Source organism: Dietzia sp. IBK-p2-15D, from assembly GCF_057773105.1.
Genome location: NZ_JBYMTK010000003.1, coordinates 151608 through 266950, shown reverse-complemented (window position 1 = coordinate 266950; position 115343 = coordinate 151608). Strand labels below are relative to the sequence as shown.

The following is a 115343-nucleotide window of genomic DNA, read 5'->3' as shown; positions in this document are numbered from 1 at the left end:
GGCGTAGGGTTCACCTTCGCCGGCGAGGATCCTCATCGTCGTCGTCTTACCCGCGCCGTTCCGTCCCACCAGGCCGATCCGGTCGCCGGGCTGGACCCGCAACGAGGACCCGTCCATGTGGAGCAGGGTGCGCACGCCGGCGCGCACCTCAAGGTCGTCGATGGTGATCACGTGCGCGGGTACCTCGCTGTAGCGTTCGGGGAAGAGTCGGCGGCCCGCCCGCTGACGAGCCCGGGCCGACCTGCCACTCTACCTGCGGCGCGAGTGTGCCGGCGAGTCCGGTGACGTGGGTCTCCGCGACCAGAGAGCGTGCGCCGAGTTCGCCTGCCGGCGGATTCTCTTGCCGCGCGTCGGTCGCTGCGACCTGTGGGCGGCCTGATTGGCGTACGTCGGATGAGGTCGGCGCCTTGGCGGCGTCGCGTCCTGCTGGCCGCGGGCCGACCGCCGTGTGCAGCCGCTCCTGGCCCTGGCGCCTCGCTCCTGCAGATGTCCACGACAGCCCTCCTCGCCCCTCACGATGGCGTCTCGCCTGCGCATCGGGGCAGGCCAGACGCCATCGTGAGGGGCGGCTGCAAGAGCCTGGCCACCCCGCCCGGCCCGCCTTCAACCCCCGCTGCGCCCGTACAGGTTCTGCACGCTGCGGCCGATCGGACCGTGGTCGTCCGAGAGCAGCGTGTCGGTGAGCACCCCGTGGCCGGGCCCGCCGATCGTCTCCGAATCCAGGCGCACCCAGCCGGGCGCGGGCTCGCGGTGCAGGGAGACCACCAGGTCGCAGTTGATCGTCGGGTGGTCGACCGGGTCGGTGGCCAGGGAGACACCGCTCGCGGAGTCGGCCACCACCACGGTGTGCTGCCACCCGGTCATCCGCTCCCCGGCGACCAGGTCGACCCGCGTCCGCCCCCACGCCCGGGCCGGACCCAGTTCGTCCCCGCCGCCGGATTCGTAGGAGAAGTCGACCACGGAGAGGTACCCGCCGGCGTGGGCGAAACTCATCATGGGATCGCGCTCGCGCCTCTCGGGCACCGGCGGCGCCGCGTGATCGCCCACCACGGGATAGTCCTCGGGAGTGCGCCGCATCAGCCAGCCGCGCGCGACCAACGTCGACCGGCCGCCCACGGACGCGGTCGCCTCGAGCAGCTCCACGCTGCGCCCGGGTCGGATCGTGCGCACCTCGATGTCCAGGGGCGCCACCGGCACGGGGCCCAGGACGTCGACGGACACCCTCGCCAGTCTCATGTCCGGGGCGGAGTCGGAGCCGGAGCCGGCCCGTTCCATGGCCCGCACCAGCAGCGCGCTCGGCGGGCCGGCGTGCTGGGCCTCGGCGGACCACGGCCCGGCGGTGAGTGCCGTGGACTCGAAGCGGGCCTCGTCGACCTGCTGGTAGAACGCGTCGGACATGGGTCCCCTCTCGTGCGGGCGGTAGTGTCGATCCTGATGAATGCTACGGGTGGCGGTCTGTACGACGTCGCTGTCGTCGGGCTCGGTCCCGCCGGCCGCGCGCTCGCCTCCCGCTGTGCCGCAGCCGGTCTCACCGTGTTGGCGCTGGACCCGCGCCCGGATGCGCCGTGGCGCCAGACCCTCTCGGTGTGGGCCGATCAGGTCCCTCCGTGGCTCCGGCCCGGGGCGTGCGGGGTGGACGTGCTCGCCCACACCGTGCCGGATGCCGCCTTGTACGCGCCCGACAGGGCCGTGGTGCACCGTGAGTACGCCGTGTTGGACAACGAGGCCCTGCGCCGCGCGCTGCCACTCGGCCCCGGCGTCACCGTCGAACGCGCGGAGGTCGACGACACCGGGGTCCGGGCCCTCACCGCCCGCGCGCACCGCGTGGTGGACTGCCGCGGCGCCGGCGGCCGGCTCAACCGGGGCCCCCTCCAGACCGCCTACGGGATCGTCGTGGCCGCGGCCGACGCGGCGCCGGCGCTGGGCGGGGAGAACGCCCTGTTCATGGACTGGCGGACCGACTATCTCCGCGGCCGGAACGACGACGACGAGGTCGGGCCCAGCTTCCTGTACGCGATCCCCGTGGGACCGGACCGGGTACTGCTGGAGGAGACGTGTCTGGCGGGCCTGCCCGCTCCGGATCCCGCCGTCCTGGCGAGCCGGCTCCGCTCGAGACTGGCGGGCCGGGGGGTGTCCCCCGCGGCGATCGCGTCACCGCTGTCCGTCGAGCGCGTACGGATCCCGCTCCTGCCCCGCCCCGGGCTGCCGAAGGACCCGCGGGTCGAGGCGTTCGGGACCGCCGGTGGCCACGGGCACGCGGCGACGGGGTACTCGGTGGCGGCGATGTTGGCGGCGGTGCCGGCGGCGGTGCACGCGATCGAGGCGGGATACCCGTTGCCGGCACCGCGGTCGCCGCTGAGCACGGCCCTCCACGGTGTCGGACTGCGTGTCCTCCTGGGGGCCGATGACGGGACCCTGCGGGCGCTGTTCAACGCCTTCGGTCGACTCGACGGTCGCCGTCAGCGCTGGTTCCTCGACGCCGCCAGCCCCTCCTACCAGGTGGCCGCCGCCATGTGGGGCATGTGGTTCTCCATGCCCGCCCGGAACAAGTCCGGGATGGTCGCGGCGGTGCTGCGCCCGTCGGCTCGTACGTCGGGCGGGGGTGTACCGATCACCTCAGCCGGAACGCGGACGGTACCCGTCGAAGGTGAGTGACAGGCCGCCCGGACGCCGCGAGAGGTGGAACATGGTCGACAGCGCCACGGCCGCGACGGCCACGGCCACGAGTTCGAAGGTCTCCTCGATGTACATCAGGACGAGATAGGGCGTCGACATGCCGGCGTCCGCGCGGTGGACGAGACCGGTCAGGCTCTCGATGACGATCGCGCCGGTCAGGAAGACCACGGCCGAGAGGATCAGTGCGAGAACCACCCGACGCTTCAGCGCCAACACGAGGCGGATCAGCAGCGCTCCGACGACCAGCGCGATGATCGCGCCGGGGATCACCCAGTTGTAGAAGGTGTCGAACGGCAGGTACGGGGCCATCCTGTCCCCCACCACGAACAAGCGCTCGTGCAGGGCGGAGGCCTCGTCCACCGAGGCGGTGACGCCGACCGCGGCGAAGAGCCACCACGACTTCCGGAACCTGTCGGCGGTGAGAGCGGCGAGGGCGGCGAAGATACCGACGAGGAGCCAGATCGTCGAGGCGAACCACACCGCGATGTTGCCCTCGGCGCCGATGTCGAAGGCCGTCCACAGGAGGTTCCAGGTGTGCCAGGGCTGATCGCTCCCGGTGCGGTGGACCATGAGGAGCAGGAAGCCGGACAGCGGCGCGAGCAGGATCGACGGGGGCAGTACCACCCACGCGGTCGCCTTGGTGAGACTCATCGTCCGGGCCCGGGCCCGGGCCCGGTCCTGAGAACCGGCCGCGGCGTCCGCCGCGCCGCGGTCCGCATCCGACGGGGTGTCGATCGGGCCACCGGAGGGTCCGCCGTCCGGACGGTCTGACGGTCGGTCAGCGGGGCGAGACATGTATTCAGCGTAAACGGCCGGTGAACGGTACTGCCAATCAGCTCGTCTCGCCCCGCGGCAGGAATGTCGACCCGAACACGAAGAGCGCCTGCCCTCATCGAGAGGGGGCAGGCGCTCTGTCGCGTGATCGAGGCGCGGCTAGACCGTGAAGCCGATGGCGCGGAGCTGCTCGCGGCCGTCGTCGGTGATCATCTGCGGGCCCCACGGCGGCATCCAGACCCAGTTGAGCTCGAGGTCGTTGACGAGATCGGCGCCGATCGTCGCACTGCGGGCCTGATCCTCGATGACGTCCGTCAGCGGGCAGGCCGCGGAGGTCAGCGTCATGTCGACGCGGGCGATCGTCGAGCCCTCGGTCTCACCCGGGCGAACCCAGATGTCGTAGACCAGCCCGAGGTCGACCACGTTGATCCCGAGCTCGGGGTCGACCACGTCGCGCATGGCCTCCTCGAGGTCGGCGACGAGGGCCAGGTCCTCCTCGGACTGCTCCGGCCGGTTGGGGTCGGGGCGGAACTCGCCGTTGTAGACGGTTCCGGCCGGGGTGGCGTTCTCCTCGGTCGACGCGGACTCGTCGACCGACGGATCGTTGGCAGGGGTCATCTGCTCGGTCATGTCACTCACTCCTGATGGTGTTCGGTCTGTCGGCCGAGGGCGTCCTTGAACGCCATCCAGCCCAGCAGTGCGCACTTGACGCGCGCGGGGTACCTCGACACCCCGGCCAGCGCCACGGCGTCGTCGAGGATCTCCTCGTCACCCTCGTCCTGTCCGCGGGAGGAGATCATCGCCTGGAAGGCGTCGACCACCTCCAGCGACTCCGTCACGGGACGGCCGACCAGCAACTCGGCCATCATCGAGGTCGAGGCCTGGCTGATGGAACATCCCTGCGCGTCGTAGGACACGTCCTCCACGGTGGCGAGATCGTCGGACAACTGCAACCGCAGTGTCAGCTCGTCGCCACAGGTGGGATTGACGTGGTGCACCTCGGCGCCGAAGGGCTCCCGCAGTCCGCTGTGCTGCGGACGGCGGTAGTGGTCGAGGATGACCTCCTGGTACATCTGCTCGAGTTTCACGTGAGTGCCCCTTCCACTCCGAAGAACTGCTGGGCCCGGCGCAGGGACCTCGCGAGAGCCTCGACCTCGTCGAGGGTGTTGTACAGCGCGAACGAGGCCCGCACGGTGGACTGCACGCCGAGCCGCCGGTGCAGCGGCCACGCGCAGTGGTGCCCCACTCTCACGGCCACTCCGTCGTCGTCGAGCACCTGGCTCACGTCGTGGGCGTGGATGCCGTCCACGACGAAGGAGACGGCGCCGCCGCGCGAGACCATGTCCGTCGGACCGACGATCCGGATCCCCGGGATCTGGCCGAGGGCGTCGAGCGCGGCCACGGTGAGGGACTCCTCGTGGCGGGCGATGGTCTCCATCCCGACCTGCTCGAGGTAGCGCACCGCCGCCGCGAGCCCGACCGCCTGGGACACCATGGGCACCCCGGCCTCGAATCGCTGGGGCGGGTCGGCGTAGGTCGTCTCCTCCATGGTGACGGTGGCGATCATCGACCCGCCGGTGAGGACCGGGGGCATGGCCCGCAGCAACTCGCGCCGGCCGTAGAGGACACCGATGCCGGTGGGCCCGAGCATCTTGTGGCCGGAGAACGCCGCGAAGTCAACGCCGAGGGCGTGGAAGTCCACCGCCATGTGCGGCACCGACTGGCAGGCGTCCAGCACGACGAGCGCGCCGACGGCCCGGGCGGACTCCACCACGCGGGCGACGTCCGTCACCGCGCCGGTGACGTTGGACTGGTGGGTCAGTGCGACGACCTTGACGGCGTCGGTGAGCTCGAGCGAGTCGAGGTCGATCCGACCGTCGTCGGTCACGCCGTACCAACGCAGTGTGGCGCCCGTGCGTCGGCACAGCTCCTGCCACGGCACGAGGTTCGCGTGGTGCTCGAGCTCGCTGATGACGACCTCGTCCCCGGGGCCCACCGCGTACTCGCCGAAGCGCTGGTCACCCAGGGCGAAGGCCACGAGGTTGAGCGCCTCGGTGGCGTTCTTGGTGAAGACCAGCTCGTCGACGTCGGCACCCACGAACCGCGCGATGTCGGCACGGGCGCCCTCGTAGGCGTCCGTCGCCTCCTCGGCGAGTTGGTGCGCACCGCGGTGGACGGCCGCGTTGGAGTGCAGCAGGAAGTCCCGCTCGGCGTCCAACACCTGCGTCGGGCGCTGCGAGGTCGCCCCGGAGTCGAGGTAGACCAGGGGCTTTCCGTCACGGACCGTGCGCTGCAGGATCGGGAAATCCGAGCGCACGGCGGTGAGATCGAGGGTCGAGGTCATGTTCTCCCAGCTGTCCGGTCAGGCGTTCGCCGGCGTCAGGTACTTCTCGTACCCGTTCGCCTCGAGCTCGTCGGCCAGTTCGGCACCACCGGAGGCGGCGACGCGGCCGTCGACGAACACGTGGACCTTGTCGGGGGTGATGTACTTCAGGATGCGGGTGTAGTGCGTGATGAGGAGGATGCCGCCGTTCTCCTCCGCCTTGTAGCGGTTGACACCCTCGGAGACCACGCGCAGCGCGTCCACGTCGAGGCCGGAGTCGGTCTCGTCGAGCACGGCGATCTTCGGCTTGAGCAGGTCAAGCTGCAGGATCTCGTGGCGCTTCTTCTCGCCGCCGGAGAATCCCTCGTTGACGCTGCGCTCGGAGAAGGCCGGGTCGAAGTCGAGGTCGGACATGGCCTCCTTGACCTCCTTCACCCAGTGACGGAGCTTGGGGGCCTCACCGCGGACGGCGGTGGCCGCGGAACGCAGGAAGTTCGCGGTCGAGACACCGGGGATCTCGGTGGGGTACTGCATGGCCAGGAACAGGCCCGCGCGGGCCCGCTCGTCGACCTCCATCGACAGGACGTCCTCGCCGTCGAGCGTCACGGTGCCGCCGGTGACCTCGTACTTGGGGTGGCCGGCGATGACGTAGGCGAGGGTGGACTTGCCGGAGCCGTTCGGCCCCATGATGGCGTGGGTCTGGCCCGACTCGATGGTCAGGTCGACCCCCTTGAGGATCTCGACGGTCTCGGGTGAGTCCTCGGTCGCGGCGACGCGGGCCGTGAGGCCCTTGATCTCGAGAGTGGTCATGGGTAGTGCTCGCAATCTGTGTGAGAAGTCGTGGGGGATGTACTGGCGGGGCTCGTCAGATGCCGGAGGACTCCAGCTCCAACTCGACGGCCTCGGTGATCCGCTCGCGCACCTCCGGAACGCCGATGCGGTTGATCACCTCGCCGAAGAACCCGCGGATCACGAGTCGTCGTGCGACGTCCTCGGGAATGCCCCGGGACATGAGGTAGAACAACTGCTCCTCGTCGAACCGTCCCACGGCGCTGGCGTGGCCCGCACCGGCGATCTCGCCGGTCTCGATCTCCAGGTTCGGGACCGAGTCGGCGCGGGCACCGTCGGTGAGTACAAGGTTGCGGTTCATCTCATACGTGTCGGTGCCCACGGCCCGGGCGCGGATCAGCACGTCACCGATCCACACGGTGTGTGCGTCCGGCAGGCTCGACTTGGCGTCGCCCTGCAGCGCACCCTTGTAGAGGATCCGCGAGGTGCAGTTGGGCTCCGAGTGGTCCACGAGAAGACGGTGCTCGAGGTGCTGCCCGTCGTCGGCGTAGTACAGGCCGTTGAGGGTGACCGTGCCGCCGGGGGCGGTGAACCGTGCGAACGGGGAGACGCGCACGAGCTCGCCACCGAACGTCACCGTCGTGTAGGTCAGTGTCGCGTCGCGGCCGACCTGTAGGTGGTGACCCGCGAGGTGCAGGGCGTCGTCGTCCCAGTCCTGGATGAGCACGATCTCGAGGTGGGCGGAGTCGCCGACGATGAACTCGACGTTCTCGGCGATCGTTCCGCCGCCGCGCTGGTCCACGACGAACGTGGCGTTGGCGAACGCCTCGAGGCGGACCTGGGTGTGGCCGTAGGCCAGTTCGCCCTCGCCCGGGCCGTCGACGGTCACGTAGACGGGCTCGTCGATCACGGTCTCCTTGGCGACCGTGATGACGGTGGCCTCGGAGGCGGAGCTGAACGCCTGTGCGGCGACGCGGTCGCGGGGTGCCCCGGCCTCGCCGACGCGCTTGTCGTCCATGGCGACCGTCTCGACGGTCAGACCGTCGTGCTCGGCGACGGACGCCAGCAGGCGACCGGTCGCGGTGATGTTGGAGCCGTCGTGGATACCGCGCAGACGACGCAGCGGGGTGAACCGCCAGATCTCGTCCTTGTGGCTGGGTACCTCGAAGGCGCCCACGTCGAACGACGAGAACTGGTCGCCCTTGGTGGCGTCGACGGGGACGCCGTAGCGGTCCGTCAGGGGTGCCGGGGTGGACCCGGTCTCGGGTGCGGTGGTGTCGGTCATGGTGGTCAGCCCACCGATCCTTCCATCTGCAGTTCGATCAGGCGGTTGAGCTCGAGCGCGTACTCCATCGGGAGTTCCTTGGCGATCGGCTCGACGAAACCACGCACGATCATGGCCATCGCCTCGTCCTCGGCCAGGCCGCGGCTCATGAGGTAGAACAGCTGGTCCTGGCTCACCTTGGAGACCGTGGCCTCGTGCCCCAGCGTGACGTCATCCTCTCGGATGTCGATGTAGGGGTAGGTGTCGGACCGGCTGATGTTGTCGACGAGCAACGCGTCGCACTCGACGTTGGACTTCGAGCCCTTCGCGCCGGCGTTGATCTGGACCAGGCCGCGGTACGCGGACCGCCCGCCGCCACGAGCCACCGACTTGGAGACGATGTTCGAGGACGTGTTGGGCGCCAGGTGCAGCATCTTGGAACCGGTGTCCTGGTGCTGGCCCTCACCGGCGAACGCCACGGAGAGGACCTCTCCCTTGGCGTGCTCACCGGTCAGCCAGACCGCCGGGTACTTCATCGTCACCTTGGAGCCGATGTTGCCGTCGATCCACTCCATGGTGGCGCCCTCTTCGGCACGGGCCCGCTTGGTGACGAGGTTGTAGACGTTGTTCGACCAGTTCTGGATGGTCGTGTAGCGGCACCGGCCGCCCTTCTTGACGACGATCTCGACGACCGCGGAGTGCAGGGAGTCCGACTTGTAGATCGGCGCGGTGCAGCCCTCGACGTAGTGGACGTAGGCGCCCTCGTCGACGATGATCAGCGTCCGCTCGAACTGGCCCATGTTCTCGGTATTGATCCGGAAGTACGCCTGCAGCGGGATGTCCACCTGCACGCCCGGTGGGACGTAGATGAACGAGCCACCGGACCAGACGGCCGTGTTGAGGGCGGAGAACTTGTTGTCACCGGAGGGGATGACCGAGCCGAAGTACTCCTCGAAGTACTCGGGATGCTCCTTGAGCGCCGTGTCGGTGTCCATGAAGATGACACCCTGGCTCTCCAGGTCCTCACGGATCTGGTGGTAGACCACCTCGGACTCGTACTGCGCGGCGACGCCGGCCACGAGCCGCTGCTTCTCCGCCTCGGGGATGCCGAGCTTGTCGTAGGTGTTCTTGATGTCCTCGGGCAGGTCCTCCCAGCTGGTGGCCTGCTTCTCCGTGGAACGGACGAAGTACTTGATGTTGTCGAAGTCGATACCGGACAGATCCGAACCCCAGGTGGGCATCGGCTTCTTGTCGAAGATCTTCAGGGCCTTGAGCCGCTTGGAGAGCATCCAGTCGGATTCGCTCTTCTTGGCGGAGATGTCACGCACGACCGCCTCGGACAGGCCGCGCTGCGCGGTGGCACCGGCGTCGTCCGAGTCGTGCCAGCCGTAGTTGTACTGGCCGATGGAGGCGATTCGTTCCTCATCGGTGGTCGGCTCCGTGACGTCGGCCGTCACCTGATCGGGGGTGATGGTCATCGCACTGTCCTTTCGGCGGTCGGTGCCGACGCGGACGCGTCGGCCGGTGCAGGGATCGTGGCCGCGAGGTCACTCACGGTCACGGTCCCGGTCGGGATGTTCGTGGTGCAGGCGCAGTTACCGCCCGCGATGGTGGCGAGCCGCTGGACGTGGGTGCCCACTATCTCGGACACCACCTCCTGCTCGGCGGCGCACAGTTCGGGGAACCGGGAGGCGACGTTCCACACCGGGCAGTGGTGTTGGCAGATCTGCAGGCCGCTGCCGGCCTCCTCCACGGAGGACGCGTACCCGGCGCCGGACAGCGCGGTGGCGATGTCCGTGGCGGCGCGCTCGACGTCGTGCGGGCCCTCGGCCGGACGGACGTGACCGATCACCGAGCGCACCCGCTCGCGGGCGAACTCCGTGACCGCGGCCGTGCCTCCGATACGACGCAGGGCGGTCAGCGCCTCGACCGCCAGGTGGTCGTACCCGTGGCGGGCGGTGCTGCGGCCGGAGACCGTCATCTGGAACGCCTTGGCCGGGCGACCGCGGGTTCCCGCAGGCCGCGAACGCACGGCCTCCACCTCGCCGGCCTCGACCAGATGGTCCAGGTGTCGCCGGACACCGGCGGCGGTGAGCCCCAGCTCGTGTCCGATCTCGACGGCGGTGAGTGCTCCGCGCTCCAACAGGAGTTCCCGGATCGACGAGCGGGTGTCGGGCCGCGTGCTGCTCTCGAACACGTGCTGCACGCTCATACGCCACTCCCTTCCGGTTATGCTCGGTGCGCCCGGTCGGGACGCACCTCCTGATATTACGCAACACTTCTGTTTCGGAAATATTCCCCCCACCCCCGGGCGCGCTGCCGGGGTGAGGTGTGCGACGACAGCGCCGGTGGAGGAAGGGTCGGGACTGTGGCACGCGATTACCCCAGGCGTGGTGCCGGGTCGGTCACCTCCCGCCTCCACGCGCAGGAGCTGTCCACCGGGTCCCCGTTGTCCGCGGAGATGGCCCGCCTGCGCCGCATCCGTCTGATCGGCACCACCGCCGCCGTGGCGATGGCGATCGGGGCGCTCGGGGCCGGCGCGTTGCCCGTCCTGCAGAACCCGATCGCCGGCGAGCGACTGTTCGGCCTGTGGCTGCGCCTGCAACAGTCCTCGATGACGGTCGTCATGGCGGGGATGGTCACGGTGACCCTGTGTTGGCTGCTGCTCGCCCCGTACGTGCTCGGTCGGGATCGGCGGGGCCGGATCAGTGGTCGGATCGACCGCGCGACGCTCGACCGGGTGATCGCGTCGTGGGCGCTCCCCCTCGCGCTGGCTCCGCCGATGTTCAGCCGGGACGTCTACAGCTACCTGGCCCAGGGGGCGATCGGCAACGAGCTCGACGATCCCTACGAACTCGGACCGGTCCCGGCACTGGGGACCTCCCACGCGCTCACCATCAACGTCCCGGACATCTGGCGCGATACGCCCAACCAGTACGGACCGCTGTTCCTGGGGGTGCAGAAGGTCATCCACGGGCTCACCGGCGACGACGTGGTGGCCGGGACCATCCTGCACCGGGTCGTGGCCGTGATCGGGATCCTCATGCTGGGCTGGGCCGTCCCACGGCTCGCCGAGTACTGCGGCGTGTCCGACGTCGCCGCCCTCTGGCTGGCCGTGGCCAACCCCCTGGTCCTGTTCCACCTCGTCTCCGGCATCCACTCCGAGGCGCTGATGATGGGCCTGCTGGCGGTCGGACTGGTGCTGGCGCTGCGCGCAGTGGACGCCCCCGGATCCGGGTGGCGCACCACCTCGCTGTTCATCCTGGGCACCGTCCTGGTCACCGGATCGGCCCTGGTCAAACTCCCCACCGTGGTGGCGCTGGGGTTCATCGGGATGGCCCTGGCGCGCCGGTGGGGTGCGAGCTGGTCCGCCACCCTGCGCGCGGCGTCGGTCATGGTGGCGGTGAGCGGTGTGACCACCGGGGTGGCGATGGTCGTCACGTCGTCCGGCCTCGGCTGGATCACCAAACTCGGGGCGGCCACCTCGCTGCGCAGCTGGCTCTCCCCGCCCACCGCGCTCGGTGTGATCGTCGGCGGGATCGGACAGTATCTCGGGCTCGGGGACCACACCGAACAGATCCTCGTCATGGTGCAGACCACCGCGCTGGTCGCGGCCGGCGCGTTCACCGTCCGCATGCTGTTCGCGGTCCAGGCGGGTCGGATCGACCCGGTCGGCGGGCTGGGGGTGTCCATGGCCGCGATCGTCCTGTGTTTCCCCGTCGTGCAGCCCTGGTACGTCCTGTGGGCGCTGGTCCCGTTGGCCGCGTGGGCCTCGCGGGTGGAATTCCGCCTCCCGGTGGTGGCTGTGAGCGCGGTGCTGGCCTGCTTCACCCTCCCGCCGGGTGCGGGACTGCCCCCGTTCGTGACCGTCCAGGCCTGGGCGGCGACCGTGGCGGTGGTCGCCGTCCTGCTCGTCGCACTGTTCCGGTGGCCGGGGCTGTTGCGCTTCCGCTAGCCGGACCGGCCTACACTCGGATCCCGTGACCTCTCCGACGGATACGCCCGCGCTGCACGTCGAGGGGCTCGTCAAGAGGTTCGGGGCGACCACCGCCGTCGCCGGCCTGGACCTGCGACTCGAGCGCGGGCAGGTCATGGCACTTCTGGGGCCCAACGGGGCGGGCAAGACCACCACGGTCGAGATCTGCGAGGGATTCGCCCGTCCCGACGCGGGCACCGTGCGGGTGCTGGGCCTGGACCCGGTCATCGATCGTCAGCGGGTCCGCAGCCGCATCGGGATGATGCTCCAGGGTGGCGGCTCCTACCCCGCCGCCAGGGTGGGCGAGATGCTCCGGCTGGTGGCGTCCTACTACGCCGATCCCCTCGATCCGGACTGGTTGCTGGGCGAACTCGGACTCACCGAGCACGTCCGGACCCCGTACCGGCGCCTGTCCGGCGGCCAACAGCAGCGGCTGTCCCTGGCGATCGCGGTCATCGGCCGGCCGGAGCTGGTCTTCCTCGACGAGCCGACCGCCGGTCTCGACGCCCAGTCGCGCCGGGCCGTGTGGGACCTCGTACACGCGCTGCGTCGCGACGGCGCCGCGGTGCTGCTCACCACCCACCTCATGGACGAGGCGGCCTCGCTCGCCGACGAGGTCGTGATCGTCGACCACGGCCGACGCGTCGCCTCCGGAACGCCCGCCGAACTCGAACGCGCCGGGACCGCGGAGGGCGTCACCCTCGTCGTCGACGGCGAGGTGTCCCCGTCGCTGCTCGCCGGCGTCCTCGGTGGGGAGCACACGGTCGCGGCGGGGACCGCCGCCGGCGTCCTTGAGGTCCACGGCCCGGTCTCCCCCGAACTCATGACCGCCATGTGTGCCGCCCTCGAGCGGGCCGGCGTCCAACTCACCTCCCTGGCCACCCGCACCAGGAGCCTCGAGGAGGTCTTCCTCGACCTGACCGGACGGGAACTGCGATGACCCACACCCAGACCGGCGGCAACCGCTTCGCCCCCGGCACCTTCGCCCGCCCGTCGGCGCCGGCGTCCCCGGCCCGGATGACCGCCGCCCAGACCCGTATGGAGCTGGCCCTGTTCCTGCGCAACGGTGAACAGCTCCTCGTGGCCCTGGTCATCCCCGTCGCCATCCTCTTCGGCCTCACCGCGATCGACTTCGGTGCGGTACCGGATCCGCGGGTCGATCACGCGATCACCGCGGTACTGACCATCTCCGTCATGGGGACGGCCTTCACCGGCCAGGCGATCGCCGTGGGCTTCGACCGCCGGTACGGCGCCCTCAAACGTCTCGGGGGCACCCCCCTGCCGCCGGCGGTCATCATCCTCGGCAAGATCCTCGCGACGCTCGTGCTGGTGGCCGGCCAGGCGGTCGTCCTCGGCGTCATCGCGGCGCTGCTGGGATGGCGGCCCGAACTCCCGGGGCTGGCGCTGGGGGCGCTCGTGATCGCCCTGGGATCGGTGGCGTTCTCCGCCATGGGGCTCCTACTCGGGGGCACCCTGCGTGCGGAGATCGTCCTGGCCCTGGCCAACCTCATCTGGTTCGTCCTCATCGGTGGCGCCGGACTCGCGATCGGGGTGGTCGACCTCCCCTCCGCGGCGGCCGACCTCCTCGTCGTCGTCCCCTCCTACGCGCTGACCTCCGCGCTGGGCACGGCGCTCGCCGGCGGCGTCCCCGCCCTGGCCGCGCTGTCCCTGGTCCTCTGGACGGCCGTGTGTGGCGGATTTGCCGTGCGTCACTTCTCGTTCACCTGATAGCAGACCCCGGCGCGCCGCGGCCTAGAATCGGGGCCGTGACCTCGACATCGCACGCCCCGACCTCCGGAACCCCGGCCGCGAGCGACCCCGGGCGATCGACCGGACCGTTGTCCCGCCTGCCCGTTCCGTCGATCCGGGTCCAGAAGGGTGTCGCGCTCGCCAACGTCATCGCCCAGATCGGCATCATGACCACCGGCGTCACCGTGCGCGTGACCGCCTCCGGTCTGGGTTGCGAGACCTGGCCGCAGTGCAACGAGGCCAGTTTCGTGCCCGTCCCCGGCGCCGCACCGGCGCTGCACCAGGCGGTCGAGTTCGGCAACCGCCTGCTCACCTTCGTCCTGGCGGCGGTCGCCGTGGCGCTGCTCCTCGCGGTGTACCGCGCCGGGCGCCGCCGCGGCCTCAAGGTCCTCGCCTGGGCCATGCCGGCGGGCATCCTCGCCCAGGCCGTGATCGGCGGGATCACCGTCCTGGCAGGCCTCGCGTGGTGGACCGTCGCGCTGCACCTGCTGCCCTCGATGATCCTCGCCTGGCTCGCCGCCGTCCTCTTCGTCCGCATCGGCGAGGCCGACACCGCGCCGCCCCGGCGGGTCATGCCCAAGCCGATGACGTGGCTGACCGTGCTGTCGGCCGTCCTGCTCACCGGGGTCCTCACCACCGGGACGATGGTGACAGGCGCCGGACCCCATGCCGGCGACGCGCGCATCACCGCGGCGGATCGCCTCCAGATGCCCATCCAGTGGCTCGTCCACTTCCACGCCGAACTCATGGTGGGCTACGTCTGCCTGCTCATCGGGTTGTTGGCCGGGCTCGTCGCGCTGCGGACGGAGGGCCCCGCGATCCGGCGGAGCGCGATCCTCATCGGGCTCATCGCGGCGCAGGCGGTAATCGGGATCACCCAGTACCAGCTCGGGGTGCCCGAGCTGCTGGTCGTGGCGCACGTGACCCTGGCGGGTGCGATCACCGCCGTCACCGGCGCCCTGTGGGCGGCGGGGGTCATCCGGGACCGCGTGCCGGCCTGACAGGGTCGCCGACCCCGGTAGGGTCGCGGGGTACACGTCGCCTCTGTACGGGTGACGGCCCGGTGCGCGTCCTCTCCGGTCCCTTCGGGGCGCGCTCCCGGCCGACCGAAGAAATAACAGCGGCCCCGCCGATCGGCGGGGCCGCTGTCGTCGCGCGGGAGGTCAGACCAGGGAGCCCGATCCGGCCATGCGCTTCCAGTGCCCGGCGGGGACATCGGTACGCGAGACCAGCTCGCGCGTCCAGTCCGATCCGGTGAGGCCGGAGATCCCGTCGCGGACCGCCTCGGCCTGCGACAGGCTGTCGACCATCGTGTCCCCCAGTACGCCGTCGGCGCCGACCAGGGTGACGCGGACCCCACAGCGGCCCACAGGCTGGAGGACGACGTCCGCCGCGCCGCCGTGCCGGGACAGGAACTTCTCGACGAACTTCACAGTCTTGGCCGGCGGGGTGGGACCCGCCGGCACCGGCGCTGCTTCGATCTTCTCGGCGGGTGCCTTCTCGGCGGGTGCCTTCTCGGTCGACTGTGCCTCGGCGGCGGCCGGCTTCTCCGGCTCCTGCGCCGCGGGCTCGTCGGCCGGGGGCACCGCCGCCGGCTGGGACGCGGCCGGCGCATCCGCCGGGCGGTCGGTCGCGGACGGCGCCGGGTCGGCCTTACCCGTCGTCGGCTCGTCGCCCTTCGCCTCGGCCGCGGTGCCCGTGGAGGCGGGGTCCGTGGTGGCGGAGTCCGCGGTGGCGGCGGCGCCGCCCAGCGTCAGCCCACCGCTCTTGCCCCCGCCCGGCGCCTTGGCTTTGCTCCCGCCGCCGAGGGTCAGGCCGCCCGACTTGCCGCCACCGGGCGCCTTGGCCTTGCTCCCGCCGCCGAGCGTCAGGCCGCCGGACTTCTTCTCCGCCGACACGGTGGACGCATCGGAGGCGGAGTCGGCGTCGGCGTCGGAGTCGGAGTCGGACGTGGAGTCGGCCCCCGCCTCGGCCCTCGCCTCGGTCGGGGTGGCGGGGTCCGCCTGAGCTGCGGGTGCTGCGTCGGGCGTGGCGGTGGACGGGGCGTCGTCCTTCTCGTCCTTCTGGTCACCAGCGGAGGCGGCAGCCGCACCTGCGGCTGCCGCGGCACCGGCCGCGCCACCCAGGACGAGCTTGCCCGCCGACCCCCCGCCGGGAGCCTTGGCCTTGGACCCACCCCCGAGCTTCAGTCCCCCGCCGGACGCGGTCGCCGGGGCGGACGCTGTCGGGGCGGACCCTGCCGGAGCGGCCACCGGCTCGTCCGACGACTTCGCGGCCGTGCTCGGCTCGGTGGCATCGGCCTGGGCGGAGGGCGCCGGCTCCGCAGCGGGCTCGGACGGGGCCTCGGGCGAAGCGGGAACCTCCGCGGCCGGCGCCGTCGATGCGTGCGCCGCGGGAGCGCCACCGTCGACCTCGGTGATCCGGGAACCGTGCAGCGTGGAGGCTCCTCCGCCCGGGGCGCGCGGGGCGCGCCGACCCAGGGTGATTCCCCCGCCCGCGCCGCCGGCGGCCGCCGGGGCCGGGGTCTGCCGCGCCTCGGCAGGCGCCTCCTGCGTCGCGGCGGGCGCCTCCTGCGTCGCGGCAGGCGCATCCTGCGCCGACCCGGTCGTCTCAGGAGCCCCCGCGGGCTCCTGTGCCTGCGTGTCAGGCGCGGACGGCGCCGGCGCCTCCTCGGTGACCGCATCGGCTCGGACGGGTGCGGCCGCCGCCCCGGACCCACTGGTGGTGATCTCGGGCCAGCCGGTCGCCCGGACTCGCGGCCCCCCGGCGTACTGGGAAAGGATCTGCAGGCTCATGGGGGTACCCTATCGCCTCCCCCGCCCCGCTTCCGCCGGGACTCCCGCGAACCGGCGAACCGGAGTCCGGGCACCGGCTGCGGCGGGCCACAGACTTCCGGATACTGGGCGCCATGAGAGCCATAGAGATCTCCAGGCACGGCGGACCCGAGGTGCTCACACCGGTCGAGGCGGGCGTGCCCTCACCCGGGCCGGGCGATGTGCTCGTCCGCACCACCGCGATCGGGGTCAACTACATCGACACCTATTTCCGCGAAGGTACCTACGCCCGGGATCTGCCGTTCGTCCCCGGCAGCGAGGGGACGGGAGTGGTCGAGGAGCTCGGCGAGGGAACGCCCGACCTGATGGTCGGCGACCGGGTGGCGTGGTGCCAGGTTCCCGGGTCGTACGCCCAGTACGTCGTCGCGCCCGCCGAGTCGCTGGTGACGGTGCCGGAGGGCATCGACGACGAGGTGGCGGCCTCGATGCTGCTGCAGGGGCTCACAGCGCATTACCTCATCACCGACACCCACCGGGCCCTACCCGGCGACACCGTGCTGATCACCGCGGGTGCGGGCGGGGTCGGGCAGCTGCTCATCCAACTGGCCGTCGCCCACGGCCACCGGGTGATCACCACGACCTCGACCGAGGAGAAGGCGGACCTGTGTCGCGAACTGGGGGCGCACCACGTGCTGCTCTATCCCGACGCGACCCCGGAGAGGATCCGCGAGCTATCCCACGGCGGTGTCTCCGTGGTGTTCGACGGCGTGGGCCGCGACACCTTCGACGACAGCCTGGCCTCGCTGGCCCGCCGTGGGACCCTGGTGCTGTTCGGTGCGGCGAGCGGTCCGGTCCCGCCGGTGGACCCGCAACGACTCAACGCGGCCGGCTCGGTCTTCCTCACCCGGCCGAGCCTGGGTGACTTCATCGCCGGCACCGGGGAATTTCGTGAGCGGGCCGGCGAGGTCCTCGAGGGGATCGTCGACGGCTCGCTCCGGTTGACGGTTGGCGCGACGTTCGGATTGTCGGAGGCGGCGGATGCGCACCGGGCGTTGCAGTCCCGGCAGACCACGGGTTCGGTCGTCCTCGACCCCGCCCGCTGAGCGCCCTCGACCCCGCCCGCAAAGGAGGGCGGGGGTGGGTGATCAGGCGATCGGGAGGATCTCCGCGATCGTCTGGAGTCCGAGGACCGCGTCGACGGACAGTGCGACGAACACCCCCGCCAGGTAGTTGTTCGACAGGATGAACAACTTGAGGGGCTTGACCTCCACCCCGCGCCGCACACCGGCCTCGAGGCGGTGTGCCATGACGATGAACCACACGCCGAAGCCGAGGGCGCCGGCCGCGTACACCCAGCCGGCGGCGGGGATCAGGGCGAAGGTGCAGAGGACGGTCACCCAGGTGTAGATGGTGATGCGCCGGGTGACCCCCTCGGCGGACATGATGACCGGGAGCATCGGCACTCCGGCGGCCTCGTAGTCCTCCTTGTAGCGCATCGCGAGCGCCCAGGTGTGCGGTGGCGTCCAGAAGAAGATGATGAGGAACAGGACGATCGCCTGCCACCAGTTGTGCGCCTGCCCCTCGGGGAGGTGATCGGTGATCACGGCCCACGACACCAGGACCGGCATGCATCCCGCGGCCCCGCCCCATACGACATTCTGGGCCGTGCGGCGCTTGAGGATCATCGTGTAGACGAACACGTAGAAACAGATGGTCAGCAGGATGAAGAACGCGGCCAGCCAGCTCCCGGCCAGCAGGCCCAGCCACAGCATGCTCGAGACGCCGAGCAACAGACCGAAGACCAGTGCGGCCCGGGTACTGATCGCGTGACGCGCCAACGGCCGACGCTCGGTCCGCTTCATGACCTTGTCGATGTCGGCGTCGACGACCATGTTGAGCGAGTTGGCGCTGGCCGCTCCCAGCCAACCGCCCACCAGGGTGAGCAGAACCAGTGAGAGGTGAACGTTGCCGCGGTCGGCCTGGAGGAGGGCGGGGATGGCGGCGACGAGCAGCAACTCGATGACGCGCGGCTTGGTGAGGGCGATGTAGGCCATCACCACGTCGACCGCGCGGGCTCGCCCGCTCGCCGGAGCCGGCCGCCCCGTGGACTCTGGAGGGGAGACTGATGGCCCCCCACTCCGGGTCGGGGTGGAATCGTGCACCGGAACTCCTCGCAGCAGACGTCAACGCACTACTGAGCCGATACTACGTCCCCCCTGCACGGTCCGCGAAAGAGCGGGGGCGGGGACCGCACGCCCCGCCGTGCCCGCGACCACTAAGGTGGTTCACGACATACGCGCGGATCCGCGCCGCACCCTCAGACCCGGGAGAACCACAAGTGACCAGCGCGTCGGAGATCACCGAGCTCACCACTGCACGCCACCCGTCCGACTGGACCGAACTCGACACCCGCGCCGTCGACACCGCGAGGGTCCTCGCCGCCGAGGCCGTGCAGCGTTGCGGTAGCGGCCACCCGGGCACCGCGATGAGCCTCGCGCCGCTCGCCTACACGCTTTACCAGCGCATCATGCGGCACGATCCCTCCGATCCCACGTGGGTCGGCCGGGACCGCTTCGTGCTGTCCTGTGGACACACCTCTCTCACCCAGTACATCCAGCTGTACCTCGCCGGCTTCGGGCTGGAGCTGGACGACCTCAAGGCGCTCCGGACCTGGGGATCCAAGACCCCCGGACATCCGGAGTGGCGGCACACTGACGGCGTGGAGATCACCACCGGCCCGCTGGGTCAGGGGCTGGCCTCCGCGGTGGGCATGGCGATGGCGGCACGCTACGAGCGCGGACTGTTCGATCCGGAGACGCCGTCGGGCAAGAGTCCGTTCGACCACTTCATCTACGTGATCGCCTCCGACGGTGACGTGCAGGAGGGGGTCACCGCCGAGGCCTCCTCGCTCGCGGGCACCCAGCAGCTCGGCAATCTCATCGCGATCTACGACGACAACGAGATCTCGATCGAGGACAACACCCGGATCGCCCTCAACGAGGACGTCGCGGCGCGCTACGAGGCGTACGGCTGGCACGTCCAGACGGTGAACGGCGGTGAGGACGTGGCCGCCATCGAGGAGGCCATCGCCGACGCGCGTGCGGTCACCGACAAGCCGTCGCTGATCGTCCTGCGCACGATCATCGCCTTCCCGGCGCCGACCATGATGAACACCGGGGCCTCGCACGGTGCGGCACTCGGCCAGGACGAGGTCGACGCCGTGAAGGAGGCGCTCGGCATGGGCGGCACCGAGCCGTTCACGGTGGAGGACGAGGTGATCTCCCACACCCGGGCCGCCCGTGACAGGGGTGCCCGCGTCCACGCGCAGTGGAGCGACATGTTCCACGCCTGGGCGGAGGCGAACCCGGAGCGCAAGGCCCTGTTCGATCGCCTGTACTCGGGCGAGCTCCCCGACGGATGGGATGCCGGGCTCCCCACGTGGGACGCCGATTCCAAGGGAGTCGCCACGCGTAAGGCGTCCGCCGAGGCCATCCAGGCCCTGGGCGCCACCCTCCCCGAGTTGTGGGGCGGCTCCGCGGACCTGGCCGGCTCCAACAACACGCCCATCAAGGGCGCGGACTCCTTCGGCCCGTCCTCCATCTCGACCGACACGTGGACCGCGTCCCCGTACGGACGCAACCTGCACTTCGGCGTCCGTGAGCACGCCATGGGCGCGATCCTCAACGGCATCGCCCTCCACGGTCCCACCCGGCCCTACGGCGGGACGTTCCTGATCTTCAGCGAGTACATGCGTCCGGCCGTCCGGCTCGCCGCGCTCCAGGGGAGCAACGCGTACTACGTGTGGACCCACGACTCGATCGGGCTCGGCGAGGACGGCCCCACCCATCAGCCGGTCGAACAGTTGGCGGCGCTGCGCGCCATCCCGGGTCTGGCGATCCTGCGTCCGGCCGACGCCAACGAGACCGCGGCGTCGTGGCGCGCCATGCTCGAGGCTCTCGGCGGGCCCAAGGGTCTGTGCCTGACCCGTCAGGACGTCCCGGTGCTCGAGGGCACCAAGGAGCTCGCCCGCGAGGGGGTCGAGCGCGGAGGTTACGTCCTCGCCGAGGCCTCGACCGGGACCCCCGAGGTGATCCTCATGGGCACCGGGTCCGAGGTGCAGCTGGCCGTGCAGGCCCGCGAGGTCCTCGAGGCCGAGGGCGTGGCGACCCGTGTGGTCTCGATGCCGTGTGTCGAGTTCTTCGATCAGCAGGACGCCGGGTACCGCGAGTCGGTGCTCCCCCGCTCCGTCCGCGCGCGGGTCAGCGTCGAGGCCGGCATCGCGATGCCGTGGCACCGGTTCCTCGGCGACGCCGGCCGCGCCGTCTCACTCGAGCATTTCGGCGCCTCGGCGCCCTACCAGACCCTGTTCACCGAGTTCGGGATCACCGCCGACGCGGTGGTCTCCGCGGCCCGCGAATCCCTCGCGGCCGCTGCCGGGGAGGCATCATGACCAACGCCAATCTCGCTGCCCTGAGCGCCGCCGGCGTCTCCGTGTGGCTCGACGACCTGTCCCGACAGCTCCTGTCCTCCGGCGAGCTCGAGAAGCGGATGTCCGCCTATTCGATCGTCGGTGTGACGACCAACCCGGCCATCTTCCAGTCGGCGCTGGCCGACTCGTCGGCCTACGAGAGCGCGCTCACCGAGGCGGTCCGCGCCGACCGTGACGTGGATTCCGTCGTGCGGGCCCTGACCACGTCCGACGTCCGCGACGCGTGTGACGTCCTGGCCGACGTCCACCGCGCGACGGACGGGGTGGACGGCCGCGTCTCCCTCGAGGTGGATCCCGGCCTGGCCCACGACACCGCGGCGACCGTGACGCAGGCGGTGGAGCTCTCCGAGGTGGTGGACCGCCCGAACGTCATGATCAAGATCCCCGCGACGTCGGCGGGGCTGCCGGCCATCACCGATGTCATCGGCAAGGGCATCGACGTCAACGTCACGCTGATCTTCTCGGCGGAGCAGTACCGCGCGGTGGCGGAGGCGTACCTGACCGGACTCGAGCAGGCCGCTGCCGCCGGTCACGACCTGTCCGCCATCCACTCCGTGGCGTCCGTGTTCGTCTCCCGGCTCGACACCGAGATCGACTCGCGACTCCCGGAGTCGTCAGAGCTGCGGGGCAAGGCCGGTCTGGCCAACGCGCGCCTCTGCCAGGAGGTCTACGAGGAACTGTTCGACCCCGAGGGACGCTTCGGGGCACTCGCCGATCGCGGAGCCCGTCCCCAGCGTCTCCTGTGGGCCTCGACGGGGGTCAAGGAACCGGCGTACCCCGACACGCTGTACGTGACCGGTCTGGTGACCCACGGGACGGTCAACACCATGCCGTTCGGCACCATCGAGGCGTTCGCGGACCACGGCGTCGTCGAGGGCGACACGGTCCGGGGCACCGCCGAGGAGTCCCGGGCCACCCTCGACGCACTGCGCGCCGAGGGGATCGACCTGGACGAGGTCTTCACCCTCCTCGAGCAGCAGGGCGTGCAGAAGTTCGTGACCGCCTGGGACGACCTGGTGGACACGGTGAGGACGCGGATCGACGAGATCCCGACGGGGTCGTGATCGGCCCGGACGACGGGGCGACACCGGTCGTCGAGGTCCCCGGCGGCGCCCCGGAGGGGTGGGCCAACCCGCTCCGTGATCCCCGGGATCGTCGGCTCCCCCGCATCGCGGGACCGTCCGGTCTCGTGATCTTCGGTGTGACGGGCGACCTGTCCAAGAAGAAGCTCATCCCCGCGATCTACGACCTGGCCAACCGTGGCCTGCTCCCGCCGGGGTTCTCCCTGATCGGCTTCGGCCGCCGACGGTGGACCCACGATGAGTTCGCCGCGTTCGCCCGCGAGCAGGCCCGCGAACGGTGCCGGACCCCGTTCCGCGAGGACGTGTGGGAGCAGCTCGCCGCCGGACTGCGGTTCGTCACCGGGACATTCGACGACGACGAGGGCTTCGACGATCTGGCGGACCAGCTGGGGGCACTCGAGGCCGAACGTGGGACCGCCGGCAACTACGCGTTCTACCTGTCCATCCCCCCGGATGACTTCCCGACCGTCTGCCGGCACCTCGATCGCACGGGGTGCACCCGCGGCCCGGAGGGGTCCTGGCGCCGGGTGGTCATCGAGAAGCCCTTCGGGCACGACCTGGCGAGCGCCCGCGAACTCAACGCGGTGGTGGGTGCGGTCTTCCCCGAGGACTCGGTATTCCGGATCGATCACTACCTGGGCAAGGAGACCGTCCAGAACATCCTCGCGCTGCGTTTCGCCAACCAGCTCTTCGAGCCGGTGTGGAACGCCAACCACGTGGACCACGTCCAGATCACCATGGCCGAGGACATCGGACTGGGTGGTCGGGCCGGCTACTACGACGGCATCGGCGCGGCCCGCGACGTCATCCAGAACCACCTCATCCAGTTGATGGCGTTGGTCGCGATGGAGGAACCGACCGATTTCTCCGCTGCCGCGTTGCGGGCGGAGAAGACCAAGGTCCTCGAGTCGACCTCGTTGGCACTGCCGATTGCCGAGACGGCCGCGCGTGGTCAGTACGCGGGTGGCTGGCAGGGGTCCGAGCAGGTCGTGGGACTGAAGGACGAGGAGGGGTACGACCCCTCCTCGGCCACCGAGACCTACGCTGCGATCACCCTCGAGGTCCACAACCGCCGATGGGCGGGGGTCCCCTTCTATCTCCGCACCGGCAAGCGGTTGGGACGACGGGTCACCGAGATCGCGGTGGTCTTCCGGCGCGCTCCGCACCTGCCTTTCGACGCGACCATGACCCAGGAGCTGGGGCAGAACGCGCTGGTCATCCGGGTCCAGCCCGACGAGGGTGTCACGTTGCGCTTCGGCTCCAAGGTCCCCGGCACCGCCATGGAGGTCCGGGACGTCAACATGGACTTCGCCTACGGTGAGGCGTTCACGGAATCCTCCCCCGAGGCCTACGAACGTCTCATCCTCGACGTCCTGCTGGGCGAGCCCTCGCTCTTCCCGGTCTCCCGCGAGGTCGAGCTGAGCTGGCAGCTCCTCGACCCGGTCCTGCAGGAATGGGAGTCGGACGGGACACCGGAGCAATACCAGGCCGGGACGTGGGGGCCGAGGGGCGCCGACGAGATTCTGGCCCGGAGTGGCCGCGCATGGAGGCGACCGTGATCATCGACCTACCCGACACCTCCACCCGCGGGATCGCCAAGAAGCTCGTGCAGATCCGCGAGGAGGCCGGGCTGAGCACGATCGGACGGGTGCTCACGCTGATCGTGATCACCGATCACGTCCGGGGCAGCGAGTCCGCGATCGAGGCGGCCAACGAGGCCAGCCGGGAGCATCCGTGCCGGGTCATCGTGGTGATCCGCGGACCTCGCGCGGACGCCGACAGGCTCGACGGTCAGATCCGCGTCGGAGGTGACGCCGGGGCGGCGGAGGTCGTCGTGCTGCGCACCTCCGGTGCGATGGCCTCCCAGTCGGCCTCCCTCGTCACGCCGTTGCTGCTGCCGGACACCCCGCTCGCCGTGTGGTGGCCCCGCCACTCCCCCACGTTGTTGTCCGAGGACAGGGTGGGCAGGCTCGCGAAGCGCCGGATCGTCGACTCCGACGCGGAGGGCCATCCCACCGATGCGCTGGCGAAACGGGCGGCCGGTTACTCCCCGGGCGACACCGATCTGGCGTGGGCGCGCATCACCCACTGGCGTTCCCTGCTCGCGGCGACCCTGGACCGTCCGCCCTTCGAGCGCATCACCGGGGCGACGGTGTGCGGCCCGGAGCGGGCGGCGTCGGTGGACCTGGCCGGTGGATGGCTGGCGTCCCGGCTCGGGATCGACGTCCTGCGGGCCGTCGGCCCGAGGATGGTCGTCCTGGAGCGGGCCTCGGGCTCCATCGTCCTCGAGCAGATCAGCGCGACCTCCGCCGAGCTCCGCATCACGGGTCAGGCGCCCACACGGGTGGCGCTCGTCGGCCGCAGCGTCGCCGACTGTCTCTCGGAGGAGCTACGGCGGATGGACACCGACGGCGTGTACGCCGATGCGTTGGCCAATCATGACCGTGTCATCTACACCTCTGCCTCGGTTCGCTGAGCAGAGGACCCGGACCTCGACGTCACTTCCCCACCGGACCACCACCACAGGAGCGCCGATGTCAGTCACACGCCATCTCGTACACCCGGATGCGGACACCCTCGCCGAAGCGGCAGCCCTCGCCGTCGTCGGGCACCTCAATGAACGGATCGCCACCGCCGGGACCGCGACGCTGTCCCTGACGGGCGGCTCGGTGGGGGTGAAGACCGCCGCCGCACTCGCCGGGGCCGATGTCGACTGGTCACGCGTGACCATCTACCTGGGCGACGAGCGCTTCGTCCCGGCAGACGACCCCGAACGCAACGACGGACAGCTCGACGACGTCCTGCTCGGCACCGTGGGCGACCGCGCCACCGTCCACCGCTGGCCGGCCCGCGGACCGGAGTTCGAGGACGTCGACGCCGCGGCCGAGGCGTTCCTCGCCGCGGTGGACCTCCCCCGGGGCGACGAGCCGCTGTTCGACGTCACCCTCCTGGGGATGGGACCCGAGGGGCACATGAACTCGATCTTCCCGCACACCCCGGCGGTCGCCGAGACCGAGCGGCTCGCGGTGGGCGTGCATGACTGCCCCAAGCCGCCACCGGAGCGACTGACCTTCACCCTCCCGGCGGTGCGCAGGTCGAGGCACGTGCTCGTCGTGGCCGCCGGGGACGGGAAGGCGGAGGCGGTGGCCAGGGGCCTGGGCGGGGCGGACCCCTCCGACTGGCCCGTCGCCGGTGCCGTGGGCACCGAGTCGACCACGTATCACCTGGACGGACCGGCCGCCTCGATGGTGCTCTGAGAACAGGAACGGGGCGCGTCTCATCCACCCGGTGGAAGAGACGCGCCCCGTCGTCGGCCCGGCCGGTGGGGCCGCGCCGGGGACCGGTCGGTCAGCCGAACCTGACCATGAGGCCGACCGCCACGATGGCGATGACCCAGAGGATCGCGACGACCACGGTGACCCGGTCGAGGTTCCGCTCGACCACGCTGGACCCGGAGAGGCTGGACTGGACACCGCCACCGAACAGCGACGACAGGCCGCCTCCCTTGCCGCGGTGCAGCAGGATGAACAGCATCAGCAGGAGGCTGGTGGTGATGAGGAAGATGTCCAGGGCGAGCTTCATGTAGGGATCGTGCCTCACGTCGGGTCGGGCGGTCGGGTGCGACCGCTACAGACTACCCGGTCGGGTGTCCGCGGCGAATCCCGGCACGCCCGACCCCGCAGGGCCGGGCGCGCCGGAGTGGGCGGTGTCAGGGCAACGGGCCACCGGCGGCGATCGCCGACAGCTGGGCGAACTCGTCCGGCTTGAGCGACGCGCCTCCGACCAGACCACCGTCGACATCGGGCTGGTCGAGCAGCTCGCCGATCGTGGAGGCGTTGACGCTGCCGCCGTACAGGACCCGCATCTGCTCGGCCGTCGCGTCATCGGCCAGATCGGCCAACGTGGAACGGATGGCGGCGCAGACCTCCTGGGCATCGGCGGCGGACGCGGTCTTGCCGGTCCCGATCGCCCACACGGGCTCGTAGGCGATCACGGTGGAGGCCAGCTGGTCCGTGGACAGTCCCGCGAGCGATTCGGAGAGCTGGTTCACGACGAAGTCGACGTGGTCCCCTGCCTCCCGCACCTCGAGCTTCTCGCCGACACACACGATCGGCGTCAACCCGTGCCGGTGGCAGGCGGCGGCCTTGGCCGCGACGAGTTCGTCGGACTCCGCGTGGTAGTCACGGCGCTCGGAATGGCCCACGACGACATAGGTGCAGCCGAGCTTGGCGAGCATCCCCGCCGAGATCTCGCCGGTGTAGGCACCGGACTCGTGGACCGAGACGTCCTGCGCGCCGTAGGCGAAGCCCAGCTTGTCGCCCTCGATGACGATCTGGACGCCACGGATGTCCGTGAACGGGGGGATGAACGCCACGTCCACCTTCTCCAGGTACTTGTCCGGGAGTGCGAAGGCGACCTTCTGGACGAGCGCGATGGCCTCGAGGTGGTTGAGGTTCATCTTCCAGTTGCCGGCGATGAGCGGGGTGCGTGCCATGTCTTCTCCTGTGGTCTCGTCGGTCTTCAGTTGCTGCGCTCGAGGGCGGTGACGCCGGGCAGCTCCTTGCCCTCCAGGTACTCCAGCGAGGCGCCACCGCCGGTGGAGATGTGGGAGAAGTTCTCCTCCCCGAGACCCAGGGTGCGGACGGCCGCGGCGGAGTCGCCGCCGCCGACCACCGAGAACGCGCCGTTCTTCGTCGCGGTGATGATGGCCTCGGCGACACCGCGCGTCCCGGCGGAGAACGCCGCGAACTCGAACACGCCCATGGGGCCGTTCCAGAAGACGGTCTTGGCGGCGGAGAGCTGCTCGCTGAACGCCTTCACCGACTCGGGGCCGATGTCCAGGCCCATCTTCCCCTCCGGGATGGCCTCGGCGGAGACCGTGGAGTGCGCGGCGTCGGCGGCGAACCCGTCGGCGGCGACCACGTCCACGGGCAGGCTGATCACGTCGCCGAACTTGGCGAGCAGGTCCTTGCAGGTGTCGATCATCTCCTCCTGCAGCAGTGAGGAGCCGACCTCATGGCCCTGTGCGGCGAGGAAGGTGAAGCACATGCCGCCGCCGATGACCAGGGTGTCGACCTTGGGCGCCAGGGCCTCGATCACGGCGAGCTTGTCGGACACCTTGGAGCCGCCCAACACGACCGCGTAGGGGTGCTCCGGGTCGCCGCTGAGGTTCGCGAGGACCTCGACCTCGCTCTGGACGAGGTCGCCGGCGTAGGCCGGGAGGACCTTGGCGACGTCGTACACCGACGCCTGCGCGCGGTGGACAACCCCGAAACCGTTGGAGACGAACGCCCCGTCCTCGCCCACCAGGCTCGCGAGCTCGGCCGCGAACTCGGCCCGCTGCGCCTCGTCCTTGCTCGTCTCGCGCGGGTCGAACCGCACGTTCTCCACCAGGAGCACGTCCCCGTCGGTCAGGCCGTTGGCTCGCTCGCGGGCGTCCGATCCCACCACGTCACCGGCGAGCTGGACGTAGCGCCCGAGCTCGTCACCCAGCTTCTCCGCCACGGGGGCGAGGGAGAACTCGGGGTCGGGCTCACCCTTCGGGCGGCCGAGATGCGCGGTGATCACCAGCGCCGCACCGGCGTCGAGCAGAGCGTTGAGCGTGGGCAGCGAGGCGGTGATCCGGCCCGCATCGGTGATGGTCGAGCCGTCGAGCGGGACGTTGAGGTCGCAGCGGACGAGGATCTTGCGACCCTCTACGCCGGCATCGAGCAGGTCGTTGAGCGTGCTCACGGCCATGTGGTGGGACTCCTGTCGGAAGAACGGTGGTGATGGTGGGTGGTGCTGCCGGTCCATGTGCTCCGGGCCCGGCCGGGACGCTGTGGGCGTTCCCGGACCGGGCCCGGATCGTCGTACGGGGGATGTCAGTCCCGAGGGGTCTTAGAGCGACTTGCCGACCAGGCCGATGATGTCGGCGAGGCGGTTGGAGTAGCCCCACTCGTTGTCGTACCAGGAGGCGATCTTGATCTGGCCGTCGATCGCCTTGGTCAGCGGCGCGTCGAAGATGGACGAGTGCGGGTCACCGACGATGTCGGAGGAGACGATGGGGTCCTCGGTGTACTTGAGGATGCCCTTCATCGCGCCCTCGGCGGCGGCCTTGACCGCGGCGTTGACCTCGTCGACCGAGGCCTTCTTCTCCAGCTCGACCGTGAGGTCGGTGAGCGAGCCGGTGGGCAGCGGGACGCGCACGGCGTAGCCGTCGAACTTGCCCTTGAGCTCGGGCAGGACCAGCGCGACGGCCTTGGCCGCACCGGTGGAGGTGGGCACCATGTTGATGCCGGCGGCGCGGGCGCGGCGCATGTCGCTGTGGGGCGCGTCCTGGAGGTTCTGGTCCTGCGTGTAGGCGTGGATCGTGGTCATGAGGCCCTTGACGATCCCGAACTCGTCGGAGAGGACCTTGGCGACCGGCGCGAGGCAGTTGGTGGTGCAGGAGGCGTTGGAGATGATCGTCTGCGAGCCGTCGTACTCGTGGTCGTTGACCCCCATGACGATGGTGATGTCCTCGTTCTTGGCCGGCGCCGAGATGATGACCTTCTTGGCACCACCCTCGAGGTGGCCCTTGGCCTTCTCGGCGTCGGTGAAGATGCCGGTGGACTCGACGACGACGTCGACGCCGTAGTCACCCCACGGCACGGACGCGGGGCCCTCCTTGACCGCGAGGGCGCCGATCTTGGTGCCACCGACCGTGATCGACGAGTCGTCGAACGTGACCTCCTTGCCCAGGCGACCCAGGATGGAGTCGTACTTGAGCAGGTGAGCGAGCATGTCGTTCGTGGTCAGGTCGTTGACGGCCACGATCTCGATGTCCGTCTTGCCCTCGGCCTTGAGAGCCTCCACCGCGCGGTAGAAGTTGCGGCCGATACGTCCGAATCCGTTGATGCCTACGCGCACGGTCACGTGTTGTCTCCTTATTGGTGGTGCGAGAACGCTTGATGTCACCGGGGCCGGGTGGAGCCCGGGACGTGACCCAGACTACCCGGCGTGGACCGCTCCCGCGCAGGGTGCTGCCGGGGTGGATCAGCCTTCGTCGAGCATGTCCTCGGTCACCACGGACTCGGTGTCGGGGATCCCGAGCTCGGCGGCTTTGCGGTCCGCCATGGACAGCAGTCTCCGGATGCGCCCCGCGACCGCGTCCTTGGTCATGGGCGGGTCGGCGAGCTGCCCGAGCTCCTCCAGCGACGACTGACGGTGCTGGACGCGCAGTTCACCCGCGGCGAGCAGATGGTCCGGCACGTCCTCGGCGAGGATCTCGAGGGCGCGCTGGACACGGGCGGCCGCGGCCACGGCGGCCCGGGCCGAGCGCCGCAGGTTGGCGTCGTCGAAGTTGGCCAGCCGGTTGGCGGTGGCGCGGACCTCGCCGCGGGAGCGGCGCTCCTCCCAGATGTCCCTGGTGGAGGACGCGCCCAGTCGAGCGAGGAGGACCCCGATCGCCTCGGCGTCGCGGATCACCACGCGGTCCCCTCCCCGGACCTCGCGGGCCTTGGCCGTCACTCCCAACCTGCGGGCCGCACCCACGAGGGCCATCGCCGCCTCCGCCCCCGGGGCGGTGACCTCCAACGCCGAGGAGCGGCCGGGCTTGGTGAGCGAACCGTGGGCGAGGAACGCGCCCCGCCACGCCGCCTCGGAGGCGGCGACCGAGCCGCCGACGACCGCGGCCGGCAGTCCTCGGACCGTCCGGCCGGCGTTGTCGACCAGCCCGAGCTGACGGGCCAGGTCCGCACCCCGGTCGATGACCCGCAGGACGAACTTGCGGGCGGGACGTCCGCCCGAACCCCCGATCGGGTGGATCTCACAGGGGACGGAGAACAGGGCGTCGAGTTCGCCGGCGAGACGGTCCGCGATCTCGCCGGAGTCCACCTCCGCCTCGATCACGAGTCGGTTGGACAGGACCTGGAGGGTGCCGGCGAACCTCAGCAGGGCGGACACCTCGGCCCTCCTGGTCTCGGAGTTCCCCACGGGGACCCTCACCAGTTCGGACTTGACCTGTGCGGTCAGCGACACGCCCTGCTCCTTCGTTCTCGGCTCATCGACCCGGCCCTCATCGCACCGAGTCGGCGAGCGCCGAGGCCAGCAGTGCGGGGTCGTGGACAGGCCTCATCGTCCCATCCTCGGCGGTCTTCGCTATCTCCGCGGTCATCACGCGGGCCCCCAGTCCCGCCGCGGCCCGTTCGAGATGCTCGCGTTCGGTGGCGCTCAGCGGCATCCTCGGGTCCACGAGCAGGACGTCGATGTCGACCTCGGGAGCGTGTTGACGCAACACGTGGAGGTGTTGCTCGGCGGAGAACCCGGCGGTCTCCCCCGGCTGGGGTGCGAGGTTGAGCACGAGGGCCTTGGTCGCGGCCGTCCTCTTGAGCGCGGACGCGATCTCAGGCACGAGCACGTTGGGGATCACGCTGGTGAACCACGATCCGGGTCCGAGGACCACGAGGTCGGCTCCGGTGATCGCCTCCACCACGCCCTCCGCGGCGGGCGGAGCGGCCGGGATGAGGGTGACCCGGCGAACGCTGCCCGGTGTGGTCGCGACGGCGACCTGTCCGATGATGGTCCGCACGACGCGGGGGTCCGCTTCCAGACCGACGACCTCTGCAGCGATGTCGAGGGCGACCGGGGACATCGGCAGGACACGGCCGGTGACACCGAGGATCGACCCGATCGCGTCGAGTGCGTCGACCGGGTCTCCGAGCAGCTCCCACAGTCCGGCGAAGACGAGGTTGCCCACCGCGTGTCCGGCCAGCGCCCCGGTGCCGCCGTAGCGGTGTTGGAAGAGTCGGGTGAGCAGCGCCTTCTCGTCGTCTTCGGCGGCGAGGGCGCACAGGGCCATCCGTAGGTCGCCCGGTGGGAGGATGCCCAGCTCGCGCCGCAGTCGCCCCGAGGAACCGCCGTCGTCGGCGACCGTCACCACCGCGGTGACGTGATCGGCGACGAGGCGTGCGGCCCGGAGGGTCGCCGACAGGCCGTGGCCGCCGCCGAGGGCGACGAGGGACGGGATACCGCTGTCGTGTGTCATGGCCGGCCTCATTCCCGCCCGAGGTCACGGTGGCGTACGTGGACCTCGACCGAGTCGAGGCCGGACAGTCTGCCGGCGAGCGACTCGGAGATGGCCACGCTCCGGTGCTTGCCCCCGGTGCAGCCGACCGCGATCGTCATGTAGCGCTTGCCCTCGCGCCGGTAGCCGGTCATGGCCAGGCGGATCATGGACACCGCCGCGCGCAGGTACTCCTCGATGGAGTCGTCGGCGAGGACGTAGTCCTGGACGGGCTTGTCGCGCCCCGTGTGCGGCTGGAGCTCGGGGATCCAGTGCGGGTTGGGCAGGAACCGCATGTCCATCAGCATGTCGACGTCCACGGGGACGCCGTACTTGAACCCGAACGACTCGACGGTGAGGTGGAAGTCGAACCCGAGGTCACCGAAGGGGGTCTCCAGCCGGTGGCGGAGGTCGTGGACACTGAGCGCCGAGGTGTCCACGACGACGTCGGCACGCCCCCGCAGCCCCTCGAGGATCCTGCGCTCCCGGGTGATGCCGTCGATCAGGCCGCCACCCGACTGCAGCGGATGGGAGCGACGGACGTTGTTGAACCTGCTTACCAGCGCCTCGTCCGAGGCCTCGAGGAACAGGATCCGTGCCTGCGGGCGCCGGTCGAACAGGTCGAGGAGGTCGCCGAGGTGTTCGTCGAACCCGAGGCTGCGGGTGTCGGCGACGATCGCCAGGCGGAGGGGCTCGTCGTCGGACTCCTCGAACCGGGCGAGCAGTTCGCCCACGAACGTCAGCGGAAGGTTGTCGACGACATACCAGCCGAACTCCTCGAGGACCTTGGACGCCGTCCCCTTACCCGCCCCGGACATGCCGCTGATCAGGAGGAGCTCGCGCCCCCGCGCGGCGTGGCCGTCGTCGTCACCTGCGTCCATCGTCTCACCTCGTGTCATCGGTCAGTCCCCGGTCGGTCTGTCCCTGGTCGGTCTGTCCCTGGTCGGTCTGTCCCCGGTCGGGCTGCCCGCCCGAGTCTCCCACGTCGGCGGCGGCCGCGTCCGCGGGCTCGGCACCACCGAGGGTCGCCCGGATCGCGGCGGCGACCCCCGGGCCGATCCCCGGCACGGCGCACAGCTCGTCCGTGCTCGCGGCGCGCAGTGCGGACACGGTCGGGAACGTCTCCACCAACGCGGCTCGTCGGGTGGGTCCGAGGCCGGGGACGTCGTCGAGCACGGAGGCCGTCATCCGCCTGGACCGCGCGCCCCGGTGGGCGCGGATGGCGAACCGATGGGCTTCGTCGCGGAGCCGCTGGAGCAGGAACAGCCCCTCCCCGTGGCGCGGGAAGATCACGGGGTACTCCTCTCCCGGGAGCCAGATCTCCTCGAGTCGCTTGGCGATCCCGATCACCGGTACGTCGGTGACCCCCAGCTCGGAGAGGACCTCGGCGGCCGCCTCGACCTGGGGCCGACCACCGTCGACGACGAAGAGCTGTGGCGGGTAGGCGAACCGGCGGGCCGCGGGGGCGGCGCCCCTCGTGCCCGCGTCGTCGTCGACCGGCCCGTCGACCTCGTCCGGGGTGACGGAGGGGTCCTCGTGGTGACGCCGGAAGCGACGACGCGTGACCTCGGCGATGCTGCCGACGTCGTCGGAGTGGCCGTCACCCGCGGCGTCGCGGATGCGGTAGAGCCGGTAGTCGCTCTTGCGCGGGATACCGTCCTCGAAGACCACGAGGGAGGCCATGACGTCGGTGCCCTGGGTGTGGGAGATGTCCACGCACTCGATGCGCAGGGGCGCCGAGTCCAGCTCGAGGGTCTCCTGGATCTCCTGGAGCGCCGCGGAGCGGGCGGTGAGGTCGCCGCTGCGCCGGAGTTTGTGCTGCGTCAGGGCCTCGACGGCGTTGCGGTGGACCGTCTCCGCCAGGGCCCGCTTGTCACCCCGCTGGGGCACCCGGAGCGACACACGGGAGCCGCGCAGCGCCGAGAGCCAGTCCGCGAGCTCGTCCGCGTCCTCGGGAAGGGCGGGCACCAGCACCTCGCGGGGTACGGCAGCCGAGATGTCGCCGGATTCGGCCGCCTCGGCGAGGTCGGCCTCTCCCCCGTAGAACTGCGCGAGATAGTCGGAGACGACCCCGGGCACGGCACGGGCCGCGTCGAACTCGCCGTCGGCGTCGACGCCGTGGGCGTGTTCGACCACCCAGCCGCGCTGACCGCGGATGCGGCCCCCGCGCACGTGGAACACCTGGACGGAGACCTGCAGTTCGTCGACCTCGACGCCCACCACGTCGGCGTCGGTGCCGTCACCCAGCACGACGGCCTGCTTCTCCATCGCACGCCGCATGGCGCCGAGGTCGTCACGCAGCCGCGCGGCCCGTTCGAAGTCGAGGTCCGCGGAGGCCTCGAGCATCCGCTTCTCGATGCGGCGCATGATCGCATCGGTACGTCCGGCCAGGAAGTCGATGAGCTCGCCCACGATCACACGGTGCTCGTCCGGGGTCACCCGTCCGATGCAGGGGGCGGCGCACTTGTCGATGTATCCGAGCAGACAGGGCCTGCCGAGCTGCGCCTGCCGCTTGAACACCCCGGCGGAGCACGAGCGGACGGGGAACACCCGCTGCAGAGTGTCGAGGGTGTCGCGGATGGCCCACGCGTGTGAGTAGGGCCCGAAGTAGCGGGTCCCCGGGCGCCGGGGTCCCCGGTAGACGAAGGCACGGGGGAACTCCTCCCCCACGGTGACCGCCAGCATCGGATACGTCTTGTCGTCGCGGTACCGGACGTTGAACCGGGGGTCGTACTTCTTGATCCACGTGTACTCGAGCTGGAGCGCCTCGACCTCGGTGGACACGACCGTCCACTGCACGCCGGCCGCGGCGAGGACCATCCGCCGGGTACGGGGGTGGAGGAGGGACAGGTCCGCGAAGTACGAGCTCAGCCGGCTCCGGAGGTTCTTCGCCTTGCCGACGTAGATGACGCGCCCGTGCTCGTCACGGAAGCGGTAGACCCCCGGCTCCGTCGGGATCGAGCCGGGGGCCGGGCGGTAGGTTCGCGGATCGGCCACGGCGGGTCAGCGGTCGGCGACGGTCTCGGGATCGGCGGCCGAGGGCTTGTGGGTGCGGACGGCCTCGCGCAGGCGCGCCATGCCGTCGATCCCGTGCTGGCCGTCGATGGACTGGATAGCCCAGATCCCCGCGTGCTCGTAGGCCGGGAGTTCGAGCCGGGGCCAGTAGCTGGAGCGCGGGAACGTCAGCCCGACGACGTCGTCCCAGCCCCAGGTCCGGACGCGCAGCGGCCCGCGGAGCTCGACGCCCTGCTGCCCGACCCGGACGCGGATCCGCAGGAGGGTCAGCAGCACCCCGGCGAAGATGAACCCGATCACCACGAAGGCGAACTGATCGGCGATCCCGATCGTCACCCCGGTGTCACCGCGGACGAGGATCACCGCCCACACCACGTGGACGATGACGATGAGCACCGCCACGGCGATCGCGGTGGTGCGCATCCGACGGGGCCGGTGCTCGAACTCCCAGTTCTCGATCATCGACCGGTCCTCAGGTCGCGCAGGGCGATGGCGGCGCCGAGCACGGCGGCGACGGCCTCTCCCCCCTTGTCCTCGGAGGCACCCTCGTGGCCGTCGCGGTCTCGGGCCTGGCCCTCGTTCTCGGTGGTGAGCACCCCGTGGGCGACAGGGGTGGCCTCGTCGAGGGCGATCCGGGTGAGCCCGTCGGTCACCGAGCGACAGACGTAGTCGAAGTGCGGGGTCGCACCCCGGATCACCACGCCGAGCGCCACGACGGCGTCATGGGTCCGTGCGAGTTCCTGGGCCACCACCGGCAGCTCCACGGCCCCGGTCACGCGGGCCAGGGTCACCACCGCGCCGGAGGCCTCGGCGACGGCTAGGGCCCGGTCCACCAGTCGGGTGCAGATCTCCTGGTGCCAGGTGGAGGCCACCACCCCGAGCCGCAGCCCGCGGGCGTCGGGGATCACCAGCTCCGGTCTACCGCTACCGCTCATCGCTGATCCTCTCCGTCCACGTCCACGTCCGCGCCGGCCGGGCCGGCGGGTCCCTCGTCGAGCCCCTCGAGCAGGTGGCCCATCCGGTCGCGCTTGGTGCGCAGGTACCGCAGGTTCTCGGGCGTGACCGCCGTCGGCATGGGCACCCGGGCCACCACCTCCACGCCACCGGCGCGCAGGGCGTCGGCCTTGGCGGGGTTGTTGGTCATCAGTCGTACCCGGGTCACTCCGAGGTCGCGCAGCATCTGTGCGGCCAGGCTGAAGTCGCGGGCGTCGGCGGGCAGGCCCAGGTCGAGATTGGCGTCGACGGTGTCGCGTCCGGAGTCCTGCAGTTGGTAGGCGCGCAGTTTCTGCACCAGGCCGATCCCCCGGCCCTCGTGCCCACGCATGTACAGCACGACCCCGCGCCCCTCCTCGCACACCGCGGCGACGGCAGCGTCGAGTTGCGGGCCGCAGTCACAGCGCAGCGAGTGGAACACGTCGCCGGTCAGGCACTCGGAGTGGATGCGGACGGAGACCGGGTCGTCCCCCGAGATGTCGCCGGCCACCATGGCCACGTGTTCGACTCCCTGGAGGGTGTCGCGGTACCCGTGGGCGGTCATGGTCCCGGCCGGCGTGGGGATCCGGGCGGCGACCTCGTGCACCACCTGGACCTCGTTCGCGCGGCGCCACGCCTGGAGCGCCTCGATGGTGATCATCGCCAGCCCGTGCTCGTCGGCGAACCGCCGGAGTTCGGGGGTGCGCGCCATGGTCGTGGGGTCGTCCTCGGAGACGATCTCGCAGATGACGCCCGCCGGGCGCAGACCGGCCAACCGGGCGAGGTCGACGGCGGACTCGGTGTGGCCGGGCCGGGTGAGCACGCCGCCGGGCCGGGCGCGCAGGGGCACCACGTGGCCGGGCCGGGTGAAGTCGCCGGGCACGGTGTCGTCGGCGGCGAGCAGCCTCGCGGTGCGGGCGCGGTCGGCGGCCGAGATGCCGGTGGAGACCCCCGTGCGCGCGTCGACCGTCACGGTGTACGCGGTGTCGTGGCGGTCCTCGTTGATGGCGCGCATGGGCGGCAGGTCCAGCCGAAGGCAGTCCTCCGCCTCGAGCGCGACGCACACGTAACCGGAGGAGTACCGCACGAGGAAGCCCATCAGCTCGGGCGTCGCGAGTTCGGCGGCGAAGATCAGGTCGCCCTCGTTCTCGCGGTCCTCACTGTCCACCACCACGACGGCCCGTCCCGCCGCGATGTCGGCGATGGCTCGCTCGATGCCGTCAAAGGTGGTCACTGCTGCGGGTTCTCCTAGGTCTGGCGGGCCCGGGCGGAGGCCGCGGGCGCGGGCTCAAGTATGGCGCATCGGGTCAGTGGGACCCCCCACCGCGTCCGCCCAGCAGCCGCTCGACGTACTTGGCCAGCACGTCGACCTCCAGGTTGACGGGGTCGCCCGCGCTCAGTCCCCCGAGGATCGTGTCGGCGAGCGTCGTGGGGATGAGGGACACCTCGAACCACGGCTCCGGCTCGTCCGCGGCACTGACCGCCGAGACCGTCAGCGAGGTCCCGGAGACGGTGATCGACCCCTTTTCGACCACGTACCGGGCGAGGTCACCCGGCAGCGAGATGCGTACTACGTGCCAGTGCTCGTGCTCGTCGCGGCTGATCACGTGGCCTGTGCCGTCGACGTGGCCCTGGACGATGTGACCGCCGAACCGGGCGTCCGCGCGCATGGCGCGTTCCAGGTTGACGGGGTCGCCCGGTGACAGTGCACCGAGTGCGGTCCGCTCGAGCGACTCGGCCATCACGTCCACGTCGAAGTACTCCCCCGGCTCCCACCCGGTGACGGTCAGGCACACCCCGTTGACGGCGATCGAGTCACCGTGGTGGGCGTCCGAGGTGACCAGGGGCCCCCGTATGCGCAGGCGCGCGGAGTCGCCGGTCGTCTCGACCGAGTCGAGGGTTCCGATCTCCTCCACGATTCCGGTGAACATCAGCGGGGTCCTCTCGTCGGTGCGGTCGGTGTGGTCAGTGAGTCCGATGCGGCCGGTGTGGGCGCGGTGGCGGGTCGTGTCAAGCGCAGGTGGACGTCGTCGCCGAGGACGGTGGTCCCTCGGATCCGGAAACCGTGGGCGGCCGCGAGCGTGTCCACCCCGGCTCCGGAGACCGCCGACCGCCCGGCGCCGAGCACCAGGGGCGCGAGGTACGCGTCGATCTCGTCGACGAGTCCGGCGGCGAGGAACGCCCCCGCCAGCCTGGGGCCGCCCTCGACGAGGACGTGGGAGACCTCGCCGAGAAGTCCCAGCGCCTCGGCGGGATCGCGGGTGGCCAGGTGTCGGAACCGGCCGTCGGTGCCGCGCACCGTCGCGTCCGCGGGCACGGGGCTCAGCCCCATCACCGCCCGGAGGGGCTGGCGGGGGGCGGGCCGGCCGTCGTCGGTGCGGGCGGTCAGCGCGGGGTCGTCGGCGCGCAACGTTCCGGTGCCGACGACGAGGGCGTCGATCTCCTGCCGTCTGGCGTGGGCGTGGCGGCGCGAAACCGGCCCGGTGATCCACTTGCTCGACCCGTCCGCGGCCGCGACCCTGCCGTCCAGGCTCGCCGCGTACTTCCAGGTGACGAGAGGTCGGCCGTGGTCCTGACGGTGGAGCCACGCCCTCAGCGGGCCGCTGCGGGCGGCGCCCACCTCGTCGTCGTCGGCTCGTGCCACCTCGACCCCCTCCCGCCGCAGGGTCCCGGCTCCGCCGGAGGCCACCGGATTGGGGTCGGACACCGCGTAGACCACGCGGGCGAGCCCGGCGTCGACGATGCGGGCGGAGCACGGTCCGGTGCGCCCGTGGTGGTCACACGGCTCGAGGGTGACCGCGATCGTCCCCCCGCGCGCGCGGTCCCCGGCGGAGTCCAGCGCCACCACCTCGGCGTGCCGTCCGCCCGGGGCCTCGGTCGCGCCGATGCCCACGACCTCACCGGCCGCGTCGAGGACCACCGCACCGACCGGCGGGTTGGGGGTGCACACCCCCAGCGCGGAGGCGGACACGGCGATCGCCCGGGCCAGGGCGTCCCGCTCGCGACGACGGACGGCGGTGTCGGCCCCGCCCGTCGCTGACACCCCGGGCCCGTTCGGCACCCCGGGCCCGTTCGGACCCTGTGGCACGTCCGGCATGTCCGGCACCGTCACGCCCGCGCGGCGAGGGCCCCGGAGCGCAGGGTCCCGATCATCGCGTCGGGATCCGGGGCACCGTAGACGGCCGAACCGGCCACGAACACGTCGCACCCCGCCGCCGCGCACTCGGCGATCGTCCCCGCGTCGATGCCACCGTCGATCTGGATGTGCACGTCGAGGCCACGGCGGTCTATCTCGGCGCGCAGCGTGCGGACCTTGTCCAACACCCCGGGCATGAACTTCTGGCCGCCGAAGCCTGGCTCGACACTCATCACCAGGACCAGGTCCACGTGGTCGAGCAGGTCGAGGTACGGCTCGACGGCGGTCCCGGGCTTGATGGAGATACCCGCCTTGCACCCCTTGGCGTGCAGCAGGTCGGCGACGGCCTTCGGGTCGTCGGTGGCCTCCACGTGGAAGGTGACGTTGAACGCGCCGGCGTCCACGTAGTCACCGACCCAGCGCGCCGGGTCGGTGATCATGAGATGGCAGTCCATCGGCTTGTCCGTGACCTTCCCGACCGCCTTCGCGACCGGCGCACCGAAGGACAGGTTGGGCACGAAGTGACCGTCCATGACGTCCACGTGGATCCAGTCGGCGGACGGGATGCGCTCGATCTCGCGGTCCAGACGGGCGAAGTCGGCGGACAGGATCGACGGCGCGATGAGCGGCTGGTACGACATGACGACCAGTCTAGGCGGGCCCGTCCGGGCTGCTCCGCCGACATGGGACGGCGGCCCACGGACCGGTCAGTCGACGGAGCCGGTGACCGAGGTCAGGAACTCGAGCTGGTCGGCGACGATGCGCTCGAAGTGCGGCTCGACGTAGGGGTCGAAGTGCTCGCACGGGTACTCCAGGTACAGGCCGCCCGGAATCCGCTCCGCGGCCCGACGCGCGGTCGCCGCGGGGGTGATGGCGTCCTCCGTCGCGATCTGCACCAGCGTCGGGCAGGTGATCCGCCGCGTGTGCCGCATCGGCGAGTAGAAGCCGATCCGTGCCAGGATCCGTGCCGCGACGTCGTCGCGGAATTCACTGCGGAATAGCCCCGAGTCGGCCGCGAGCCGATCCACCGCGGGATCGGCGTCCGGACTCGTCATGACCGCCGTGTCCCCCGGTCGTCCGACGAGACGCACGTACCGGGGTTCGCGACGCCGGAGCGAGCGCCACAGGTCGTCGAGGATGGCCGGGCCGAGTCGGAGCGCCGCGGCGAGCCCCGTCGCCCGGACCGCGGCCGGACCGCTCACGTGGGGGACCTGGGCGATGACTCCCGCCAGCCGCTCCCCCGTGCCGGCGAGGGTGAGGACGTGACCTCCAGAGAACGACGTGCCCCACGCGATGACGCGATCCGGATCGACGCCGGGCAGCGACCGGGTGAAGGCCAGCGCGGACCGCCAGTCGTCGAGTTGGCGGCCGATGTCGAGGAGTTGCCGGGGTTGTCCGTCGCTGGCTCCGAAATGCCGGTAGTCGAAGACCACCACGACGAAGCCCGCGTCCCGGAATCGCTCGGCGTACGCGGGTAGGCGCAGGTCCCGGATGCACCCGAAGCCGTGTGCCATGACGATGGCAGGTGCCGGGCTCGCAGGGCCGTCCGACGGCGCGTCCGGGCGATAGACCCAGGCCGAGCACCGAACCCCGTGCGAGCTGAACTGCGCATCCTCACGCATCGTGACCCCGTCGTAGTGCCGCCATGAACATCGCGTCTGTGCCGTGCCGGTGCGGCCACAGCTGCACCCACGGGCCGTCGCCCAGTCCGTCGACCGGACGGCCGACCACCTCCGCGAGGATGTCACGCACGTCGAGGAGTTCGACGTCGTCACGCCGGGCGGCTTCGCGGATGACCGACACTGTCTCCGAGAGGTGGGGCGAGCAGGTCGCGTACAGCACCACCCCGCCCGGTCGGACCAGACGCAGGGCCGACTCGAGGAGTTCGCGCTGGAGCGTGACCAGGCCCGGGATGTCGGCGGCGGTCTTGCGCCACCGCGCCTCGGGTCGACGGCGGAGTGCGCCGAGGCCGGAACACGGGGCGTCGAGTAATACCCTGTCGAACCCCGGCTCCAGACCCGGGTCGCGTCCGTCTGCCGTGTGCACGGTCACCGGCAGGTCCTTGGTCGCGCCGCGGACCAGGTCGGCGCGGTGCTCGGAGATCTCCACCCCGGTGAGCGTCGCCTGCTCGATCTCCGCCAGCGCGCCCAGCAGGACCGCCTTACCGCCGGGCCCCGCGGCGAGATCGAGCCACCTCCCGGAGTCCGGACCGGTCAGGGGGGCGCGGGCGGCGGCCAGCGCCACGAGCTGGCTGCCCTCGTCCTGGACCGCCGCGAGCCCTTCTCGTACGGCGTCGAGCGTTCCGGGGTCCCCGGAGTCCAGGTGGACCGCGTACGGGGACAGCTCACCCTCCGTACCGCCGGTGATCAGTGCCAGTTCCTCGCCCGTGATTGCACCGGGGCGGGCGGCCAGGTGGACCTTCGGCCGGGCGTCGTCGGCGGCGAGCAACTCGGGAAGCTCTCCGGCGGCGGCGCCGAGCGAGTCCGCGAACGCTCGGGCGATCCACTCCGGGTGCGCGGTGCCGATGGCCATCCGGGCCACGGGGTCGGTCACACCGTCGCGCAGCGCGTCGACCCAGGAGTCGAGGTCGCGGGCGGCGACCTTGCGGAGGACCGCGTTGACGAACCCGCCCGCCCGGCCCAGGCCGGCGGTGCGCGCGGCCTCGACGGCGGTGTCGACGGCGGCGTGCGCACCGATCCGGGTGAACAGCAGCTGGTAGGCGCCCAGCCGCACGAGATCGAGGACCGGCGGATCGATCTCCTCGACGGGCCGGGACGCCGCGAGCACGATCACCCGGTCGAGCAGTCCCTGTGCGCGGAGCGTGCCGTAGGTCAACTCCGTGGCCAGCGCCGCGTCGCGTGTGTCCAGCTTGGCGCGGCGCAGTTCCGCCGGCAGGGCCAGGTTGGCGTAGGCGGCGCGTTCCCGCACGGCCGCCATGACCGCCAGCGCGACGGTCCTGGCGTCGGGACGGGGCTGCTTCTGCTGCTTCTGCTGTTTCTGCGGACGGGAGTCCGGACGTCGCCGGCGGTCCGACTGCGGGCGGTTTCCTCCACCGCTCTTCGGGCGTCCCTGTCCGCCCCCGCGGCGGGAATCGGGCCCCTGTCCGCGGCCCTGTCGGTCGTCGGCGCTCACTCGAACACCGCGCCCTCGTCGAGGCGGGCGCCGCGCACCCAGTCCAGTGCGTTCATCATCTTCTTGCCGGGGGGCTGGATGGTCTCGATCGCCATCGGTACCGTCGCGGTGCCCACGAGGAACGACCGCTTGTCCCACGAGATGAGGCCGGGCCCGAGGTCCGTGGGTGGATCCTCGGCAGGGCGGGCCGAGCCGATCTTCACCCGTTCGCCGCCGAGGGTCGTCCAGGCCCCCGGCGCCGGGGTGACCGACCGGATGTGCCGGTCGACGGCCAGGGCGGGATCACTCCATCGCACCCGCGCGTCGTCGACCGTGAGCTTCGGTGCATGGGAGGCGCCGTCGGCCGGTTGGGGAACAGCGCGGAGCTCTCCCGTCTCGATCCCGTCCAGTGTCGCCGCCAGCAGCCCGGCGCCGGACACGGCGAGTCGGCCGAGCAGGTCACCGGCCGTGTCGCGGGGCCGGACGGTCTCGGTCATCGTCCCCAGCACCGGGCCGGTGTCCATGCCCTCGTCCAGCAGGAACGTCGTCGCGCCGGTGACCTCGTCACCGGCGGCGACGGCGGCGTTGACCGGGGCGGCCCCCCGCCATGCGGGGAGCAGGGAGAAGTGCAGGTTGATCCACCCGTGGGTGGGGATGTCGAGGACGGGGCGCGGAACGAGGTGGCCGTAGGCGACCACCGGCACCGCGTCGGGTGCCAGCGCGCGCAGTCGCTCCGCGAACTCGGGGTCGCGGGCGTTCGGCGGGGTGAGGACCTCGATGCCCGCGGCGCAGGCCGCGGCCGCCACGGGGCTGCGGGACAGTCCCCGACCGCGGCCGGTGCGGGCGTCGGGACGCGAGACGACGGCGACGACCTCGTGACGGTCACTGTCGAGCAGCGCCTGCAGGGACGGGACGGCGACCTCCGGGGTGCCGGCGAAGACGAGACGCACTTCTCACCTCACCGCCATCGCGTCGGAGAGCGTGTCGTAGATGACGCCGCCGCTGACCGCGGCGCTGCCGAACCAGCTGGCCGAGCGGACCTCGGCCATCGCCTCGCGTCGGCGCTCCGGGGTGAGGCGTTGCAGGAACAGCACCCCGTCCAGGTGGTCGGTCTCATGCTGGACGGCGCGGGCGAGGATGTCCTCGGCCTCGAAGCTGACGGGCTCGCCGTGCACGTCGACTCCGCGGGCCCGGACGCGGGCGAACCGCTCCGTGGGCAGTGAGATCCCGGGGATGGACAGGCAGCCCTCGTTGACGTGGGTCTTCTCCTCGCCGATCGGCTCCCACTCGGGATTGACCAGGTGACCCTCCCGCCCGCCGCAGCTGTAGACGAACACGCGGGTGGACAACCCGATCTGGGGCGCCGCGAGCCCGGCGCCCTCCTCGTGCGCGACGGTGTCCATGAGGTCCGCCACGGTGCGTGCCAGCCTGTCGTCGAAGGAGGTGACGGGGTCGGCGGGGGTCCGGAGGACCGGGTCGCCGAAGAGCCGGACGGGATGGACGGACATGCGTATCGGGTCTCCTGGCAGGCGTCGGTGCTGAACGGCCATTCTAGGCGCTCCGTCGGCGTGCGCCGTCGTCGGCGGTCGGCCGGACGCACGGCGGGGCGGTCAACCGATGTGGACGGGGTCCAGACGAACCCGGACCGAGTGGCTGTGGCGGCGTCCGGAGCGCCGGAGGACCAGTGCCCGGAGCTCTGCCGCGACCTCGGCGAGGACGGGCGGGGGCACCCGGAACAGCACACGCTCCGGGTCCTCCACCTCGTCATGACCAGGGAGCTCCTCCCCGGCGGGCAGATCCACCGGACCCAGTACCTCGACACGGTCCGTGAGGCGGAAGTCCTCGAGGACCTCGGCGAGCGCGGCGGCCGGCCCGTCGACCGCGATCATGTGCACCGCCGGCGGGAACCCGACCTCGGCGCGGTCCGCGAGTTCGCGCTCCGCCCAGCCCTGCGGATCCCACCGGACCAGCGCCTGGGCGACCGCGGACTCGGATTCGGCGGACAGGAACACCCTGCCCCCCTCGTCGGCGGGACGGACGAGACCGGCCGCCCCGATCCACAGGCGCAGGGCGTGCTGGACGGCCCGCAGGTCGGGTCGGCCGAGAAGCGCCCACGAGTCCAGGAGCAGTGCGGCCCCGTACCCGCCCTCGGCGACGGGTTCCGCTCCCGGGGTGGTCACGATGATCGCCGGGCTCGCCGGCACGGTGTCCAGGATCTCCCCTCCCCCGCTCGTGCGGATCCGGACACCGGGGAACATCCGGCCCAGCTCTTCCGCGGTGCGGCCTGCCCCCACCACCCCGGCCCGCAGCGCCCGCGATCCGCAGGCCACGCAGCGGAAGCTCGGCTCAGGGGCCCCGCACCACCCGCACGCCAGCTCCACCGGTCCGTGGACCTCGTCCATCCGCCCGGCGCGGAGCGGGCCGTTGCACCGGCGACACCGCGCCGGGGTCCGGCACGACCCACACAGCAGCGTGGGGATGTACCCCTTGCGGGGCACCTGTACGAGGACCGGGGCGTCCACGTCGATCGCTTCCCGGGCCATCGTCAAGGCCACGGCGGGCAACCGCGTGCGACCCCCCGCCACATCGCGGGCCTGCACAGGGTCGGCGTCGGTCACGGCGACCACGCGGGGCGCGAGCTCGCGGGTCAGTCCGGGGCGCGGGCGGATCTCGTGTGCCCACCCGGAGCGGACGTACTCGGCGACCTCGGGGGTCCGGTCCACCGACGACAGCAACAGGGGTACCCCCTCGAGGGCCGATCGCTGCGCGGCGACGTCACGCGTGTGGGGGTACGGGGCGCGCGGCTCGACGAACGAGTCGTCCCCGTCGTCGTGCAGCACGATGAGCCCGAGCTCGGGCAGGGGGGCGAAGACCGCGCTCCGGGTGCCCACGACGATCCGGGCGTGGCCGCGGATCGCCCGCAACCAGCGTCGGTACCGGGCGGACGGCCCGACCCCGGCGGACAGATCCGTGACGAGGTCCCGACCGGCCGCGCCGCCGCCGACGACCTCGCGACAGGCCGCGGTGAGGCGGTCGACGTCCCGCTGGTCTGGGACGATCAGGAGGACCTGGAGTCCACGACGACGCAGTGAGTCGGCGAGGGTCGCCAGGGCACCGGCCCAGTCCCGTCCCGGCGGGACCGTCCACACCCCGCGGGCGGGGACGGCGCCGGTCGCGGCCTCGAGGAACCTCGCGACCATCGGGTGGTCGCCCCACCCCTCCGGCATCTCTACCGGCCCCACCGACACCCCCAGAGGCGGCCCCGGCTCGGGAACGGACTTCTCGGCGGCGGCGTGGCGCGGCGGGATCGCCAACCGGATCACGTCCGAGCGCATACCCACCCACCGCCGTGCGACCAGGTCGACCAACCGGAGCACGTCCGGGGTGAGGACGGGCTCGGGTGACACGACCCGCTCAAGCCAGGCGAGTTCCCCCTGGTGATCGGTCTGCGCGCGCCGCTCGACGAGGAAACCGTCGACCAGCCGCCCGGCGAACCTCACCCGCACCCGCACCCCCGGGACCGCCTCGGCGGAGAGGGACTCGGGGACCAGGTAGTCGAACTCCCGGTCGAGATGGAAGACCCCGAGCAACGGCAGGACCCGGGCCACGGGGGCATCGGCCGCCGCGACCCGGGTCGCTGGGCGCGTGGTGGTCACGTCCGGAATACTCGCACCCCGCTACGACACACGGGGTGACGGCGTCAGAGTCCGGCGGCCTGCTTGAGTTCGTCGACGCGGTCGGTGCGCTCCCAGGGCAGGTCGATGTCGGTGCGGCCGAAGTGTCCGTAGGCGGCCGTGGGGGCGTAGATCGGACGCTTGAGGTCCAGGTCGCGGATGATCGCACCGGGCCGCAGGTCGAACACCTCGGTCACCGCCTGCTGGAGCCGGTCGATGTCGACCTTCTCGGTGCCGAACGCCTCGACGAACAGTCCGACCGGGGCGGCCTTGCCGATGGCGTAGGCGACCTGGACCTCGACGCGCTCGGCCAGGCCGGCGGCGACGATGTTCTTGGCGACCCAGCGCATGGCGTAGGCGGCGGAGCGGTCCACCTTCGACGGGTCCTTGCCGGAGAACGCGCCGCCACCGTGGCGGGCCATGCCGCCGTAGGTGTCGACGATGATCTTGCGTCCGGTCAGGCCGGCGTCGCCCATCGGGCCGCCGAGCACGAACCGGCCGGTCGGGTTGACCAGCAGTCGGAAGTCGGCGGTGTCGATCCCACCGGCGGCCTCGGCCAGGACCGGGTCGATCACGTGCTGCGTGAGGTCGTCGCGCAGGGTGGTCTCCAGGTCGATGCCGTCGGCGTGCTGGGTGGAGATGACGATGGTGTCCAGTCGGACCGCGCGGTCGCCGTCGTACTCGATGGTGACCTGGGTCTTGCCGTCCGGGCGCAGGTAGGCCAGCGTGCCGTCCTTGCGCACCTCGGTCAGCCGCCGCGAGAGGCGGTGGGCCAGCGCGATGGGCAGTGGCATGAGCTCGGGGGTGTCCGAGCAGGCGTAGCCGAACATCAGGCCCTGGTCGCCGGCACCCTGGCGGGCGATGGCGTCCTCGACCGAGTCGGTGGAGGTGCGGGCCTCGTGGGAGGTGTCCACGCCCTGGGCGATCTCCGGCGACTGCTGCCCGATCGAGATCGACACGCCGCAGGAGACGCCGTCGAAACCCTTGTCCGAGGAGTCGTAACCGATCTCGACGATCTTGTCGCGGATGAGCTGCGGGATCTCCACGTAACCGGTGGTCTTGACCTCGCCGGCCACGTGGACCATGCCGGTGGTGACCATCGTCTCCACGGCCACCCGGGCCGCCGGGTCCTGCTCCAGCATCGCGTCCAGGATCGAATCTGAGATCGCGTCACAGATCTTGTCCGGATGCCCCTCGGTCACGGACTCGCTGGTGAACAGCCGACGTGCCTGCGTCACAGTGGTTCTCTCTTCCATGGTGGGATCGCGTGTGATCGTTGCCGATCGCGTGGGGACAGACTAGTCGGTGCGGTCTGCGTCACTCCGCCCGGTCCGCCCGCGAGCGATCCCCACGATCGCGTCGAGTAGACGGTCGGCCAGGAGGTCCTTGCTGGCGCGCTCGAGGGCCGTCTCGCCGCCGCCCGAGTCGAGGATCCAGCCGCCGTTGACGTCCTGTCCGAAGGTGGTGTCCCGTCCCACCTCGTTGACGACGAGGAGGTCGCACCCCTTCCGGGCGAGCTTGGCGCGGCCGTGCTCGAGGACCGTGCCCGACGCGTCCCCGGTCTCGGCGGCGAAACCCACGAGCACGCAGTCGGCCGGGACGTCCCCCGCCGCACGCGCGGAGACCAGGTCGGCGAGGATGTCCGGGTTCCGCCGGAGGCGGATCTCCGCGGGCTCCGATCCGCTGCCCTTCTTGAGCTTGGAGTCGGAGACGTCGGTGGGCCGGAAGTCGGCGACGGCGGCGGCCTTGACGACCACGTCCGCCCGGGCCGCTGCGCGCAGGGTCTGCTCCCGCAGTTCGAGGGCGGACTCGATGTGGACGACCTCGACGGCGGGCGGGGTCGGCAGATCGGAGGACGTCACCAGGGTCACCCTGGCACCCCGGGCAGCGGCCACCGCGGCGATCGCGTGGCCCTGCTTGCCCGAGCTGCGGTTACCGAGGAAGCGCACGGGGTCGATCTCCTCACGGGTACCTCCGGAGGTGACGACGATGCGCTTGTCGGCGAGGTCCCACGGCAGTGATCCGCCGTCGAGGAGGAGCCGGGCCAACCGCGCGATGTCGGCGGGCTCCGGTAGACGCCCCGCGCCGGTGTCGGCGCCGGTGAGCCGGCCGGACGCCGGCGGCATGACGTAGATGCCGTCGCCCCGGAGGGTGTCGACGTTGCGACGCGTCGCGGGGTGCTCCCACATCTCGGTGTGCATGGCCGGGGCGAGGAGCACCGGGCACCGCGCGGTGAGGAGTGTGGAGGTGAGGAGATCGTCGGCGCGCCCGCTCGCCGCGCGGGCCAGCAGGTCCGCGGTGGCGGGAGCGACGACGACGAGGTCCGCCCGTTGCCCGAGGGCGACGTGGCGGACCGAGGGCACGTCCGAGAACACCCCGGTGGAGACCGGGTTCCCGGACAGCGCCTCGAAGGTGGCGGACCCGACGAATCGCAGGGCCGCCTCTGTGGGGACGACGTCGACGTGGCATCCGGACTCGGTGAGCAACCGGATGAGGCCACATGCTTTGTAGGCGGCGATCCCGCCGCCGACTCCGACGACGACGCGCGGGCCGCGCATGTCGTCCCCGGAGGGGCTCACTCGCCCTCGGCGCAATCGAGCAGGTCGGAGTGCAGCTCACGCAGCGCGATGGTCAGGGGCTTCTCGTGCAGCCCCGGGTCGACCAGCGGGCCGACGTACTCGAGGATGCCCTCCTCGATCTGGTTGTAGTACGAGTTGATCTGGCGCGCCCGCTTGGCGGCGAAGATCACGAGTGCGTACTTCGAGGACGCCCGCTCGAGCAGCTCGTCGATCGGGGGGTTCGTGATGCCGATCGGGGTGTCGTACAGCGGGGTGGCCGCTGCGGCTTCGGTGGTGGCCACTATGGGTTCTCCTCTGGGGTACTGCCTGGGGTCGGTGTCGTCGATGACACCCTGGTGACGCTGGGCTCGCCGCTAGTCGCGGCCGACCAGCAATGATACCAACTCGTCCACGGCCTTTTCGAGTTCGTCGTTGACGACGACCTCGTCGAACTCTCCGCGGGCCTCCATCTCGACCTTCGCGGTCTCGAGTCGGCGGCCCACCACGTCCTGCGGTTCGGTGCCCCGGCCACGCAGCCGGACCTCGAGTTCCTCCCACGACGGCGGGGCGAGGAACACGGTCCTGCCCTCCGGGATCGACTCGCGGATCTGGCGCACCCCGGCGAGGTCCACCTCGATGAGGACCGGTCGTCCCGCCTCGAGCGCGCGGTGCACCGGATCGGCGGGGGTCCCGGAGAGCTGCAGGCCGCGGTGGATCTCCGCCCACTCCAACATCCGACCCTCGGATACCGCTTTCCGGAAGTCCTCGGTGGACACGAAGTAGTAGTCGCGGCCGTCGACCTCCCCGGGCCTCGGGTCCCGTGTGGTCATCGACACGCTGAAGTAGAGGTCGGGGACGCACTCGCGGAGACGGGCGACGACGGTTGATTTCCCGACGGCGGAGGGGCCGGCCAAGACGATCAGCCGGCCCCTCTTCGCCGTCGTCTCCGGGGTGGCCCCGGATGACGGTGTGTTCATGCGTCGATCAGTCGACCGTGAAGTCGAACCGCTCGAGCAGTGCGCGACGCTGGCGGTCACCGAGACCACGCAGACGACGCGTCGGCGCGATCTCGAGCTCGGTCATGATCTCCTGAGCCTTGACCTTGCCGACCTTGGGCAGGGCCTCGAGCAGCGCCGAGACCTTCATCTTGCCGAGGATCTCGTCGCTCTCGGCATCCTTGAGCACCTGCTTGAGGTCGGTGCCGCCACGCTTCAGGCGCTCCTTGAGCTCAGCCCGGGCGCGACGGGCGGCAGCCGCCTTCTCCAGAGCAGCAGCGCGCTGCTCATCGGTCAACTGGGGAAGGGCCACAATTCCTCCGTCTCGTTCGTGTGTGTCTCATGACTCACGCGGATGTCCACCGTAGGACACCCCCGCCTGGTGTGCGGTGACCGGCCCCGGCGCGTCCGCGGGCTGCGGAACACCTCCGGGAGCGGGCGCTCCCTCGTGTTCACCGTACCCGGGCGGTTCCGCCGCCCCCGAGGGGGACTTCCACGGCTCCGGGCCTGATGACCTCAGCAACAGTACGCGGCCGACCGGCCGGGTACCAGACGGGGTCCCGCTGTGGCACCCCGTCTGATCTGCGCATTGACGGTTCGAGGTTGTATGGCACCCTAGCGCCGCCCGTCCGGGGGCGCGACGCGAACCGCCCGATTCCCGCGAGCCCGGCTCCGGGCGGCCGTCACCGGTGGGACGCCGGTACACCCGTGTGGAACGCGGTGACTCAGGAGTCGTCGGAGAACCTGTACTGTGCGGCGAGTTCGACGACCGTCGCGCGCATCGCGTCGACGTCCGGCCCGGCGCGCAGCACGTGCCGCGAGACGTTGACCAGGGTGAGCGGGAGCGCGGGCCCGGCGATCCTGCGGACGTCGGCGAGGGTGCCGCCCTGCTCCCCCACCCCGGGCATGAGGACCGGGCCGGAGAGCTCGTCGAGCCTCGGGGGGTCGGTCACCGTCGCCCCGACGACCACGCCGAAGGACCCCGGTGCATCATCCCCGGCGCCCGCGTTCCGGAGGGCCACCTCGTCGACGACGGACTGGGCGACCGTGCCGGTGGGGCCCGCCGAGCCCTGCAGGGGCCCGGCCTCGGGGTTGGAGGTCCGGGCGAGCACGAACAGGCCCCGACCGGTCTCGGCGGCCATCTCGAAGGCGGGCTCGAGTGCCCCCACCCCGAGATACGGCGACACCGTGAGCGCGTCGCAGGCGAGGGGTGAGCCGTCGCGGAGCCACGCCCTCGCGTACCCCGCCATCGTGGACCCGATGTCCCCCCGCTTGGCGTCGGCCACCGACAGGGCGCCTGCCTGCCCCACGGCGGCCAGGACCTCCTCGAGCACGGCGAGCCCGGTCGATCCGTATTCCTCGAAGAACGCGACCTGGGGCTTGACCGCGGGCACCAGGTCCGCGAACGCGTCCAGCGACCGACGGGAGAACTCCGCGACGCCGTTCGCGTCCGTCCCGAGCCCCCATGAGCGGAGCAGTGCGGGGTGGGGATCGATCCCCACGCACAGGTTGCCCCTCTCGGTGATGGCGGAGCGGAGCCGCCGACCGAAGGGGGCCCGGGTGTCGGAACCGGTCATCGCGCGGCGAGTCCCGAGTGCAGTTGCTGCAGCGGGCTCACGCCGACATCCCCGCGACGCATCGCCTCGATGCCGTGTACCGCGGCCGTGGCGCCCTGGACGGTGGTGATGCACGGGACCCGGCGCGAGATCGCGGACGACCGGATCTCGTGCCCGTCGGCCCGGGTACCCCCGGTCGAGGAGGCGATGTTGAGGATGAGGTCCACCTCATCGGCGTTGATGCGGTCGACGATCGTCCGGACAGGGTTGCCATCGGCGTCCACCGGGCCGGTGCCGGACTCGGTGAGCTTGGCGACCGTCTCGCAGGCGATCCCGTACCGGCGCAGCATGAGCGCGGTGCCCTCGGTGGCCAGCACCGTGAACCCGAGCGCGGCGAGCCGCTGCGCCGGGAACACCATCGAGCGCTTGTCCCGGTTGGCGACCGAGACGAACGCCGTCCCCGAGGTGGGCAGCACCCCCTCTGCCGCGAGCTGGGCCTTGGCGAAGGCGACGGCGAAGTCGGGGCCGATCCCCATGACCTCACCGGTGGACTTCATCTCGGGGCTGAGCAGGGAGTCGACGGTGTCGCCGGCCGGGGTGCGGAAGCGGTTGAACGGCAGGACCGCCTCCTTGACGGCGACGGGGGCGTCCGCGGGCAGGGACCCGCCGTCGCGGTCGGACGGGAGCAGACCGTCGGCACGCAGCTCGGCGATGGACTCGCCCATCATGATCCGCGCACAGGCCTTCGCCAGGTGGACGCCGGTGGCCTTCGAGACGAACGGCACCGTGCGGCTGGCACGGGGGTTGGCCTCGAGCACGTAGAGGATGTCGTCCTTGATGGCGTACTGGACGTTCATCAGTCCCTTGACCCCGATGCCGAAGGCGAGGGCCTCGCTCGAGCGCCGGACACGGTCGATGTCGTCCTGGCCGAGGGTGATGGGCGGCAGCGCACACGCCGAGTCGCCGGAGTGCACGCCGGCCTCCTCGATGTGCTCCATGACGCCGCCGAGGTAGACCTCCGTGCCGTCGCACAGGACGTCGACATCGATCTCCACGGCGTCGTCCAGGAACCGGTCGACCAGCACGGGGCGATCGGGGCTGATCTCGGTGGCACGGCCGATGTACGACCGCAGGGCGGACTCGTCGTAGACGATCTCCATTCCCCGGCCACCGAGGACGTACGAGGGGCGGACGAGCACCGGGTACCCGATGTCGGCCGCGATCGTCGTGGCCTCCTCGGCGTTGATCGCGGTGCCGAACGCCGGCGCGGGCAGGCCGGCCCTGGCCAACACCTCGCCGAACTCGCGACGGTTCTCCGCGAGGTCGATGGCGGACGGGCTGGTGCCCACGATCGGCACCCCGGCGTCCTCGAGCTGCGCGGCCAGACCCAGCGGGGTCTGTCCACCCAGCTGGACCAGGACGCCCGCCACGGTGCCCGACTCGGACTCGGCGTGGTAGACCTCCATGACGTCCTCGAACGTCAGCGGCTCGAAGTACAGCCGGTCCGCGGTGTCGTAGTCCGTGGAGACCGTCTCGGGGTTGCAGTTGACCATGACGGTCTCGTAGCCGGCCTCCGACAGGGTCAGCGCGGCATGGACGCACGAGTAGTCGAACTCGATGCCCTGGCCGATCCGGTTGGGTCCGGAGCCCAGGATGATGACCTTTTCGCGCTCGGTCTGCGGGGTCACCTCGGACTCCGCGGAGGGATCGAGCTCGTATGTCGAGTAGTGGTAAGGGGTCTTGGCCTCGAACTCCGCGGCGCAGGTGTCGACGGTCTTGTACACCGGCCGGACACCGAGACGGTGGCGGAGTCGCTGCACGCCCTCGGCGCCGGCGAACTCCGGTCGCAGGGCGGCGATCTGGGCGTCGGACAGCCCGTTGTGCTTGGCGGTCCTCAGTAGCGATTCGTCGACGACGGGGGCGTCGACGATCTCGCGACGCAACTCGACGAGCGCGGCGACCTCGTCGACGAACCAGGGGTCGATCCCCGAGGCCTCGTGCACCTGCTCCACCGTCGCGCCCAGGCGCAGCGCGAGCTCGACGTCGTACATCCGTCCCTCGGTGGGGCGGCGCAGGTCGTCCAGGACGGCGGACAGGTCGGTCGAGCGGCCCGGCGCGATCACCTCGTCGGGCAGGGTCCAGAAGCCTGCGGCCTTGGTCTCCAGCGACCGCATGACCTTGCCGAGGGCCTCCCGGTAGTTGCGGCCCAGGCTCATCGCCTCACCGACGGACTTCATCGTGGTGGTGAGCGTGTCGTCCGCTTCGGGGAACTTCTCGAACGCGAACCGGGGGGCCTTGACGACGACGTAGTCGAGCGTCGGCTCGAAACAGGCCGGCGTCTCGCCGGTGATGTCGTTGGTGATCTCGTCGAGCGAGTACCCGATGGCGAGGCGGGCGGCGATCTTGGCGATCGGGAAGCCGGTCGCCTTGGACGCGAGGGCCGAGGACCGCGACACGCGCGGGTTCATCTCGATCACCACGAGGCGCCCGTCGACCGGGTTGATGGCGAACTGGATGTTGCACCCGCCGGTGTCCACGCCGACCTCACGGATGATCGCGATGCCGAGGTCACGCATGTTCTGGAACTCGCGGTCGGTGAGGGTCATCGAGGGGGCGACGGTGACGGAGTCGCCGGTGTGGACGCCGAGCGCGTCGACGTTCTCGATCGAGCAGACCACGACGACGTTGTCTTTGTTGTCGCGCATGAGCTCGAGTTCGAACTCCTTCCACCCGAGGATGGACTCCTCGATGAGGACGTTGGCGGTGGGCGAGGCCGAGAGCCCGCCGCCCGCGATCCGCTCGAGGTCCTCGGTGGTGAAGGCGAGACCCGACCCGAGCCCACCCATGGTGAACGACGGCCGGACCACGACGGGCAGCCCGAGTTCGGCGACGGTCGCGTGGACCTCCTCCATGGTGTGGCACACGGCGCTGCGGGCGGACTCGCCGCCCACGCTGGCCACGATGTCCTTGAAGGTCTGCCGGTCCTCGCCCCGGTTGATGGCGGGGATGTCGGCGCCGATGAGCTCCACGTCGTACTTGGCGAGGATGCCCTGGGCGTCGAGCTGCATGGCGGCGTTGAGGGCGGTCTGACCACCGAGGGTCGCCAGGACCGCGTCGACGGGATGGCCCTCGGCGGCCTCCTTGGCGAAGATCTTGTCGATGAACTCCGGGGTGATGGGTTCGACGTAGGTCGCGTCGGCGAACTCGGGGTCCGTCATGATCGTGGCCGGGTTGGAGTTGACCAGCGTCACGCGCAGGCCCTCCGACCGCAGGACGCGGCACGCCTGGGTCCCCGAGTAGTCGAACTCGCAGGCCTGGCCGATGACGATCGGCCCGGAGCCGATGACGAGGACGTGGTTGATGTCTGTGCGCCGGGGCATCAGTTCGAACCCTTTCTGGAGTCTGCGGAGCCGAGGTCGGAGGATTCGAGCAGGCTGACGAAGCGGTCGAAGAGGTCGGCCGCGTCGCGGGGGCCGGCGGCGGCCTCCGGGTGGTACTGGACCGAGAAGGCGCTGCCGTCGGTCAGGGCGACGCCCTCGACGGTGCCGTCGTTGGCACAGGTGTGGGTGACCGTCGCGGTCCCCCACGGTGTCTCCCAGGTGTCGGCCTCGGGGGCGCGGAGTGCGAACCCGTGGTTCTGGGAGGTGATGGCCACGGCGCCGGTGGCCTTCTCGATCACGGGGATGTTGGTCCCGCGGTGACCGAACTGCATCTTGTAGGTCTCCAGTCCCAGGGCACGGCCGAGGATCTGGTTGCCGAAGCAGATGCCGAAGAAGGGGATGCCCTGGCCGAGCACCTCCTTGGTGAGGTGGACGGCGGCGTCGGCGGTGGCGGGGTCGCCCGGCCCGTTGGACAGGAACACCCCGTCGACGTCGAGGTCGAGGACGTCCTGCAGGGTCGACCCGGCCGGGATGACGTGGACCCGGACGCCGCGCGCGGCGAGCATGCGGGGCGTGTTGGACTTGATCCCCAGGTCGAGGGCGGCCACCGAGAAGCGGGTCTCGCCCTCGGGCTCGACCGTGTAGGCGGTCTCGGTGGTCACCTCGTCGGACAGGGACGCCCCGGCCATGGACTCCTGCGCCCGGACGGTGGCCAGCATCGACTCGTCGTCGGTGAGGTCCGCGCCCGAGAAGACGCCGGCCTTCATGGCGCCCAGGTCCCTGATGTGGCGGACCACGGCACGGGTGTCGACCCCGGCGATGCCGACGATGCCCTGGGCGATCATCTCGGCCTCGAGAGTGCGCTGCGACCGGTAGTTGGAGGCCCGCCGGGAGAGATCGCGGATGACGAGACCGGAGACCCAGATCCGGCCGCCGCCGACCTGTCCGTCGAGGAGGGATTCGCCGTCCTCGCCGTTCCAGCCGGTGTTACCGATCTGGGGGGCGGTGGCCACGACGATCTGACGGCAGTAGGAGGGGTCGGTGAGGGTCTCCTGGTACCCCGACATGGCGGTGGTGAACACCGCTTCCCCCAGGGTGGTGCCGGTCGCACCGAAGGAGGTGCCGCGGTGGATGCGTCCGTCCTCGAGGACGAGCGCGGCGGGCTGCGGGGCCCCCTGCGGCGCGGGCGTGTGGCTGTGCGGTGTCACTGGTTCTCCTCGGTGGTGGAGCTGGAGTCGGTGGGCGTGTCGGAGGGGTCGGCGTCTCCGCGCAGCGCCTCCCAGCGGGGGTAGGTGTCCTTGTCGTCGGCTCGGAAACCGGAGTCGACGAGCGTTCGGCCGTCGGTGCCCGTCACCTGCCAGCGCGCGACGAGGATGCCGCCGCCGGGCACGGTCTTGTTGGCCAGCGCGGAGGCGCGGCGTACGTCGACGAGGTCGGTGCGGGGGATCCACACGACGGCGTCGGCCAACTCAAGGCGTATCCCGCCGGTGTGGGCGGTCAGGGTGCCGGCCGAGCGGTGGCCGAGGGGCGGCCGGGCGATCCGGGCCTGCCAGTCCCCCGCGATGGTGCTGCCGATGTAGACACCGGTCAGCGGTCCCAGGACGATCTCGCCCGGGTCGGCGGGCGGGGTGGGGAGCTCGTCGAAGAGCCCGGCCTGGGACCGGCTACGGTTCCGCCATCCCAGCGTCATCAGGCCGATCAGCGTGAGCAGCACGGCGATGACGATGATGACGGTCCAGTAGTCCTGGGTCATGCGAGTACCTCTCCGTCGCGGGTGGTCAGGCGGCCCCGGTACACGGTGCCGACGACCCTGGCCGCGAATGTCATTCCCTCGTAGGGGGTGTTGGCGGACAGACTTGCGAGCGCGTCACCGACGACGGTCCACGGGGAGTCGGGGTCGACGACGACAAGGTTCGCGGGCTCCCCTACGGCGATCGGTCGCCCCTGGTCCGACAGGCCGGCGATCTCGGCGGGCCGGGTGCTCATGACACGGGCGAGGTCCCGCCAGGTCATGTCCCCGGTCTCGACCAGCAGGGCGGCGACGATCGGCAGGGCGGTCTCGAGTCCGAGCATGCCCGGCCGGGCGGCGGCGAACTCGCAGCACTTCTCCTGCGCGGCGTGGGGGGCGTGGTCGGTGGCGACGCAGTCGATCACACCGGCCCTCAGCGCCTCGCGCAGCGCGAGGGTGTCGTGTGCCTCGCGCAGTGGCGGATTGACCCGGTAGACGCCGTCGTAGGTCTCGAGACGGGAGTCGTCGAGGAGCAGGTGGTGCGGGGTGACCTCGGCGGTGATCGAGATCCCCTGGTCCTTGGCCCACCGCAGCAGCTCGACGGTGCCGGTCGTGGAGGCGTGGCAGATGTGCACGCGGGCGCCGGCGTCGCGGGCCAGGATCGCGTCGCGGGCGACGATCGACTCCTCCGCCGACCGCGGCCATCCGGTCAGTCCCAGGCGTGCGGCGTTGGGCCCCTCGTGGGCCACGGCGCCGCCGGTCAGTCGGGGTTCCTCGGCGTGCTGGGCGATGAGGACGCCCAATCCGGCCGAGTACTCCAGGGCACGACGCATCACCAGCGGGTCGTAGACGCACATCCCGTCGTCGGAGAACACCCTGACGCGGGCCTCCCCCGCGGCCATCTGCCCCATCTCGGTGAGCTGCTCACCCTTGAGACCCACGGTGACGGCGCCGACGGGGTGCACGTCGCACAGTCCGACCTCGCGGCCGATCCGCCAGACCGAGTCGGTCACCGTCTGGTTGTCCTGCGGGGGCTGGGTGTTGGCCATGGCGAACACCGCCGTGTACCCCCCGCGGGCCGCGGCGGCCGAACCCGAGGCGATGGTCTCGGTGTCCTCGCGACCGGGTTCGCGGAGGTGGGTGTGCAGGTCGACGAACCCCGGCAGCAGCACGGCGCCGTCCGGATCGAGGACCTCGGTGTCCGTCGCGGACAGGTCCACGGACTCGCCCGCGTCCGGACCGATCGCGGCGATGACGCCGTCGCGGACGAGGACGTCGACCGGGTCGCCTTCGCCGTAGGGACGCACCCGCCGTAGCAACAGTGTCGGTGTGTGGGGGGCGCTCACTCGGGGGTTCCTTCCGCCGTGACGAGAGTGTGGAGCAGTACCGACATGCGCACGTGCACGCCGTTGGTGACCTGCTGGAGGATCGCGGAGGACGGCGCGTCGGCGGTGTCGAAGCCGATCTCCATCCCACGGACCATCGGACCCGGGTGCAGGACCACGACGTCGTCGCGGAGCCGGGCGGCGCGCGTCGGCCCGAGCCCGTAGCGCACCGCGTATTCGCGGGCGGACGGGAAGAACCCACCGTTCATCCGCTCGGCCTGGACGCGCAGCATCATGACGGCGTCCGCACCGTCCAACTCCGCGTCGAGGTCGGTCGACGCGCGGACCGGCCAGCCGTCGACGCCCACCGGGAGCAGGGTCGGCGGGGCGACGAGGACCACCTCGGCGCCCAACGTGGACAGCAACAGGGCATTGGACCGGGCGACGCGCGAGTGCAGGATGTCCCCGACGATCACCACCCGGCGTCCGTCTATCCCGCCGAGGCGTTCCCGCAGTGTCATGGCGTCGAGCAGGGCCTGGGTGGGGTGCTCGTGCATCCCGTCACCGGCGTTGATGACCGACGGGCCGACGCCGCCCGGCGCGACCCACCCGGCTATCTGCTGAGCCGACCCCGAGGCCGGGTGGCGCACGATGAGGGCGTCCGCGCCGATGGCGGTCAGGGTGAGGGCCGTGTCGCGGAGCGACTCGCCCTTCTGGACCGAGGAGGCGCTGGCGGAGACGTTGATGACGTCCGCGCTCATCCACTTGCCGGCCGTCTCGAACGACACGCGCGTGCGGGTGGAGTTCTCGTAGAACACGGTGAGGACGGTCTTGCCCCGCAGTGTCGGCAGCTTGCGGACCTCGCGACCGAGGAGCGTCTCCTTGAGTCGCTCCGCCTCGTCGAGGATGGACAGGGCCGAGTCGCGGTCGAGGTCGGCGGCCGAGAGCAGATGCTTCATCTCGTCCTCTCCGCGTCCGGACGCCGCAGGACCACGGCGTCGACCCCGTCGACCTCGGTGAGCCGGACGGACACTCCCTCGTCGCGGGAGGTGGGGACGTTCTTGCCCACGTAGTCGGCCCGGATCGGCAGTTCACGATGCCCGCGGTCGACCAGCACGGCGAGCTGGACACGCGCCGGTCGTCCGAGGTCGCGCAGGGCGTCGAACGCCGCCCGGATGGTGCGGCCCGAGAACAGGACGTCATCCACGAGGATCACCGTCGCGCCGTCGATCCCGGCCGATGGGACCCGCGTGGGGTTCATCGGCCGGTGCGGGCCTCCGGCGAGGTCGTCGCGGTAGAGCGTGACGTCGAGGGCCCCGGCGTGGACGTCCGCGCCGCTGAATTCACGGATCCTCTCGGCGAGTCGGGCCGCGAGCGGCACCCCGCGGGTGGGGATCCCCAACAGCACCACGGGGCCCGAGTCGGGCGCGTCCGCAGCGGTGCGTTCGATGATTTGATGTGCCAGGCGGGACACCGTCCTGGCGACGTCGTCGGACGTGAAGAGTGACACCGAGTTCTCTTGCGAACCGTCAGCGCTCACCGATCACCACCTCCTTGTCCGCCTCGCTGGACGGCTCGTTAAAGGGATAGCTTTCGGTCCTGAACTCTATCAGTCCCCGGTGGCCGTTCCGGGATCGGCGGACGTGGCCTCCGACACGTCTCCCGGCACGTCGTCGGCGGCCTCGGAGGCAGCGTCGGCGGGCGGGGTGTCCAGGCCCGACACGGCCCGCTCGGCGGCTCTGATGTGCTGGGCCAGGCCGGCCACGCGGTCGAGGACCGCGTTGACGTACGGAACCGACTTCTCCGCGGACAGGTCGGACACCAGCAGGACCGCCTGGTCGATCACGACGGCGGCGTCCACCTCGTCCGGGCCGAAGAGCAGTTCCCACGCACCGGCGCGCAGGACCGCGCGGTCGACGGCGGGCAGCCGCTCCAGCGTCCACTCCCTCAGGTGCTCGGTGATGGTGGAGTCGAGGCGGTCGAGCCGCTCGGCGACGCCGGTGACGATCTCCATCGTGTAGGGCGCGACGTCGTGGAACTCCTGGGAGTCCTCGCCCATCTGCCGACGTTCCTCGGCGAGCCCCACCACGTCCGCGTCACGTAGCTCCGCCTCGAACAGCAACGAGACCGCGCGCTTGCGCGCCCGGTAGCGTGATCCGCGACGGCGGTGGTCGACGTCTTCCGACATGATCAGTCGTTCACCCGGCTGAGGTAGCGGCCGTCACGGGTGTCGATGCGCAGCTTGTCACCGGTGTTGATGAACAGCGGCACCTGGACCTCGGCACCCGTCTCGAGGGTCGCCGGCTTGGTGCCACCGGTCGAACGGTCGCCCTGCAGGCCCGGGTCGGTGTGCTGGACCAGCAGGTCGACGGCGACCGGCATCTCGGCGAACAGCGGAACACCCTCGTGGATGGAGACCTGGACCGAGGTGTTCTCGAGCAGGAAGCGGGCACCGTCGCCCATCACGGTCGGCGTGACGTTGATCTGCTCGAAGTCCTTCTCGTCCATGAGGACGTAGTCCTCGCCGTCGCGGTAGAGGAAGGTCATGTCGCGCCGGTCGACGGTCGCGGTCTCCACCTTGACGCCGGCACTGAACGTCTTGTCGATGGTCTTGCCGCTGACCACGTTCTTCATCTTGGTCCGCACGAACGCCGGACCCTTGCCGGGCTTGACGTGCTGGAACTCGGTGATCTGCCAGAGCTGGCCCTCCTCCTTGAGGACGAGGCCGTTCTTGAAATCGGCGGTGGACGCCATAGTCGGTACTCCTTCGGGAAGTCGTCCGCGCCGCAGCCGGGGGCGGCGCCGCGCGCATGGTCGTGGGTCGGATCCTCAGAGCACCCTGAGGGCCTTCGACGTGGTGGTCAGGGACCGTCCGCCACCGCCGGTGACGGCCACGGTGTCCTCGATTCGGATCCCGCCGAGGCCCGGGAGATAGATCCCCGGCTCGATGGTGATCACATCGCCGTCGGACAGTGTACTCGTGGACCGGGTCGACACCGCGGGCGCTTCGTGCACGTCCAACCCCACCCCGTGCCCCAGCGAATGGCCGAAGTGGTCGCCGAACCCGGCGTCGGTGATGATGTCGCGGCTGACGGCGTCGAGCTCGGCGCACGGGACGCCGGCGCGGACGGCCTCGACCCCCGCGATCTGGGCCCGGCGGACGACCTCATAGGCCTCCAGCAGACGGTCCGGTGCGGTTCCCAACGCGACCGTGCGTGTGCAGTCGGACGCGTACCCCGAGACCGTGGCTCCGAAGTCCACCACCACCAGGTCGCCCTCGGCCAGGACCCGGTCCCCGGGAACGTGGTGCGGGTGCGCCCCGTTGGGTCCGGAGGCCACGATCGTCTCGAACGCCACGCCGTCCGATCCGGCCCGCCGCATCGCGTGCTCCAGGTCCGCCGCGACATCTCGTTCGGTCCGACCGGCCGCCACCAGGTCGCTGCCCAGCACGTGGGTCCACGCCTCGTCGACCACCGTGCACGCCCTGGCGATGAGGGCGAGCTCGTCGGGATCCTTGGCGCGGCGCACCGTCTCCACCAGGCCGCTGGTCTCCACCATCCGGGCGTCCGCTCCCCCGGTCGCCGCGAGCGCACGGCGCAGGCCGGCGGCCGCGGACAGGGTCAGCTGATCGGCCTCGACGGCGAGCGGGGCGTCGGCGGGTCCGCGGCGACGACCGAGGACGCCGGCGACGTACTCGCGCGAGATCACGTGGCCCACGTCCGGGGCCTGCTCGACGACCTGGAGTTCGTAGCGGGAATCCGTGCAGAGGACCGCCTCGCCGTCGTCCTCCACCAGGACGGCCCCACCCGACCCGGAGAACCCGGTCAGGTAGGCGATGTTCCGTGGATCGGTCACCAGCAGGGCGTCGGCACCGATGTCGGCGAGAGCGGCGGCGACGGCGCGGCGACGCGGGGCGAGTCGCTCGATCACAGCAGGATCCCTCCACCGCTGGGCTTGCGGCCCTCCGAGATGGTGGCGTACGCCGCCGTCATCAGCGACGGGTCGGGGGCCTCCATGCGCGCCGGGCGGGCCAGCCCGTCCAGCACGACCAGACGCAGGAAGCCCGAGTGGTTCTTCTTGTCGCCCGCCATCAGCTCGAGCAACCGGGGGAAGGCGTCCTCGTCGTACCCGGTGGGAAGTCCGAGGGACGCGAGGACCGAGACGTGGCGGTCGGCGGTCGCGTCGTCCAGTCGGCCCGCCAGCCTGGCGAGCTCGGCGACGAAGCACATCCCCACGCTGATCGCCGCGCCGTGGCGCCACCGGTACTGCTCGCGACGCTCGACGGCGTGGCCCAGCGTGTGACCGTAGTTGAGGATCTCCCGCAGACCCGACTCCTTGAGGTCCTGGCCGACCACGTCGGCCTTGACCTGCACGCTGCGGCGGATCAGTTCGACGATCGTGTCGCCGCCCGGGTCGAGGGCCGCCGCCGGATCTGCCTCGATGAGGTCGAGGATCTCCGGGTCGGCGATGAAACCGCACTTGACCACCTCGGCCATGCCGGAGACCAACTCGTTGTGTGGGACGGTCTCGAGCGTCGCGGTGTCGACGAACACGGCGGCCGGCTCGTGGAAGCTGCCCACGAGGTTCTTCCCGGCATCGGTGTTGATACCGGTCTTACCGCCGACCGCGGCGTCGACCATCGCCAGCAGGGTGGTGGGGATGTGCACGACCCGGACGCCACGCATCCAGGTGGCGGCGACGAAACCCGCGAGGTCGGTGGCCGCCCCTCCGCCGAGGCTCACGACGGTGTCCTTGCGGTTCAAGCCGATCTGGCCGAGGACGTCCCAGCAGTACCCGGCGACGGCGAGGTCCTTGCCGGCCTCCGCGTCCGGGATCTCGATCCGGTGCGCGTCGATTCCGGCGTCGGCGAGCTTCTCGCGGAGCGCCTCGGCGGTCTGGGCCAGCGGCGGTTGGTAGAAGATCGCCACGGTTCGCGAGGACGAACACGCCTCGAGGATCTCCGGGAGCAGGCCCCGGCCGATGACCACGGGGTACGGGTCCGCGGCGCGTACCTCCACGATGACGGGCTCGGTGGTGTTCTCGTCCTGGTTCATCTGCTGCTCCCGCTCATCGCTCGTGTCGCTACGCGTCTGGTCGTCACTCATCTCCGAACGCCGCCCCGCAGGTGCGGGTCGCCGGAGTCGAGCCTGTCGACGATGTCCGTCACCACCTTGCCCGAACTGCGCCGCTCGGTGCTCACGGTGGTCCAGGCGACCTCCCGGTACAGCGGCGAGCGTTCGGTCAACAGTGCCTGGTACCGGGCCGTGACGTCGCCGCCGGCCAACAGTGGGCGACCCGGGCCCTGGGACCGGCGCACCCCCTCGGCCACCCCGATCGTCAGGTGGACGACCCGGTGGCCCCGCAGGCGTCGCCGGGTCACCGCCGACAGGACCGCCCCGCCCCCCAGGGACAGGACCCCGTCGAACGACGTGAGCGCGTCACCGATGATCCGCTCTTCGATCTCACGGAAGTGCGGTTCGCCGTCGGCCGCGAAGATCTCGGGGATGGACCGGCCCTCGGCCTCCTCGATGAGGTGGTCGGCGTCCCGGAACGGCACGTCGAGGCGCCGGGCGAGCTTGCGGCCGATGGTCGTCTTGCCGGCACCGGGTGGCCCCACGAGCACGGCGACCGGCCGTGCCGGCTCGCTCATGCCTCGTCCGTCGCCCAGTCCAGCCGCTCGGCGACCGCGTCGAGGTAGCCCCCGACGTTCCGGCGGGTCTCCGCCAGGGAGTCGCCACCGAATTTCTGCAGGACCGCACGGGCCAGCACGAGGGCGACCATCGATTCCGCGACGACACCCGCCGCCGGCACCGCACAGACGTCCGAGCGCTGGTGGATGGCGGTGGCCGCGGACCCGTCCTCCATGTCCACCGTGCTCAGCGCACGGGGCACCGTGGAGATGGGCTTCATAGCGGCCCGGACCCGCAGGGGCTGACCGTTGGTCATGCCGCCCTCCAGGCCTCCGGCGCGGTTGCTGCGGCGCTCGACGCCGTCGTCCCCGCGGACCATCTCGTCGTGGGCGACGCTGCCACGGCGGCGCGCGGTCTCGAAGCCGTCCCCGACCTCGACACCCTTGATGGCCTGGATGCCCATGAGGGCACCGGCGAGCTGTGCGTCGAGACGATCGTCGCCGGACACGTGGGAACCGAGACCGATCGGGAGTCCGTGGACGACCACCTCGACGACGCCGCCGAGGGTGTCGCCGGCCTTCTTCGCGGCCTCGATCTCCGAGATCATCGACTCCGCGGCGGCGGCGTCGAAGGCCCGCACAGGGCTGGCGTCGATGGCCGCGAGGTCCGCGAACCCGGGTTCGGGACCGACGTACGGCTCGGACGCGCCGATGGAGATGACGTGCGAGAGGACCTCGACGCCGAGGACGTCCCGCAGCACCGCACGGGCGACCGTCCCGGCCGCGACCCGGGCGGCCGTCTCACGGGCACTCGCGCGCTCGAGGACCATCCGGGCGTCGTCGAAGTCGTACTTGAGCATCCCGGAGAAGTCGGCGTGACCGGGCCGCGGGCGGGTCAGACGGGCCGCGCGGGCCTTGTCGTCGATCGCCTCCGGGTCGACGGGGTCCGCCGACATGATCTGTTCCCACTTGGGCCACTCGGTGTTGCCGACCTCGATCGCCACCGGCGATCCCATGGTCCGGCCGTGGCGGACGCCGCCGAGGACCCGGACGGCGTCCGCCTCGAACTTCATCCGCGCACCGCGGCCGTAGCCCAGGCGGCGGCGGGCGAGCTGTGCGGCGATCTCGTCGCTCGTCACCTCGACACCCGCGATGACGCCCTCGACGATCGTCACGAGGGCCTGGCCATGCGATTCTCCGGCGGTGGTCCACTTCAGCACGTCGCCGATCATCCCACGTCGGGGTACGGCCCGGCACATCAGGCCCGGGTCGTTGCGGACCGCCGTGCCCGCGAGGCGACGACGGTCTGGTGCGGGGTGTCACCGGTGAGACGCCGGAACGCGTGGATGAAGCTCGAGGCCTCGGCATACCCCAGACGCAACGCGACGTCCTCCACCGACAGCAGACCGGTCGCCAGCATCCGCCTGGCCAGTTCCAGCCGGACGTCGTCGAGAAGGCGCTGGAACGATGTGCCCTCGTCCGACAGATGCCTGCGCAGGGTCCGGGGACTGACCCCCAGTCCGGCGGCCACCGACGACATGGAGGCACCCTGCGTGAGACGACCGGCGATCTCGACGCGGACCCGGCTGCTCACCGGCCCCCGGGTCCGACGGGTGGCGGCCAGGTCGCGGCACATGGCCTCGGCCACCGTCACCGCCGCCGGACTCCCCTGCGGGAGCGGTTCGTCGAGGCGCGCGGCGTCGAAGACCATCGTGACGCCGGTGCCGTCGTCGGACTCCGACGGCGGCAGTCCGAGCCGTGCCCCGTATGCGGTCAGGGTCCCGGATGACCGCCCCCCACCGAAGGTGATCCCGGTGAACGGGACACCCCCGGGGACGAGCTCGCCGAGGACGGAGTGGATCGCGAACAGGTCGCGGTCCACGAGGAACTCGCGGACGTCGTCCGGGAGCGCGGTGTCCTCCAGACGCACGACGATCCTGTCCCCCGTCGACTCCACACCGATCGTGCTGAAGATGTAGCTCAAGTCGATGAAGCGGAGCGTCACGGCGATCACGTCGCGGAGCGTCGGGCTCGACAGCAGGGCGTATCCGAAGATCCCGAAGGTGGTCAACCGGTAGGTGGAGCCCACCTCGGCGGCGAGGGCGGGCCGGGCGCCCGCGGCGGCGCGGAGGTTGCGGATCGCGGTCAGTTCCTGGTCCGGCGTCACGAGTAGATCGGGGGTGGCGAGGTCGGCCGGGGAGAGCGCGATCCCCTGCAGGACCCGGCCGGCCTCCACGCCGAGCCGCTCCCCGGCCTCGACGAGCACGCCGATCCCGATGGCCGAGCGGGGGAAGTCCCAGTGTGGGACCGCGGGGTCGTCCCAGGTGGTCATGTCCGGAATTATGGATTATTCGTCCGTGAATGTCTGCGGCCACGCGGGGCCGGGGCACTACCGTCACGACATGACCTCTTCCTCCTCCCCCGGGACCCGGCGTCGACGACCGCGCGTGATCATCATCGGAGCCGGATTCGGTGGCCTCGGCGCCGCCTACGAGCTCACCCGTGACGGCCTGGCCGAGGTGACGATCCTGGAGAAGGCCGACGACGTCGGAGGGGTGTGGCGGGACAACACCTACCCCGGAGCGGCCTGCGACGTCCCGTCGAACCTCTACTCGTACTCCTTCCACCGCAGGACGGACTGGGGCCGTCGCTACGCCGAGCAACCCGACATCCTGTCCTACATCCGGGAGACCGCTGACAGGCACGGCCTGCGCGAACTCGTGCGGACCGGCATCGAGGTGACCTCCGCGGAGTTCGACGACGACAGCGCCACGTGGACGGTACACACCGCCTCGGGCGAGTCGTTCGAGGCCGAGGTGCTCGTGCCCGCGGTGGGTCAGCTGTCCCGTCCGGCCTATCCGGACATCCCCGGGTCGGAGACGTTCGCCGGCCCGTCGTTCCACTCGGCCGAGTGGCGGCACGACGTCGATCTGACCGATAAGCGGGTCGCTGTCCTCGGCACCGGGGCCTCGGCCATCCAGTTCGTCCCCCGTATCCGCGAGGTGGCCGCGCACGTGACCGTCTACCAACGCTCCGCGCCGTGGGTGGTGCCCAAACCGGACCGCGCCTACACGGACGCCCACCGGGCGGCGTTCGACCGAGTCCCCGGCCTCATGACCGCGATGCGCGGCACCATCTGGGAGACGACGGAGCTCATCGGCCTGGCACTGACCTCCGCGCGGCCGCTCGCCAGGATCCTCAGCGGGCTCGCCCGCGCCAACCTGCGGCTCACCGTCCGCGACCCCCGGCTGCGCGAGGCCCTCACCCCGACGGAACCGATCGGGTGCAAGCGGATGCTGTTCAGCAACCACTGGTACCCCGCACTCGCCAAGCCGAACGTCGACGTGGTGACCGACACCGTCGCCGAGGTCGTCCCCGAGGGGATCGTCACCGCGGACGGACGGGTGCGACCTGTCGATGTCGTGGTGTACGGCACGGGTTTCAAGGCCACCGACTTCCTGGCACCGATCACCGTACGTGGCCGCGGCGGTCAGGACCTGCACGAGCAGTGGCGAGAGGGTGCGCGCGCGTATCTCGGGATGGCCGTGCCGGGCTTCCCCAACATGTTCGTGATCTACGGGCCCAACACCAATCTCGGGAGCAGCTCGATCATCCTCATGATCGAACAGCAGGCCCGGTACGTCCGCCAGGTGGTCGAGGAACTGGCTCGGGCGGATCGGACGGTGGCCGTGGACGTCCGTCGCGAGGTGCACGAGGCCTACGACGACGAGATCATGCGCCGACTCGGTGCATCGGTGTGGAGCGGCTGCGACTCCTGGTACAAGGCGGACTCAGGTCGGATCACGACGAACTGGCCGGGACTGGTGCACGAGTACCAGCGCCGCACCCGGACCGCGGACCCTGCCGACTTCGAGACGATCGTCCCCCGTCGCGCCACGGCGCCCTCGGGCATCTGACCGACCATCCGGCCGTGCGGCTCCGGCACGGTGGCCGTCCCCGTGTCCGCGCGGTCAGCGACCGAGTGCCTGCGACAGCGCGGCGGCCATCTCCCCGCGCGGCGCCGGGTGCCCGGTGAACAGCTCCACCTGACCGAAGGCCTGGTGGAGCAGCATCACGTCGCCACCGACCACGGGGATGCCCGCGGCCAGGGCTGCTGCGCCGGCCGCGGTGGGCCAGGGGTCGTAGAGGACGTCGAACACCCGTCGGGCGCCGGCGACCAGGTCCGTGAGCTCCCGCACGCCGGGTTCGGGGACGGTGTTGATCAGAACATCGGCCCGCGTGATCTTCCCGGGCAGCGTGGGGTCGGTCAGCAGGACGGTGTGGATGTCGAGTCCGAGGGTCCGGCCGCACTCCGCGGCGGGACCGGCGTTGTCGCGCCTGGAGGCCAGGACCACGCGGGTGGCGCCGGCCTCGGCGAGGCCCGCCAGGACGGGGCGGGCGGTCCCGCCGACGCCGAGGACGACCGCGGTGGGCGCCGGGGGCAGGTCCCCGAAGGCGGCGAGCGCCCCGGTCACACCGTCGACGTCCGTGCAGTCGGCGAACCAGCCGCCCGCCCGCCGGACGAGCGTGTTGGCGCTGCCGACGATGCGGGCGCGTTCACTCACCTCGTCGGCGTGGGCGAGCGCGGCGAACTTGCCGGGCATCGTGACCGAGTAACCGATGCGGTCGGCGGGCGACGAGTCGACCACAGACGGCAGTCGTTCGGCGTCGCAGTCGATGCGCTCGTAGGTCCAGTCGTCGAGGCCGAGCGCCCGGTACGCGGCACCGTGCAGGACCGGGGACAGCGAGTGGTCCACCGGGCGCCCCAGGACGGCCGCCGAGCGCGGTGCGCCCGTGGGATCAGCGACCACTGGCGAGGACTCCGTTGGCGATGGCCTCGCTCTGATAGCGCTCGTGCTCCGGGTATTCGTCCGCGAATCTGGTGGTGCCCTCCATGTCGACCGTGACGAAGTACTTCCACTGCCCGTCGGCAGGGTTCTCCATCGCGCGCAGTGCGTCGAGACCCGGTGAACCGATCGGCCCGTAGGGCAGTCCGTCCATCGCGTAGGTGTTCCACGGGGTCACCTCGGCCCGGTCGGCGTCGGTGGTGGCGATCTCCTGGTCGGCGAGAGCGTAGTTGACCGTGGAGTCGAACTGGAGACGCATGGGCTCGGCGAGGCGGTTGAGGATGACCCGCGCGACCTTGTCGAAGTCCTGGAGCTTGCCCTCCTTCTCCACCAGCGACGCGGCGGTGACCACCTCGTAGGGGGTGAGACCGATACGGTCGGCGGCCGGGACGAGTCCGGTCTCGTCGTAGGAGGCGGTCGAGGCGTCGATGAGCTGACGCAGGATCTCGACGGGCTCGGACTGCGGGTTGATGTTGTGGACCCCCGGGGCGATCAACCCCTCGAGGCGACGGACCGGGTCCGGGGCGCCCCGGACCTCGTTGATGGCCCAGTCGGGGACCGCGAGCTCCGCCGGGTCGGCCTGCACGGCCGCGTCGACGATCTCCTGGGGCTGCCGGCACATCGGGGCGGCCTCGGGCTCGTCCAGATCGCGGAGGCACGTGGCGTCGGCGATCAGGGTGTAGATGCCCTTCTCCCTGCCACCGCCGACCACGACCGTGTCGAGCAGCCGGCCGCCCGGCTTGACCTCGACGAACCCGACGCGGTTCTGCGGGTCCGCCAGCGCGTCCACCGCGGCGGCGGCGCTCATCTCCTGCCGCACCTGGTAGTAGCCGGGCTGGATGCCCTCGACGGGCGTCCCCGCCGCCGCTCCGGTGAAGGCGCGGGTACTGGCCACGGTGCCGATGTCGTAGAGGCGGTCCCCGACGACCCCCAGGGTGTCCCCCGGCTCCACGTGCAGCAGCGCGTTCCCGTTGCCCTGCCCGTCGAAGTCCGGCGCCGCCGCGACCTCGGTGTTCTGGTTGCGGTAGACCATCACGCCGAAGGCGAGGACCACCCCGATCACGGCCGCCAGGAGGATGAACCTCGTGGTGGCTCCCGTACGTGAGCGTCCTCGTGCCGCAGACATCGTGCTCCTCGGTCATGGTGTCAGGGGAGCTGTCCCGCGGACAGCATCGTGCTCGTCGGCCAGTTTATCCAGGCGGGCAGGCCGAGGGGTCGCTCATCGGCGGGCGTGCCGCGAGTCGATCCAGGCCTGGAGCAGGACCACGGCGGCCGCCTGGTCGATCACGTCGCGCTGTTTCCGCGTGTTGCGGCCGGCGCCGTGCAGTGCCGAACTCGCGGTCACCGTCGTCAGCCTCTCGTCGACGAGGTCCACGGGCAGGTCCGGCGCCCCGGCCGTCAGGGCGGTGGCGAACGAGCGGGCCATCGCGGTGGACGCGGTCTCCCGGCCCTTGAGCGAGGTGGGCAGCCCGACCACCACCCCCACGGCGTCGTACTCCTCGACGAGCTCGGCGAGACGCCGGAGTTCGGTGGCCCACCCGGGGTCGCCGTCCGTGACCCGGATGGTCTCGACCGGGGTGGCGAGGATCCCGTCGGGGTCACAGGAGGCCACACCGATGCGGGCGGTGCCCACGTCCAGTCCGAGTCGGCGCCCGCGGGTCCAGCCGCCGCCGGACGTGGCGGGCCCGGCTGGCCCGGCTGGCCCGGCTGGCCCGGCCGCGGCGCCCGGGGCGTCGGTCATCCGGCGTCCCGGACGGCGTCGCGCAGCGCGGACACCGCGGTGTCGATCCCGGCCGGGTCGGACCCGGCACCCTGCGCCATGTCCGGCTTGCCGCCGCCGCGGGCACCGAGCGCGGGCGCGATGGCCTTGACGAGGTCGCCGGCCCTGAGTCCGCGATCCTGCGCGGCGGGGCTGACGGCGATGACGAACGGGACCTTGTCCTGCGCCGGGGCGGTGAGGAACACGACCCCGGCGTCCGAGCCGAGCCGTCCCTTGAGATCGGAGGCGAGGGCGCGCAGGTCTCCCGCGGCGCCGCCGGGGGTGCTGTGTGCGAGGAACCGGATGCCGCCGAGGTCCTCGGCCGAGTTCAGCAGGTCGCCGGCCTGGGCCGCGAGCTGGGAGGCCCGCAGGGATTCGAGCGCCTTCTCGGCCTCACGCAGTTTGGCGGTGAGGGCGGCGACGCGATCGGGCAGCTCGTCGGTGGGCGCCTTGAGCGAGGCGGCCAGCCCGGACACGAGCGCCCGCTCGCGGGCCTGGTGGCGATAGGCGTCCATGCCCACGTAGGCCTCGACGCGCCGGATCCCGGAGCCGACGGACGCCTCCCCCAGCAGGCTGACGGGCCCGATCTGTGCGGAGCTGGACACGTGGGTCCCGCCGCACAGTTCCATGGAGAAGGGGCCGCCGATCTCCACCACGCGGACCCGGGAGCCGTAGTTCTCGCCGAACAGGGCCATGGCGCCCATGCGCTTGGCCTCCTCGAGGGTGGTCTCCACGGTGTTGACCCCATAGTCGGCGTCGACGGCGGTGTTGGTGACCTCCTCGACCTGCGCCAGGACGTCGGAGGGGATCGAGCCGGACCAGTTGAAGTCGAACCGCATGTAGCCGGGCTTGTTGAGCGAGCCTGCCTGGACGGCCTCCGGGCCGAGGATCTGCCGCAGTGCGGCGTGGACGAGGTGGGTGGCGGAGTGGCCCTGGGTGGCGCCCTTGCGCCACTCGGGGTCGACGGCGGAGGTGACGAGCTGACCGGCCTCGGCCTCGCCGCCGGTGAGGACGCCCTTGTGCACCCAGAGCTTCTTGCCGATCTTCTGGACGTCGTCGACCCGCATCTGGAAGCCGGCGGTGGAGATCATGCCGCGGTCGCCCAGCTGTCCGCCGGACTCGGCGTAGAACGGGGTGCGGTCGAGCAGGAATTCCACCGCGTCCCCCTCGCGGGCGACGTGGACGGCCTCGCCGCCGGAGACGATGCCCAGCAGCCGCGACTCGTCGGTCAGGTCGGTGAAGCCGGTGAAGACGGTCTCGCCAGCGTCGAGGAAGTCACGGTAGACGGACAGGTCGGCGTGGGCGTGCTTCTTGGCCCGGGAATCGGCCTTGGCGCGGGCGCGCTGCTCGGACATGAGGGAACGGAAGCCCTCCTCGTCCACCTGCAGCCCGGCCTCGGACGCCATCTCGAGGGTGAGGTCGATCGGGAAGCCGTGCGTGTCGTGCAGGGCGAACGCCTGGCGGCCGGTGAGCACCGCGGCGCCCGACGACCGGGCGTCGGAGGCGGCGCGCTCGAACAGTTGCGTCCCGGACTCGAGGGTCTTGAGGAACGCGACCTCCTCGGCCACCGCGATCCGCTCGATCCGGTCGTACCCGGAGACGGTCTCGGGGAAGGACGGGCCGATCGCGTCGCGGACGGTGGCCATGAACTCGGCCATCGTCTCGCCGGTCGCCCCGAGCAGTCGCACGGAGCGGACGATGCGACGCAGTAGACGGCGCAGGATGTACCCGCGGCCCTCGTTGCCGGGGGTCACGCCGTCGGAGATGAGCATGTAGGCGGTGCGGGCGTGGTCGGCGATGACCCGGAACCGCACGTCGGCGGCGCCGTCCGCACCGTACTTCGCGCCGGACAGTCGCTCGGCGGTCTCGATGACCGGGCGCAGCAGGTCCGTCTCGTAGACGTTCTCCACGCCCTGGAGCAGGAACGCGACGCGCTCGACGCCCATGCCGGTGTCGATGTTCTGCTTGGGCAGCGGGCCGAGGATCTCGAAGGCGTCCTTGCCGGTGCCCTCCCCTCGCTCGTTCTGCATGAACACGAGGTTCCAGATCTCGATGTAGCGGTCCTCGTCGGCCTCGGGCCCGCCGTCCACCCCGTAGGCGGGCCCACGGTCGTAGAAGATCTCCGAGCACGGTCCGCACGGACCGGGCACGCCCATGGACCAGTAGTTGTCCGCCATGCCGCGGCGCTGGATGCGCTCCTCGGGCACCCCGATCACGTCCCGCCAGATGCCGTGGGCCTCGTCGTCGTCGAGGTAGACGGTGACCCACAGCAGCGCGGGGTCGATCCCGAACCCGCCGGCGTCGACAGGGGTGGTCAGCAGCGACCACGCGTGCCGGATGGCGCCTTCCTTGAAGTAGTCGCCGAAGGAGAAGTTCCCGGCCATCTGGAAGAAGGTGTTGTGGCGGGTGGTGATGCCCACCTCCTCGATGTCGAGGGTGCGCACGCACTTCTGGATGGAGGTCGCGGTGGCGTACGGCGGGGTTTCCTGGCCGAGGAAGTAGGGCTTGAACGGCACCATCCCGGCGTTGACGAACAGCAGGTTGGGATCGTCCAACACCAGAGACGCACTGGGGACCTCGGCGTGGCCGGCCCTGACGAAGTGCTCGAGGAAGCGGCGCCGGATCTCATGGGTCTGCACTGGGGGCCTCACTGGTCGTCTACTGGTGGTCTCGGGCGAGGTCCCAGCCTACCGCCGCGCCCGGGCGAGACCGGGAACGAGGTGGGCCGGGGCGGACCTGACGACGACGAGGTGGGCGGCCCCGGGACCGCCTGCGGGCGCCCACCCGGCCGAACCGGCGGATGGGCGCCCGGTGCAGGGCGGGCCCTGCCTGATGGGAGCTCAGCGCGGCATCGGGGGCAGGACGATGCCGAAGTTGGCGGCGGTGTTCCTCCAGGGTGAGCGGCGTGGTCACAGTGCCTGGTCAAGCACTTGATAACGATACTCACATATTCCTCAAGAACTGGCTACGTCTCTGTTCGTATGATCTTCCGGAGCTTGTCCACCCGCGCACTCAGCTCACGCTCGTGCCCGTGCGGGCTCGGCTCGTAGTAGTCACGCCCCACCAGCTCGTCGGGCGGGTACTGCTGCGCCACGACCCCGGCGGGCGCGTTGTGGGCGTAGCGGTAGCCCACCCCGTTGCCGAGGCCCTTCGCCCCGGCGTAGTGGCCGTCCCGCAGATGCTTGGGCACCTCGCCCACCCCGCCCGCGCGGACGTCGGCCATCGCGGCGTCGATCGCGGCGATGACCGCCTTGGATTTGGGGGCCGTGGCGAGGTGGATGGTGGCCTGCGCCAGCGCCAACCTGCACTCCGGCAGTCCGACCTTCTGCACGATCTCGGCGGCGGCCCCCGCGGCCAGCAGCGCGGTGGGGTCGGCCATCCCGATGTCCTCACTGGCGTGGACCATGAGGCGCCGGGCGATGAACCGCGGGTCCTCCCCCGCGACCAGCATCCGCGCGAGGTAGTGCAGGGCGGCGTCCACGTCGGACCCGCGGATGGACTTGATGAACGCGCTCGTGACGTCGTAGTGCTGGTCCCCGTCGCGGTCGTAGCGCACCGGCGCGGCGTCCAGGCTCAGCTCCACGATCTCCGGGGTCACCACCCCGTCCTCCGCTGCCCCCGCCGCCGCCTCGAGGATCGTGAGGCTGCGTCTGGCGTCGCCCCCCGACAGTCTGACGATGTCCTCGACCGCCTCGTCCGTCAGCTCGACCTCGCCGGCCAGGCCCCGCTCCTCGGCCACCGCGCGCCTCAGGACGCCGGCCACACCACTATCGTCCAGCCCGCGGAGCTCGGCGATGAGGGATCGACTCAGCAACGGGGCGATCACGGAGAAGTGGGGGTTCTCCGTGGTGGCGGCGACCAGGAGGACGATGCCGTTCTCCACCGCGGCGAGCAGGGCGTCCTGTTGGCTCTTGGAGAACCGGTGCACCTCGTCGATGAACAGGACCGTGCGCTGACCGTGCACCTGGCGGGTGCGGGCGTCGTCGATGACCGCGCGGACGTCTTTGACCCCCGCGCTCAACGCGGACAGCGCCACGAAGTGCCGACCCGAGGTGCTAGCGACGAGGTTCGCGAGCGTCGTCTTCCCGGTACCCGGCGGACCGTAGAGGATCAGCGAGGAGCCGCCGCGCCCCTCCACCAGCCGCCGCAGCGGGGAGTTGGGCCGCAGGAGGTGCTCCTGGCCGATCACCTCGTCGAGGGTCCGCGGCCGCATTCGCACGGCCAGCGGTGCGGACGGGTCCACGTCCCCCGCCGCGGGCGGGAGGGGCGCGTGTCCGCCCGCGTCCCCGGCGGCGAACAACCCGGCATCGTCTGTCACGCCGACCAGGCTACCGGCGGGCCCGGATTCCGACCCCCGGGTGAACATTCGGCGTCCGATCACCGAAAGTGCGGGCAGCCCTCGTTGTCGTCGGGTTCCCTGGTGGTCGGGTGTGTCACGTCCTACGCCGGGCACACCGCCCCGCCAGCCACCACCCGACCGTCAGGACCCCCGCCCCATGTGCCGCGACGACAACCCCACCCACGGACCCGCACTCACCCGTCGTGAGGCGCTCGCCGGCGCCGGCATGGTCGCCGCCGCCGGCGCCGTCGGGGTGACCCTGCTCGCCGACCCCGCCCCCGTGTGGGCGAACCCGGTGCGCCCGGTGGCCGACGACCTCGACGTCTACGTGATCGTCACCGACGGCATGCGGCCCGACGAACTCAACCCGGCCCAGGCGCCCACCCTGCACCGATGGGCCTCCGAGGGGACGCGGTTCACCGACGCCTCCTCCGTGATGATCGCCGAGACCCTGCCCAACCACGCCGCCATGGTCACCGGGGTGCTGCCCGCGCGCAACGGGGTGCCCGCGAACGCCATCTGGGACCACGCGATCGGGGACGAGAGGACCCTCGACCGGCCCGACGACCTGCGGGCGGCCACCGTGCTGGACCGCATCCGGACCGAGGCGGGTCTGACCACCGCGAGCGTGCTCAGCAAGGACTACCTCCACGGCCTGTTCGGTGGCCGCGCGAGCGTGCAGTGGGCACCCTTCCCGCTGGTGCCGGTCACCGACCACTCGCTCGACTGGTTCACCGTCGAGGCCCTCAAGCAGACCATCACCGACCACGCCCCGCGGATGACGTTCGTCAACCTCGGCGACATGGACCGCTTCGGCCACATGGACCTGTCCGGCACCTCACTGCGACTGGCCCGCAACCAGGCGGTGTACAACTCGGACCACAAGCTGTGGGACCTCGAGCAGTTCCTGCGGTCCACCGGCCGGTGGGAACGGTCGGTGCTCATCGTGTTGGCCGATCACGGCATGGACTGGTCGGAGCCGCTGCGCCTCATCAGTGCCGCCGGCGCGATCGACGCCGACCCCGCGCTGCGCGGGCGCGTCGGGATCGCCCAGAACGGGGGCGCCGACACCTTCGCCCACCTCGGCCCCGCCGGAGAACGCGAGGCGACCCTGGCGCGCCTGCGTGAGGTGGTCGGCGCGCTCCCGGGCGTCAACCGCCTCTACGATCCGGCCGAACTCGACCTGGGCGAGCGCGGTGGCGACCTCGTGGCCACCTGTCATCCGGGATGGCGGTTCTCCGACCCCACCCCGTTCTCCAACCCCATCCCCGGCAACCACGGACACGAGGTCACGCTCGGCATCCCGTTCTTCATCGCCGGCGGGCACCAGATCGTCCGCCGGGGGCAGGTCGTCGACCGTCCCGTGCGCACCCTCGACGTGGCGCCGACGGTGGCCCGGCTGTTCGGACTCGACCATTCCGGGATGGACGGGCGCCCGGCGCTCGAGGCGTTCCACCTCTGAGACGCCCGGGGCCGCCCGCCTCGGGTACTACCCGGCTGCGGCCCCGTCCTGGGCGGCCTGCCCGCGCTGGACCGGCTTGGCGTCGATGCCGGACTCCTTGCGCTGCTGGGTGGTGATCGGCGCGGGAGCGTCGGTGAGCGGGTCGACCCCGCCGCCGGACTTGGGGAAGGCGATGACGTCGCGGATGGACTCGGTTCCGGCCAGCAGCGCACAGATGCGGTCCCAGCCGAAGGCGATGCCACCGTGCGGCGGGGCGCCGTAGGAGAAGGCGTCGAGCAGGAAGCCGAACTTCTCCTGCGCCTCCTCCTGCGAGATGCCCATGACGCCGAAGACCCGCTCCTGGACGTCCTTGCGGTGGATACGGATCGACCCGCCACCGATCTCGTTGCCGTTGCACACGATGTCGTAGGCGTAGGCCAGCGCCGATCCCGGATCGGTGTCGAACGTGTCGAGGTGCTCGGGCTTGGGCGAGGTGAACGCGTGGTGCACGGCGGTCCACGCACCCGAACCGACGGCCACATCGCCGGCGGCGGTGGCGTCGTCCGCGGGCTCGAACATCGGGGCGTCGACGACCCAGGTGAACGCCCACTTGGTGGGGTCGATCAGTCCGAGCTTCTCGGCGATCTCACCGCGTGCCGCACCGAGGAGAGCGCGGGTGGACTTGACCGCTCCCGCGCCGAAGAAGATGCAGTCCCCCGGCTCCGCGCCGACGTGCGCGGCGATCCCGGCGCGCTCGGAGTCCGACAGGTTCTTGGCGACGGGGCCGCCCAGCTCGCCGTCCTCACCGACGAGGATGTAGGCCAGCCCCTTGGCGCCGCGCTGCTTGGCCCACTCCTGCCAGGCGTCGAGCTGGCGACGCGGCTGCGACGCCCCGCCCTTCATGACTACCGCGCCGACGTACGGCGCCTTGAACACCCGGAACGGGGTGTCGGCGAAGAACTCCGTGCACTCGACCAGTTCGATGTCGAACCGAAGGTCGGGCTTGTCCGAACCGTAGCGACGCATCGCCTCGTCGTAGGTCATCCGCGGGATGGGGGTCGAGATCTGATACCCGGCGGTGGCCCACACCTCGGTGAGGATCTCCTCGGCCACGGCGATCACGTCGTCCTGGTCGACGAAGCTCATCTCCACGTCCAGCTGCGTGAACTCCGGCTGCCGGTCGGCGCGGAAATCCTCGTCCCGGTAGCAGCGGGCGAGCTGGTAGTACTTCTCCATCCCGGCCACCATGAGCAGCTGCTTGAACAGCTGCGGCGACTGCGGGAGAGCGTAGAACGTCCCCGGCTGCAGGCGGGCGGGCACGAGGAAGTCGCGGGCCCCCTCGGGCGTCGAGCGGGTCAGCGTGGGCGTCTCGATCTCCACGAAGTCGTGACGGGCCATGACGCCCCGCGCCGCGGCGTTCACCTCGGACCGCAGGCGCAGTGCGGCGCCCGGGCCCTCACGCCGCAGGTCGAGGTAGCGGTGACGCAGGCGCGCCTCCTCGCCGACCTCGTCGTCGAGCTGGAACGGCAGGGCCGCGGCCTCGCCGAGCACCTCGAACGAGGTCACGTCGATCTCAACCTCGCCCGAGGCGAGGTTCGGGTTCTCCGACCCCTCCGGGCGGCGGTCCACCACGCCGGTGACGGCGACGCAGTACTCGTTGCGGAGGCGGTGTGCGCGCTCGGCGACCTCCTCGGAACGGAACACCACCTGGCACACGCCGGTCGCGTCGCGGAGGTCGACGAAGATGACCCCGCCGTGATCCCGGCGGCGCGCGACCCAGCCGGCCAGGGTGATGGTCTCCCCTGCATCGGCGGCTCGGAGCTGGCCGGCGGAATGGGTGCGCAGCACTGCGGTTGTCCTCTCGTCGGGAAAAGGTGTGCGGTCGGCGAACTCCGGAACGGACCCACCGCCGGATGAGCGGTCGGCCCCGGGTTCGGACGAGGGACAGTCTACGTCCACCCGCGGGCGTTCCCCGTCTCGGCTGCGACCGCGTCCCGACGGCCCATACAGTGATCCGACAAGCACCGCGGTGGTGCGGCGTGCCCGGGTGGACCGGCGGCCGGTGTGGACGAGAGGTGACGATATGACGTTCCGACAGGGCGGGAGACTGGACACCAGCGGGGTCTCCGGCGGGGGCCGCGGGGGCCGAGGGGGTCGCCGGGGGATGGCGGTCGGTGGCGGTGTCGGCGGCCTCGTCGTCGTCGTCATCGCGTTGTTCCTCGGCGTCGACCCAGGCCAGCTCGGACTCGACGGCGGCGACACGGACCGGGGCGCCACCGGCGGCCGGGCACAGACCTCTGACTCGGCGCAGCAGTTCCAGGCCCACATCGACCAGTGCGACCTGCAGCAGGCCAACACCGACACCATCTGCCGCGTCGTCGCCACCACCGAGAGCCTCGAGGACGTGTGGAACACCCAGTTGCCCGACCAGATCGGGATGCGCTGGGTCCAGCCCCACACCACCATCTTCACCGGTGCCGTCGACACCGGATGCGGTGGCGCCTCCTCCGACATCGGACCGTTCTACTGCCCGGCCGACGAGAACGTGTACATAGACCCCGCGTTCTTCGACCGGGTCCTCGTGCGCCAGCTCGGTGGCCCACCCTCCGGCGCGGCGCAGATGTACGTCGTCGCCCACGAGTTCGGCCACCACCTGCAGACCATGCTCGGTGACATCCGCCGGTCGCAGCAGGACCCGCAGGGCCCCTCCTCGGGTGCGGTCCGGGTCGAACTCCAGGCCGACTGCTACGCCGGGCTGTGGGCCCACTACGCCACCTCGACCCCGGCGCCCGACGGCGGCCCTCCGCTGCTGGAGAGCCTCACCGGGAGCGACGTGGACGCGATCATCCGGACCGCCGAGGCGATCGGCGACGACCACATCCAGCGCACCGGCGGCGCCCGCGTCGACCCGGGCTCGTGGACCCACGGGTCATCGGAGATGCGCCGGCAGTGGTTCCTGACGGGTTACGAGCAGGGTTCGATGCAGTCCTGCGACACCTTCCGCGCACAGCTCTGAGGCGCACAGCTCTGAGGCGTCCGGCTCTGAGGAACCCAGCTCTGACGCGTGGGCGGGGCCCCGGTCGGTCAGTGCGGCCGGACCGCCGGGGTCACCGGGCGACGGCCCTGCTGACGTGGTCGACGAGACCCTCCAGCGGCACCGGCTCCTGCTCGCCGGTGGCCATCGTCTTGACGACGGCCGTGGAGGTGGCGAGCTCGTTCTCCCCGACGACGACGGTGACCGCCGCTCCGGAGCGGTCCGCGGCCTTGAAGGCGCCTTTCATGCCGCGGTCCCCGTACGCCATGTCCGCGCGGAGCCCGCTGCGGCGGAACTCGGCGAGGACGGGAACCAGAGTCGCCTTGGCCTGCGCGCCGAGAGCCACCGCGTACACGTCGACGCGCCCCTCGGCCGCCGGGTCGATCCCCTCGGCCTGCAGTGCCAACACTGTGCGGTCCACACCGATTCCGAACCCGATGCCGGACAGCGCCTGGCCGCCGAGCTGTTCCATCAGGCCGTCGTAGCGGCCACCGCCACCGATCCCGGACTGGGCGCCGAGGCCGTCGTGCACGAACTCGAAGGTCGTCTTGGTGTAGTAGTCCAGGCCCCGCACCATGCGGGGATTGACCTCGTACGCGACGCCCAGCGCGTCCAGGTGCGCCCGAACGGTCGCGAAGTGCTCGGCGCTCGCGTCCGACAGGTGATCGATCATCAGAGGAGCGCCCTCGAGCTGGGCACGCACCTCGGGGCGCTTGTCGTCCAGGACACGCAGCGGATTGACCCGAGCGCGTTCTCGCGTCGCCTCGTCGAGGTCCAGCCCGGTGAGGAAGTCCTGGAGCCGTTCCCGGTAGTCGGGGCGGCACGTCTCGTCCCCGAGTGAGGTGAGCTCCAGGCGGAACCCGGTGAGTCCGAGGGAGCGGAACGCCTCGTCCGCCACGGCGATCACCTCGGCGTCCAGGGCCGGGTCGTCGACGCCGATCGCCTCGATGCCCACCTGCTGGAGCTGGCGGTACCGGCCGGCCTGGGGGCGCTCGTACCGGAAGAAGGGCCCCGCGTAGCAGAGCTTGACCGGGAGCTGGCCCCGGTCCAGCCCGTGCTCGATCACCGCGCGCATGACCCCGGCCGTGCCCTCGGGGCGCAGTGTGACGCTCCGGCCGCCCCTGTCGGAGAACGTGTACATCTCCTTGGACACCACATCCGTCGACTCCCCCACGCCGCGCGCGAACAACGCCGTGTCCTCGAAGATCGGCAACTCGATGTGCCCGTACCCGGCGCGACGGGCGGCGGTGGTGATGGCGTCCCGGACCGTCACGAACCCGGCGGAGGCCGGAGGCACGTAGTCGGGAACACCCTTGGGTGCCTTGAGCGCGGTCTTCTTGGCGTTGCCGGTCACTGGTGAGGCGTCCTTGGATCTCGAGGGGCGGGTGGGGTGGTGGGTTTAGAGGTCGCGCAGGAACGGATTCGACCGACGCTCACGACCGATGGTCGTGGACGGCCCGTGCCCGGGCAACACCACGGCGTCGTCGTCCAGGACGAGGAACTTCTTGGCGATGGACTGCATGAGCACCTCGGTGTCCCCCGCCGGCAGATCGGTGCGTCCCACACCGTCCTGGAACAGTACGTCCCCACCGAGTACGACCAGCCGGGGTCCGTCCTCGGTCTGCACGGTGATCCGGAACGAGACCGAGCCGGGGCTGTGACCCGGGACGTGGTCCACGTCGAAGGTCATCGAGCCGAGGGTGAGGGTGTCGCCGTCGAACACCTCGATGACCTCGGCCGGCTCCGTGAAGGTGACGCCCTTGAGCATCGCCGACAGGTCGAGCGAGAGCCCCTTGCCCGGGTCGGAGAGCATCTCGCGGTCCTCGGGGTGGATGTAGGCGGGGACCCCGTAGTGATCCGCCACCTGCCGCGCGTTCCAGATGTGGTCGAGGTGCCCGTGCGTGAGCAGCACCGCGCGGGGCCGGAGCCCGGCCTCGGAGATCTGACGGCGGACCTGCTCCTCCGCGTCCTGCCCCGGGTCGACGACCACACAGTCGCCTGCGTCGTCCGCCACGATGTAGCAGTTGGTCTGGAACATCCCGGCGGGGAAACCGACGATCTGCACGTCCCGTACTCCCTTTCTCGACACTGTCGGCGCCGTTCGGCGCCCGGTGCCGGGCAACGGCGCCCGACACCGGAGTGGCGTTCGGCCGTCACTACCCGACCTGGTAGACAAGGACCCTGGGCTGGACCGCCGCGTGGGGCTCTTCACGGAGCCCCGCCGTACGGGTCCGCCCGTGGAGTCCCAGCCTAGTCCAGGTCCCCAGGAGGGTCAGTGTCCACCAACCAGGAACGCCGAGCCGAGGCGCGCCAACGTCTGCGTGAGCAGATGGAGGCGCAGGCGCGCCGCGAGAAGCAGCTGAAGATCGCCGGTGCCTCGGTCGTGGTGGTGGTCCTCCTCGGCATCGTGGGCGTCGTGGTCTGGAACAAGGCGGAACAATCCCGCGCCGAGCAGTACGCCGCCGACTGGGTGACCTGCGAGTACCCGCAGGACACCAGTCCCATGGAGAAGGTCGACCCGGCGGAGTTCGAGGACCAGGGGCCCGAGATCGTCGCCGAGGCGCGTCGTTTCAACGAGCAGGTCGACGAGATCGAGGAGTCCAAGCGCGAGATGGACCCCCCGACCGGGGACCAGCCCCGGAGAGGGACGGCCGAGATCGTCGTGACCACCGGTAGCGGTGAGATCCCCCTGACGCTCGACCGTGACGGCGCCCCCTGCAACGTCGCGAGCTTCGTGCACCTCGCCGAGCAGGAGTACTTCGACGACACCGAGTGCCATCGACTGACGCAGGGCGGGGAGGGTTCGCAGCTCTCCGTCCTGCAGTGTGGTGACCCGACGGGGACCGGGCTCTCGGGCCCCGGGTACTCGATCGTGGACGAGCCGCCCACCGACCTCCCCGTGGCCGAGGACGGTTCGGGGATGTCGGTCTACCCGCGCGGCACGGTCGCCATGGCCAAGTCGCAGGCCCCGAACAGCGCCGGGAGTCAGTTCTTCCTCGTGTACGAGGACTCCATGCTGCCCCCCGAGTACTCCGTGATGGGCACGATCGGCGAGTCCGGTCTGGAGGTCCTCGACGAGATCGCCGAGGCCGGGACGAAGAGCGACGACCAGAGCGATCCGGACTACGAGGCACCGCGCCGACCGGTGGTCATCGAGAAGGTCACGGTCGGCGCCCAGGAGGGTCTGCCCGAGGCGTGAACCCGTAGCACCCGGCCGTGAGCACCGGCCCCGGCCTCCCGGCCCCGGCCTCCCGGCCCCGGCCTCCCGGCCGGGGCCGGTGTCGTCCCACCGGGTCCGCGTCGTCCGGCCGGGGCCGGTGTCGTCCCACCGGGTCCGCGACCGCTGGCCGCGGAGGGTCGGTCAGCCGCGGAGGCGTCGGTCAGTTCGAGGTCATCCGGTAGACGTCGAAGACGCCTTCGACCTTGCGGACCGCACCGAGGACGTGACCCAGGTGTTTGGGGTCGGCCATCTCGAAGGTGAACCGGGAGATCGCCACCCTGTCGTCGCCCGCGGTCTGCACCGAGGCGGACAGGATGTTGACCTTCTCGTCGGCCAGGACCTTGGTGATGTCGGAGAGCAGACGGTGGCGATCGAGTGCCTCCACCTGGATGGCGACGAGGAACACCGCGCCCGGCTGGGGCGCCCACTCGACCTTGACCAGTCGTTCCGGCTCCCGGTGCAGGTCGGAGGCGTTAGTGCAGTCGGTGCGGTGCACGCTGACCGAGCCGCCGCGCGTGATGAAGCCCAGGACCTGGTCCCCCGGCACCGGGGTGCAGCAACGGGCGAGCTTGGCGTGGACGTCCTCCACACCGCCCACGAGTACGCCGGCCCCGGAGGTGGTGGGGCGGGGCGGGGTCATGGTCTTGTCACGGGACCGGTCGGCGAGTTCCTCGGTGACCTCGTCCACGCCGCCGTGGGCGGCGATGAGGCGGCCGACCACGGTCTTGGCGGAGACGTGGTTCTCCCCGATCGCCGTGTAGAGAGCGGTGACGTCGGCGAATCCGAGCTCGCGGGACACCCCGGCGATCGACTCGTTGGAGAAGATGCGGTGTACGGGGACGCCGCCCCGGCGGACCTCACGGGTGATGAGGTCCTTGCCCCGCTCCAGGGCCTCCTCGCGGCGCTCCTTGGCGAACCACTGCCGGATCGAGCTCTTGGCACGGCCGGAGACCACGAACTTCTGCCAGTCCAGGCTGGGGCCGGCATTGAGGTCCTTGGAGGTGAAGACCTCCACCACCTCGCCGTTCTCGAGCGGGCGCTCGAGGGCGACGAGTTTGCCGTTGACCCGCGCCCCGATGCAGCGGTGGCCGACCTCGGTGTGGACCGCGTAGGCGAAGTCCACGGGTGTGGCACCGACCGGAAGGTTGATGACGTCTCCCTTGGGGGTGAAGACGAAGATCTCCTTGCTGGTCATCTCGAAACGCAGGGAATCCAGGAACTCGCCGGGATCGGCGGCCTCGCGCTGCCAGCTGAGCAGTTGCCGCATCCACGCCATCTCGTCGACCTCGGCGGGGTCGCCGTTGTGCTTGCCGCGGGTCTCCTTGTAGCGCCAGTGCGCCGCGATGCCGTACTCCGCGTTGCGGTGCATCTCGTGGGTGCGGATCTGGATCTCGAGGGGTTTGCCGTCGGGTCCGATCACGGTGGTGTGCAACGACCGGTACACGCCGAATCGGGGCTGGGCGATGTAGTCCTTGAACCTCCCCGGCATCGGCTTCCACGTCGAGTGGACCACCCCGATCGCGGCGTAGCAGTCGCGCACGTCCTCGCACAGGACACGGATGCCCACGAGGTCGTGGATCTCGTCGAACTCCCGGCCCCGGACGATCATCTTCTGATAGATCGACCAGTAGTGCTTCGGACGACCCTCGACCCGCGCCTGGATGTGGGCCTTCTCGAGGTCCGTCCGCACCCGGTTGGTCACGGTGCCCAGGTAGACGTCGCGGCTGGGGGCCCGGTCGGCCACGAGCCGCACGATCTCCTGGTACTTCTTCGGCTCGAGGATCGCGAAGGCGAGGTCCTCGAGCTCCCACTTGATGGTCGCCATACCCAGCCGGTGTGCGAGCGGGGCGATCACCTCGAGGGTCTCCCGCGCCTTTTTGACCTGCTTCTCGGGCGGCAGGAACCGCATCGTCCGCATGTTGTGCAGGCGGTCGGCCACCTTGATCACCAGGACGCGGGGATCGTGTGCCATGGCGATGATCATCTTGCGGATGGTCTCCGCTTCGGCGGCCTCACCGAACTCGACCTTGTCCAGCTTGGTGACACCGTCCACGAGGTGGGCGACCTCGCCGCCGAAATCGGCCTCCAGCCGGGCGAGCGAGTAGTCGGTGTCCTCCACGGTGTCGTGCAGCAGCGCCGCGACGAGGGTGGTGGTGTCCATGCCCATCTCGGCGCAGATGGTCGCCACGGCGAGCGGGTGGGTGATGTAGGGGTCGCCGGACTTGCGGTAGACGCCCTCGTGTTGCTTCTCGGCGAGGGTGTACGCGCGGGCCAGCAGACCCACGTCGGCCTTGGGGTGGTGGATGCGGTGGACGCGTACCAGCGGCTCGAGAACCGCCGGCGTGGAGGTCACGGTCAGCCCGGAGGTGAGGCGGCGAGCCCACCGCGCGCGCACCCGTCGGCCGGCGGACGGTCGATTGCCCGGGATCACCGGGAGCGGCTGGGTCGAGGGCTGGGGTGACGAGAGTTGGGGTGACGAGAGTTGGGGTGACGAGGGTTGGGGTGACGAGGGTTGCTGCTGATCCATCTGTCCGGGTCGCGCGCCCCCGTCCGGCTGCCCGGCGGGGTCCTGCCGTTGCGTCATCTCCGGCTCCTCCCTCCAGTTCCGGGCCGTCAGGAACGGCCGGCGGTCACGCGACCGTGAGGCAGGTCAGCGGTGTGGCGGCCAGTCTATCCCGCCCCCCGAGGCCGGGGACCTCGAGCACCACGGACAGCCCCACGACGATCGCTCCGCAGTCCTCGAGTAGACCGACCGCTGCGGTGAGCGTCCCCCCTGTGGCGAGGACGTCGTCGACGACGAGGACGCGCTTCCCGCTGAGGTCGAGCCCGTCCGCGGGGAGTTCCAACGTGGCGGCGCCGTACTCGAGCTCGTAGGAACGCGAGTGCACCGGGGGCGGGAGCTTGCCGGCTTTGCGGATCGCGAGGATGCCGGTGTGCAGGCGTACGGCCGCTGCGCCGGCCAGCAGGAACCCGCGGGCGTCGAGTCCGGCGACGTAGTCCACGCTGCCGATCTCGTGTCCGGCGATGAGCCCGGCCACGACGGCGTCGAAGCCGTCGGCGTCAGCGAGGACCGGGGTGAGGTCACAGAACTGGACCCCCGCGGACGGGAAGTCCTCGACGCGACGCATCAGCCGCTCCACGGCAGAGCTGATCGCCGGTGAGACGGGGGTGAGGGCAGGTTCGGTCATGCGGCGGCCTCGGCCTTCTCGCGTCGGGCCAGGACCTTGGCGGTCTGGCGGCGGATCTCTGGATCGCGGTTCTTGAGGGACACCAGCAGGGGTGTCGCGAGGAAGACGGAGGAGAAGGTGCCGGTGATGATGCCGACCATCTGCACGAGCGCCAGGTCCATCAGGGTGCCCACACCGAGAATCCACACGGCGATCACGACCAGCGCCAGCAAGGGCAGCACGCCGATGATCGTGGTGTGGATCGAGCGCATGAGGGTCTGGTTGACACCCAGGTTCGCCTCTTCGGCGTAGGTGCGGCTCGCGGTGTGTCTGATGCCCCGGGTGTTCTCCTCGACCTTGTCGAACACGATCACCGTGTCGTACAGGGAGAAACCGAGAATGGTCAGGAGTCCGATCACGGTGGCGGGGGTGACCTCGAAGCCGACGAGCGAGTAGACGCCGGCGGTGGTCAGCACGTCGAACAGCAGGGCGACGATCGCTGCGGTGGCCATCCGCCATTCGAAGCGGAAGGCGATGTAGCCGAAGACGATGACGAGGAAGACGCCGAGGGCGATCAGTGCGTTCTCGGTGACCTGACCTCCCCAGCTCTCCGAGCGCGCGGAGTCGCCGATAGCCTCCACCGAGGCGTCTCCGTCGGCCGTGACCGGCTGGAACTCCTCGTAGAGCGCGTTTTTGGCCGCGCGGATCTCATCACTGGTGAGGAACCGCGTCTCCACCTCGACGATGCGGGCGTCCCCGGCTCCGACGATCTGGACCGTCTGGGGTTCCTCGCCCACGGACTCCTCGACCACCGCGGCCACGCGGCTCTTGTCGTGGTCGGCGGCGGGCATGGTGAGCTTGGTGCCGCCGGTGAAGTCGATGCCGAAGCTGAAGCCACGGAAGATGATGCTCGCCAGGCAGATGGCGACGATCACGGTGGTGAGAAGGTAGAACTTGCGCCGGTTGGGGACGATGCCGAACGCCCCGGTGCCGGTGTAGAGCCGGGTGAATAGGCTGTCGGTCCGGCCGGCGGGCGTCGCGGCGCTCTCGGCCGTCGTGGTGGGAGTGCTCATCGGCCCTCCTCCTCATCGGTGGCGGGATGCTCTGTGCGCGGCTCGGTGATGGTGTCGCCGCCCGGGCCGCGGATGGTCGCGGTGACGCCGCGGTCCGGTTCCCGTGCGGCATCACTCTCGGTCTTCCGCTCGATGCGACGCTGCTCGGCGGCGGCGGCCTGCAGGTTCTCCATCCGTCCCATCCCGTTCGCCCCGGTCTTGGCGAAGGTGGGCTTGGTGGAGGCCAGGTAGACGAGCGGCCAGGTCACGGTGAACGCGACGAACACGTCCATGATCGTGGTGAGGCCGAGGGTGAACGCGAAGCCTCGCACCTCGCCGCTGGCCAGGAGGTAGAGCACGACGGCTCCGATGAGGCTGACCATGTTGCCGGTGACGATGGTGCGGCTGGCGCTCTTCCAGGCCCGCGGCACCGCGGATCTGAACCGGTGGCCGTCTCGCAGTTCGTCCTTGATGCGCTCGAAGAACACGACGTAGGAGTCGGCGGTCATGCCGATACCGATGACGAGGCCCGCGATGCCCGCCAGGTCGAGGCTGTAGTCGACGGTGTATCCGAGGAACACCAACAGGATGTAGGTGAGCAGGAACGACAGGGCCAACGAGAGGAACGCCAACACACCGAGCAGGCGGTAGAAGAAGGCGGAGTACGCGAGTACCAGCAGGAAGCCGATCGCGCCCGCGAGCAGGCCCGCCTCGAGCGACGCCAGACCGAGGGACGCCGGAACGTTGTCGACGTTGGGGTCCTCGAACGAGATGGGCAGCGCACCGTAACGCAGGTTCGCGGCGAGGGAGGCCGCCTCGTCCATGCTGAAGTCGCCGGTGATGGAGGTCGCCGAGCCGACGGGCGTGACGCCCTGGACGACGGGCGCGCTGATCACCTCGCCGTCGAGGAGGATGGCGATCTGGCGCTGGAGGTTCTCCTGGGTCAGCCGCGACCAGGTGGCGCTGCCCTGCTCGCCGGGGCCGGCGTTGAACCGGAAGGACACCTCGTTCTTGGCGGCCTGCTGGTTGAATCCCGAACTGACGGAGTCCTTGACGATCTGCTGCCCGTCGAGCCGCTGGCCGTCCTCTGGTTCCCCGATCAGCAGCGGGACCGGGCCGAGGACGTACTTGGCGCCCTCCCCGCAGGCGATGAGAGCCTGGGACGGGTCGTCGAAGCCGGCCAGGACATCGCGTTCCGGACAGCGGAACGTCGCGAGGTTCTGGGTGAGCTCCTGGGGGTCACCCTGCCGGACCTCGCGGGCCTCCTCGACCTCCCTGGCGACTGCGTCGCGGTCCCCCTTGGCGGCGGGCACGGGTTCGACGTCGCCCTCGGCGACGGGCTGGACCTGCAGCACGGGACGGATCGTCAACTGCGAGGTGGTGCCGAGGTCACGGGCCTGGCTGGAGTCCTCACCGGGGACGGTCAGGACGATGTTGCTGCCCTCGATGACGACCGAGGTCCCGGCGACGCCGAGTCCGTCGACCCGGTCCCGGATGATGTCCTGGGCCAGACGCAGGTCCGCCTCGTCGGGCTCCCCCTTGGGGATCAGCGTGACGCGGGTACCGCCCTGGAGGTCGATGCCCAGCTTCGGCGTCAGGCCTCGCTCGGCGACGGCGAAGGCGCCGAGGAAGAAGATGAACAGCACCAGGAAGAATGCGGACAGCAGCGCCCACGGTCTGGGGCGGGCGTCGGCGCCTCGAGGACGAGCTGGTGACACAGGTGATCTCTCTCGGTCTTCGTCTGGGGCCTCCGGCTGGACGGCCCCATTACACTACTCGCCGGTCGTGGCCTACCGGGAATCCGTGGCACCCGTCCCGGTGTCGGCCCCGGGGGTCGTACCGGCGTCGATCTTCTCGCGGATCACCCGTCGGTCCCACTGGGTGTGGACACCCTCCGCGATCTCCAGTTCCACGGTCTCGTCGCCCACGGAGACGATGGTCGCGCGGAGGCCCGAGGTGGTGAGCACGCGATCACCCGCCGTCAGTGAGGCCTGCATCTCCCGCATGTCCTTCATCGCCCTGCGTTGTTTCGTGCTCTGCAGGACCATCAGCACGATCAGCACGACGATCATCAACGGCAGCAGCAGTTCCAGTCCCATTCGGGTCCTCCTGACATGGACCCGCCGGTTCCGGGTCGCTGGCGGGTCCGGGCTACGGACGGTCTCGTCCGAGGATGCCAGCCCGGGGCTCAGCCGCGCGCGCCGGGGCCCCGGTCGACCTCGACCGGCAGCATCGGCTGGCCGGCCGCGTTGTCGGAGCGGGTGAGCCCCAGGTGATCCCACGCAGCGGCGGTGGCGATCCGCCCGCGCGGGGTGCGTGCGAGCAGACCGGCGCGGACGAGGAAGGGCTCGCAGACCTCCTCGAGGGTGGTGGACTCCTCCCCCACGGCCACCGCCAGGGTGCTCAGTCCGACGGGCCCGCCCTCGTGTTGGACGAGGAGCGCCCTCAGGACCGCGCGGTCGAGACGATCGAGCCCCAGCTCGTCCACTTCGTACACCTCGAGGGCGGCCCTGGCGACGGGCACGGTGATGCGACCGTCGGCCCGGACCTCGGCGAAGTCACGGACCCGCCGCAGGAGTCGGTTGGCGATACGGGGTGTGCCCCGCGACCGGCCGGCGATCTCCAGCGCGGCATCGGGCTCCACGGGGATGGCGAGGATGTCCGCGGCGCGGGTGACGATCCTGGCGAGGTCGGTGTCCGTGTAGAAGTCCATGTGCGCGGTGAACCCGAACCTGTCGCGCAGCGGACCGGTCAGCGCACCGGACCGCGTGGTGGCACCGACCAGGGTGAACGGGGCGATCTCCAGCGGGATCGAGGTGGCACCCGGCCCCTTGCCCACCATGATGTCGATCCGGAAGTCCTCCATCGCGAGATAGAGCATCTCCTCGGCCGGGCGCGCGATGCGGTGGATCTCGTCGATGAACAGCACGTCGCCCTCGATGAGGTTGGACAACATAGCGGCCAGGTCGCCGGGTCGTTCGAGGGCGGGACCGGAGGTGATCCGCAGCGATCCACCGAGTTCCGCCGCGACGATCATCGCGAGGCTCGTCTTGCCCAGCCCGGGCGGCCCGGAGAAGAGCAGATGGTCGGGTACGACCCCACGGCGGGTGGCGGCGGTGAGGACCAGGTCCAGTTGCTCCCGGACCGTCTCCTGGCCGATGAACTCGCCCAGGCTGCGAGGTCGGAGGGCACCCTCGACGTCGGTGTCGAACGGGGTCGCGGTCGCGGACAGCTCGCCCTCGTGGCCCGCCCCGTCGTCGGCGCCGGGGGAACGCCCGTCGCCGGGCGCGTCGAACGGTCCCGCCATCAGCGCTTACCGAGTGACTTGAGGGCCAGTCGCAGGGCCTGCGCCGGGTCGAGGTCCGGCTCGGCCGCGAGCACCGCGGTGGCGGTCTTCTCGGCCTCCGCGGAGGAGAAGCCCAGGCCCTCGAGTGCCTCTGCGACCTCGGTCGCGGCCGACCCGCCGGTCGTGTCGACCTGGATCCCCACGGAGCCACCGTCAGACACGGGACCGACCTTGTCCTTGAGTTCCAGCACCATGCGTTCGGCCGTGCGCTTGCCCACGCCGGGGACGCGGGTCAACGCCCTGACGTCCCCGGTTCCGAGGGCCCGGACGAGGGCCTCCGGCTCGAGGGTCGCGACGATCGCCAGTGCCAGTCGTGGTCCGACGCCGGAGACGGTCTGCACGGTGAGGAACAACTGACGTGCGTCCACCGAGTCGAATCCGTACAGGGTGAGCGAGTCCTCGCGCACCACCAGCTCCGTGTGGAGCATCCCCTCCGCCCCGCGTCGGAGACCGGCGAGCGCCGCGGGGGTCGCGTGAACGAGCACCCCGACCCCCCCGGTCTCCACAACGCAGCGGTCCAGGCCGATCTCGGCCACGGTCCCCCGGATCGAGGCGATCACCAGCGCACTCCCTTCGTCCGCGCCATGCCCCGGGCCGCGGCCCGGGCGCGCTCCTGATCGGCGGCCGCGCTGCGACCACCGTGTGCGTTCGACGTGGCGGCGTCCCGTGCCGCCGCCACCTTCGACTCGAACCCGGCCCGGGACCGCGCGACGTGGCCGTCCAGCGCGGCGACCCGGCCCTGCATGGGCGCCCGCCAGCTGTGGCACACGGCGAGCGCGAGGGCGTCGGCCGCGTCCGCCGGGCTGGGGGGCTTCTGCAGGCCGAGGATCCGGGTGATCATCAGGGTCATCTGCTTCTTGTCCGCGCGCCCGCTGCCGGTGATGGCCGCCTTGACCTCGGAGGGCGTGTGGAAGGCCACCGGGATGTCGCGATAGGCGGCGGCCAGCGCCACGACCCCGGCGGCCTGGGCGGTGCCCATGGCGGTGGAGACCTGGTTCTGGGCGAACACCCGCTCGATGGCGACCACGTCCGGTCGATGGATCTCCATCCACTCGTCCGCCACGGCGTGCACCGTCCGTAGACGCCTCTCGAGGGGTTCCTGGGCGGTTGTCCGCACGACATCGACGTCCAATGCCGTGACGGCGCGACCCGGTTCGGTCTCGATCAGCGCGAGCCCGCACCGGGTCAGCCCCGGGTCCACACCCATCACGCGCATAGCGACCTTTCGCCGACCAGTGGTAGAACCTACGTTCGAGACCCTACCAGTGGTCCGGGCGTCAGGCGTTCAGGGCCGCCAGCACGTCGTCCGGCACGTCGAGGTTGGAGTAGACGTTCTGGACGTCATCGGAGTCCTCGAGCGCGTCGATCAGCCTGAAGACCTTCCCGGCGCCGTCGGCGTCGACGGTCACCTCGACCGACGCGCGGAAACCGGACTCGGCCGACTCGTAGTCGATGCCGGCCTCCTGGAGCGCGGTGCGCACCTGGACGAGATCGGTGGGTTCGCAGACCACCTCGAACTGCTCACCGAGGTCGTTGACCTCCTCGGCGCCGGCCTCGAGTACGGCCATGAGGACGTCGTCCTCCTCGAGCTCGCCCTTGTCCAGCACGATCTCGCCCTTGCGGGTGAACAGGTAGGCCACCGAACCGGGGTCGGCGAGGTTGCCGCCGTTGCGGGTCATCGCCGTGCGCACCTCGCCTGCGGCGCGGTTGCGGTTGTCGGTCAGACACTCGATGAGCAGGGCCACGCCGTTCGGGCCGTACCCCTCGTACATGATGGTCTCCCACTCGGCGCCGCCCGCCTCCTCACCGGCGCCACGTCTACGCGCCCGCTCGACGTTGTCGCCCGGGACCGAGTTCTTCTTGGCCTTCTGGATGGCGTCGTAGAGCGTCGGGTTGCCGGCTGGGTCACCGCCGCCCGTACGGGCCGCCACCTCGATGTTCTTGACGAGCTTGGCGAAGAGCTTGCCGCGCTTGGCGTCGATCGCGGCCTTCTTGTGCTTGGTGGTGGCCCACTTGGAATGGCCTGCCATGTGATGTTCCGCCCTCCGGGGGTTCTCAGACCGGCCCGCCGTATGGTGGGTCCGGTGCGACGTGTCGCTGACTGATCAGTCTACGAGGTCGCCTGCCGCACCATGTCGAGGAAGTACCCGTGGACGCGTACATCGTCGGTCACCTCGGGGTGGAAGGAGGTCGCCAGGGCGTTGCCCTGGCGCACCGCGACCACGTGATCGTCGCCGTCCGAGGCGCGGACCCGGGCGAGCACCTCCACGTCCGGGCCCACCGACTCGACCCAGGGGGCGCGGATGAACACGGTCCTGACCGGGTCGGTGCCGAGGGCGTCGACGACGAGGTCGGCCTCGAACGAGTCGACCTGCCGTCCGAAGGCGTTCCGACGGACGGTCATGTCGATCGCGGAGAACCAGGTGGCGTCCGCCCGGGTGTCCAGGACGACCGACGCCAGCAGGATCATGCCCGCGCAGGAACCGTAGACCGGCATGCCGCCGGAGATCCTCTCGGCCACCGGTTCGTACATGTCGTAGACGTCCAGAAGCCGACTCATCGCGGTGGATTCCCCGCCGGGCAGGATGAGTCCGTCCACGCCGTCGAGTTCGGAGCGCCGGCGGACGGCCACGGCCCGCGCGCCGACGGACTCGAGGTGGCGGACGTGTTCGGCGACATCGCCCTGGAGGGCGAGGACACCGACGGTCGGGGCGTCCGCGCTCACTTCTTCGACGGGTCGTCGGTGGTGCTCACCGGGAACGGCTGCGCACCCGGGCGCAGGCGCCGGGACAGTCCCTCCTGGGTGACGGCGGCGACGAGCCTGCCGGAGCGGTCGAAGATCCGCCCCTGGGTGAGGGCGCGCCCCCCGAACGCCGACGGCGAGGTCTGGTCGTACAGCAACCAGTCATCGGCCCGGAAGGGGCGCATGAACCACATGGCGTGGTCGAGAGAGGCGTCCTGGGTGGGCTCGTCGGGGTGCGGGACCTTGGCCGAGCCCAACAACGTCATGTCCGACATGTACGCGAGTGTGCACACGTGGAAATTGGGGTCGTCCGGCAGCGCGTCGACGCTCCGGAACCACACCCGCTGCTGCGAGGCCAGCACCGAACTCGTCTCCAGGCGGTCCCGGGGGACGATCCGGATGTCCCACTGGGCCCATTCCTCCACGAAGACGCGGTGGGCCTCGTCGAGGTCCTCGATTCTCGGGACGTCGATCTCCTCGGGCCCCACGACCCGGGGCATCGAGTCCTGGTGCTCGATGCCCTCCTGGTCGACCAGGTGGAAGGAGGCCGACATGGAGAAGATCGGCTCCCCCTCCTGGATGGCCGTGACACGGCGGGTGGCGAAGCTGCGACCGTCCCGGAGGCGGTCGACCTGGAAGACGGTCGGCACGTCGGGGATGCCCGGCCGGATGAAGTACCCGTGCAGGGAGTGGACGTGCTTGTCGGAGTCCACGGTCCGGACCGCGGCGACGAGGGTCTGACCGGCGACCTGGCCGCCGAAGGTCCGCTGCAGGTGCGTGCGGATGGCCGGTCCCCGGTAGAGGTCGCGGTCTATCCGCTCGATCTCGAGGATGTCCTCGATCTTCGCCACCGGCGGGTCACCAGCCCCGCTCGGCGAGCCGGTGGGGCTCGGGGATGTCGTCGACGTTGATGCCGACCATGGCCTCGCCGAGGCCGCGGGAGATGGTCGCGAGCATCTCCGGATCGTCGTGGAAGGTCGTCGCCTTGACGATCGCCTTGGCCCGCTCGGAGGGGTTGCCGGACTTGAAGATGCCGGAACCGACGAACACACCCTCGGCACCGAGCTGCATCATCATCGCGGCGTCGGCCGGGGTGGCGATGCCGCCCGCGGTGAACAGGACCACGGGGAGCTTGCCGGTCTCGGCGACCTCCTTGACCAGCTCGTACGGCGCCTGCAGCTCCTTGGCGGCCACGTACAGCTCGTCGGACGGCAGGCTCTGGAGCTTGCGGATCTGCTGGCGGATCTGGCGCATGTGGGTGGTGGCGTTGGAGACGTCGCCGGTGCCGGCCTCACCCTTGGAACGGATCATGGCCGCGCCCTCGGTGATCCGGCGCAGGGCCTCGCCGAGGTTGGTGGCGCCACAGACGAACGGCACGGTGAAGCCGAACTTGTCGATGTGGTTGGCGTAGTCGGCCGGGGTGAGGACCTCGGACTCGTCGACGTAGTCCACGCCGAGGGCCTGGAGGATCTGCGCCTCGACGAAGTGCCCGATGCGGGCCTTGGCCATCACGGGGATGGAGACGGCCTCGATGATGCCGTCGATGAGGTCGGGGTCGCTCATGCGGGCGACGCCGCCCTGCGCCCGGATGTCGGCGGGGACGCGCTCGAGGGCCATCACGGCCACGGCGCCGGCGTCCTCGGCGATCTTCGCCTGCTCGGCGGTGACGACGTCCATGATGACGCCGCCCTTGAGCATCTCGGCCATACCTCGCTTGACGCGTGCGGTTCCGGTGGTGTTCTCGCTGGACTGCGGGTCGCTCACGAAATAGGCCTTTCCTGGCTCAGACGACGTGTGACAGGGGTCCAGTGTAGGTCTCCCTCACCCCGGCGCCCCAACCGCCGCCCCACCGGGGTTGGTCAGGCCTGCGGTGGCGGTGCGTCGACGAGTTCGACGTACCCGGGCATCGGGGCCCGGCCGGCCAGTCTCAGGAGGCGGACCGGGGCCTGTTCCCGCAGACTGCGGGTGTCGCGGACGGCGTCGTTGTAGAAGCGACGGGCCATGGACACGCGATCCGAGGCGTCCTCCAGTTCGGCGGCGAGATCGCCGGGCAGCGCGTCCGTGTCGACCCCGGACAGGACCACGCCGAGGGTGTTCTCCGCGACCTCGGCGTCGGGCTCGCCAGCGTCGTCCGGCGCGCTGCCGTCGTCGCGACGGCGTCGGTGGTCGGGGTGCGGCGCGGGGTCCGGCCCGGCGATCGCCCCCGGGGGGTGGGCGCGGGCGTGCGCGAGCGCCCGCACCAGGCGGTCCGCGCCCGCCGGGTCCCGCGCTGAGAGGTCGCTGGCGACGGCGGCGGCGACCGTGTGGCGTCGTTCCAGGGCCCCGGTCAGGGCGGCGCGGGCCAGGTCGGTGCGGATGTGGAGTCGGTCCAGGCGGTGGGCGGTGAGGTACGCGGTCAGCAACGCCGCGAGCGCGGCGACGAGGACGACGACGACGAGGACGATCAGTTCAACGGACACGGAGCGTCTCCCCCGGGCCGCGGATGGTCTCGTACACGCGCACCACCCGGTCGGCGACGACGGGCCAGTCGTACTCCCGGACCGCCTGGAGACCGCGGGTGCGGAGGTCGGCGCGGCGACCGGGGTCGGTCAGGACCCTCGTGAGGGCTGCGGCGAGGGCACCGGCGTCGCCGACCGTGGCGAGTTCCCCGCACTCGCCGTCCCGGAGGACACGGCGGAACGCGTCGAGGTCGGCGGCCACGACGGCGGTCCCGGCGGCCATGGCCTCCACGAGGACGATGCCGAAGCTCTCCCCGCCGGTGTTGGGTGCGCAGTAGACGTCCGCCGCGGCCAGCACCGCGGCCTTGCGGGTGTCGTCGACCCGGCCGAGGAACTCCACGTCCAACCCGGCCGGGAGGGCGGCGCGCAGTGTCCGCTCGTCGCCGTCGCCCATGACCCGCAGCCGCAGGTCCGGAACGTCCCGGAGGACGGCGGGGAGCGCTGCGGCGAGCACGCCCATCCCCTTGCGGGGTTCGTCGTAGCGGCCGAGGAACGCTACGGTCGGTGCGTCGGTCGGTTCGGCGGAGGTGTCGACGTCGGTGAACGCGGACACGTCGACGCCGTTGGGGATCTCGACGGCGTCGGAGCCCAGGGCCTCCATCTGCCAGCGGCGGGCCAGGGTCGACACCGCGATCCGTCCCCGGATCTTCTCCAGCAGCGGGGCCAGGACCCCGTCGGCGGCGCCGAGGATCATCGACCCCGTGGTGGAGGTGTGGAACGTGGCCGTGATGGGCCCGGAGGACATCGCCAGGGCGAACATGCCGACGCCCGGGGCGTTGGGCTCGTGGATGTGCAGGACGTCCAGCGGTTGCTCGCGGAGCCAGTGCCGGGTGGCCCGCCAGGTGGCGGGGCCGAAGCTGAGCCGGGCCACGGACCCGTTGTAGGGGATCGGGACGCCCGGCCCCGTCAGGGTCATCCCGGAGACCGGCGCGCTGCCGGGACTGCCCGGGGCCAGGACCCGGACAGTGTGCCCGCGGCGTCGCAACTCCTCGGTCAGGTCCACGACGTGGGCCTGCACCCCGCCCGGGGCGTCGAACGAGTAGGGGCAGATCATGCCGATGCGCACGGCGGGGTCAGCCCTCGATCCGCGCACGCCGCTCGGCCGGCAGGTCGTCCAGCCACAATGGCTGGAGCATGTGCCAGTCCGCGGGGTGCCGGGCGATCCCCTCGGCGAACAGGTCGGCCATCGCCTGGACCGCCGGGTCGATACCACCTGAGACGTCGATGGGCGGGGTGATGCGGACCCGCATCGTCTCCTCGTCGGCGTACCAGAACTGGGCGACCAGCAGCGGCGCGCCGGTCTCCACCGCGAGCCGGGCCGCACCCGCGGGCATGCGCGTCTGCTCGCCGAAGAACGTCACGGGCACCCCGGTCCGGCGCAGGTCCCGCTCCCCCGGTAGGCAGACGATCCCGCCCCCTGAGAGGTACTCGCGCAGCGCGTCCAGCGGCGGGGTGGGTCCGCCCGTGTGCGGGTAGATGGTGAAGCCCAGGCCCTCGCGGAAGTCCAGGAAGCGCTGGTACAGCGATTCCGGCTCGAGTCTCTCGGCGACGGTGGCGAACCCGCCGTAGCGTCGCGCCAGCCAGGTGCCGCCCAGGTCCCAGTTGGCCGAGTGCGGCAGCGCGACGACCACCCCGCGCCCCTGCTCGAGCGCCGCGTCGAGGTTCTCGACCCCGGCGATCGTCCGGTCCATCTCGCGGGCCACGGCCTCGCGGTCCATCGAGGGGAGACGGAAGGCCTCGCGCCAGTAGCGGGCATAGGAGCGGAAGGAATCCCTGATGAGGTCGTCGGGGACCTCGGCCGGGGCGACCCCGAGGACGCGAGCCAGGTTCCGGCGCAGCTGCGAGTCCGGACCCTGTCGGCGGGCCGCGAGATCGGCGCCCGTTCGGAAGAGGGCGCGCGCGGCCGGCTCCGGAAGGGCGCGCACCACGGCCCATCCGGCGGCGTACCCGAGATCGGTCAGGCGATCGCCGAGTGCGCTCATCGGTCTCCCACCGCAGGGGCATCGCTACGCGCCACGCGTTCGAGGTAGTCGGTGCGGCCGCCCCACACCCGCTGGATCACCGTGACGAAACTGCCCACCGCGACGGCGGTCAGCCCGACCTCGAGCGCCCACGGCACCCCCAGCCCCTCGAGGCCGGCGCCGAGCAGGATGAGGACCAGGCGATCGGCGCGCTCCATCAGCCCGCCCGGTGTGCGCAGCCCGCCCGCGTCGGCGCGGGCCTTGGAGTAGGACACCACCTGGGACAGGATCAGGCAGGCCAGGAGCATGACCAGCGCGTACCGGTTGTCGGGCTCGGTGTGGACCAGCCACCACACCAGCGACGCCAGGATCACGCCGTCCGCGACCCGATCGGAGACAGCGTCGACCAGGGCCCCGTACGGTGACCCGCCCCCGCTCGCGCGGGCGACCGCACCGTCCACCAGATCGAACAGGGTGCACAGTGCGATGACGATCGCGCCGGCCACCAGGTGACCGGGTCCGAACAGGGTGATCGCCGCGGCACAGGTCAGCAGGAGGCCGGCGAGGGTGATCCCGTTGGCGGTGGCGCCGCTGCGGACGAGGAACGCCGCCAGGGGGTGGGCCACCCTGGCGACCCCCGACCTTCCGTACTCGCTGAGCATTCGACTCCCTGCCTACTTCGAGGTGCGGTCTGGTCCGGACACGCCATCCGATGACACCGTGGTGGACCACGCCTCCGAGAGCAGCTGCCGCGTCTGTCGGAGGAGCTGCGGCAGCACCTTGGTCCCGCCGGTCACGGTAATGAAGTTCGCGTCACCGATCCAGCGTGGCACGACGTGTTGGTGCAGATGCTCGGACAGGGACCCGCCGGCCGCGCCACCCAGATTGAGCCCCACGTTGAACGAGTCCGGGTTCGAGACCGCCTTGATGACCCGGATCAGGTGCTGCGTGTACGACATGAGTTCGCGGGACTCGTCGTCGTCGAGGTCCTCCAGGTCCGCCACCTTGCGGTACGGCACCACCATCGAGTGACCCGGGTTGTAGGGGAACAGGTTGAGCACGACGTAGACGTGCTCGCCCCGGGCGACCACCAGCCCGTCCTCGTCGCTCATCCTCGGGATGTCGAGGAACGGCTCCCCCGTCATCCCCTCGGCCGGCTCGGGACGCGACTCGGCGATGTACGACATCCGGTAGGGCGCCCACAACAACTGGAGGTGGTCCTCCCCCACCCCGAACTGGCGGTAGACGCCCGTGGAGGACGGATCTCCGGCCGTCACACGCGCTCCGCGGTCGGCACATCGTTGCGTCGGGAGTTGACCCAGTACGAGATCTTGTCCATCGCGGCGTTCCGCGAGACCCCGTTGAGCTGCGTCCCGTCCGGGAACCGGAAGCTCACCGCGCCCGCCTCGACGTCGCGGTCACCGGCCAGGAGCATGAACGGGACCTTGCCGGTGGTGTGGTTGCGGATCTTCTTCTGCATCCGCTCGTCGGAGACGTCGAGCTCGGCGCGGATACCGCGCCCCCGGAGCTCGTCGATCACGTCCTCGAGATGCTTCTCGTGCGCCTCCGCCACGGGGATGCCCACCACCTGCACGGGCGCCAGCCACGCCGGGAACAGACCGGCGTAGTGCTCGAGCAGGACGGCGAAGAACCGCTCGATCGAGCCGAAGAGCGCGCGGTGGATCATCACCGGCCGCTTCTTGGTGCCGTCCGCGGCGTTGTAGGTCAGGTCGAACAGCTCGGGCAGGTTGAAATCCAGCTGGACAGTCGACATCTGCCACGTCCGCCCGATCGCGTCACGCGCCTGGACCGAGATCTTGGGGCCGTAGAAGGCGGCCCCGCCCGGGTCCGGGACCAGCTCGAGGCCGGAGTTCGTGGCCACCCGACGCAGCGTGTCGGTCGCGCGTTCCCAGATCTCGTCGCCGCCGACGTACTTCTCCGGGTCCTTGGTCGACAGCTCGAGGTAGAAGTCCTCGAGGCCGTAGTCGCGCAGGAGCGAGATGATGAAGGACAGCACGGAGGCGATCTCGCCCTCCATCTGCTCCTCGGTGCAGTAGATGTGCGCGTCGTCCTGGGTGAAGCCGCGGGCGCGGGTGAGACCGTGGATCACCCCGGACTTCTCGTACCGGTACACGGTGCCGAACTCGAACATTCGCAGCGGGAGCTCGCGGTACGAGCGGCCGCGGGAGTCGAAGACCAGGTTGTGCATGGGGCAGTTCATCGGCTTGACGTAGTAGTCCTGCCCCGGCTTGGTCTCCCTGCCGTCCGCGTCGTACTCCGCGTCCAGGACCATGGGGGGGAACATCCCCTCCGAGTACCAGCTCAGGTGCTGGGACTTGCGGAACAGGTCGCCCTTGGTCACGTGCGGGGTGTTGACGAGCGAGTACCCGGCGGACAGGTGGCGCCTGAGGGAGTGCTGCTCCATCTCGTTGCGGATGATCCCGCCGCGGGGGTGGAACACCGGGAACCCGGACCCGATCTCGTCGGGGAAGCTGAACAGGTCCAGCTCGGTCCCGAGCCGACGGTGATCCCGCTTCTCCGCCTCGGCCAGACGGTCGAGGTAGGCGTCCATGGCCTCGGTGCTCTCCCAGGCCGTGCCGTAGATCCGCTGGAGACCGGCGTTGTTCTGATCGCCCCGCCAGTAGGCGGCGGACGAGCGCGTGAGTGTGAACGCGGGGATGAACTTGGTGGTGGGCGTGTGCGGGCCGCGGCACAGATCCGACCAGATGACCTCGCCCGTGCGGGGGTTGAGGTTGTCGTAGGCGGTCAGCGCACCCGCGCCGACCTCCATGATCTCGGAGTCCTCGAGCGCCACCGCGCCGTCGGCGTCACCGGCGTCCGCCCGGCCCTTGTCCTCGACCAGCTCGAGCTTGTACGGCTCGCCCGCCAGCTCGGTGCGCGCCTCGTCGAGCGAGGCGTACTCCCGCCGCGAGAAGCGCTGGCCGGCCTTGATGATCTTCTTCATCCGCTTCTCGAGGTCCTTGAGGTCCTCGGGCGTGAAGGGCTCGGCCACGTCGAAGTCGTAGTAGAAGCCGTTCTCGATCGGCGGGCCGATCCCGAGCTTGGCCTCGGGGAACTTGTCCTGCACCGCCTGGGCGAGCACGTGTGCGCACGAATGCCGGATCACCGACCGCCCGCCCTCCGAATCGGCGCGGACCAGTTCGACCTCGGTGTCCTCGGCGGGCGCCCAGGACAGGTCCCGGAGGGCCCCCTCCGGATCCCGCACCACGACGATCGTCTCCGGGCCGCTGCGCGACTGCAGCTCCCGCTCGGCGAGGATCTTGCCCGCGGGCTCACCGGCCGGGACGACGGTCGTCACAGGGGCCGCACCCGTCGCGTCGACATCGGTTTCCGGAATGCGGTTCTCGGACACGGGGGGAGATCTCCTCGGGCAGTGGACGTCGGGTGCCGGTGGGCCACCCGGGCTGACACCGGTCCACGACAGGGACCGGGCCGGTCCATGCTACCCGGGGCCCTGACGGAATCCCGGACCGCGGCGCGACGTTGCACCCGGCATGCGCATCGACATCTGGTCCGACGTCGTCTGTCCGTTCTGCTGGATCGGCAAGCGGCACCTCGAGGCGGCACTGGAGACGTTCCGTGAACGACACCCCGAGACCACGGTCGAGGTGGTGTGGCGGGCCTACGAACTCGACCCCTCCGCTCCCCGCGTCGTCGGCGACGAGCCGACCGAGACGAGTGCACAGATGCTCTCGCGCAAGTACGGGATGTCGCTCACCGAGGCGGAGGCCGGCCAGGAGCAGATGGCCGCCCGGTTCACCGAACTCGGTCTGGACTTCGACTGGCGGTCCGCGCGCATCTGTTCGACCTTCGACGCCCACCGCCTGGCCGCCCTGGCCGCCGAGCACGGACGGGCGGACGCGGTGGACGAGGCCCTGCGACGCGCCCACTTCACCGAGGGACGGGCGATCTCGGACCCGGCGGTGCTACATGAGATCGGGGGCGGGGCCGGGTTACCCGCAGAGGAGGTCGACCGGGTGCTCCGGGGGGACGCGTACGCCGACCGGGTGCACCGCGACGTCGAGACGGCCCGCGGTCTCGGGGTCCGGGGGGTGCCGTTCTTCGTGTTCGACGACCGACTCGCCGTCAGCGGGGCCCAACCGGTCGAGGTGTTCGAGCGGGCCCTGGAGCAGGCGCGGGCCGGCTCGGAGGGCTGACGGTCCACACGCGAACGAGAAGAACCCCTCCCGGGCAGCGGGAGGGGTTCTTGTCGTGATGGTGGTCCTAACTGGGTTCGAACCAGTGACCTCTCCGGTGTGAACGGAGCGCTCTTCCGCTGAGCTATAGGACCTCGCGTCTCCGAGCGGTCCGCCCGGGCACCGCAACACTGTAGCAAGACCTCTGCCAGCTCCCAATTCGACCCGCACCCCGGGGGCACGGACACGCCGGCCGCACTGAGCCTCGCGGCACTCGGCCACTCCCCACCCCCGCCGGAACTAACCTGCCGCACGCCCACTCGCGCGTCCGCGGCGGCGCGCCTCACCGAGTCCCCCGTCGTCACCGTGCACCCACAGCCGTCGAGTATCGACGTCGGAGCAGGTCGTACGGTGTTTCCGGGTGCCGATTTGTGTTCCGCGAATGTCGTCGGCTAATGTTCATTCTCGCAACGCGGTGAGCAGCAGCGAGCCGGGGAGCGATGCGGATGTGGCGCAGCTGGTAGCGCATCACCTTGCCAAGGTGAGGGTCGCGGGTTCGAATCCCGTCATCCGCTCGGAGGGATCGAGGAGCCAGGACGTCCTCACCAGGCTCGATACCTTTGCGGTGGAGTGGCCGAGTGGTGAGGCAGCGGCCTGCAAAGCCGTCAACACGGGTTCGATTCCCGTCTCCACCTCCACGTCCGGATTCGTTCGGACGGAACGACCCGCGCGATTAGCTCAGCGGGAGAGCGCTTCCCTGACACGGAAGAGGTCACTGGTTCAATCCCAGTATCGCGCACCACACAACGCCCCGGCCCCGGCTGGGGCGTTTCTCATTTCCCGGACTGTCGCCCGTTCGGTACCGGAACGTACTCCCGACGTGACGTCGGTCACTGATCATGATGGTATGTCCGCGATGCCCCACCTCCACCATTCGACGACGATCGACCAAGCCGACATCGCGGCCATGCGCGGCCGCGTCGTCGACTTCCGGCACACCACCGGTGTCCTCGCTGATTTGCAGCGCACGGGAACCGATGAATTCGAGGTCACGCTCATCCTCGGTGGCGGCGACGACGCGGAGAAACTCGTCATCAGAGGGGCACGGACGGGCGAGAGCCTGCACCTGCACGCCTGAACGGCGCCTTATAGGCTCGTGGGGTGACCGCCCGACTCAGTGACGCCTCGGTGGCCGATCTCGACGCCGTCTCGGCCTTGGCGGCCCGGACGTTCCCGCTGGCGTGCCCTCCCGAACTGGGGCCGGTCGAGATCAGGGCCTTCATCGCCGAGCACCTCGGCCCGGAGGCGTTCAGAGCTCACCTCGTCACGCCGGGCCACGAGGTCCTGGTGGCCCGGGGCGACGACGGTGAGATGGTCGGGTACGTCCTGCTGATCGCCGGGACCGAGATGGACCCGGGCTGCGCCGGACAGGTGATCCACCGACCCACGACCGGGGTCAGCAAGTTCTATGTGGATCCCGACCACCACGGCGGAGGGATCGCGTCGGACATGCTCGACGAGGTGTGCCGTCGGTGCAGGGCGGCGGGCACGCGAAGCATCTGGCTGGCCACCAACGTCGCCAACGCCCGAGCCCGCAGGTTCTACGTCAAGCGTGGTTTCGAACCACGCGGGAACCGGACCTTCGACGTCGGAGGGGTCGCCAACACCGACGTCGTGTACGAACTGGCGCTCTGAGCGGGGCCTGCCGGTCAGCCGCCGACGGTCTCGAACCGGGACAGCGCCAGGAGTCGGGAAGTGGCACGAAGGTACTTCTTGCGGTAGCCGCCGGCGATCATCTCGTCGGTGAAGATCGCGTCCAGTTTGTCGCCGGAGTTGCGCACGGGAATCCCCGCGTCATAGAGCCGGTCGGCGAGGACGACGAGACGAAGGGCGATCGACTGATCCGGCAGCGGCTTGACCCCGCTGAGGCAGACCCGCGTGACGCCGTCGACGAGGCGGTTGTACTTGGACGGGTGAAGGGTCGACAGGTGCTCGCACAGGGCGTCGAAGTCGTCGAGCGTGGCACCCTCCACCGTCTCGGCCTCGGCCTCGAGCTCGGTGTCGTCCATCGGGTCCGGGGCGGGGGGCAGGTTACGGTGCCGGTAGTCCGGGCCGTCGACCCGGATCGACTCGAAGATCCCCGACATCTTGCGGATCTCCCGCATGAAGTCCTTGGCCGCGAACCGCCCCTCCCCCAGCTGCTCCGGCAGAGTGTTGGAGGTGGCCGCGACGCTGACACCGGCGGTGGTGAGCTCCGCGAGCAGGCGGGACACCAGCATGGTGTCGCCCGGATCGTCGAGCTCGAACTCGTCGATGCACAGGACGGAGTGACCGGAGAGCTCCTCCACGGCCCGGTTGAAGCCGAGGGCACCCACGACGTGGGTCAGCTCGACGAACGTCCCGAACGCCTTGGGCTCGGGACAGTTGTGATAGATCGACGTCAGCAGGTGGGTCTTACCCACCCCGAAGCCGCCGTCGAGATAGATGCCGGTCCCCTGCACCGCCTTCGGTCGCCGGCCGAACAGTCCCTTCTTGGGAGTGCGACGGGCCACCACGGACTCGGCGAACTCGCGACACGCCTTGACCGCGGCGGCCTGCGAGGGCTCGGCCGGGTCCGGGATGTAGGAGTCGAAACTGACATCGTCGAACATCGACGGGGGGACCATCTGTGCCACGAGCTGATCGGCAGGGACCACCGGGGTGACGTCAACGAGGCGAGAGACCATGGGCAGAGCCTATCGTGGGGACACCCGGCGTCAGAACGGAAGGAGTCCCCGGTGCACATGACACGGCCCACCGTGATCGACGACGACCCCGCCGCCCTCGAGGCCCTGTGGGCGGCGCTGGACCCCGAACCGGGTCTGCCCGTGCCGTGCATCCGCGCGGTGATGATCTCCTCCGTCGACGGCACGACCACCGTGGACGGTCGCAGCGGCGGGCTGGGGACCCCGACGGACCGGCTGGTCTACGACGCCATGCGGGCCCGGGCCGACCTGATCCTGGTGGGCTCGGGCACCGTTCTGGCCGAGGGATACGGCCCCGCCCGGACCGCCGCCGTGTGGGCGGACAGACGACCCGGTCCCCCGCCGATCGTCCTGGTGTTCACCCGCGCGCTGGGCGACGCGCTCATCGAGCACTGCGCCGACGCCGGCGACGGACTGCAGGTGGTCGCCGCCCACGGAGTGCCCGGCGACCGACTCGAGGCCGCCCGGGAGCGGGGTGTCACGGTGCACGTGCTCGATCCGGGTCCGCTGCGCACCTCCGTCCGTTCCCTCGCCACACACTTCGGGGCCTCCGAGGTGACGTTCGAGGGCGGTCCGCAGCTGCTCGGGACGCTGTTGCGCGAGGGCGCGATCGACGAACTCGTCCTGTCGGTCGCCCCCGAGATCATCGTCGGCGGCGACGACTCGCGACTGGCCGTCGGAACCGACGCCACCCGGGTTCCGCTGCGCGTCGCCGCGGCCTTCACGTGCCCCCGCGGCGGGCTCTACACCCGCTGGGTCGTCACCGGGGCCGACGGGTGAGGAACCGTCGAGCGGGAACACGCGCGGTCACGCGGCACCGGCACGTCCGGGCACTCGGCGTGGGGCTGGCGGCCCTGGCGGTGACGATCGCCGGGTGTGCCCCACTGCCCGCGACGGGACCGCGCCTGGCGACCGGGGACGGCCCCGGGCGATCCGCCGGTGACGACGAGGCGGCCGAGACCGCCGACCGACCCGACTGGCTCGCGCCGCGCAGCGACCACACCTGGGTCCCGTGTCCCGACGGCCGGACCGGCGGGATACCGGAGGGCGCCGCCGTGGAGTGTTCCCTCCTCGGGGACACGCCCGTCCTGCGGCTCACCGCGACGGGAACACCCGACGACGCGGCGCCCCTCGTCGTCGTCGCCGGTCCCGCGACACCGGCCGACGACCTCGTCTCCCGACTCGCCTCGGCCGGCCCCGAACTCACCGACGCCCGACCGCTGGTCGTCGTGGACCACCGCGGACGGACCGGCCCGGCCGGTACGTGCCTGACCTTCCCGGCCCGCCGCACCCTCGACGGGCTCGCGGACCGGGGCACCGACCCCGATTCGCCCGCACTGCGCGGCGACCTCGCCGACACCTCACAGTCCTGCACGGACCAGCTCCAGGGCCGCGAACTGGACTTCGGCTCCGCCGGCGCCGCCGAGGACCTCGAACGTCTACGCCAGCAGTGGGACGTGCCCGGGCTCGCCGTGATGGGGATCGGGACCGGGGCCCGCACCGCCCTCGCCTACGCCGGCGCACACCCGGGTCGACTCTCCCTGCTCGTGCTCGACTCCCCCGCCCCCGCCGACGGGGACCAGGAGGCCGCGGCCCGCGCCGCCCTCGACGGCTCCGACGCGGCGCTGCGCCTGTGGGCCGCCTCGTGCACTCGGACCGAGTGCGGACCCGGCGACGCCGACGAGAAGGTCGAGGCCGTGACCCGCGCGCTCGACCGCGCCCGCGAACCCGGTGCGGATGTCCCGGCGGCGTTGCTGTCCGACGTGGTCCGGTCGGCGTTGGCGGACCTGTCCGGCGCCTCCGCGGCCGACGCCTCCCCCGGCGACGTCATCCTGGGTGACCTCGCGGCCGCCGCCCCCGACGACACCCCGGACAGCGTCCGTGACCGCGCCGCCGAACTGGCCGGGACGTCGCTGCCCTATGTCGCCGGATGCTCCGACCTGTCGCGCCGCGTCCCGGTCAACCGCGTGGAGGAACTGCGGGCCGAATGGGAGCAGACCGCGCCGTTCGGGGAGATCATCGCCGCGCAGCTCTCCGCCTGCTCCACCTGGCCCGTGCCCGGTCGGTCGCCCGTCTCCCTGCCGGCCGACACCCCGGTACTCCTGGTCGGCGGGATCGCCGACCCCCGGGCCGGTGCCGCCGCACTCGAACCCACCGCCGCCGCCCTCGGCGCCGCCGGGGCCACCGACGTGCGGGTCGTCACCTGGGGCGCCCCGGGCGCACAGGTGGTCCTGCACTCCGGGTGCGCACGGGACGCGGTCGCCGACTTCCTCGACGACCCCGATGCCGCCGAGGACTCCACGGCCTGCCCGTCCTGACGGGCCGGGGTGCCTCACCGGGACGCGGGAGGCCAGGCGGTACCCTGCGAGTCGTGCCGCTGCCCACCCGAAGCACGTCGACCGTGCCCCGCGTCCTCACCCACGTGTTGTGGCCGCTGGCGATCATGACCGTCATCCACCGCGTCCTGATCAACGCCGTCAACGGATCCATCACGAACGACTTCGGCACCGTCTACGCCGCCACCAGGCGATTCCTGGCCGGCGAGCCGGTGTACGTCGAGAACCTGCTGACGGTGCAACCGCACTATCTGTACGCCCCCAGCGGGACGTTCGTCCTCGCCCCGTTCGGCCTGATCGACAACTACACGCTGGCCCGCTGGCTGTTCATCGCAATCAACACCGCCGCGATCATCGCGGCGCTGTGGCTGCTCATGCGGCTGTTCGACCTCGACGTCCGCTCGTTCGCCGCCCCCGCCATCCTGCTGGCGGCGTTCTGCACCGAGGCGGTCACCAACACGCTGGTCTTCACCAACGTCAACGGTGTGATCTTCCTGTGCCAGGTGGCGTTCCTCTACCTGCTGCACCGGCGGCGCCTCTGGTGGGCGGGCGTGGCCATCGGCCTGTCCCTGGCCGTCAAACCGATGCTCGCTCCGCTGCTCGTGCTGCCTCTCATCCGCAAGCAGTGGCAGCCGTTCGTCACGGCGGCCGCGATCCCCGCCGTCACCATGGCCGCGGGGTGGGCCCTCACCGTCGACGCCCGCAGCTACCTCGACACCACGCTCACGTACATGGGTGAGGTGCGCGACTACTACAACAGCTCGATCGCCGGGATGGGCCTGTACTACGGCGTGCCCGAGCCGGTCATCCTGGTGGCCCGCATCCTGGTCGTGGTGGCCACCCTGGTCGCCGTGTGGCTGCTGATGGACTACCGCCACAACCACGAGGTGCTGTGGTTGGCCACCACCTCCGGGGTCGTGCTCGCCGGTGTGTTCCTGGTCTCGACCCTCGGCCAGATGTACTACTCCATGATGCTCATCCCGATCATGCTCACGGTGGTGCTGGACAGGTCCCTGGTGCGCAACTGGCCGGCGTGGCTCGCCGCGTACGGGTTCTTCACCCTCGACTTCTGGGAGTCGGCGCGCTGGCCCTACTACGGGCGGCTACTCGAGTTCGCGCACCCGACCCTGGGATGGTTGCTGCTGCTGGCCACCGTGCTCGTGGTGCTGCTGTGGCGCCGCAGCGACCCCCGCCGGCACGAGCGGATCGCACCGGCCGCCGCGTCGGCGTAGCCTGCGGGCATGAGCGAGCCCACCGATACCCACACCCCCCGGCCGGACTTCACGCTGGACGACACCGAGTGGCGTCGTCGACTCAGCCCCGAGGAGTACCAGGTCCTGCGGCAGGCCGGCACCGAACGTCCCTTCACCGGTGAGTACAACGACACCAAGACCGAGGGCGTGTACCGCTGCCGCGGATGCGGCGCCGAACTGTTCCGCAGCGACGCCAAGTTCGAGTCCAACTGCGGTTGGCCCTCGTTCTTCACCCCGCTGGCAGGCGGCGCCGTCATCGAGCGCACGGACACCTCGCTCGGTATGACCCGCACCGAGGTGATCTGCGCGAACTGCCACGGCCACCTGGGTCACGTGTTCTCCGGGGAGGGCTACGGCACCCCCACCGACCTGAGGTACTGCATCAACTCGCTGAGCATGACGCTGGAGCCGGCCGAGAGCTGAACCCGACCGGCCGCATCCGGCCCACGGAGACGAGAGGGCCGACCGGGACTGCTCCCGGTCGGCCCTCACTCGCGTCAGGTCGAGCCGTCGGCGCGCGGTGGACCTCAGGGCATCGAGGCGGCCAGCTGACCGGCGGTGACGCGCGGCCCGGTGAAGAACGGGATCTCCTCGCGCACGTGGCGGCGGGCCTCGGTCGCCCGCATCTCGCGCATCAGGTCGACGATCCGGTCGAGCTGCGGGGCCTCGAAGGCCAGGATCCACTCGTAGTCCCCCAGCGTGAAGGACGGCACGGTGTTGGCGCGGACGTCCGGGTACTCGCGGGCGGCGCGGCCGTGTTGGGCGAGGATCTGGCGCCGCTCCTCGTCGGGGAGCAGGTACCACTCGTAGGAGCGCACGAACGGGTACACCGAGACGTAGGCACCCGGCTCCTCCTCGGCGAGGAACGCCGGGATGTGACTCTTGTTGAACTCCGCGGGGCGGTGCAGCGCGGTGTTGGACCAGTAGGCGGTGCTTGCCCGGCCCAGGATCGTGGTGCGTCGGAACTCGTTGTAGAACCGCTGCAGGTCCTCGATGTGCTCGGAGTGGGTCCAGATCATGAAGTCGGCCTCGGCGCGCAGGCCCGAGATGTCGTAGAGACCCCGGACCACCACGTCGGTGCCGTCGTAGCGGGCGAGGAACTCCTCCAGGTCCGCGGCGACCGCGTCCCGGTCCTCCCCGAGCTGCCCCGGCGTCACCGTGAAGACGGAGAACATCAGGTAGCGAAGGGTCGAGTTGAGCTTCTTGTAGTCAAGGCGTGCCATGGCTCAATCCTGCCACCCCGCGGCGAGTCGCCGGGCCGCGGCCCGCGCCGAGCCGATGCAGGCGGGCACCCCCACGCCCTCGGTCGCGCCGCCGACGAGCTCCACCCCGGGCAACCGCTCGGCCAGTTCGGCACGCACGCCCGAGATCCGAGCGTCGTGTCCGGGACCGATCTCGGCCAGCGCGTCGGTCCATCGGCGCACCCGCGAGTGCAGGACCGTCGGCGCGGTGCCGCACAGTCCCCCCAGCGCGGATTCGGCCATGCGGGTCAGGGTCGCGTCGTCGGCGGCGAGCACCTCGTCGTCGTCGATCCTCCCGAACGACACCCGGACCAGGTGCCCGGGCCGGGTGTCGAGGTGGGGCCACTTGCGGCTGGTGAAGGTCATCGCCTTGAACGGCACCGGTTCGTCGGTCGCGACCAGGACCCCCGACCGCTCGGGGAGGTCCAAGGACCGGTCGACCTCCAACGCGACGACGGCCGAGGAGGCCGTCCGGATCCCGGACAGGTCCCGGGAGGCGGCGTCGAGACCCCCGGCGCCCTCGAGGAGCGGGGCGGCGTGAGGAACGGGGACGGCGACGACGACGAGGTCCGCCTCCTCGGACCACGACCCGCGGTCGCCGGCGACCGCCAACGAGTAGCCCGAACCGTCCCGGTGGAGGGCGGTGCAGGTGGCGTGTGTACGGATCACGGCACCGGAGGCCCGGACGAGGGCGTCCACGAGGAGCCGGTAACCCCCGTCGAGGGTGGCGAACACCGGGCCCGGCACGCGGTGCGCGACGAGCTCCCGCGCGGCGGCCGTGAGGCTGGGAGCACCACGGTCCAGTGCCTGCGCCAGCCCCGGGATCACCTGCCGCAGCCCGAGCCCGCTACTGGGCGCGGCGTACACGCCCCCGAGCATGGGGTCGACGAGCCGTGCGACGACCGCGTGTCCGAACCGCTCGGAGACCATCGATCCGAGCGAGACGTCACCGCCCGGCTCCCAGTCCAGCGGCAGGTCGGCCTCGCGCGCGGCCGCGGCCCGCTCCCGTGGGCTCAGCACGTCCGCCAACGCCCCGACGTCGGACGGCAGACCCATCAACGTGCCGATGGGCATGGGGACCATCCGACCCCCGGTGAGGATCGCCGGTCCGAGCGGCCCGGGATGACGCAGCGACCCGGTCAGGCCGAGTTCGGCGACGAGGTCGCTCGCCTCGGGTCGGCGGCCGATGAAGGCCTCGGCGCCGAGCTCCATCGGACCGGACGGGAAGTCGACGGTGTGGAGTGCCCCGCCCGGCCGGTCCGAGGCCTCGAGGACGGTGATGTGGGCGTCCGGCAGCTCGCGCGAGAGCTGATAGGCGGCCGTCAGCCCGCTGAGCCCACCGCCCACCACGGCGACGCGAGGGCCCACCGTCACTTCCCGGTCAGCTCGTGGACGAGCTCCACCACGTGGGTCACCGCACCCGGGTCGGTGGTGGGTAGGACACCGTGGCCGAGGTTGAACACGTGGCCGCGTGCGCCGAGGTCGCGCGCCCGCTGGCCTTCGTCGAGGATGCGGCGGACCTCGCCGTCCAGCGCCGACCGGTCGGCGAAGAGCATCGCGGGGTCGAGATTGCCCTGCAGGACTTTGCCCGGCACCCGCCCGGCGGCGTCGTCCAGGGGGATGCGCCAGTCCACGCCGACGACCTCCGGGCCGGCCTCGCCCATCGCCCCGAGCAGCTCGCCGGTGCCCACGCCGAAGTGTGTGCGGGGAACCGTCGAGATGATCTCGTCGGCGAAGATGCGGGTCGAGTGCGGGAGCACCAGCGACCGGTAGTCCCGCTGGCTGAGCGCGCCCGCCCACGAGTCGAAGAGCTGGACGGCGTCCACCCCGGCATCGATCTGCGCGCGCAGGAACACCGTGGTCAGGTCCGCCAGCTTGGCCATGAGCGCGTTCCACACGTCGGGGCGCGAGTACATCAGTGACTTGGTGTGCTCATGGTTGCGGCTGGGACCGCCCTCGATGAGGTAGGAGGCCAGGGTGAAGGGGGCCCCGGCGAAGCCGATGAGCGCCACCCGCGGGTCGAGTTCGGCCACGACCAGCCGCACGGCCTCCCCGATCTTCTCGAGGCGGTCCGGGGTGAGCTCGGGCAGCGCGGCGACACCGGCCTCGTCCCGGATCGGCTCCGCCACCACGGGCCCGGTCCCGGGCACGATGTCGATGTCCACCCCGGCGGCGGCCAACGGGATGACGATGTCGGAGAAGAAGATCGCGGCGTCCACCCCGTGGCGACGGACCGGCTGCAGGGTGATCTCACACGTCATCGCCGGGTCGAAACAGGCCTCCAACATGGTGGACCCGGCGCGGACCTCCTTGTACTCCGGGAGCGAGCGGCCCGCCTGGCGCATGAACCACACCGGCGTGTGGGCGCCACCGACTCCGGTCACCTCGTCGAGGTATGGCCCGGTCCCGGCGCGGCGGCCGGCGGCGGCACCGGTGGCGGGGTCGGCGGAACGGGAGGTCGAGGACGCATCAGAGTTCAACACGCCCCCCATCGTCCCATGACGCCGCCGCCGCGGCCGGTCAGCCCACCCGGGCAGGCGACGGCGCGCCTCCTCGGGGCACGCCGGGGCGGTCGCTAGCGTGACGACCCGTGAGTACATCGGTCAATGACGGCGAGCCCGAGGTCTTCCGGGAGGCGGTCGAGTCGCTGTCGCGACTCGAGGTCCGCCCCGAGATCTCGGTCGGCCCGATCCGCCCGCCGCAGCGACTGGCGCCCTACAGTCACGCCCTCGGCGTCGAGATTATCCCACCCTCCGGCGACGACGTGCCGGAATTCTCCGACGGCGACGCCTTCGGCCGTCTCATCCTCCTGCACGACCCCTCCGGGGACGACGCGTGGAACGGCACCCTCCGACTCGTGGCCTACATCCAGGCCGACATGGAGGCCTCCCTGGCAGGGGACCCGCTCCTGCCCCAGGTGGCGTGGAGCTGGCTCACCGAGGCCCTCGGCGAGCAGGCAGGGCCGTACACCTCGCTCGGTGGGACCGTGACCAGCACCGCCTCAGTCCGCTACGGCGACATCGCCGGTCCTCCCCAGTCCCACCAGCTCGAACTGCGCGCGTCCTGGACCGCCCTTGAGCCCGACCTGACCGGCCACGCGTCCGCCTTCTGCACGACGCTGGCCCTGGCCGCCGGCCTCCCACCCGTCGGCGTGACCTCCCTGCACCGGCGGTCGTGAGCGGGCGCCGCCGCGGCGAGACCCCGCCCGGGGCGCAGCCACCCCCGGCCGAGTACGAGTTCGTCGACGACATCCCCGCCATCGAGGCGGTCGCCGACGCCCTGGGATCCTCGACCGGCCCCGTCGCGGTCGACGTCGAACGCGCCTCGGGGATCCGGTACGCGGACCGGGCCTTCCTCCTGCAGCTCCGCGCCCCGACCGGCCCCGCCCTGCTCGTGGACCCGGAGACCCCGGGTCGGACCATCGGCTCCCTCGCCCACGTCCTGTCGACCCGGCCCCTGCTGCTCCACGCCGCGAGTCAGGACCTCCCGTCGCTGCGTGAGCTGGGGGTCTCCCCGACCTCGCTCGTCGACACCGAACTGGCCGGACGTTTCCTCGGTACCGAACGGGTCAACCTCGGGGCGATGATCTCCGAGCACCTCGGGATCGGCCTGGCCAAGGCGCACTCCGCCGCCGACTGGTCCCGTCGCCCGTTGCCGGAGGCGTGGTTGGACTACGCCGCCTATGACGTGCTGTTCCTCCACGAACTGGCGGACGAGGTCCTCCCGCGGCTCGACGAGCTCGGCCGCCGCGAATGGTTCGAGGCGGAGTGTCGGTATCTGGTGGAGTCCGGCCCGGCGCCTGCCGCGCCGGACCCCTGGCGTCGACTGTCCCGGCTGTCGAGCCTGCGCGAGGGCCGGCAATTAGCGCGCGCCAGGGAGTTGTGGATGGCCCGGGATCGGGTCGCGGCCGAGCGGGACATCGCACCCAAGCGGCTTCTCGGTGACGCGGCGATCGTGGAGGCCGCCAGGGTGGGGCCGACGAACAGAACCGCACTGCTGGCGATCGAGGGGTTCGACGGTCCTCACCGCCGACGGCTCGTCGGGGAATGGCTCGCCGCCCTCGAGTGGGCCGACGGGCTGGGGCGGGCCGACCTGCCCTCCCGGCAGGGACCGCCCGCCGAGCATCCGCCGCACGCGTCGTGGAAGCGCAACGAGCCCGAGGCCGCGGAGTTGCTCGAGATCGCCCGCGAGCGGATCGGCGCACTCGCCGACGACCTGGGCCTGGAGCCCGGGCTCCTGCTCAAACCCTCGACGCTGAGACTGTGGGTGTGGCGCGCGGCCACGACCCGGTCCGGGGACGACGCGGAACTTCTCCACGACGTCCTGCTCGCCGAGAGCGCCCGTGCCTGGCAGATCGAACTGACCACCGGTACCCTGCTCGAGGCGGTGCTGAGCTTCCGCGCGGATTCCTGAGTCCGGCCACCGACACCGCCCGCGGCCGCCCCGTCACGCGTGGGTACGGGCCCGCGGGTGCACGGGTCCGGCGATCCGGGCCGGTCAGCCCAGTCGGGTCCGGATGCTGTCCGAGATGCCCTCGGGGGTCAGACCGGCGTCGGCCAGGATCTCCCCCCGGGAGCCGTGGTCGAGGAACTCCTGCGGGATACCCAGTGCGATCCGATCGACCCGCACCGCGGCGGTGTCCAGGCATGCCGACACCGCCGACCCGACGCCACCGTGCAGACCGTTGTCCTCGACCGTGACCACGAGACGGCGTCCACGGGCGGCGTCCACGATCGACGCGGGCACCGGGTATACCCATCGGGGGTCCACGACGTCGACGGAGATGCCCTCGGTCCCGAGGGCACGGGCGGCGGCGATGGCGGGCGCGACCATCGACCCCACCGCCACGATGAGGACCTCGGCGTCACCGGATCCGTGCACGCGGTCGACCCCGTCCTCGGACGTGGCGAGGGCGGGTAGGGCATCACCGACCGACCCCTTCGGGAACCGGACGACGGTCGGACCGTCGTCGACGGCCACCGCCTCGCGCAGTTCCTGCCGGAGGGTGGTCGCGTCCCGGGGCGCGGCCACGCGTACCCCGGGGATGATGCCGGTGAGCGACAGGTCCCACATCCCGTTGTGGCTCGCACCGTCCGGGCCGGTGACGCCGGACCGGTCCAGGACCATGGTGACCGGCTGGCGGAGCAGCGCGACGTCCATGAGCAACTGGTCGAACGCCCGGTTGAGGAAGGTCGAGTAGACCGCGACGACGGGGTGCAGCCCACCGAGCGCGAGCCCTGCCGCCGAGGCCACGGCGTGCTGTTCGGCGATCCCCACGTCGTACATCCGCTCCGGGAACCGTTCCCCGAACGCGGCCAGACCGGTCGGCCCGGCCATCGCGGCCGTGATGGCCACGACGTCATCGCGTTCGGCACCGATCGCACACAGTTCCTCGGAGAAGACCGATGTCCAGTCCACGGTAGAGGAGGTCGCCAGCGGTTTGCCGGTCTCGGGATCGATGATCCCGGTGGCGTGCATCTGGTCCGCCTCGTTGTTCTCGGCGTGGACGTAGCCCATCCCCTTACGGGTGACGACGTGGACCACCACCGGGCCGCCGAAGTCCTTCGCGAGGCGCAGGGCGGCTTCCGTGGCGGCGAGATTGTGCCCGTCGACCGGCCCCATGTACTTGAGCCCGAGGTCCGCGAACAACTCCTGCGGCGACACGACGTCCTTGACGCCCGTCTTGATGCCGTGGAGCACCGAGTAGACGGCCTTTCCCACGACGTCCTTGCGGCCCGTGAGCGCGTTCTTCGTGCGGTCCATCGCCTTCTCGTACGCCGGCTGGAGCCGCAGCGCGCCGAGGCGGTCGGCGAGCCCTCCGATGGTCGGCGAGTACGAGCGTCCGTTGTCGTTGACGACGATGACCATGGGGCGGTCCTTGGCGGCGGCGATGTTGTTGAGCGCCTCCCATGCCATGCCACCGGTCATCGCACCGTCGCCGATCACGGTGACGACGGTCCGATCGGACTCCCCGCGCAACGAGAACGCCTTGGCCAACCCGTCCGCGTACGACAGGGAGGCCGTGGCGTGCGAGGACTCGACCACGTCGTGCTCGCTCTCCGCGCGACACGGGTAACCGGACAACCCCCCGCGGGTGCGGAGCCCGTCGAACTGGTCGCGACGACCGGTGAGGATCTTATGGACGTAGGACTGGTGTCCGGTGTCGAAGATGACGGGATCGCGGGGGGAGTCGAAGACCCGGTGCAACGCGACGGTCAGTTCGACGACGCCGAGATTCGGGCCGAGGTGCCCGCCCGTCGCGGCGACCTTACGGATGAGGAATTCACGGATCTCCCCGCACAGCCGCGCCAACTCCCCGGGGCCGAGCCGCCGCAGATCGGAGGGGCCGTCAACCTGTTCGAGCACGCTCATTGCTGTCGACTGCCCCTTTCGTGACCGACACCCTGCTGGGTCGAATGGTCAGTCTACGGGCTGGCGCCGCGCGACCTCGCCCACGGGCGGACGTGTGGGCCCCTACCTGCGGTGCTGGATCAGGAGCGTCCCGGCGAGTCCAGTACGGCGATCCCCTCGACGTGATGGGTGCCCGGGAAGGCCGCCACCCCGTGGAGGTCCGTGAGCGTCCAGCCGGCGGCCACGAGGACGCCGATGTCCCGCGCCAGACTCGCCGGATCGCAGCCCACGTGCACGATCCGGGACGCACCTGTCGCCGCGAGCCGGCGCATGACCGGGATCCCCGCTCCGCCGCGCGGGGGATCGAGGATGATGACCTGCGGATCTGGGTGGACCCCCGGCGGGTCGTCGCGGTCCTCGAGGAACGTCTCGACCCGGGAACGCAGGGTCCTCACTCCCCCGCCGGAGCCGTCGCCGGGCGCGCCGCCGAGGGTGTCCGTGGCCGCATGCAGCGACGCCGTGGCGGCTTCGACGACCGTCACGCGGGCGCCCGGGATCGCGTCCCGAACCCCGGCGGCGAACAACCCGGCGCCTCCGTAGAGGTCCCAGATCTCGGGGATGTCGGTCAGGTCGGGGGTGCGCGTCACCGCGGTGCGTACCTCGTGGCTGTAGTGGCTCGCGGCGGAGCGGTGCGCCTGCCAGAACGCGTCGGGAGGCAACCGCCACTCGTGGCCGCCCACCCGTCTCACGACGGTCGGTCCCCCGGCGACGATCTCCCAGCCGACCGCCCGCGAATGACGCGCCCGGGCGCGGGTCGCAGAGGACCGGCGGGACCGGCCGCCCCGGCCGCGCGGGGCGTCGCCGACGGCCGGGCGGTGTGCGATGTGCACGGTCCCGTCGTCACCGAGCACCCCGAGCACCTCGCGGCCCGGGGCGAACGTGGCGGCGGCGACCGCATCACGGAGACGCGGATCGGGCTGGACGCAGGGCTCGGTCACCAGTTCGCGGGAGCGCGCCCTCCGCACCCCCGGCACACCGTCCGGGCCGGTGACCCAACGGGCGGCGGTACGCCAGCCGGACGTCGCGGGATCCGCGCCGGGGACCTCGACCCGGACCGGACCCTCCCGGAGTTCGACCCGGCCGATCCGGGACACCTGCTCGGCCAGGATCCTGCCGGCGAAGCCGCGGGCGGCATCGGACGCGATATGGGTCCAGTCGCAACAGCCGGCGCCGGCGGCGGCCGCCGGACACGTCGGGACCACCCGGTCCGGGGATGCCTCGACCACCGCCTGCACCGTCCCTCGACAGAACGCGCGACCGGGGTCGTTGTCGATGAGGACGTCGACCAGCTCGCCGGTGATCCCACCGCGGCAGAACACCACCCGACCCTCGTGGCGCGCCACGAACTCGCCGCCGTGCGCCGGCCCCTCCATGCGCAGGCGCACCACACGGCCCGTCCAGTCGGTCGCTCGGTCCTGGGTCATCTTTCCTCCGGTCCACCCCAGCGTCCGACGATGGGCTCGTCGCGGGCCTGCTCAGCGCGGCCGTCCGAGGACGACAACTGCCACGGGACGCTGGTCACCATGACACCTCTCTCGTAGAGCAGGCGGGTCTTGAGCCGCAGCGCGCTCTGGTTGTGCAGTATCTGCTCCCACCAGTGGCCCACCACGTACTCGGGGATGTACACGGTCACCACGTCCCGTGGTGCCTGATCGCGCACGCGCTTCACGTAGTCCACCACGGGACGGTTGATCTCACGGTACGGGGACTCGACCACCTTGAGCGGAACCGAGATCCCGCGGCGATCCCATTCCCGTACGAGGGCCCGGGTCTCTGCGGTGTCGATGTTCACC

General features: G+C 71.1%; 107 protein-coding genes and 4 tRNA genes (2 of these 111 cut by a window edge). 27 read left to right on the top strand and 84 right to left on the bottom strand.

Annotated elements, in window-relative coordinates:
• Positions 1–171, bottom strand: the beginning of a protein-coding gene (locus AC3DEV_RS06505; protein ID WP_256819338.1) for an ABC-F family ATP-binding cassette domain-containing protein. 1461 nt of this gene lie to the left of the window's left edge; the window shows 171 of its 1632 coding nt (coding positions 1–171); it begins with the start codon at positions 169–171; its stop codon lies beyond the left edge, outside the window.
• A 432-nt stretch (positions 172–603) separates the two neighbouring features.
• On the bottom strand, positions 604–1398 hold the full coding sequence (locus tag AC3DEV_RS06500; protein WP_488371615.1) for a thioesterase family protein: 795 nt from the start codon (positions 1396–1398) through the stop codon (positions 604–606).
• 36 nt (positions 1399–1434) lie between these two features.
• Here AC3DEV_RS06500 and AC3DEV_RS06495 point away from each other — a divergent pair, with 36 nt between their 5' ends.
• On the top strand, positions 1435–2655 hold the full coding sequence (locus AC3DEV_RS06495; protein WP_488371614.1) for a lycopene cyclase family protein: 1221 nt from the start codon (positions 1435–1437) through the stop codon (positions 2653–2655).
• Here the strand turns inward: AC3DEV_RS06495 and AC3DEV_RS06490 are convergent.
• The 8 genes from AC3DEV_RS06490 to AC3DEV_RS06455 all read right to left on the bottom strand — a co-directional run bounded on the left by AC3DEV_RS06490 (position 2617) and on the right by AC3DEV_RS06455 (position 10038).
• The gene (locus AC3DEV_RS06490; protein WP_488371613.1) at positions 2617–3471 is read right to left on the bottom strand and encodes a hypothetical protein; all 855 of its coding nucleotides are present in this window, start codon (positions 3469–3471) and stop codon (positions 2617–2619) included. The two genes, AC3DEV_RS06495 and AC3DEV_RS06490, sit on opposite strands and share 39 nt — an antisense overlap.
• Positions 3472–3609: 138 nt before the next feature.
• Positions 3610–4068 (bottom strand): metal-sulfur cluster assembly factor, encoded by a 459-nt coding sequence (locus tag AC3DEV_RS06485; protein ID WP_371517556.1) that lies wholly within the window; start codon positions 4066–4068, stop codon positions 3610–3612.
• A gap of 17 nt (positions 4069–4085) precedes the next feature.
• The gene (gene sufU, locus AC3DEV_RS06480) at positions 4086–4538 is read right to left on the bottom strand and encodes a Fe-S cluster assembly sulfur transfer protein SufU (protein WP_067716299.1); all 453 of its coding nucleotides are present in this window, start codon (positions 4536–4538) and stop codon (positions 4086–4088) included.
• Positions 4535–5794, bottom strand: coding sequence for a cysteine desulfurase (locus AC3DEV_RS06475; RefSeq protein WP_488371612.1), 1260 nt, complete (start codon positions 5792–5794; stop codon positions 4535–4537). The genes sufU and AC3DEV_RS06475 overlap by 4 nt, the downstream gene beginning before the upstream one ends.
• Before the next feature lie 18 nt (positions 5795–5812).
• Positions 5813–6583, bottom strand: a complete 771-nt coding sequence (gene sufC / locus AC3DEV_RS06470) for a Fe-S cluster assembly ATPase SufC (RefSeq protein ID WP_067716304.1) — start codon at positions 6581–6583, stop codon at positions 5813–5815.
• 55 nt (positions 6584–6638) lie between these two features.
• Positions 6639–7847 carry a Fe-S cluster assembly protein SufD gene (sufD, locus tag AC3DEV_RS06465; protein ID WP_154827474.1) on the bottom strand — a complete coding sequence of 403 codons (1209 nt, stop codon included), beginning with the start codon at positions 7845–7847 and terminating at the stop codon, positions 6639–6641.
• Positions 7848–7852: 5 nt separating this feature from the next.
• Positions 7853–9304 carry a Fe-S cluster assembly protein SufB gene (gene sufB / locus AC3DEV_RS06460; protein ID WP_119191701.1) on the bottom strand — a complete coding sequence of 484 codons (1452 nt, stop codon included), beginning with the start codon at positions 9302–9304 and terminating at the stop codon, positions 7853–7855.
• A complete protein-coding gene (locus tag AC3DEV_RS06455) occupies positions 9301–10038 on the bottom strand; it encodes a helix-turn-helix transcriptional regulator (RefSeq protein WP_067716313.1) in 738 nt (245 codons plus the stop codon). Before AC3DEV_RS06455 ends, sufB begins: the two co-directional genes overlap by 4 nt.
• 156 nt (positions 10039–10194) lie before the next feature.
• Here AC3DEV_RS06455 and mptB point away from each other — a divergent pair, with 156 nt between their 5' ends.
• The 4 genes from mptB to AC3DEV_RS06435 are packed head-to-tail and all read left to right on the top strand — an operon-like array spanning position 10195 to position 14552.
• Positions 10195–11781, top strand: coding sequence for a polyprenol phosphomannose-dependent alpha 1,6 mannosyltransferase MptB (gene mptB / locus AC3DEV_RS06450; protein ID WP_488371611.1), 1587 nt, complete (start codon positions 10195–10197; stop codon positions 11779–11781).
• Positions 11782–11806: 25 nt separating this feature from the next.
• Entirely contained in the window at positions 11807–12742 is a 936-nt protein-coding gene (locus AC3DEV_RS06445) for an ABC transporter ATP-binding protein (RefSeq protein WP_120283286.1), read from the top strand.
• Positions 12739–13530 carry an ABC transporter permease gene (locus AC3DEV_RS06440; RefSeq protein ID WP_069390498.1) on the top strand — a complete coding sequence of 264 codons (792 nt, stop codon included), beginning with the start codon at positions 12739–12741 and terminating at the stop codon, positions 13528–13530. The genes AC3DEV_RS06445 and AC3DEV_RS06440 overlap by 4 nt, the downstream gene beginning before the upstream one ends.
• Positions 13531–13568: 38 nt before the next feature.
• Positions 13569–14552 (top strand): COX15/CtaA family protein, encoded by a 984-nt coding sequence (locus tag AC3DEV_RS06435; protein WP_271799045.1) that lies wholly within the window; start codon positions 13569–13571, stop codon positions 14550–14552.
• A gap of 162 nt (positions 14553–14714) precedes the next feature.
• On the opposite strand, the gene AC3DEV_RS06430 is transcribed toward AC3DEV_RS06435, so the two are convergent.
• On the bottom strand, positions 14715–16346 hold the full coding sequence (locus AC3DEV_RS06430) for a DNA polymerase III subunit gamma/tau domain-containing protein (protein WP_488371610.1): 1632 nt from the start codon (positions 16344–16346) through the stop codon (positions 14715–14717).
• Positions 16347–16459: 113 nt separating this feature from the next.
• Here AC3DEV_RS06430 and AC3DEV_RS06425 point away from each other — a divergent pair, with 113 nt between their 5' ends.
• Positions 16460–17428: a quinone oxidoreductase family protein gene (locus tag AC3DEV_RS06425; protein WP_488371609.1), complete on the top strand. Its 969-nt coding sequence runs from the start codon at positions 16460–16462 to the stop codon at positions 17426–17428.
• A 42-nt stretch (positions 17429–17470) separates the two neighbouring features.
• Here the strand turns inward: AC3DEV_RS06425 and AC3DEV_RS06420 are convergent, their stop codons facing one another.
• A complete protein-coding gene (locus AC3DEV_RS06420) occupies positions 17471–18379 on the bottom strand; it encodes a heme o synthase (RefSeq protein ID WP_067716330.1) in 909 nt (302 codons plus the stop codon).
• A 284-nt stretch (positions 18380–18663) separates the two neighbouring features.
• On the opposite strand from AC3DEV_RS06420, the gene tkt reads away from it, so the two are divergent.
• Genes tkt through pgl form a run of 5 tightly spaced genes read left to right on the top strand, consistent with a single transcriptional unit; the run spans position 18664 to position 25153 of the window.
• Positions 18664–20775: a transketolase gene (gene tkt, locus AC3DEV_RS06415; RefSeq protein ID WP_488371608.1), complete on the top strand. Its 2112-nt coding sequence runs from the start codon at positions 18664–18666 to the stop codon at positions 20773–20775.
• Positions 20772–21878 (top strand): transaldolase, encoded by a 1107-nt coding sequence (tal, locus tag AC3DEV_RS06410; protein ID WP_488371607.1) that lies wholly within the window; start codon positions 20772–20774, stop codon positions 21876–21878. Before tkt ends, tal begins: the two co-directional genes overlap by 4 nt.
• The gene (zwf, locus tag AC3DEV_RS06405) at positions 21878–23455 is read left to right on the top strand and encodes a glucose-6-phosphate dehydrogenase (protein WP_488371694.1); all 1578 of its coding nucleotides are present in this window, start codon (positions 21878–21880) and stop codon (positions 23453–23455) included. The genes tal and zwf overlap by 1 nt, the downstream gene beginning before the upstream one ends.
• On the top strand, positions 23440–24372 hold the full coding sequence (locus AC3DEV_RS06400) for a glucose-6-phosphate dehydrogenase assembly protein OpcA (RefSeq protein WP_096905442.1): 933 nt from the start codon (positions 23440–23442) through the stop codon (positions 24370–24372). The genes zwf and AC3DEV_RS06400 overlap by 16 nt, the downstream gene beginning before the upstream one ends.
• Before the next feature lie 58 nt (positions 24373–24430).
• Entirely contained in the window at positions 24431–25153 is a 723-nt protein-coding gene (gene pgl, locus AC3DEV_RS06395; protein WP_119191708.1) for a 6-phosphogluconolactonase, read from the top strand.
• Positions 25154–25244: 91 nt separating this feature from the next.
• Here the strand turns inward: pgl and secG are convergent, their stop codons facing one another.
• From secG to AC3DEV_RS06205, 38 genes are all read right to left on the bottom strand, one after another.
• Positions 25245–25478, bottom strand: coding sequence for a preprotein translocase subunit SecG (secG, locus tag AC3DEV_RS06390; RefSeq protein WP_067716343.1), 234 nt, complete (start codon positions 25476–25478; stop codon positions 25245–25247).
• A 127-nt stretch (positions 25479–25605) separates the two neighbouring features.
• The gene (tpiA, locus tag AC3DEV_RS06385) at positions 25606–26391 is read right to left on the bottom strand and encodes a triose-phosphate isomerase (protein WP_067716347.1); all 786 of its coding nucleotides are present in this window, start codon (positions 26389–26391) and stop codon (positions 25606–25608) included.
• A 26-nt stretch (positions 26392–26417) separates the two neighbouring features.
• The gene (locus AC3DEV_RS06380) at positions 26418–27635 is read right to left on the bottom strand and encodes a phosphoglycerate kinase (protein WP_488371606.1); all 1218 of its coding nucleotides are present in this window, start codon (positions 27633–27635) and stop codon (positions 26418–26420) included.
• A gap of 141 nt (positions 27636–27776) precedes the next feature.
• Positions 27777–28793, bottom strand: coding sequence for a type I glyceraldehyde-3-phosphate dehydrogenase (gap, locus tag AC3DEV_RS06375; RefSeq protein WP_067716354.1), 1017 nt, complete (start codon positions 28791–28793; stop codon positions 27777–27779).
• Between the two features lie 120 nt (positions 28794–28913).
• Positions 28914–29897 (bottom strand): DNA-binding protein WhiA, encoded by a 984-nt coding sequence (gene whiA, locus AC3DEV_RS06370; RefSeq protein ID WP_067716356.1) that lies wholly within the window; start codon positions 29895–29897, stop codon positions 28914–28916.
• A 37-nt stretch (positions 29898–29934) separates the two neighbouring features.
• On the bottom strand, positions 29935–30903 hold the full coding sequence (locus tag AC3DEV_RS06365) for a gluconeogenesis factor YvcK family protein (protein ID WP_488371605.1): 969 nt from the start codon (positions 30901–30903) through the stop codon (positions 29935–29937).
• A gap of 8 nt (positions 30904–30911) precedes the next feature.
• Positions 30912–31802 (bottom strand): RNase adapter RapZ, encoded by an 891-nt coding sequence (gene rapZ / locus AC3DEV_RS06360; RefSeq protein WP_488371604.1) that lies wholly within the window; start codon positions 31800–31802, stop codon positions 30912–30914.
• Positions 31803–31806: 4 nt separating this feature from the next.
• A complete protein-coding gene (uvrC, locus tag AC3DEV_RS06355) occupies positions 31807–33918 on the bottom strand; it encodes an excinuclease ABC subunit UvrC (RefSeq protein WP_488371603.1) in 2112 nt (703 codons plus the stop codon).
• 6 nt (positions 33919–33924) lie between these two features.
• On the bottom strand, positions 33925–34398 hold the full coding sequence (locus AC3DEV_RS06350) for a PH domain-containing protein (protein ID WP_283464537.1): 474 nt from the start codon (positions 34396–34398) through the stop codon (positions 33925–33927).
• Entirely contained in the window at positions 34395–34871 is a 477-nt protein-coding gene (ribH, locus tag AC3DEV_RS06345) for a 6,7-dimethyl-8-ribityllumazine synthase (protein WP_488371602.1), read from the bottom strand. Before ribH ends, AC3DEV_RS06350 begins: the two co-directional genes overlap by 4 nt.
• Complete coding sequence (locus AC3DEV_RS06340; RefSeq protein WP_488371601.1) at positions 34868–36142, bottom strand: bifunctional 3,4-dihydroxy-2-butanone-4-phosphate synthase/GTP cyclohydrolase II; 1275 nt, start codon at positions 36140–36142, stop codon at positions 34868–34870. Before AC3DEV_RS06340 ends, ribH begins: the two co-directional genes overlap by 4 nt.
• A gap of 73 nt (positions 36143–36215) precedes the next feature.
• Positions 36216–36839 carry a riboflavin synthase gene (locus AC3DEV_RS06335; protein WP_488371600.1) on the bottom strand — a complete coding sequence of 208 codons (624 nt, stop codon included), beginning with the start codon at positions 36837–36839 and terminating at the stop codon, positions 36216–36218.
• Positions 36839–38005, bottom strand: coding sequence for a bifunctional diaminohydroxyphosphoribosylaminopyrimidine deaminase/5-amino-6-(5-phosphoribosylamino)uracil reductase RibD (gene ribD, locus AC3DEV_RS06330; RefSeq protein WP_488371599.1), 1167 nt, complete (start codon positions 38003–38005; stop codon positions 36839–36841). Before ribD ends, AC3DEV_RS06335 begins: the two co-directional genes overlap by 1 nt.
• A gap of 11 nt (positions 38006–38016) precedes the next feature.
• Positions 38017–38685 (bottom strand): ribulose-phosphate 3-epimerase, encoded by a 669-nt coding sequence (rpe, locus tag AC3DEV_RS06325; protein WP_206473322.1) that lies wholly within the window; start codon positions 38683–38685, stop codon positions 38017–38019.
• A gap of 66 nt (positions 38686–38751) precedes the next feature.
• Positions 38752–39666, bottom strand: a complete 915-nt coding sequence (locus tag AC3DEV_RS06320; RefSeq protein ID WP_472981408.1) for an alpha/beta hydrolase — start codon at positions 39664–39666, stop codon at positions 38752–38754.
• Positions 39659–41176, bottom strand: coding sequence for an RsmB/NOP family class I SAM-dependent RNA methyltransferase (locus AC3DEV_RS06315; RefSeq protein WP_472981407.1), 1518 nt, complete (start codon positions 41174–41176; stop codon positions 39659–39661). The genes AC3DEV_RS06320 and AC3DEV_RS06315 overlap by 8 nt, the downstream gene beginning before the upstream one ends.
• Positions 41173–42105 (bottom strand): methionyl-tRNA formyltransferase, encoded by a 933-nt coding sequence (gene fmt / locus AC3DEV_RS06310; protein WP_069389340.1) that lies wholly within the window; start codon positions 42103–42105, stop codon positions 41173–41175. The genes AC3DEV_RS06315 and fmt overlap by 4 nt, the downstream gene beginning before the upstream one ends.
• 3 nt (positions 42106–42108) lie before the next feature.
• Positions 42109–42663 (bottom strand): peptide deformylase, encoded by a 555-nt coding sequence (gene def / locus AC3DEV_RS06305; RefSeq protein ID WP_488371598.1) that lies wholly within the window; start codon positions 42661–42663, stop codon positions 42109–42111.
• A 102-nt stretch (positions 42664–42765) separates the two neighbouring features.
• Positions 42766–44811 (bottom strand): primosomal protein N', encoded by a 2046-nt coding sequence (locus AC3DEV_RS06300; protein WP_488371597.1) that lies wholly within the window; start codon positions 44809–44811, stop codon positions 42766–42768.
• Between the two features lie 44 nt (positions 44812–44855).
• Positions 44856–46085, bottom strand: a complete 1230-nt coding sequence (metK, locus tag AC3DEV_RS06295; RefSeq protein ID WP_096905429.1) for a methionine adenosyltransferase — start codon at positions 46083–46085, stop codon at positions 44856–44858.
• 42 nt (positions 46086–46127) lie between these two features.
• A complete protein-coding gene (gene coaBC / locus AC3DEV_RS06290) occupies positions 46128–47408 on the bottom strand; it encodes a bifunctional phosphopantothenoylcysteine decarboxylase/phosphopantothenate--cysteine ligase CoaBC (RefSeq protein ID WP_488371596.1) in 1281 nt (426 codons plus the stop codon).
• Positions 47405–47689, bottom strand: coding sequence for a DNA-directed RNA polymerase subunit omega (gene rpoZ, locus AC3DEV_RS06285; protein ID WP_061228655.1), 285 nt, complete (start codon positions 47687–47689; stop codon positions 47405–47407). The genes coaBC and rpoZ overlap by 4 nt, the downstream gene beginning before the upstream one ends.
• 72 nt (positions 47690–47761) lie before the next feature.
• Complete coding sequence (gene gmk / locus AC3DEV_RS06280; RefSeq protein ID WP_096905428.1) at positions 47762–48364, bottom strand: guanylate kinase; 603 nt, start codon at positions 48362–48364, stop codon at positions 47762–47764.
• A gap of 7 nt (positions 48365–48371) precedes the next feature.
• Entirely contained in the window at positions 48372–48695 is a 324-nt protein-coding gene (gene mihF, locus AC3DEV_RS06275) for an integration host factor, actinobacterial type (protein WP_007631925.1), read from the bottom strand.
• A gap of 412 nt (positions 48696–49107) precedes the next feature.
• The gene (gene pyrF, locus AC3DEV_RS06270) at positions 49108–49959 is read right to left on the bottom strand and encodes an orotidine-5'-phosphate decarboxylase (RefSeq protein ID WP_488371595.1); all 852 of its coding nucleotides are present in this window, start codon (positions 49957–49959) and stop codon (positions 49108–49110) included.
• The gene (carB, locus tag AC3DEV_RS06265; RefSeq protein WP_488371594.1) at positions 49956–53318 is read right to left on the bottom strand and encodes a carbamoyl-phosphate synthase large subunit; all 3363 of its coding nucleotides are present in this window, start codon (positions 53316–53318) and stop codon (positions 49956–49958) included. Before carB ends, pyrF begins: the two co-directional genes overlap by 4 nt.
• Positions 53318–54526, bottom strand: a complete 1209-nt coding sequence (gene carA, locus AC3DEV_RS06260) for a glutamine-hydrolyzing carbamoyl-phosphate synthase small subunit (RefSeq protein WP_488371593.1) — start codon at positions 54524–54526, stop codon at positions 53318–53320. The genes carB and carA overlap by 1 nt, the downstream gene beginning before the upstream one ends.
• Complete coding sequence (locus tag AC3DEV_RS06255) at positions 54523–55071, bottom strand: PH-like domain-containing protein (protein ID WP_154827523.1); 549 nt, start codon at positions 55069–55071, stop codon at positions 54523–54525. Before AC3DEV_RS06255 ends, carA begins: the two co-directional genes overlap by 4 nt.
• Entirely contained in the window at positions 55068–56393 is a 1326-nt protein-coding gene (locus AC3DEV_RS06250) for a dihydroorotase (protein ID WP_488371592.1), read from the bottom strand. Before AC3DEV_RS06250 ends, AC3DEV_RS06255 begins: the two co-directional genes overlap by 4 nt.
• Positions 56390–57331, bottom strand: a complete 942-nt coding sequence (locus AC3DEV_RS06245; RefSeq protein WP_067717943.1) for an aspartate carbamoyltransferase catalytic subunit — start codon at positions 57329–57331, stop codon at positions 56390–56392. The genes AC3DEV_RS06250 and AC3DEV_RS06245 overlap by 4 nt, the downstream gene beginning before the upstream one ends.
• A complete protein-coding gene (pyrR, locus tag AC3DEV_RS06240) occupies positions 57328–57912 on the bottom strand; it encodes a bifunctional pyr operon transcriptional regulator/uracil phosphoribosyltransferase PyrR (RefSeq protein ID WP_067717941.1) in 585 nt (194 codons plus the stop codon). Before pyrR ends, AC3DEV_RS06245 begins: the two co-directional genes overlap by 4 nt.
• A 69-nt stretch (positions 57913–57981) precedes the next feature.
• Entirely contained in the window at positions 57982–58560 is a 579-nt protein-coding gene (gene nusB / locus AC3DEV_RS06235; RefSeq protein WP_488371591.1) for a transcription antitermination factor NusB, read from the bottom strand.
• A gap of 2 nt (positions 58561–58562) precedes the next feature.
• A complete protein-coding gene (efp, locus tag AC3DEV_RS06230) occupies positions 58563–59126 on the bottom strand; it encodes an elongation factor P (RefSeq protein WP_067717936.1) in 564 nt (187 codons plus the stop codon).
• A 75-nt stretch (positions 59127–59201) separates the two neighbouring features.
• Positions 59202–60302 carry a M24 family metallopeptidase gene (locus AC3DEV_RS06225; RefSeq protein ID WP_488371590.1) on the bottom strand — a complete coding sequence of 367 codons (1101 nt, stop codon included), beginning with the start codon at positions 60300–60302 and terminating at the stop codon, positions 59202–59204.
• Positions 60299–61426, bottom strand: coding sequence for a 3-dehydroquinate synthase (gene aroB / locus AC3DEV_RS06220; protein ID WP_488371693.1), 1128 nt, complete (start codon positions 61424–61426; stop codon positions 60299–60301). The genes AC3DEV_RS06225 and aroB overlap by 4 nt, the downstream gene beginning before the upstream one ends.
• A gap of 47 nt (positions 61427–61473) precedes the next feature.
• The gene (locus tag AC3DEV_RS06215) at positions 61474–62022 is read right to left on the bottom strand and encodes a shikimate kinase (protein WP_488371589.1); all 549 of its coding nucleotides are present in this window, start codon (positions 62020–62022) and stop codon (positions 61474–61476) included.
• Positions 62019–63233 (bottom strand): chorismate synthase, encoded by a 1215-nt coding sequence (aroC, locus tag AC3DEV_RS06210; RefSeq protein WP_488371588.1) that lies wholly within the window; start codon positions 63231–63233, stop codon positions 62019–62021. Before aroC ends, AC3DEV_RS06215 begins: the two co-directional genes overlap by 4 nt.
• Before the next feature lie 26 nt (positions 63234–63259).
• Positions 63260–64333, bottom strand: coding sequence for an AraC family transcriptional regulator (locus AC3DEV_RS06205; protein WP_488371587.1), 1074 nt, complete (start codon positions 64331–64333; stop codon positions 63260–63262).
• A gap of 70 nt (positions 64334–64403) precedes the next feature.
• Between AC3DEV_RS06205 and AC3DEV_RS06200 the strand changes: the two genes are divergently transcribed.
• Complete coding sequence (locus AC3DEV_RS06200; protein ID WP_488371586.1) at positions 64404–65918, top strand: flavin-containing monooxygenase; 1515 nt, start codon at positions 64404–64406, stop codon at positions 65916–65918.
• 54 nt (positions 65919–65972) lie between these two features.
• Here the strand turns inward: AC3DEV_RS06200 and AC3DEV_RS06195 are convergent, their stop codons facing one another.
• The 5 genes from AC3DEV_RS06195 to AC3DEV_RS06175 all read right to left on the bottom strand — a co-directional run bounded on the left by AC3DEV_RS06195 (position 65973) and on the right by AC3DEV_RS06175 (position 72973).
• On the bottom strand, positions 65973–66812 hold the full coding sequence (locus tag AC3DEV_RS06195; protein WP_488371585.1) for a shikimate dehydrogenase: 840 nt from the start codon (positions 66810–66812) through the stop codon (positions 65973–65975).
• The gene (locus AC3DEV_RS06190) at positions 66802–67974 is read right to left on the bottom strand and encodes an endolytic transglycosylase MltG (protein WP_132061322.1); all 1173 of its coding nucleotides are present in this window, start codon (positions 67972–67974) and stop codon (positions 66802–66804) included. The genes AC3DEV_RS06195 and AC3DEV_RS06190 overlap by 11 nt, the downstream gene beginning before the upstream one ends.
• Before the next feature lie 93 nt (positions 67975–68067).
• Entirely contained in the window at positions 68068–68589 is a 522-nt protein-coding gene (gene ruvX, locus AC3DEV_RS06185; RefSeq protein WP_488371584.1) for a Holliday junction resolvase RuvX, read from the bottom strand.
• Positions 68586–71246 (bottom strand): alanine--tRNA ligase, encoded by a 2661-nt coding sequence (gene alaS, locus AC3DEV_RS06180; protein WP_488371583.1) that lies wholly within the window; start codon positions 71244–71246, stop codon positions 68586–68588. The genes ruvX and alaS overlap by 4 nt, the downstream gene beginning before the upstream one ends.
• 326 nt (positions 71247–71572) lie before the next feature.
• On the bottom strand, positions 71573–72973 hold the full coding sequence (locus tag AC3DEV_RS06175; RefSeq protein WP_488371582.1) for a replication-associated recombination protein A: 1401 nt from the start codon (positions 72971–72973) through the stop codon (positions 71573–71575).
• 130 nt (positions 72974–73103) lie between these two features.
• On the opposite strand from AC3DEV_RS06175, the gene AC3DEV_RS06170 reads away from it, so the two are divergent.
• Positions 73104–74408 (top strand): alkaline phosphatase family protein, encoded by a 1305-nt coding sequence (locus AC3DEV_RS06170; protein ID WP_488371580.1) that lies wholly within the window; start codon positions 73104–73106, stop codon positions 74406–74408.
• 27 nt (positions 74409–74435) lie between these two features.
• Here the strand turns inward: AC3DEV_RS06170 and aspS are convergent, their stop codons facing one another.
• Positions 74436–76235, bottom strand: coding sequence for an aspartate--tRNA ligase (gene aspS, locus AC3DEV_RS06165; RefSeq protein ID WP_488371579.1), 1800 nt, complete (start codon positions 76233–76235; stop codon positions 74436–74438).
• Positions 76236–76470: 235 nt separating this feature from the next.
• Here aspS and ypfJ point away from each other — a divergent pair, with 235 nt between their 5' ends.
• On the top strand, positions 76471–77403 hold the full coding sequence (gene ypfJ / locus AC3DEV_RS06160) for a KPN_02809 family neutral zinc metallopeptidase (protein WP_488371578.1): 933 nt from the start codon (positions 76471–76473) through the stop codon (positions 77401–77403).
• Positions 77404–77494: 91 nt separating this feature from the next.
• Here the strand turns inward: ypfJ and hisS are convergent, their stop codons facing one another.
• Together hisS and AC3DEV_RS06150 are read right to left on the bottom strand one after the other, a co-directional pair.
• Positions 77495–78775, bottom strand: coding sequence for a histidine--tRNA ligase (gene hisS / locus AC3DEV_RS06155; RefSeq protein WP_163375817.1), 1281 nt, complete (start codon positions 78773–78775; stop codon positions 77495–77497).
• Between the two features lie 45 nt (positions 78776–78820).
• Positions 78821–79486: an MBL fold metallo-hydrolase gene (locus tag AC3DEV_RS06150; protein WP_096905410.1), complete on the bottom strand. Its 666-nt coding sequence runs from the start codon at positions 79484–79486 to the stop codon at positions 78821–78823.
• A gap of 210 nt (positions 79487–79696) precedes the next feature.
• Between AC3DEV_RS06150 and AC3DEV_RS06145 the strand changes: the two genes are divergently transcribed.
• Positions 79697–80620 (top strand): peptidylprolyl isomerase, encoded by a 924-nt coding sequence (locus AC3DEV_RS06145; RefSeq protein ID WP_488371577.1) that lies wholly within the window; start codon positions 79697–79699, stop codon positions 80618–80620.
• 181 nt (positions 80621–80801) lie between these two features.
• On the opposite strand, the gene AC3DEV_RS06140 is transcribed toward AC3DEV_RS06145, so the two are convergent.
• From AC3DEV_RS06140 to thrS, 18 genes are all read right to left on the bottom strand, one after another.
• The gene (locus AC3DEV_RS06140; RefSeq protein WP_488371576.1) at positions 80802–83225 is read right to left on the bottom strand and encodes a RelA/SpoT family protein; all 2424 of its coding nucleotides are present in this window, start codon (positions 83223–83225) and stop codon (positions 80802–80804) included.
• 46 nt (positions 83226–83271) lie between these two features.
• On the bottom strand, positions 83272–83829 hold the full coding sequence (locus tag AC3DEV_RS06135) for an adenine phosphoribosyltransferase (RefSeq protein WP_163375819.1): 558 nt from the start codon (positions 83827–83829) through the stop codon (positions 83272–83274).
• Positions 83826–84881: a protein translocase subunit SecF gene (gene secF, locus AC3DEV_RS06130; protein WP_488371575.1), complete on the bottom strand. Its 1056-nt coding sequence runs from the start codon at positions 84879–84881 to the stop codon at positions 83826–83828. Before secF ends, AC3DEV_RS06135 begins: the two co-directional genes overlap by 4 nt.
• The gene (gene secD, locus AC3DEV_RS06125; protein WP_488371574.1) at positions 84878–86578 is read right to left on the bottom strand and encodes a protein translocase subunit SecD; all 1701 of its coding nucleotides are present in this window, start codon (positions 86576–86578) and stop codon (positions 84878–84880) included. Before secD ends, secF begins: the two co-directional genes overlap by 4 nt.
• A gap of 72 nt (positions 86579–86650) precedes the next feature.
• Positions 86651–86959, bottom strand: a complete 309-nt coding sequence (gene yajC, locus AC3DEV_RS06120; protein WP_256819424.1) for a preprotein translocase subunit YajC — start codon at positions 86957–86959, stop codon at positions 86651–86653.
• Between the two features lie 89 nt (positions 86960–87048).
• A complete protein-coding gene (gene ruvB, locus AC3DEV_RS06115) occupies positions 87049–88167 on the bottom strand; it encodes a Holliday junction branch migration DNA helicase RuvB (protein WP_488371573.1) in 1119 nt (372 codons plus the stop codon).
• The gene (gene ruvA / locus AC3DEV_RS06110) at positions 88167–88766 is read right to left on the bottom strand and encodes a Holliday junction branch migration protein RuvA (protein WP_488371572.1); all 600 of its coding nucleotides are present in this window, start codon (positions 88764–88766) and stop codon (positions 88167–88169) included. Before ruvA ends, ruvB begins: the two co-directional genes overlap by 1 nt.
• A complete protein-coding gene (locus AC3DEV_RS06105; protein WP_488371571.1) occupies positions 88763–89422 on the bottom strand; it encodes a crossover junction endodeoxyribonuclease RuvC in 660 nt (219 codons plus the stop codon). Before AC3DEV_RS06105 ends, ruvA begins: the two co-directional genes overlap by 4 nt.
• A 61-nt stretch (positions 89423–89483) precedes the next feature.
• Positions 89484–90236, bottom strand: a complete 753-nt coding sequence (locus AC3DEV_RS06100) for a YebC/PmpR family DNA-binding transcriptional regulator (RefSeq protein WP_488371570.1) — start codon at positions 90234–90236, stop codon at positions 89484–89486.
• 80 nt (positions 90237–90316) lie between these two features.
• A complete protein-coding gene (gene pdxT, locus AC3DEV_RS06095) occupies positions 90317–90931 on the bottom strand; it encodes a pyridoxal 5'-phosphate synthase glutaminase subunit PdxT (protein WP_488371569.1) in 615 nt (204 codons plus the stop codon).
• A complete protein-coding gene (locus tag AC3DEV_RS06090; RefSeq protein ID WP_260487623.1) occupies positions 90928–91800 on the bottom strand; it encodes an acyl-CoA thioesterase in 873 nt (290 codons plus the stop codon). The genes pdxT and AC3DEV_RS06090 overlap by 4 nt, the downstream gene beginning before the upstream one ends.
• 7 nt (positions 91801–91807) lie before the next feature.
• The gene (gene pdxS, locus AC3DEV_RS06085; protein ID WP_120283374.1) at positions 91808–92713 is read right to left on the bottom strand and encodes a pyridoxal 5'-phosphate synthase lyase subunit PdxS; all 906 of its coding nucleotides are present in this window, start codon (positions 92711–92713) and stop codon (positions 91808–91810) included.
• Between the two features lie 95 nt (positions 92714–92808).
• On the bottom strand, positions 92809–93408 hold the full coding sequence (locus AC3DEV_RS06080) for an NUDIX hydrolase (protein WP_488371568.1): 600 nt from the start codon (positions 93406–93408) through the stop codon (positions 92809–92811).
• The gene (locus tag AC3DEV_RS06075; RefSeq protein WP_488371567.1) at positions 93398–94513 is read right to left on the bottom strand and encodes a glycosyltransferase family 4 protein; all 1116 of its coding nucleotides are present in this window, start codon (positions 94511–94513) and stop codon (positions 93398–93400) included. The genes AC3DEV_RS06080 and AC3DEV_RS06075 overlap by 11 nt, the downstream gene beginning before the upstream one ends.
• Before the next feature lie 7 nt (positions 94514–94520).
• Positions 94521–95429 (bottom strand): phosphatidylinositol mannoside acyltransferase, encoded by a 909-nt coding sequence (locus AC3DEV_RS06070; protein ID WP_488371566.1) that lies wholly within the window; start codon positions 95427–95429, stop codon positions 94521–94523.
• Positions 95426–96070: a phosphatidylinositol phosphate synthase gene (pgsA, locus tag AC3DEV_RS06065; protein WP_488371565.1), complete on the bottom strand. Its 645-nt coding sequence runs from the start codon at positions 96068–96070 to the stop codon at positions 95426–95428. The genes AC3DEV_RS06070 and pgsA overlap by 4 nt, the downstream gene beginning before the upstream one ends.
• 12 nt (positions 96071–96082) lie before the next feature.
• On the bottom strand, positions 96083–96685 hold the full coding sequence (locus AC3DEV_RS06060) for an ATP adenylyltransferase (protein ID WP_463059633.1): 603 nt from the start codon (positions 96683–96685) through the stop codon (positions 96083–96085).
• Positions 96682–98781 (bottom strand): threonine--tRNA ligase, encoded by a 2100-nt coding sequence (gene thrS, locus AC3DEV_RS06055; protein ID WP_488371564.1) that lies wholly within the window; start codon positions 98779–98781, stop codon positions 96682–96684. The genes AC3DEV_RS06060 and thrS overlap by 4 nt, the downstream gene beginning before the upstream one ends.
• Positions 98782–98923: 142 nt before the next feature.
• Between thrS and AC3DEV_RS06050 the strand changes: the two genes are divergently transcribed.
• Positions 98924–99586 (top strand): DsbA family oxidoreductase, encoded by a 663-nt coding sequence (locus tag AC3DEV_RS06050; RefSeq protein ID WP_488371563.1) that lies wholly within the window; start codon positions 98924–98926, stop codon positions 99584–99586.
• Positions 99587–99645: 59 nt separating this feature from the next.
• Here AC3DEV_RS06050 and AC3DEV_RS06045 read toward each other — a convergent pair.
• Positions 99646–99720: transfer RNA gene (locus tag AC3DEV_RS06045), tRNA-Val, on the bottom strand.
• A gap of 347 nt (positions 99721–100067) precedes the next feature.
• On the opposite strand from AC3DEV_RS06045, the gene AC3DEV_RS06040 reads away from it, so the two are divergent.
• From AC3DEV_RS06040 to AC3DEV_RS06020, 5 genes are all read left to right on the top strand, one after another.
• A tRNA-Gly gene (locus tag AC3DEV_RS06040) sits at positions 100068–100140 on the top strand.
• A gap of 49 nt (positions 100141–100189) precedes the next feature.
• Positions 100190–100263: transfer RNA gene (locus tag AC3DEV_RS06035), tRNA-Cys, on the top strand.
• 29 nt (positions 100264–100292) lie between these two features.
• Positions 100293–100367 (top strand) — tRNA-Val (locus tag AC3DEV_RS06030).
• 105 nt (positions 100368–100472) lie between these two features.
• Entirely contained in the window at positions 100473–100703 is a 231-nt protein-coding gene (locus AC3DEV_RS06025; protein WP_488371562.1) for a hypothetical protein, read from the top strand.
• A gap of 23 nt (positions 100704–100726) precedes the next feature.
• Entirely contained in the window at positions 100727–101260 is a 534-nt protein-coding gene (locus AC3DEV_RS06020) for a GNAT family N-acetyltransferase (protein WP_488371561.1), read from the top strand.
• 14 nt (positions 101261–101274) lie between these two features.
• Here the strand turns inward: AC3DEV_RS06020 and zapE are convergent, their stop codons facing one another.
• Positions 101275–102291: a cell division protein ZapE gene (gene zapE / locus AC3DEV_RS06015; RefSeq protein WP_472981380.1), complete on the bottom strand. Its 1017-nt coding sequence runs from the start codon at positions 102289–102291 to the stop codon at positions 101275–101277.
• A gap of 57 nt (positions 102292–102348) precedes the next feature.
• Here zapE and AC3DEV_RS06010 point away from each other — a divergent pair, with 57 nt between their 5' ends.
• Genes AC3DEV_RS06010 through msrB form a run of 4 tightly spaced genes read left to right on the top strand, consistent with a single transcriptional unit; the run spans position 102349 to position 106321 of the window.
• The gene (locus AC3DEV_RS06010) at positions 102349–103089 is read left to right on the top strand and encodes a dihydrofolate reductase family protein (protein WP_317468333.1); all 741 of its coding nucleotides are present in this window, start codon (positions 102349–102351) and stop codon (positions 103087–103089) included.
• A complete protein-coding gene (locus AC3DEV_RS06005) occupies positions 103086–104627 on the top strand; it encodes an alpha/beta hydrolase (RefSeq protein ID WP_488371560.1) in 1542 nt (513 codons plus the stop codon). Before AC3DEV_RS06010 ends, AC3DEV_RS06005 begins: the two co-directional genes overlap by 4 nt.
• A 53-nt stretch (positions 104628–104680) precedes the next feature.
• Entirely contained in the window at positions 104681–105877 is a 1197-nt protein-coding gene (locus tag AC3DEV_RS06000) for a glycosyltransferase family 87 protein (protein ID WP_472981378.1), read from the top strand.
• A gap of 9 nt (positions 105878–105886) precedes the next feature.
• Positions 105887–106321, top strand: a complete 435-nt coding sequence (gene msrB / locus AC3DEV_RS05995) for a peptide-methionine (R)-S-oxide reductase MsrB (protein ID WP_119192969.1) — start codon at positions 105887–105889, stop codon at positions 106319–106321.
• 104 nt (positions 106322–106425) lie between these two features.
• On the opposite strand, the gene hemQ is transcribed toward msrB, so the two are convergent.
• From hemQ to hemE, 3 genes are read right to left on the bottom strand one after another with little or no spacing between them, the layout of a single operon-like run.
• Positions 106426–107121 (bottom strand): hydrogen peroxide-dependent heme synthase, encoded by a 696-nt coding sequence (gene hemQ, locus AC3DEV_RS05990; protein ID WP_440219712.1) that lies wholly within the window; start codon positions 107119–107121, stop codon positions 106426–106428.
• Positions 107122–107124: 3 nt separating this feature from the next.
• Positions 107125–108507, bottom strand: coding sequence for a protoporphyrinogen oxidase (gene hemG, locus AC3DEV_RS05985; protein ID WP_488371559.1), 1383 nt, complete (start codon positions 108505–108507; stop codon positions 107125–107127).
• Between the two features lie 2 nt (positions 108508–108509).
• Entirely contained in the window at positions 108510–109631 is a 1122-nt protein-coding gene (hemE, locus tag AC3DEV_RS05980; RefSeq protein WP_488371558.1) for a uroporphyrinogen decarboxylase, read from the bottom strand.
• Positions 109632–109729: 98 nt separating this feature from the next.
• On the opposite strand from hemE, the gene AC3DEV_RS05975 reads away from it, so the two are divergent.
• Together AC3DEV_RS05975 and AC3DEV_RS05970 are read left to right on the top strand one after the other, a co-directional pair.
• Positions 109730–110317 (top strand): DUF3000 domain-containing protein, encoded by a 588-nt coding sequence (locus AC3DEV_RS05975; protein ID WP_067717809.1) that lies wholly within the window; start codon positions 109730–109732, stop codon positions 110315–110317.
• Complete coding sequence (locus AC3DEV_RS05970; RefSeq protein ID WP_488371557.1) at positions 110314–111552, top strand: HRDC domain-containing protein; 1239 nt, start codon at positions 110314–110316, stop codon at positions 111550–111552. The genes AC3DEV_RS05975 and AC3DEV_RS05970 overlap by 4 nt, the downstream gene beginning before the upstream one ends.
• 84 nt (positions 111553–111636) lie before the next feature.
• Here AC3DEV_RS05970 and dxs read toward each other — a convergent pair whose 3' ends face one another.
• The 3 genes from dxs to AC3DEV_RS05955 all read right to left on the bottom strand — a co-directional run.
• Complete coding sequence (gene dxs / locus AC3DEV_RS05965) at positions 111637–113511, bottom strand: 1-deoxy-D-xylulose-5-phosphate synthase (RefSeq protein WP_488371556.1); 1875 nt, start codon at positions 113509–113511, stop codon at positions 111637–111639.
• Positions 113512–113630: 119 nt separating this feature from the next.
• Entirely contained in the window at positions 113631–114974 is a 1344-nt protein-coding gene (locus AC3DEV_RS05960) for a class I SAM-dependent RNA methyltransferase (RefSeq protein WP_488371555.1), read from the bottom strand.
• Positions 114971–115343, bottom strand: the final stretch of a protein-coding gene (locus tag AC3DEV_RS05955; RefSeq protein ID WP_371517740.1) for an APC family permease. The gene runs 1634 nt beyond the window's last position; only the last 373 of its 2007 coding nucleotides appear in the window; the start codon falls outside the window, past its right edge — the gene reads right to left on this strand; the stop codon is at positions 114971–114973. Before AC3DEV_RS05955 ends, AC3DEV_RS05960 begins: the two co-directional genes overlap by 4 nt.

Excerpts from the sequence above, each read along its gene's own strand:
- AC3DEV_RS06500 (WP_488371615.1), bottom strand. The coding sequence starts at position 1,398 with ATGTCCGACGCGTTCTACCAGCAGGTCGACGAGGCCCGCTTCGAGTCC.
- AC3DEV_RS06495 (WP_488371614.1), top strand. The coding sequence starts at position 1,435 with ATGAATGCTACGGGTGGCGGTCTGTACGACGTCGCTGTCGTCGGGCTC.
- AC3DEV_RS06490 (WP_488371613.1), bottom strand. The coding sequence starts at position 3,471 with ATGTCTCGCCCCGCTGACCGACCGTCAGACCGTCCGGACGGCGGACCC.
- AC3DEV_RS06485 (WP_371517556.1), bottom strand. The coding sequence starts at position 4,068 with ATGACCCCTGCCAACGATCCGTCGGTCGACGAGTCCGCGTCGACCGAG.
- AC3DEV_RS06475 (WP_488371612.1), bottom strand. The coding sequence starts at position 5,794 with ATGACCTCGACCCTCGATCTCACCGCCGTGCGCTCGGATTTCCCGATC.
- sufC (WP_067716304.1), bottom strand. The coding sequence starts at position 6,583 with ATGACCACTCTCGAGATCAAGGGCCTCACGGCCCGCGTCGCCGCGACC.
- sufD (WP_154827474.1), bottom strand. The coding sequence starts at position 7,847 with ATGACCGACACCACCGCACCCGAGACCGGGTCCACCCCGGCACCCCTG.
- sufB (WP_119191701.1), bottom strand. The coding sequence starts at position 9,304 with ATGACCATCACCCCCGATCAGGTGACGGCCGACGTCACGGAGCCGACC.
- AC3DEV_RS06455 (WP_067716313.1), bottom strand. The coding sequence starts at position 10,038 with ATGAGCGTGCAGCACGTGTTCGAGAGCAGCACGCGGCCCGACACCCGC.
- AC3DEV_RS06440 (WP_069390498.1), top strand. The coding sequence starts at position 12,739 with ATGACCCACACCCAGACCGGCGGCAACCGCTTCGCCCCCGGCACCTTC.
- AC3DEV_RS06430 (WP_488371610.1), bottom strand. The coding sequence starts at position 16,346 with ATGAGCCTGCAGATCCTTTCCCAGTACGCCGGGGGGCCGCGAGTCCGG.
- AC3DEV_RS06425 (WP_488371609.1), top strand. The coding sequence starts at position 16,460 with ATGAGAGCCATAGAGATCTCCAGGCACGGCGGACCCGAGGTGCTCACA.
- AC3DEV_RS06420 (WP_067716330.1), bottom strand. The coding sequence starts at position 18,379 with ATGGCCTACATCGCCCTCACCAAGCCGCGCGTCATCGAGTTGCTGCTC.
- tal (WP_488371607.1), top strand. The coding sequence starts at position 20,772 with ATGACCAACGCCAATCTCGCTGCCCTGAGCGCCGCCGGCGTCTCCGTG.
- AC3DEV_RS06400 (WP_096905442.1), top strand. The coding sequence starts at position 23,440 with ATGGAGGCGACCGTGATCATCGACCTACCCGACACCTCCACCCGCGGG.
- pgl (WP_119191708.1), top strand. The coding sequence starts at position 24,431 with ATGTCAGTCACACGCCATCTCGTACACCCGGATGCGGACACCCTCGCC.
- secG (WP_067716343.1), bottom strand. The coding sequence starts at position 25,478 with ATGAAGCTCGCCCTGGACATCTTCCTCATCACCACCAGCCTCCTGCTG.
- tpiA (WP_067716347.1), bottom strand. The coding sequence starts at position 26,391 with ATGGCACGCACCCCGCTCATCGCCGGCAACTGGAAGATGAACCTCAAC.
- AC3DEV_RS06380 (WP_488371606.1), bottom strand. The coding sequence starts at position 27,635 with ATGGCCGTGAGCACGCTCAACGACCTGCTCGATGCCGGCGTAGAGGGT.
- AC3DEV_RS06365 (WP_488371605.1), bottom strand. The coding sequence starts at position 30,903 with ATGACACACGACAGCGGTATCCCGTCCCTCGTCGCCCTCGGCGGCGGC.
- rapZ (WP_488371604.1), bottom strand. The coding sequence starts at position 31,802 with ATGGACGCAGGTGACGACGACGGCCACGCCGCGCGGGGGCGCGAGCTC.
- AC3DEV_RS06350 (WP_283464537.1), bottom strand. The coding sequence starts at position 34,398 with ATGATCGAGAACTGGGAGTTCGAGCACCGGCCCCGTCGGATGCGCACC.
- ribH (WP_488371602.1), bottom strand. The coding sequence starts at position 34,871 with ATGAGCGGTAGCGGTAGACCGGAGCTGGTGATCCCCGACGCCCGCGGG.
- AC3DEV_RS06335 (WP_488371600.1), bottom strand. The coding sequence starts at position 36,839 with ATGTTCACCGGAATCGTGGAGGAGATCGGAACCCTCGACTCGGTCGAG.
- ribD (WP_488371599.1), bottom strand. The coding sequence starts at position 38,005 with ATGCCGGACGTGCCACAGGGTCCGAACGGGCCCGGGGTGCCGAACGGG.
- rpe (WP_206473322.1), bottom strand. The coding sequence starts at position 38,685 with ATGTCGTACCAGCCGCTCATCGCGCCGTCGATCCTGTCCGCCGACTTC.
- AC3DEV_RS06320 (WP_472981408.1), bottom strand. The coding sequence starts at position 39,666 with ATGCGTGAGGATGCGCAGTTCAGCTCGCACGGGGTTCGGTGCTCGGCC.
- def (WP_488371598.1), bottom strand. The coding sequence starts at position 42,663 with ATGTCCGTCCATCCCGTCCGGCTCTTCGGCGACCCGGTCCTCCGGACC.
- metK (WP_096905429.1), bottom strand. The coding sequence starts at position 46,085 with ATGGAAGAGAGAACCACTGTGACGCAGGCACGTCGGCTGTTCACCAGC.
- gmk (WP_096905428.1), bottom strand. The coding sequence starts at position 48,364 with ATGAACACACCGTCATCCGGGGCCACCCCGGAGACGACGGCGAAGAGG.
- pyrF (WP_488371595.1), bottom strand. The coding sequence starts at position 49,959 with ATGACCGGTTCCGACACCCGGGCCCCCTTCGGTCGGCGGCTCCGCTCC.
- carB (WP_488371594.1), bottom strand. The coding sequence starts at position 53,318 with ATGCCCCGGCGCACAGACATCAACCACGTCCTCGTCATCGGCTCCGGG.
- AC3DEV_RS06255 (WP_154827523.1), bottom strand. The coding sequence starts at position 55,071 with ATGACCCAGGACTACTGGACCGTCATCATCGTCATCGCCGTGCTGCTC.
- AC3DEV_RS06245 (WP_067717943.1), bottom strand. The coding sequence starts at position 57,331 with ATGAAGCATCTGCTCTCGGCCGCCGACCTCGACCGCGACTCGGCCCTG.
- nusB (WP_488371591.1), bottom strand. The coding sequence starts at position 58,560 with ATGTCGGAAGACGTCGACCACCGCCGTCGCGGATCACGCTACCGGGCG.
- efp (WP_067717936.1), bottom strand. The coding sequence starts at position 59,126 with ATGGCGTCCACCGCCGATTTCAAGAACGGCCTCGTCCTCAAGGAGGAG.
- aroB (WP_488371693.1), bottom strand. The coding sequence starts at position 61,426 with ATGAACCAGGACGAGAACACCACCGAGCCCGTCATCGTGGAGGTACGC.
- AC3DEV_RS06215 (WP_488371589.1), bottom strand. The coding sequence starts at position 62,022 with ATGAGCGAGCCGGCACGGCCGGTCGCCGTGCTCGTGGGGCCACCCGGT.
- aroC (WP_488371588.1), bottom strand. The coding sequence starts at position 63,233 with ATGATCGGCGACGTGCTGAAGTGGACCACCGCCGGAGAATCGCATGGC.
- AC3DEV_RS06205 (WP_488371587.1), bottom strand. The coding sequence starts at position 64,333 with ATGACCACCTGGGACGACCCCGCGGTCCCACACTGGGACTTCCCCCGC.
- AC3DEV_RS06200 (WP_488371586.1), top strand. The coding sequence starts at position 64,404 with ATGACCTCTTCCTCCTCCCCCGGGACCCGGCGTCGACGACCGCGCGTG.
- AC3DEV_RS06190 (WP_132061322.1), bottom strand. The coding sequence starts at position 67,974 with ATGTCTGCGGCACGAGGACGCTCACGTACGGGAGCCACCACGAGGTTC.
- ruvX (WP_488371584.1), bottom strand. The coding sequence starts at position 68,589 with ATGACCGACGCCCCGGGCGCCGCGGCCGGGCCAGCCGGGCCAGCCGGG.
- AC3DEV_RS06175 (WP_488371582.1), bottom strand. The coding sequence starts at position 72,973 with ATGTTCACCCGGGGGTCGGAATCCGGGCCCGCCGGTAGCCTGGTCGGC.
- AC3DEV_RS06170 (WP_488371580.1), top strand. The coding sequence starts at position 73,104 with ATGTGCCGCGACGACAACCCCACCCACGGACCCGCACTCACCCGTCGT.
- ypfJ (WP_488371578.1), top strand. The coding sequence starts at position 76,471 with ATGACGTTCCGACAGGGCGGGAGACTGGACACCAGCGGGGTCTCCGGC.
- AC3DEV_RS06140 (WP_488371576.1), bottom strand. The coding sequence starts at position 83,225 with ATGACGCAACGGCAGGACCCCGCCGGGCAGCCGGACGGGGGCGCGCGA.
- AC3DEV_RS06135 (WP_163375819.1), bottom strand. The coding sequence starts at position 83,829 with ATGACCGAACCTGCCCTCACCCCCGTCTCACCGGCGATCAGCTCTGCC.
- secF (WP_488371575.1), bottom strand. The coding sequence starts at position 84,881 with ATGAGCACTCCCACCACGACGGCCGAGAGCGCCGCGACGCCCGCCGGC.
- yajC (WP_256819424.1), bottom strand. The coding sequence starts at position 86,959 with ATGGGACTGGAACTGCTGCTGCCGTTGATGATCGTCGTGCTGATCGTG.
- ruvB (WP_488371573.1), bottom strand. The coding sequence starts at position 88,167 with ATGGCGGGACCGTTCGACGCGCCCGGCGACGGGCGTTCCCCCGGCGCC.
- AC3DEV_RS06105 (WP_488371571.1), bottom strand. The coding sequence starts at position 89,422 with ATGCGCGTGATGGGTGTGGACCCGGGGCTGACCCGGTGCGGGCTCGCG.
- AC3DEV_RS06100 (WP_488371570.1), bottom strand. The coding sequence starts at position 90,236 with ATGGCAGGCCATTCCAAGTGGGCCACCACCAAGCACAAGAAGGCCGCG.
- AC3DEV_RS06070 (WP_488371566.1), bottom strand. The coding sequence starts at position 95,429 with ATGAGCGCACTCGGCGATCGCCTGACCGATCTCGGGTACGCCGCCGGA.
- pgsA (WP_488371565.1), bottom strand. The coding sequence starts at position 96,070 with ATGCTCAGCGAGTACGGAAGGTCGGGGGTCGCCAGGGTGGCCCACCCC.
- AC3DEV_RS06050 (WP_488371563.1), top strand. The coding sequence starts at position 98,924 with ATGCGCATCGACATCTGGTCCGACGTCGTCTGTCCGTTCTGCTGGATC.
- AC3DEV_RS06025 (WP_488371562.1), top strand. The coding sequence starts at position 100,473 with ATGTCCGCGATGCCCCACCTCCACCATTCGACGACGATCGACCAAGCC.
- zapE (WP_472981380.1), bottom strand. The coding sequence starts at position 102,291 with ATGGTCTCTCGCCTCGTTGACGTCACCCCGGTGGTCCCTGCCGATCAG.
- AC3DEV_RS06010 (WP_317468333.1), top strand. The coding sequence starts at position 102,349 with ATGACACGGCCCACCGTGATCGACGACGACCCCGCCGCCCTCGAGGCC.
- msrB (WP_119192969.1), top strand. The coding sequence starts at position 105,887 with ATGAGCGAGCCCACCGATACCCACACCCCCCGGCCGGACTTCACGCTG.
- hemQ (WP_440219712.1), bottom strand. The coding sequence starts at position 107,121 with ATGGCACGCCTTGACTACAAGAAGCTCAACTCGACCCTTCGCTACCTG.
- hemE (WP_488371558.1), bottom strand. The coding sequence starts at position 109,631 with ATGGGGGGCGTGTTGAACTCTGATGCGTCCTCGACCTCCCGTTCCGCC.
- dxs (WP_488371556.1), bottom strand. The coding sequence starts at position 113,511 with ATGAGCGTGCTCGAACAGGTTGACGGCCCCTCCGATCTGCGGCGGCTC.
- AC3DEV_RS05960 (WP_488371555.1), bottom strand. The coding sequence starts at position 114,974 with ATGACCCAGGACCGAGCGACCGACTGGACGGGCCGTGTGGTGCGCCTG.